Source organism: Mycobacterium mantenii, from assembly GCF_010731775.1.
In the GTDB taxonomy this organism is placed as follows: Bacteria; Actinomycetota; Actinomycetes; order Mycobacteriales; family Mycobacteriaceae; genus Mycobacterium; species Mycobacterium mantenii.
The window spans coordinates 2,406,615-2,521,957 of sequence record NZ_AP022590.1 but is presented as its reverse complement, the minus strand read 5'-3'; the positions used below and the strand labels follow the sequence as shown (position 1 = coordinate 2,521,957).

The 115,343-nt window shown below is 63.5% G+C and carries 108 protein-coding genes and 7 pseudogenes (2 of these 115 cut by a window edge); 62 read left to right on the top strand and 53 right to left on the bottom strand.

Annotated features, from left to right (window positions below; translation table 11 throughout):
- Window positions 1-1,218: the 5' portion of a nitrite/sulfite reductase gene (locus G6N50_RS11370; RefSeq protein ID WP_083096060.1), read on the bottom strand. It extends 450 nt beyond the left edge of the window; only the first 1,218 of its 1,668 coding nucleotides appear in the window; it begins with the start codon at window positions 1,216-1,218; the stop codon falls past the left edge of the window.
- 115 nt (window positions 1,219-1,333) lie between these two features.
- Window positions 1,334-1,459 (bottom strand): Ms4527A family Cys-rich leader peptide, encoded by a 126-nt coding sequence (locus tag G6N50_RS30100; RefSeq protein ID WP_372509934.1) that lies wholly within the window; start codon window positions 1,457-1,459, stop codon window positions 1,334-1,336.
- Between the two features lie 166 nt (window positions 1,460-1,625).
- On the opposite strand from G6N50_RS30100, the gene hemW reads away from it, so the two are divergent.
- Window positions 1,626-2,798: a radical SAM family heme chaperone HemW gene (gene hemW, locus G6N50_RS11365; RefSeq protein ID WP_083096058.1), complete on the top strand. Its 1,173-nt coding sequence runs from the start codon at window positions 1,626-1,628 to the stop codon at window positions 2,796-2,798.
- Window positions 2,799-2,815: 17 nt separating this feature from the next.
- Here the strand turns inward: hemW and G6N50_RS11360 are convergent, their stop codons facing one another.
- Together G6N50_RS11360 and G6N50_RS11355 are read right to left on the bottom strand one after the other, a co-directional pair.
- Window positions 2,816-4,048 carry a sodium-dependent bicarbonate transport family permease gene (locus G6N50_RS11360; RefSeq protein WP_083096055.1) on the bottom strand — a complete coding sequence of 411 codons (1,233 nt, stop codon included), beginning with the start codon at window positions 4,046-4,048 and terminating at the stop codon, window positions 2,816-2,818.
- Between the two features lie 280 nt (window positions 4,049-4,328).
- Complete coding sequence (locus G6N50_RS11355) at window positions 4,329-4,541, bottom strand: hypothetical protein (protein ID WP_067829941.1); 213 nt, start codon at window positions 4,539-4,541, stop codon at window positions 4,329-4,331.
- Between the two features lie 346 nt (window positions 4,542-4,887).
- Here G6N50_RS11355 and G6N50_RS11350 point away from each other — a divergent pair, with 346 nt between their 5' ends.
- Complete coding sequence (locus G6N50_RS11350) at window positions 4,888-6,240, top strand: salicylate synthase (RefSeq protein ID WP_083096052.1); 1,353 nt, start codon at window positions 4,888-4,890, stop codon at window positions 6,238-6,240.
- Between the two features lie 186 nt (window positions 6,241-6,426).
- Window positions 6,427-7,443 (top strand): acyl-ACP desaturase, encoded by a 1,017-nt coding sequence (locus tag G6N50_RS11345; RefSeq protein WP_083096050.1) that lies wholly within the window; start codon window positions 6,427-6,429, stop codon window positions 7,441-7,443.
- 354 nt (window positions 7,444-7,797) lie between these two features.
- Here the strand turns inward: G6N50_RS11345 and G6N50_RS11340 are convergent, their stop codons facing one another.
- From G6N50_RS11340 to G6N50_RS11320, 5 genes are read right to left on the bottom strand one after another with little or no spacing between them, the layout of a single operon-like run.
- Window positions 7,798-8,712 carry a MerR family transcriptional regulator gene (locus G6N50_RS11340; RefSeq protein WP_083096048.1) on the bottom strand — a complete coding sequence of 305 codons (915 nt, stop codon included), beginning with the start codon at window positions 8,710-8,712 and terminating at the stop codon, window positions 7,798-7,800.
- A gap of 14 nt (window positions 8,713-8,726) precedes the next feature.
- Window positions 8,727-10,223: a flavin-containing monooxygenase gene (locus tag G6N50_RS11335; RefSeq protein WP_276053474.1), complete on the bottom strand. Its 1,497-nt coding sequence runs from the start codon at window positions 10,221-10,223 to the stop codon at window positions 8,727-8,729.
- A gap of 2 nt (window positions 10,224-10,225) precedes the next feature.
- Complete coding sequence (locus G6N50_RS11330) at window positions 10,226-11,146, bottom strand: reductase (RefSeq protein WP_083096044.1); 921 nt, start codon at window positions 11,144-11,146, stop codon at window positions 10,226-10,228.
- Window positions 11,147-11,169: 23 nt separating this feature from the next.
- On the bottom strand, window positions 11,170-12,027 hold the full coding sequence (locus tag G6N50_RS11325) for an SDR family NAD(P)-dependent oxidoreductase (RefSeq protein WP_083096042.1): 858 nt from the start codon (window positions 12,025-12,027) through the stop codon (window positions 11,170-11,172).
- 2 nt (window positions 12,028-12,029) lie between these two features.
- A complete protein-coding gene (locus tag G6N50_RS11320) occupies window positions 12,030-13,088 on the bottom strand; it encodes an alpha/beta hydrolase (RefSeq protein WP_083096040.1) in 1,059 nt (352 codons plus the stop codon).
- A gap of 377 nt (window positions 13,089-13,465) precedes the next feature.
- Between G6N50_RS11320 and G6N50_RS29345 the strand changes: the two genes are divergently transcribed.
- Both G6N50_RS29345 and G6N50_RS30095 read left to right on the top strand, forming a co-directional pair.
- The gene (locus tag G6N50_RS29345) at window positions 13,466-13,948 is read left to right on the top strand and encodes an integrase catalytic domain-containing protein (protein ID WP_211283002.1); all 483 of its coding nucleotides are present in this window, start codon (window positions 13,466-13,468) and stop codon (window positions 13,946-13,948) included.
- Complete coding sequence (locus G6N50_RS30095) at window positions 13,893-14,177, top strand: integrase core domain-containing protein (RefSeq protein WP_083096037.1); 285 nt, start codon at window positions 13,893-13,895, stop codon at window positions 14,175-14,177. Before G6N50_RS29345 ends, G6N50_RS30095 begins: the two co-directional genes overlap by 56 nt.
- A 117-nt stretch (window positions 14,178-14,294) precedes the next feature.
- On the opposite strand, the gene G6N50_RS11305 is transcribed toward G6N50_RS30095, so the two are convergent.
- The 9 genes from G6N50_RS11305 to G6N50_RS11265 all read right to left on the bottom strand — a co-directional run bounded on the left by G6N50_RS11305 (window position 14,295) and on the right by G6N50_RS11265 (window position 25,260).
- A complete protein-coding gene (locus tag G6N50_RS11305) occupies window positions 14,295-14,912 on the bottom strand; it encodes a TetR/AcrR family transcriptional regulator (protein WP_083096035.1) in 618 nt (205 codons plus the stop codon).
- 172 nt (window positions 14,913-15,084) lie between these two features.
- On the bottom strand, window positions 15,085-16,404 hold the full coding sequence (locus G6N50_RS11300) for a bifunctional 3,4-dihydroxy-2-butanone-4-phosphate synthase/GTP cyclohydrolase II (protein WP_083096033.1): 1,320 nt from the start codon (window positions 16,402-16,404) through the stop codon (window positions 15,085-15,087).
- 422 nt (window positions 16,405-16,826) lie between these two features.
- The gene (locus G6N50_RS11295) at window positions 16,827-17,636 is read right to left on the bottom strand and encodes a Rieske 2Fe-2S domain-containing protein (protein ID WP_264028692.1); all 810 of its coding nucleotides are present in this window, start codon (window positions 17,634-17,636) and stop codon (window positions 16,827-16,829) included.
- Between the two features lie 143 nt (window positions 17,637-17,779).
- Window positions 17,780-19,228 carry an aldehyde dehydrogenase family protein gene (locus G6N50_RS11290; RefSeq protein WP_142275601.1) on the bottom strand — a complete coding sequence of 483 codons (1,449 nt, stop codon included), beginning with the start codon at window positions 19,226-19,228 and terminating at the stop codon, window positions 17,780-17,782.
- Between the two features lie 28 nt (window positions 19,229-19,256).
- On the bottom strand, window positions 19,257-20,696 hold the full coding sequence (locus tag G6N50_RS11285) for an aldehyde dehydrogenase family protein (protein ID WP_083096027.1): 1,440 nt from the start codon (window positions 20,694-20,696) through the stop codon (window positions 19,257-19,259).
- A gap of 144 nt (window positions 20,697-20,840) precedes the next feature.
- Entirely contained in the window at window positions 20,841-22,265 is a 1,425-nt protein-coding gene (locus G6N50_RS11280) for an aldehyde dehydrogenase family protein (protein WP_083096111.1), read from the bottom strand.
- A 214-nt stretch (window positions 22,266-22,479) separates the two neighbouring features.
- Window positions 22,480-23,298, bottom strand: coding sequence for a 3-(cis-5,6-dihydroxycyclohexa-1,3-dien-1-yl)propanoate dehydrogenase (gene hcaB, locus G6N50_RS11275; protein ID WP_083096024.1), 819 nt, complete (start codon window positions 23,296-23,298; stop codon window positions 22,480-22,482).
- Between the two features lie 16 nt (window positions 23,299-23,314).
- Window positions 23,315-23,857, bottom strand: coding sequence for a 3-phenylpropionate/cinnamic acid dioxygenase subunit beta (locus G6N50_RS11270; RefSeq protein WP_083096022.1), 543 nt, complete (start codon window positions 23,855-23,857; stop codon window positions 23,315-23,317).
- Complete coding sequence (locus tag G6N50_RS11265; protein ID WP_158086082.1) at window positions 23,857-25,260, bottom strand: aromatic ring-hydroxylating oxygenase subunit alpha; 1,404 nt, start codon at window positions 25,258-25,260, stop codon at window positions 23,857-23,859. The genes G6N50_RS11270 and G6N50_RS11265 overlap by 1 nt, the downstream gene beginning before the upstream one ends.
- Before the next feature lie 106 nt (window positions 25,261-25,366).
- Between G6N50_RS11265 and G6N50_RS11260 the strand changes: the two genes are divergently transcribed.
- On the top strand, window positions 25,367-25,915 hold the full coding sequence (locus G6N50_RS11260; RefSeq protein ID WP_083096019.1) for a TetR/AcrR family transcriptional regulator: 549 nt from the start codon (window positions 25,367-25,369) through the stop codon (window positions 25,913-25,915).
- Window positions 25,916-26,134: 219 nt separating this feature from the next.
- A complete protein-coding gene (locus G6N50_RS11255) occupies window positions 26,135-27,070 on the top strand; it encodes an NADP-dependent oxidoreductase (protein ID WP_083096016.1) in 936 nt (311 codons plus the stop codon).
- 36 nt (window positions 27,071-27,106) lie between these two features.
- On the opposite strand, the gene G6N50_RS11250 is transcribed toward G6N50_RS11255, so the two are convergent.
- Together G6N50_RS11250 and G6N50_RS11245 are read right to left on the bottom strand one after the other, a co-directional pair.
- Window positions 27,107-27,319, bottom strand: coding sequence for a ferredoxin (locus tag G6N50_RS11250; protein ID WP_083096014.1), 213 nt, complete (start codon window positions 27,317-27,319; stop codon window positions 27,107-27,109).
- Window positions 27,316-27,705 carry a beta/alpha barrel domain-containing protein gene (locus tag G6N50_RS11245; RefSeq protein ID WP_083096012.1) on the bottom strand — a complete coding sequence of 130 codons (390 nt, stop codon included), beginning with the start codon at window positions 27,703-27,705 and terminating at the stop codon, window positions 27,316-27,318. Before G6N50_RS11245 ends, G6N50_RS11250 begins: the two co-directional genes overlap by 4 nt.
- A 148-nt stretch (window positions 27,706-27,853) precedes the next feature.
- On the opposite strand from G6N50_RS11245, the gene G6N50_RS11240 reads away from it, so the two are divergent.
- From G6N50_RS11240 to G6N50_RS11180, 13 genes are all read left to right on the top strand, one after another.
- Window positions 27,854-28,621, top strand: a complete 768-nt coding sequence (locus tag G6N50_RS11240; protein ID WP_083096010.1) for an alpha/beta fold hydrolase — start codon at window positions 27,854-27,856, stop codon at window positions 28,619-28,621.
- A 1-nt stretch (window position 28,622) separates the two neighbouring features.
- Entirely contained in the window at window positions 28,623-29,780 is a 1,158-nt protein-coding gene (locus G6N50_RS11235; protein ID WP_083096008.1) for an LLM class flavin-dependent oxidoreductase, read from the top strand.
- Window positions 29,781-29,831: 51 nt separating this feature from the next.
- Window positions 29,832-31,097, top strand: a complete 1,266-nt coding sequence (locus tag G6N50_RS11230; protein ID WP_083096006.1) for a cytochrome P450 — start codon at window positions 29,832-29,834, stop codon at window positions 31,095-31,097.
- Window positions 31,090-31,863: an SDR family NAD(P)-dependent oxidoreductase gene (locus tag G6N50_RS11225; RefSeq protein ID WP_083096004.1), complete on the top strand. Its 774-nt coding sequence runs from the start codon at window positions 31,090-31,092 to the stop codon at window positions 31,861-31,863. Before G6N50_RS11230 ends, G6N50_RS11225 begins: the two co-directional genes overlap by 8 nt.
- A gap of 50 nt (window positions 31,864-31,913) precedes the next feature.
- On the top strand, window positions 31,914-32,660 hold the full coding sequence (locus G6N50_RS11220) for an MBL fold metallo-hydrolase (RefSeq protein WP_158086081.1): 747 nt from the start codon (window positions 31,914-31,916) through the stop codon (window positions 32,658-32,660).
- Between the two features lie 35 nt (window positions 32,661-32,695).
- A complete protein-coding gene (locus tag G6N50_RS11215) occupies window positions 32,696-34,351 on the top strand; it encodes an AMP-binding protein (RefSeq protein WP_232068984.1) in 1,656 nt (551 codons plus the stop codon).
- A gap of 2 nt (window positions 34,352-34,353) precedes the next feature.
- Entirely contained in the window at window positions 34,354-34,938 is a 585-nt protein-coding gene (locus tag G6N50_RS11210) for a VOC family protein (RefSeq protein ID WP_232068946.1), read from the top strand.
- Entirely contained in the window at window positions 34,931-35,185 is a 255-nt protein-coding gene (locus G6N50_RS11205; RefSeq protein ID WP_083095997.1) for a hypothetical protein, read from the top strand. Before G6N50_RS11210 ends, G6N50_RS11205 begins: the two co-directional genes overlap by 8 nt.
- A 35-nt stretch (window positions 35,186-35,220) precedes the next feature.
- A complete protein-coding gene (locus G6N50_RS11200) occupies window positions 35,221-36,423 on the top strand; it encodes an alpha/beta hydrolase (protein ID WP_232068945.1) in 1,203 nt (400 codons plus the stop codon).
- 13 nt (window positions 36,424-36,436) lie between these two features.
- A complete protein-coding gene (locus G6N50_RS11195) occupies window positions 36,437-37,684 on the top strand; it encodes an acetyl-CoA hydrolase/transferase family protein (RefSeq protein ID WP_083095993.1) in 1,248 nt (415 codons plus the stop codon).
- 20 nt (window positions 37,685-37,704) lie between these two features.
- Window positions 37,705-38,886: an acyl-CoA dehydrogenase family protein gene (locus tag G6N50_RS11190; RefSeq protein WP_083095991.1), complete on the top strand. Its 1,182-nt coding sequence runs from the start codon at window positions 37,705-37,707 to the stop codon at window positions 38,884-38,886.
- A 333-nt stretch (window positions 38,887-39,219) separates the two neighbouring features.
- Complete coding sequence (locus G6N50_RS11185) at window positions 39,220-39,846, top strand: Abi-alpha family protein (protein WP_083095988.1); 627 nt, start codon at window positions 39,220-39,222, stop codon at window positions 39,844-39,846.
- A gap of 38 nt (window positions 39,847-39,884) precedes the next feature.
- On the top strand, window positions 39,885-41,078 hold the full coding sequence (locus G6N50_RS11180) for a DUF445 domain-containing protein (protein ID WP_142275600.1): 1,194 nt from the start codon (window positions 39,885-39,887) through the stop codon (window positions 41,076-41,078).
- A 79-nt stretch (window positions 41,079-41,157) separates the two neighbouring features.
- Here the strand turns inward: G6N50_RS11180 and G6N50_RS11175 are convergent, their stop codons facing one another.
- From G6N50_RS11175 to G6N50_RS11165, 3 genes are all read right to left on the bottom strand, one after another.
- Window positions 41,158-41,805, bottom strand: coding sequence for a GntR family transcriptional regulator (locus G6N50_RS11175; protein WP_083095984.1), 648 nt, complete (start codon window positions 41,803-41,805; stop codon window positions 41,158-41,160).
- Between the two features lie 210 nt (window positions 41,806-42,015).
- A complete protein-coding gene (locus tag G6N50_RS11170; protein WP_083095982.1) occupies window positions 42,016-42,924 on the bottom strand; it encodes a VOC family protein in 909 nt (302 codons plus the stop codon).
- A 145-nt stretch (window positions 42,925-43,069) separates the two neighbouring features.
- Window positions 43,070-43,717 carry a TetR/AcrR family transcriptional regulator gene (locus tag G6N50_RS11165; RefSeq protein ID WP_158086080.1) on the bottom strand — a complete coding sequence of 216 codons (648 nt, stop codon included), beginning with the start codon at window positions 43,715-43,717 and terminating at the stop codon, window positions 43,070-43,072.
- Window positions 43,718-43,954: 237 nt separating this feature from the next.
- Here G6N50_RS11165 and G6N50_RS11160 point away from each other — a divergent pair, with 237 nt between their 5' ends.
- The 9 genes from G6N50_RS11160 (at window position 43,955) to G6N50_RS11120 (ending at window position 54,606) form a co-directional block, all read left to right on the top strand.
- Window positions 43,955-45,124, top strand: coding sequence for an FAD-dependent monooxygenase (locus G6N50_RS11160; protein ID WP_158086079.1), 1,170 nt, complete (start codon window positions 43,955-43,957; stop codon window positions 45,122-45,124).
- Window position 45,125: 1 nt separating this feature from the next.
- Complete coding sequence (locus tag G6N50_RS11155; protein ID WP_083095975.1) at window positions 45,126-46,322, top strand: FAD-dependent monooxygenase; 1,197 nt, start codon at window positions 45,126-45,128, stop codon at window positions 46,320-46,322.
- Window positions 46,322-47,293, top strand: coding sequence for a dihydrodipicolinate synthase family protein (locus G6N50_RS11150; RefSeq protein ID WP_083095973.1), 972 nt, complete (start codon window positions 46,322-46,324; stop codon window positions 47,291-47,293). Before G6N50_RS11155 ends, G6N50_RS11150 begins: the two co-directional genes overlap by 1 nt.
- 34 nt (window positions 47,294-47,327) lie before the next feature.
- Window positions 47,328-47,771 (top strand): cupin domain-containing protein, encoded by a 444-nt coding sequence (locus G6N50_RS11145; protein ID WP_083095971.1) that lies wholly within the window; start codon window positions 47,328-47,330, stop codon window positions 47,769-47,771.
- A 7-nt stretch (window positions 47,772-47,778) separates the two neighbouring features.
- Entirely contained in the window at window positions 47,779-48,912 is a 1,134-nt protein-coding gene (locus G6N50_RS11140) for an FAS1-like dehydratase domain-containing protein (protein ID WP_083095969.1), read from the top strand.
- Between the two features lie 41 nt (window positions 48,913-48,953).
- The gene (locus G6N50_RS11135; protein ID WP_158086077.1) at window positions 48,954-50,513 is read left to right on the top strand and encodes a class I adenylate-forming enzyme family protein; all 1,560 of its coding nucleotides are present in this window, start codon (window positions 48,954-48,956) and stop codon (window positions 50,511-50,513) included.
- A 96-nt stretch (window positions 50,514-50,609) separates the two neighbouring features.
- On the top strand, window positions 50,610-52,412 hold the full coding sequence (locus tag G6N50_RS11130; RefSeq protein WP_083095964.1) for a flavin-containing monooxygenase: 1,803 nt from the start codon (window positions 50,610-50,612) through the stop codon (window positions 52,410-52,412).
- Between the two features lie 182 nt (window positions 52,413-52,594).
- Entirely contained in the window at window positions 52,595-53,662 is a 1,068-nt protein-coding gene (locus tag G6N50_RS11125; protein WP_232068943.1) for an NAD(P)H-dependent amine dehydrogenase family protein, read from the top strand.
- A 17-nt stretch (window positions 53,663-53,679) separates the two neighbouring features.
- Window positions 53,680-54,606 carry an NAD-dependent epimerase/dehydratase family protein gene (locus G6N50_RS11120; RefSeq protein ID WP_083095962.1) on the top strand — a complete coding sequence of 309 codons (927 nt, stop codon included), beginning with the start codon at window positions 53,680-53,682 and terminating at the stop codon, window positions 54,604-54,606.
- Between the two features lie 63 nt (window positions 54,607-54,669).
- On the opposite strand, the gene G6N50_RS11115 is transcribed toward G6N50_RS11120, so the two are convergent.
- A complete protein-coding gene (locus tag G6N50_RS11115; RefSeq protein ID WP_083095959.1) occupies window positions 54,670-56,316 on the bottom strand; it encodes a GMC family oxidoreductase in 1,647 nt (548 codons plus the stop codon).
- A 204-nt stretch (window positions 56,317-56,520) separates the two neighbouring features.
- On the opposite strand from G6N50_RS11115, the gene G6N50_RS11110 reads away from it, so the two are divergent.
- The 7 genes from G6N50_RS11110 (at window position 56,521) to G6N50_RS30090 (ending at window position 62,413) form a co-directional block, all read left to right on the top strand.
- A complete protein-coding gene (locus tag G6N50_RS11110; RefSeq protein WP_083095957.1) occupies window positions 56,521-56,976 on the top strand; it encodes a cupin domain-containing protein in 456 nt (151 codons plus the stop codon).
- A 38-nt stretch (window positions 56,977-57,014) separates the two neighbouring features.
- Window positions 57,015-58,271: a cytochrome P450 gene (locus G6N50_RS11105; protein ID WP_083095955.1), complete on the top strand. Its 1,257-nt coding sequence runs from the start codon at window positions 57,015-57,017 to the stop codon at window positions 58,269-58,271.
- Between the two features lie 35 nt (window positions 58,272-58,306).
- The gene (locus G6N50_RS11100) at window positions 58,307-59,065 is read left to right on the top strand and encodes a maleate cis-trans isomerase family protein (RefSeq protein WP_083095953.1); all 759 of its coding nucleotides are present in this window, start codon (window positions 58,307-58,309) and stop codon (window positions 59,063-59,065) included.
- A gap of 6 nt (window positions 59,066-59,071) precedes the next feature.
- Window positions 59,072-59,776, top strand: a complete 705-nt coding sequence (locus G6N50_RS11095) for an SDR family NAD(P)-dependent oxidoreductase (protein ID WP_083095951.1) — start codon at window positions 59,072-59,074, stop codon at window positions 59,774-59,776.
- Window positions 59,777-60,299: 523 nt separating this feature from the next.
- Complete coding sequence (locus tag G6N50_RS11090; protein ID WP_083095949.1) at window positions 60,300-61,142, top strand: TetR/AcrR family transcriptional regulator; 843 nt, start codon at window positions 60,300-60,302, stop codon at window positions 61,140-61,142.
- Between the two features lie 51 nt (window positions 61,143-61,193).
- A complete protein-coding gene (locus G6N50_RS11085) occupies window positions 61,194-62,084 on the top strand; it encodes an SDR family NAD(P)-dependent oxidoreductase (RefSeq protein ID WP_083095947.1) in 891 nt (296 codons plus the stop codon).
- Between the two features lie 8 nt (window positions 62,085-62,092).
- Entirely contained in the window at window positions 62,093-62,413 is a 321-nt protein-coding gene (locus tag G6N50_RS30090; RefSeq protein WP_197748067.1) for a 2Fe-2S iron-sulfur cluster-binding protein, read from the top strand.
- A gap of 23 nt (window positions 62,414-62,436) precedes the next feature.
- On the opposite strand, the gene G6N50_RS11075 is transcribed toward G6N50_RS30090, so the two are convergent.
- The gene (locus G6N50_RS11075; RefSeq protein ID WP_083096103.1) at window positions 62,437-62,991 is read right to left on the bottom strand and encodes a carboxymuconolactone decarboxylase family protein; all 555 of its coding nucleotides are present in this window, start codon (window positions 62,989-62,991) and stop codon (window positions 62,437-62,439) included.
- 1,125 nt (window positions 62,992-64,116) lie between these two features.
- A complete protein-coding gene (locus tag G6N50_RS11070) occupies window positions 64,117-65,145 on the bottom strand; it encodes an LLM class flavin-dependent oxidoreductase (RefSeq protein ID WP_232068942.1) in 1,029 nt (342 codons plus the stop codon).
- Window positions 65,146-65,320: 175 nt separating this feature from the next.
- Here G6N50_RS11070 and G6N50_RS11065 point away from each other — a divergent pair, with 175 nt between their 5' ends.
- Genes G6N50_RS11065 through G6N50_RS11055 form a run of 4 tightly spaced genes read left to right on the top strand, consistent with a single transcriptional unit; the run spans window position 65,321 to window position 68,314 of the window.
- On the top strand, window positions 65,321-66,592 hold the full coding sequence (locus G6N50_RS11065; RefSeq protein WP_083095945.1) for a cytochrome P450: 1,272 nt from the start codon (window positions 65,321-65,323) through the stop codon (window positions 66,590-66,592).
- Window positions 66,589-66,780, top strand: a complete 192-nt coding sequence (locus G6N50_RS28985) for a ferredoxin (protein WP_179970116.1) — start codon at window positions 66,589-66,591, stop codon at window positions 66,778-66,780. Before G6N50_RS11065 ends, G6N50_RS28985 begins: the two co-directional genes overlap by 4 nt.
- On the top strand, window positions 66,781-67,095 hold the full coding sequence (locus G6N50_RS28980) for a DUF1330 domain-containing protein (RefSeq protein ID WP_179970115.1): 315 nt from the start codon (window positions 66,781-66,783) through the stop codon (window positions 67,093-67,095). It begins immediately after the preceding gene.
- A gap of 16 nt (window positions 67,096-67,111) precedes the next feature.
- On the top strand, window positions 67,112-68,314 hold the full coding sequence (locus G6N50_RS11055; RefSeq protein WP_142275599.1) for an LLM class flavin-dependent oxidoreductase: 1,203 nt from the start codon (window positions 67,112-67,114) through the stop codon (window positions 68,312-68,314).
- Window positions 68,315-68,334: 20 nt separating this feature from the next.
- On the opposite strand, the pseudogene G6N50_RS11050 reads toward G6N50_RS11055, so the two are convergent.
- The 7 genes and pseudogenes from G6N50_RS11050 to G6N50_RS11020 form a co-directional block, all read right to left on the bottom strand.
- Window positions 68,335-69,037 (bottom strand): annotated as a pseudogene (locus G6N50_RS11050) (SDR family NAD(P)-dependent oxidoreductase).
- 141 nt (window positions 69,038-69,178) lie between these two features.
- The gene (locus tag G6N50_RS11045; protein ID WP_083095941.1) at window positions 69,179-70,456 is read right to left on the bottom strand and encodes a cytochrome P450; all 1,278 of its coding nucleotides are present in this window, start codon (window positions 70,454-70,456) and stop codon (window positions 69,179-69,181) included.
- A 153-nt stretch (window positions 70,457-70,609) separates the two neighbouring features.
- A complete protein-coding gene (locus G6N50_RS11040; protein ID WP_083095939.1) occupies window positions 70,610-70,906 on the bottom strand; it encodes a ferredoxin in 297 nt (98 codons plus the stop codon).
- Complete coding sequence (locus tag G6N50_RS11035) at window positions 70,903-72,201, bottom strand: NADH-ubiquinone oxidoreductase-F iron-sulfur binding region domain-containing protein (protein WP_083095938.1); 1,299 nt, start codon at window positions 72,199-72,201, stop codon at window positions 70,903-70,905. Before G6N50_RS11035 ends, G6N50_RS11040 begins: the two co-directional genes overlap by 4 nt.
- A 19-nt stretch (window positions 72,202-72,220) precedes the next feature.
- The gene (locus tag G6N50_RS11030) at window positions 72,221-72,595 is read right to left on the bottom strand and encodes a Rieske (2Fe-2S) protein (protein ID WP_083096099.1); all 375 of its coding nucleotides are present in this window, start codon (window positions 72,593-72,595) and stop codon (window positions 72,221-72,223) included.
- Window positions 72,596-72,615: 20 nt separating this feature from the next.
- A complete protein-coding gene (locus G6N50_RS11025; protein WP_083095935.1) occupies window positions 72,616-73,761 on the bottom strand; it encodes an amidohydrolase family protein in 1,146 nt (381 codons plus the stop codon).
- A 25-nt stretch (window positions 73,762-73,786) separates the two neighbouring features.
- Entirely contained in the window at window positions 73,787-74,869 is a 1,083-nt protein-coding gene (locus tag G6N50_RS11020) for an amidohydrolase family protein (protein WP_083095932.1), read from the bottom strand.
- Window positions 74,870-75,082: 213 nt separating this feature from the next.
- Between G6N50_RS11020 and G6N50_RS11015 the strand changes: the two genes are divergently transcribed.
- The 8 genes and pseudogenes from G6N50_RS11015 to G6N50_RS10980 all read left to right on the top strand — a co-directional run bounded on the left by G6N50_RS11015 (window position 75,083) and on the right by G6N50_RS10980 (window position 80,953).
- Window positions 75,083-75,919 (top strand): mycofactocin-coupled SDR family oxidoreductase, encoded by an 837-nt coding sequence (locus tag G6N50_RS11015; protein ID WP_083095929.1) that lies wholly within the window; start codon window positions 75,083-75,085, stop codon window positions 75,917-75,919.
- Window positions 75,920-76,160: 241 nt separating this feature from the next.
- On the top strand, window positions 76,161-76,595 hold the full coding sequence (locus G6N50_RS11010; RefSeq protein ID WP_083095926.1) for an SgcJ/EcaC family oxidoreductase: 435 nt from the start codon (window positions 76,161-76,163) through the stop codon (window positions 76,593-76,595).
- 182 nt (window positions 76,596-76,777) lie between these two features.
- Window positions 76,778-77,215, top strand: a pseudogene (locus tag G6N50_RS11005) (MarR family winged helix-turn-helix transcriptional regulator).
- A 69-nt stretch (window positions 77,216-77,284) separates the two neighbouring features.
- Window positions 77,285-77,748 (top strand): annotated as a pseudogene (locus G6N50_RS11000) (SDR family NAD(P)-dependent oxidoreductase); the annotation flags it as partial.
- Window positions 77,749-77,774: 26 nt separating this feature from the next.
- Window positions 77,775-77,927, top strand: a pseudogene (locus G6N50_RS10995) (aromatic ring-hydroxylating dioxygenase subunit alpha); the annotation flags it as partial.
- Window positions 77,928-77,941: 14 nt separating this feature from the next.
- Complete coding sequence (locus G6N50_RS10990; RefSeq protein WP_083095920.1) at window positions 77,942-78,265, top strand: hypothetical protein; 324 nt, start codon at window positions 77,942-77,944, stop codon at window positions 78,263-78,265.
- 49 nt (window positions 78,266-78,314) lie between these two features.
- A complete protein-coding gene (locus G6N50_RS10985) occupies window positions 78,315-79,160 on the top strand; it encodes a TauD/TfdA dioxygenase family protein (RefSeq protein ID WP_083095917.1) in 846 nt (281 codons plus the stop codon).
- Between the two features lie 464 nt (window positions 79,161-79,624).
- Window positions 79,625-80,953 (top strand): metal-dependent hydrolase family protein, encoded by a 1,329-nt coding sequence (locus G6N50_RS10980; RefSeq protein ID WP_083095911.1) that lies wholly within the window; start codon window positions 79,625-79,627, stop codon window positions 80,951-80,953.
- A gap of 22 nt (window positions 80,954-80,975) precedes the next feature.
- Here G6N50_RS10980 and G6N50_RS10975 read toward each other — a convergent pair whose 3' ends face one another.
- Window positions 80,976-81,143, bottom strand: coding sequence for a hypothetical protein (locus tag G6N50_RS10975; protein ID WP_158086076.1), 168 nt, complete (start codon window positions 81,141-81,143; stop codon window positions 80,976-80,978).
- Between the two features lie 212 nt (window positions 81,144-81,355).
- Window positions 81,356-81,958 carry a TetR/AcrR family transcriptional regulator gene (locus G6N50_RS10970; protein WP_083095908.1) on the bottom strand — a complete coding sequence of 201 codons (603 nt, stop codon included), beginning with the start codon at window positions 81,956-81,958 and terminating at the stop codon, window positions 81,356-81,358.
- Window positions 81,959-82,185: 227 nt separating this feature from the next.
- Between G6N50_RS10970 and G6N50_RS10965 the strand changes: the two genes are divergently transcribed.
- Genes G6N50_RS10965 through G6N50_RS10955 form a run of 3 tightly spaced genes read left to right on the top strand, consistent with a single transcriptional unit; the run spans window position 82,186 to window position 85,875 of the window.
- The gene (locus G6N50_RS10965; RefSeq protein ID WP_083095906.1) at window positions 82,186-83,358 is read left to right on the top strand and encodes a spirocyclase AveC family protein; all 1,173 of its coding nucleotides are present in this window, start codon (window positions 82,186-82,188) and stop codon (window positions 83,356-83,358) included.
- The gene (locus G6N50_RS10960; RefSeq protein ID WP_083095903.1) at window positions 83,333-84,178 is read left to right on the top strand and encodes a CbbQ/NirQ/NorQ/GpvN family protein; all 846 of its coding nucleotides are present in this window, start codon (window positions 83,333-83,335) and stop codon (window positions 84,176-84,178) included. The genes G6N50_RS10965 and G6N50_RS10960 overlap by 26 nt, the downstream gene beginning before the upstream one ends.
- The gene (locus G6N50_RS10955) at window positions 84,175-85,875 is read left to right on the top strand and encodes a nitric oxide reductase activation protein NorD (protein ID WP_232068941.1); all 1,701 of its coding nucleotides are present in this window, start codon (window positions 84,175-84,177) and stop codon (window positions 85,873-85,875) included. The genes G6N50_RS10960 and G6N50_RS10955 overlap by 4 nt, the downstream gene beginning before the upstream one ends.
- Before the next feature lie 516 nt (window positions 85,876-86,391).
- Here the strand turns inward: G6N50_RS10955 and G6N50_RS10950 are convergent.
- A complete protein-coding gene (locus tag G6N50_RS10950; RefSeq protein WP_232068981.1) occupies window positions 86,392-87,681 on the bottom strand; it encodes a cytochrome P450 in 1,290 nt (429 codons plus the stop codon).
- A 207-nt stretch (window positions 87,682-87,888) separates the two neighbouring features.
- Between G6N50_RS10950 and G6N50_RS29710 the strand changes: the two are divergent.
- A pseudogene (locus G6N50_RS29710) lies at window positions 87,889-88,092 on the top strand (SDR family mycofactocin-dependent oxidoreductase); the annotation flags it as partial.
- A 90-nt stretch (window positions 88,093-88,182) separates the two neighbouring features.
- Here G6N50_RS29710 and G6N50_RS30085 read toward each other — a convergent pair.
- Window positions 88,183-88,331 (bottom strand): annotated as a pseudogene (locus G6N50_RS30085) (cytochrome P450); the annotation flags it as partial.
- Between the two features lie 13 nt (window positions 88,332-88,344).
- A pseudogene (locus tag G6N50_RS10940) lies at window positions 88,345-88,731 on the bottom strand (IS3-like element IS987 family transposase); the annotation flags it as partial.
- Window positions 88,732-89,051: 320 nt separating this feature from the next.
- Here G6N50_RS10940 and G6N50_RS10935 point away from each other — a divergent pair.
- The 6 genes from G6N50_RS10935 (at window position 89,052) to G6N50_RS10910 (ending at window position 96,398) form a co-directional block, all read left to right on the top strand.
- Entirely contained in the window at window positions 89,052-89,246 is a 195-nt protein-coding gene (locus tag G6N50_RS10935; protein WP_083095896.1) for a ferredoxin, read from the top strand.
- Between the two features lie 12 nt (window positions 89,247-89,258).
- Entirely contained in the window at window positions 89,259-90,497 is a 1,239-nt protein-coding gene (locus G6N50_RS10930) for a cytochrome P450 (RefSeq protein WP_083095893.1), read from the top strand.
- Window positions 90,498-90,682: 185 nt separating this feature from the next.
- The gene (locus G6N50_RS10925) at window positions 90,683-91,915 is read left to right on the top strand and encodes a M24 family metallopeptidase (protein ID WP_083095890.1); all 1,233 of its coding nucleotides are present in this window, start codon (window positions 90,683-90,685) and stop codon (window positions 91,913-91,915) included.
- A complete protein-coding gene (locus G6N50_RS10920; protein WP_083095887.1) occupies window positions 91,905-93,020 on the top strand; it encodes a M24 family metallopeptidase in 1,116 nt (371 codons plus the stop codon). The genes G6N50_RS10925 and G6N50_RS10920 overlap by 11 nt, the downstream gene beginning before the upstream one ends.
- A gap of 5 nt (window positions 93,021-93,025) precedes the next feature.
- Window positions 93,026-93,979 carry an enoyl-CoA hydratase/isomerase family protein gene (locus G6N50_RS10915; RefSeq protein WP_083095884.1) on the top strand — a complete coding sequence of 318 codons (954 nt, stop codon included), beginning with the start codon at window positions 93,026-93,028 and terminating at the stop codon, window positions 93,977-93,979.
- Window positions 93,980-93,983: 4 nt separating this feature from the next.
- The gene (locus G6N50_RS10910; protein WP_083095881.1) at window positions 93,984-96,398 is read left to right on the top strand and encodes a CaiB/BaiF CoA-transferase family protein; all 2,415 of its coding nucleotides are present in this window, start codon (window positions 93,984-93,986) and stop codon (window positions 96,396-96,398) included.
- 47 nt (window positions 96,399-96,445) lie between these two features.
- On the opposite strand, the gene G6N50_RS10905 is transcribed toward G6N50_RS10910, so the two are convergent.
- From G6N50_RS10905 to G6N50_RS10890, 4 genes are all read right to left on the bottom strand, one after another.
- Window positions 96,446-97,255: an SDR family NAD(P)-dependent oxidoreductase gene (locus G6N50_RS10905; RefSeq protein ID WP_083095878.1), complete on the bottom strand. Its 810-nt coding sequence runs from the start codon at window positions 97,253-97,255 to the stop codon at window positions 96,446-96,448.
- Window positions 97,256-97,368: 113 nt separating this feature from the next.
- Window positions 97,369-98,430: an amidohydrolase family protein gene (locus G6N50_RS10900; RefSeq protein WP_232068980.1), complete on the bottom strand. Its 1,062-nt coding sequence runs from the start codon at window positions 98,428-98,430 to the stop codon at window positions 97,369-97,371.
- Between the two features lie 216 nt (window positions 98,431-98,646).
- Window positions 98,647-98,844, bottom strand: a complete 198-nt coding sequence (locus G6N50_RS10895; protein ID WP_083097051.1) for a ferredoxin — start codon at window positions 98,842-98,844, stop codon at window positions 98,647-98,649.
- Complete coding sequence (locus tag G6N50_RS10890; RefSeq protein ID WP_163650839.1) at window positions 98,844-99,815, bottom strand: cytochrome P450; 972 nt, start codon at window positions 99,813-99,815, stop codon at window positions 98,844-98,846. Before G6N50_RS10890 ends, G6N50_RS10895 begins: the two co-directional genes overlap by 1 nt.
- 628 nt (window positions 99,816-100,443) lie before the next feature.
- On the opposite strand from G6N50_RS10890, the gene G6N50_RS10885 reads away from it, so the two are divergent.
- The gene (locus G6N50_RS10885) at window positions 100,444-101,073 is read left to right on the top strand and encodes a nitroreductase family protein (RefSeq protein ID WP_197748066.1); all 630 of its coding nucleotides are present in this window, start codon (window positions 100,444-100,446) and stop codon (window positions 101,071-101,073) included.
- 25 nt (window positions 101,074-101,098) lie between these two features.
- Here G6N50_RS10885 and G6N50_RS10880 read toward each other — a convergent pair whose 3' ends face one another.
- Genes G6N50_RS10880 through G6N50_RS10855 form a run of 6 tightly spaced genes read right to left on the bottom strand, consistent with a single transcriptional unit; the run spans window position 101,099 to window position 106,879 of the window.
- On the bottom strand, window positions 101,099-101,599 hold the full coding sequence (locus G6N50_RS10880; protein WP_083097056.1) for a nuclear transport factor 2 family protein: 501 nt from the start codon (window positions 101,597-101,599) through the stop codon (window positions 101,099-101,101).
- Window positions 101,596-103,281, bottom strand: a complete 1,686-nt coding sequence (locus G6N50_RS10875; protein ID WP_083097058.1) for an FAD-binding protein — start codon at window positions 103,279-103,281, stop codon at window positions 101,596-101,598. Before G6N50_RS10875 ends, G6N50_RS10880 begins: the two co-directional genes overlap by 4 nt.
- 11 nt (window positions 103,282-103,292) lie before the next feature.
- On the bottom strand, window positions 103,293-104,636 hold the full coding sequence (locus G6N50_RS10870; RefSeq protein ID WP_083097060.1) for an aromatic ring-hydroxylating oxygenase subunit alpha: 1,344 nt from the start codon (window positions 104,634-104,636) through the stop codon (window positions 103,293-103,295).
- Window positions 104,637-104,656: 20 nt separating this feature from the next.
- Complete coding sequence (locus G6N50_RS10865; RefSeq protein WP_083097062.1) at window positions 104,657-104,899, bottom strand: biotin/lipoyl-containing protein; 243 nt, start codon at window positions 104,897-104,899, stop codon at window positions 104,657-104,659.
- A complete protein-coding gene (locus G6N50_RS10860) occupies window positions 104,892-105,896 on the bottom strand; it encodes an alpha-ketoacid dehydrogenase subunit beta (RefSeq protein WP_197748065.1) in 1,005 nt (334 codons plus the stop codon). The genes G6N50_RS10865 and G6N50_RS10860 overlap by 8 nt, the downstream gene beginning before the upstream one ends.
- A gap of 14 nt (window positions 105,897-105,910) precedes the next feature.
- Window positions 105,911-106,879 (bottom strand): thiamine pyrophosphate-dependent dehydrogenase E1 component subunit alpha, encoded by a 969-nt coding sequence (locus tag G6N50_RS10855; protein ID WP_083097064.1) that lies wholly within the window; start codon window positions 106,877-106,879, stop codon window positions 105,911-105,913.
- Window positions 106,880-107,000: 121 nt separating this feature from the next.
- On the opposite strand from G6N50_RS10855, the gene G6N50_RS10850 reads away from it, so the two are divergent.
- Window positions 107,001-107,450: a MarR family winged helix-turn-helix transcriptional regulator gene (locus tag G6N50_RS10850; protein WP_083097066.1), complete on the top strand. Its 450-nt coding sequence runs from the start codon at window positions 107,001-107,003 to the stop codon at window positions 107,448-107,450.
- A gap of 146 nt (window positions 107,451-107,596) precedes the next feature.
- Here the strand turns inward: G6N50_RS10850 and G6N50_RS10845 are convergent, their stop codons facing one another.
- The 4 genes from G6N50_RS10845 to G6N50_RS10830 all read right to left on the bottom strand — a co-directional run bounded on the left by G6N50_RS10845 (window position 107,597) and on the right by G6N50_RS10830 (window position 111,502).
- A complete protein-coding gene (locus tag G6N50_RS10845; protein ID WP_083097068.1) occupies window positions 107,597-108,334 on the bottom strand; it encodes a glucose 1-dehydrogenase in 738 nt (245 codons plus the stop codon).
- 314 nt (window positions 108,335-108,648) lie between these two features.
- The gene (locus G6N50_RS10840) at window positions 108,649-109,887 is read right to left on the bottom strand and encodes a cytochrome P450 (RefSeq protein ID WP_083097070.1); all 1,239 of its coding nucleotides are present in this window, start codon (window positions 109,885-109,887) and stop codon (window positions 108,649-108,651) included.
- A gap of 239 nt (window positions 109,888-110,126) precedes the next feature.
- A complete protein-coding gene (locus tag G6N50_RS10835; protein ID WP_197748064.1) occupies window positions 110,127-110,327 on the bottom strand; it encodes a ferredoxin in 201 nt (66 codons plus the stop codon).
- Window positions 110,324-111,502 carry a cytochrome P450 gene (locus tag G6N50_RS10830; protein ID WP_083097072.1) on the bottom strand — a complete coding sequence of 393 codons (1,179 nt, stop codon included), beginning with the start codon at window positions 111,500-111,502 and terminating at the stop codon, window positions 110,324-110,326. The genes G6N50_RS10835 and G6N50_RS10830 overlap by 4 nt, the downstream gene beginning before the upstream one ends.
- Before the next feature lie 323 nt (window positions 111,503-111,825).
- Here G6N50_RS10830 and G6N50_RS10825 point away from each other — a divergent pair, with 323 nt between their 5' ends.
- Window positions 111,826-113,118, top strand: a complete 1,293-nt coding sequence (locus tag G6N50_RS10825) for an aromatic ring-hydroxylating oxygenase subunit alpha (RefSeq protein ID WP_083097192.1) — start codon at window positions 111,826-111,828, stop codon at window positions 113,116-113,118.
- Window positions 113,030-114,916, top strand: a complete 1,887-nt coding sequence (locus G6N50_RS10820; protein WP_232068940.1) for an FAD-binding protein — start codon at window positions 113,030-113,032, stop codon at window positions 114,914-114,916. The genes G6N50_RS10825 and G6N50_RS10820 overlap by 89 nt, the downstream gene beginning before the upstream one ends.
- A gap of 33 nt (window positions 114,917-114,949) precedes the next feature.
- Here G6N50_RS10820 and G6N50_RS10815 read toward each other — a convergent pair whose 3' ends face one another.
- Window positions 114,950-115,343: the 3' portion of a (2Fe-2S)-binding protein gene (locus G6N50_RS10815; protein ID WP_083097075.1), read on the bottom strand. Its footprint extends 77 nt past the window's final position; the window shows 394 of its 471 coding nt (coding positions 78-471); its start codon lies beyond the right edge, outside the window; the stop codon is at window positions 114,950-114,952.

Here is a 115,343-nt window from a genome sequence, read left to right as displayed (position 1 = left end):
GCGTGACTGCAGCCCGAGGGCTTCCAGGCCGGCGATCAGCTCGTCGAGCTTGTCGTCGGGCACGTCGAGGATGACCAGCTTCTGGTAGGGGGTGAGCCGGATCCGGTCCGAGCCGGCCCGCTCGGCCAGGTCGGCCACGGCGGTGAGGATGGTGCCCGACACCCGGCCCGCGATCGAGGCGACCCCCACCCCGTTGAGCCCATTCTTGAGCCGCTGCACCCCGACGTGGTCGATCGGATGCTTCAGTGGCTCGGGGGCCGGGCCGTCGATCAGCGGACGCTTGAGGTACTCGGTCTCCAGAACTCCGCGGAACTTCTCGATGCCCCAGTCCTTGATCAGAAACTTCAGCCGCGCCTTGGACCGCAGGCGCCGGTAGCCGTAGTCGCGGAAGATCGACGTCACCGCGTGCCACACCTCGGGCACCTCTTCGAGCGGCACCCAGGCGCCGACCCGCTGGGCCAGCATCGGGTTGGTCGACAGCCCGCCCCCGACCCACAGGTCCAGCCCCGGGCCATGCTCGGGGTGGTTGACGCCGATGAACGCGACGTCGTTGACCTCGTGCACCACATCCTGCAGGCCCGAGATCGCGGTCTTGTACTTGCGCGGCAGGTCGGCGAAGTCGGGCTGACCGATGTAGCGGCGCGCGATCTCCTCGATCGCCCAGCTGGGGTCGAGCACCTCGTCCAGCGACTCGCCGGCCAGCGGTGAGCCCAGGATCACGCGCGGGCAGTCGCCGCACGCCTCGGCGGTCTGCAGTCCGACCTCGGCCAGCCGCCGCCAGATCTCGGGGACGTTCTCCACCTCGATCCAGTGGTACTGCACGTTCTCGCGGTCAGTGATGTCGGCGGTGTCGCGGGCGAATTCGGTGGAAATCTGGCCCACGCTGCGCAGCGCCGCCGCCGACAGAGCGCCGCCGTCGCAACGCACCCGCATCATGAAATATTTGGCTTCCAGCAGCTCGGCGTTGTCGTCGCCGGTGTACGTGCCGTCGTAGCCCTGTTCACGCTGGGTGTAGAGCCCCCACCAGCGGAAACGCCCACGCAGGTCGCTCTTGTCGATGCTGTCGAAGCCGTCCTTGGCGTAGGTGTCCAGGATGCGGTCCCGCACGTCGAGCGGGGCGCCGGCCTGCTTCATCTCCTCGTTCGGATTCAGCGGCTCACGATTTCCCAGTGCCCATTGGCCCTCGTTACGGGCCTTCGCGGGTCGGGCGGTGGTCATCGGACGTTCTCTCCTCTAAAAAGATCGCCAGCGCGGCCAGCACAGTTCACCGACATTTTTGAGCGGCGCGGAACCTTCGGCCAGCTGGAGACGCAGGGGGCCTGGGTCTACCACGTCAAGGCAGACAGATACAGCTGCAAACGCGCTTGAGATCAATGTGCCGCCGCGCCACGAGCACAATGTGCGGGCTGGGCTGGTCGACGGTCACGCCCCCATTGTGCCATGGTCGCCGAAGAGCCATGCGAGCAGGTCAAATCTTGGCTCACGGTGATTAAAACTACCGACCGAGGCTGGGAGGGCCCACTCGCAAAGCCTTGGAAGTTCATGCGACGTTGCGCGCCCGGCCGGTCGTCGTTCCGGGTGGTCGACGTCCCCGGGGCGCCCCGTTCGCCGTGGGATCATGTGGCATGGCCATTCGCGAGGACCCCCTCGACCTGCCCGACGTTCGGGTGGTCGCCGGGCAGCCGTTTGGCATCTATGTGCACGTCCCGTTCTGCATAACGCGTTGCGGCTATTGCGACTTCAACACCTACACCCCGGCCGAGCTGGGGGGCGTCAATCCGGACGCCTGGCTCAGTGCGCTGGGGACGGAACTGGAACTTGCGGCCGCGAGGCTGCAGGCGCCGCCGGTCGACACCGTGTTCGTCGGTGGCGGAACGCCCTCACTGCTGGGGGGACCGCGGATGGCCACGCTGCTGAACATGGTGCGCCAGCACTTCACGCTGGCGCCCGACGCCGAGATCACCACCGAGGCCAACCCCGAGTCGGCGTGGCCGGACTTCTTCGACGCCATCCGGGGGGCCGGCTACACCCGGGTATCGCTGGGCATGCAGTCGGTGGCGCCGAGGGTGCTGGGGGTCCTCGACCGCATCCACACGCCGAACCGGTCCGCGGCCGCCGCCCGCGAGGCGCTGGCCGCGGGATTCGAGCACGTCAGCCTTGACTTGATCTACGGCACGCCGGGGGAGTCCGACGACGACCTGCTGTGCTCGGTCGACACGGCGATCGAGACCGGTGTGGATCACGTGTCCGCCTATGCGCTGGTGGTCGAGGAAGGCACCGCGCTGGCCCGCCGGGTCCGCCGCGGCGAACTGCCGGCACCCGACGACGACGTGCTGGCCCACCGCTACGAATTGGTCGACGCGCGGCTGTCGCAGGCCGGGATGTCGTGGTACGAGGTGTCCAACTGGTCGCGGCCGGGCGGCGAATGCCGGCACAATCTCGGCTACTGGGACGGCGGCCAGTGGTGGGGTGCGGGGCCGGGTGCGCATGGCTACGTCGGTTCGACGCGTTGGTGGAATGTCAAGCATCCCAACGCTTATGCGGAGAGGTTGAGTGCCGCGACGCTGCCGATAGCCGGATTTGAGCAACTCGACGCCGAGGCCTCACACACCGAGGACGTGCTGTTGAAAACCCGTTTGCGCCAAGGGCTCCCGGTCCCATTGCTGAGTGCTACCGAGCGCGAACGCGCCGGGGGCATAGTCGCCGACGGATTGTTGGACGCCGACGGCGACAGGCTTGTCCTGACTCCGCGCGGACGGCTGCTGGCCGACGCCGTGGTGCGAACGCTATTGGGGTAGCGGCGTTTACCGGGTGGTCAGACCCCGAACAAGTGCTCGAAGAGGCGGGCGATCTCGATGTAGAGCGGGATCCCGATGGTGACGTTGTAGGAGAACGTCAGGCCCAGTGAGGCGGCCAGCGGCAGCGTCGGGCTCGCCTCGGGGATCGCCAGGCGCTGGACCGCCGGGACGGCGATGTAGGACGCCGCACCGCACAGGACCGCGAACAAGACGTAGGTTCCGGTCTTGAAATCGGTGTGGGTCAGCGATGCGTAGCTGCAGGCAACGACGATGCCAAGTGTCGCAAAGACATTCGGCGCGACCAGGCCGAAGACGATGAAACCGGGGCCCGCCGTGCGAAGGTCCTTCAACTTGCGCGACGCCGTCATCCCCATCTCGAGCAGGAACAGACACAGCACGCCCTGGAAAGCCAGCACGAAGAATTTGTCGTCGTCGGCAACGACTTTCTGTCCCTGCAGTCCACTGACGAGGCCGATGATGATGCCGCCCATCAACAGAACAAGGCCGGGATTGAGGAAGACCTCCTGGAACAGTTCCCGCGAGAAGATCGGCACCTTCTTGCCCTTGGTGCGTACCGGGCTGTGGTCGTTCTCCCAGTCCGGGTGCTCCATCTTTTCCAGCGAAAGTTCCAGCTCCTGCTCGATGGCCGCTTCCTCCAGGCTCTGGCCGTGCGGAGGGCGCGCGGCGGTGCCGGGGCCCACCCCGACCTTGACCGGCGGCGTGTAGCCGGCCTCGTCGGGCATGTAGCCGGCGGAGTCCATGCCGCGGTGGCGCAGCCGGGCCACGAAATACAGCGCCACCAGACAGCCCGGGATTTCCATCACGGCCAGCATCACCGGCATGTACGCGTTGAAGGCGATGTTCACCGCGGCCAAGACGGCCACGCAAGTGGCGAAGGTGCCCGCCGAGTCCGACCCGTAATAGCCAGCGATCGTGGCGCGGTCGACTTTGCGAAGTGATTTCAGGCGGCTGAGGCCGAGGTAGGCCAGGCCGCCGATCGCACAGTTCAGCACGAAGCCCAGGACCATGAAGCCCACGATGGCGCCGACGCTGGACGCGCTGACCTGCGCGAGCTCTTCCCCGCCGTGCCAGCCGATGGCCAGCAGCAGGTACATCGTCAATCCCTGATAAATGACGTAGGGGAATTCGAACCGTACCTTCAGGATGGGAATCAAAAACCCGAAGTAAAAGAACAGTAGAAGCGGCTTGAACAAGTTGTGGGTGAAGTTGTGCCAGAACTCTTGCAGCATCGATGCCTCCGTTAAATAGGGCGCTGATCAGGGGAGGCACCGTCCGCAAGCGGAGCAACCACGAGAAACATCCCGACCGACCGTGAAGAATTTATCGCTGCCGTTGACTTGCCGCCACTTGAACACACACAGGGAAGCGGACGCCTATTCGGCGGCTAAGAGGCGATGAAACTGCTGGTCAGGGCGGTGTCCGTAGAGCAGGATTCTGCATCCGCGCGGGCCAAGGGCGACGACAGTTTGGTATGAATGTGCTGTGGATTTACTGTGGAGTCAATATCGGTCAGCGCGCTGACGAGATGAGGGAGGGCCTAACTCCGGCTCCCTTTTTTCGGTGCGTTACCGACAGCCAGGCCGATGGCGAGTAATGCGTCGTGATTTCCTCGAAACCGTCGACGCGGGAAACCGAAAGCACACCGGTCTGTTGATTGATTTCGAGTTCGTCGCCTTCGCTCGCGTGCACTTCCTCGCCGTTGAAAAGCCGGATTATGAACACCGTGATCCTCCAATCCGGCGGGTGCGGGGACGCGGGGCAAGGGCGCTAGGAAAAGTGTCGCTGCCGCAGTCGCTTATTGTGCGACCGCGACGTAAACGGTTGGAAAACCTTTGGAGTGGCGATCTTCACGGCCGGCGGCGAAATCCGCGCCCCGAAGGCGGGTGCCACCCCGGTCTAGCTGGGCGAACAGGCCGACGCCGCCGGCACGCCGAAACTCCTAGGCGGTTGGCGCCCGAGCCGCCGGCGCCTTAACTCCGCGCGAGTTTTAGCTGAACGCGCCAATCCATTGGCCGGTTGGCGGGAGCGGTGGTGCGCGGTTACATAGGTTAGGCTACATTTACTAACCGTGACCGAGGTCAGCGTCGAGACAAGTTCCGCCGGCTCTGAGTCGCCGTCGATTCCGCTCCCCGTGCATATCGACCCGGCGGACCTGGCGGCCGAGCTGGCCGTGGTTCTGTCCGAGCGCGTCGGGGACGAGTATCTGCTCTACGAGCGCGGCGGTGAATGGGTGCTGGCCACCGGGGTGCGCGCGATGATCGAGCTGGACAGCGACGAGCTGCGCGTTGTCCGCGACGGCGTGACTCAAACCCAGCAGTGGTCGGGTAGGCCCGGGCCGGTTCTCGGTGAGGCCATTGACCGGCTCTTGCTGGAAACCGACCAGCTCTTCGGTTGGATCGCCTTCGAATTCGGCGTCTATCGCTACGGGCTGCAGCAGCGGCTGGCGCCGGGAACTCCGCTGGCCCGGGTGTTTTGGCCGCACGGCCGCATCGTGGTGACCCGAAAGGCGGTCCGCCTGTACGGCACCTCGGCCGGCCACCGCGACGAAGTCCTGGACGTGCTCGGCGCCGGTGTGCCCGACGTGCGCGCCGCCTCGGCGGTCGATGTCGTCGCTGACCCGTCCGCCTACCGCGATCGGGTGGCGGCCGCCGTCAGCGAGATCGCCGCGGGCCGCTACCACAAGGTCATTCTTTCCCGGTCCCTGGAAGTGCCCTTCCCGCTCGACTTTCCGTCCACCTACCGGCTGGCCCGGCGCCACAACACCCCGGTGAGGTCGTTCCTGTTGCGGCTGGGCGGGATTCGCGCCGTGGGCTACAGCCCCGAACTGGTCGCGGCCGTGCATCACAATGGCATCGTGGTGACCGAACCGCTTGCGGGCACCCGCGCACTCGGCCGTGGCGAGGCGCGTGACCGCCAGGCCCGCGACGACCTGGAGTCCAATTCCAAAGAGATTGTCGAGCACGCGATTTCGGTGCGAAGCTCGCTGCAGGAAATGATCGAGATCACCGAGCCGGGCACCGCCGTCGTCACCGATTTCATGACAGTGCGGGAACGGGGGAGCGTGCAGCATCTCGGCTCCACGGTCAGCGGTCGGCTGGGGACATCCAACGACCGGATGGACGCGCTGGAAGCGCTTTTCCCGGCGGTCACCGCGTCGGGAATCCCGAAAGCGGGTGGCGTTGAAGCGATCATGCGCCTCGACGAGGGACCGCGCGGCCTGTATTCGGGTGCGGTCGTGATGATTTCGGCCGACGGCGGGCTGGATGCGGCGCTGACGCTGCGGGCTGCTTACGAACGTGACGGCAAGACGTGGCTGCGTGCCGGTGCGGGCATCATCGAAGAGTCCACTCCCGACCGCGAATTCGAGGAGACCTGCGAGAAGCTGTCCACGCTGGCGCCGTATCTGATTGCGCATCAATAGCTTTTAATCGCTCCTCCTGCGCGGCGGTCGTGGTGCCAGGCCGCTTTGGTGTTTCCCGTGTCACGGTTGGTGCCGTAGGGACTTTCGGCCCTATTTACCCGGTTCCCCGGTATGCCATCTTCGTGTAACCGCATGACACAGATACATTGCGCATAACCGACCGTCGCAGATAACTGGGAGGGCTCCGTGCCCAAGGCACTGACTAACTTGCAGCTACTTCACGAGCTCCAGCCGGTGGTTGAGCGCCTGCTCAATCGCCACCTGTCGATGTTCAAAGAGTGGAACCCGCACGACTACGTTCCCTGGTCGGACGGCAAAAACTTCTACGGACCATCCGGTCAGGGTTGGGAGCCCGGGCAGGCCAAGCTGCCCGACGTCGCACAGGTGGCGATGGTTCAAAATCTGCTGACCGAAGACAATCTGCCGTCTTATCACCGTGAGATCGCGATGAACTTCAGCATGGACGGTCCCTGGGGTCATTGGGTGAATCGGTGGACCGCGGAGGAGGCCAGGCACAGCACGGCGTTGCGCGACTACCTGGTGATCACCCGCGCCGTCGACCCGGTGGAGCTGGAGAAGCTGCGCCTGGAGCAAATGACGAGGGGCTTCAGTCCCGGCCAGAATCAGCAGGGCGATATGTTCGCTGAGAGTCTGTTCGACTCGGTCATGTATGTCTCGTTCCAGGAACTCGCCACCCGCGTCTCGCACCGCAACACGGGCAAGGTCAGCAACGACCCGATCGCCGAGCAGTTGATGGCCAGGGTGTCGCACGACGAGAACCTGCACATGCTCTTCTACCGAGATATCAGCGCCGCCGGCCTGGACATTGCCCCCAATCAGGCGATGAAGTCGGTGCACCGGATCCTGCGCAATTTCAAGATGCCCGGATATACGATCCCGGAGTTTCGTCGTAAGGCGGTGGTCATCGCCGTCGGCGGTGTCTACGACCCGCGGATCCATCTCGAAGAAGTGGTCATGCCGGTTCTGAAGAAGTGGCGGATCTTCGAACGCGAAGACCTCACCGGCGAGGCCGCCGGGATGCGCGACGATCTCGCGCTGCTGGTCAAGGAACTCGAGGACGCCTCGGAGAAGTTCGACGAGTCCAAACACCGCTATCTGGAGCGTGAGGCGCGCAAGACCGAAAAGATCACCGCCAGCAAAGTGCTCCAGACCAAGGGAACGTTAACGCTGAGCAAACACTAACGCCGGCTATGTTGCCTTGATGTGACCCTCGGGTGGTTTTGATGAGACCCTCGGGTGCCCTTGATGAGACCCTCGGGTGGTCTTGGTGAGACCTTCGGGTGACCGAATATCGGCCATTCCCAAGCTTTTTCGTGCTGCCGGGCGTAGCATATGTCCCAACTTCAACCCCGATGGAGGATTCATGTCCGGTCTTAAGTCCAAAGTCATTCTGGTCATGATGCTCGCCCTCGCTTACCCGGCGGCTGCGGCCTGTACGGGCACAATTACCTGCCCAACCTGCGTCGTCGTCACCGTTTAGCAAAGCCCGAACGTCTGAGGAGGCGTGCGCGCGACGAGGTGCGTGCGACCGCAGGCTCAGGCCGAAGAGCCCGATTCGAGGTAGTCGGCCAATATCCGACCGACCAGGGACTCGATGTTGGATTCGATGGACGAGGCGAGCGTGGCGGTGACGGTCGCCACTGCCTGAGTGCGGAAGCGCACCAGCATGGTGATCAGCTCGGCGATCTCGGCATCGGCCGGTAGCGGTTCGCCGGGTTTGATGCGTTCCAGCACGTGCTCGGCTCCGGCGCGCACCAGCATGTCGCTGATCTTGTCGATCTCCGGGACGATCTGCTCGTGGAGATCGATGAGCTTGTCGAATTTGACGCCGTAGTCACGGATTTCGTTGAATGCTTCGATGAGTTTCGGGCGGGTGATGCTGGCCTGCGTCCCATCGACCCGGATCACCTGCAGCCCTACCAGGCGGTTGAACGCGTCGGGGTCGTCGACGAGTCGTTGCGCGTCGGCCACCGACATCGTCTCGGGTTTCTCGGTGGTCCAGGTGCCCGCGATAGCCGTCTCCAGGCCCAGCACGTCACCCAGGTTCTTGCCTTCCTCCCAGGCGCCCAGCATTTCGCGCACGTGCGCGATGTTGTAGCCGCGGTCGAGCATCGAGGTGATGAGCCGCAGCCGGGTCAGGTGGGTGTCGTTGAACAACGCGATGCGGCCGACCCGCAATGGCGGGGGGAGCAATCCGCGGTCACGGTAGACGCGGATGTTGCGGGTGGTGGTGCCCGCCAACCGGGCCAGGTCGTCGATTCGATACTCACCGGAGTTCGCGACGCCGTGCGGGTGCCGGGCCGCCGCGTCGAAAAGCTGTGACACCGCGCCCTCGATGAGCTGGCGGTACTCCCGCGATTGGCGCCGAACGCGTTTGGGTGCGCGCCGCACATTGTGCAGCACGCTGGCGATGGTGCCGGGTTCCGGTCGCGATGCGCGCTGGGTGGCCATGTCAGTGCGGCATCTCAGGCCGACGCGGTGGCCCGCGTCTGGGCGTGGCGCGCCACCGCCTGATAGTCCTCGTACCGGAAATCCCTCATCTGGCGAAGATACTGCGTGGCGAAACCGGGATACATCGAGCCGTTGAATCCGTCCTTGGTGAGGTACCAACTGCGGCACCCCGACATCCACGTCGTCTTGGTGAGTCGGCGCTGAATGCCCGCGTTGTGGCGACGCTGTACCTCCTCGCGCACATCGAGGTAGCGCAGGTCGTTGTTGAGAACGGTGGTGATGCCGCGCACCGCATAGTCCAGCTGGCCCTCGATGTAGACCAGCAGGGAGTTGTGTCCGGGCCCGGAGTTGGGCCCGGTCATGACGTACAGGTTCGGATACCCGTGCACGTTGATGCTCTTGTAAGCCTGTGCGCCATCGGTCCATTCCGCGGCCAGCGACCGGCCGCCGAGTCCGGTGATTCCGAAAGGCGGACCGGTCAGGTGCACGTCGTAACCGGTGGCGAACACGATGCAGTCGAGATGGTGTTCGATGCCGTCACTGGTGCGAATGCCGACCGGACTCAATGTGGCGATCGGCCAGTCGATGAGCTTGCAGTTGTCGCGTTGCAGCGCGGGGTAGTAGTCGCTGGAGACGAGCATGCGTTTGCACCCCGGCCGGAAGTCCGGCGTCAGCTGACGCCGCAACCACGGATCTTTCACCTGGGCGCGCAGGTGCGCCCGCCCCAACCGGGCGACCAGCGACGTCAGCGGGGTGTCCCAGACCAGCGCCGTGGCGCTGGCTTCGTGGCCCCAGTACAGCGCCTGGCGCGCAAGTTGTTGGGTGGCAGGGATTTTGGCGAACAGCGATTGCACGGCCGACGGGGTGGCAACGTCCAAGCGTGGCAGCACCCAGCACGGTGTGCGCTGAAAGATTTTGACGAACTCGGCCCGCTTGACCAGCTCGGGGATGATCTGAATGGCGCTGGCCCCGGTGCCGATGACCGCGACGCGCTTGCCGGTGAAGTCGTAATCGTGATCCCAGCGCGCGCTGTGGATCTTGTGTCCGCGGTAGCTGTCCAGGCCCCGGATATCGGGGAAGCGGACATCGGACAGCGGACCCGAGGCCAGCACGACGGTGCGGGCACGAAACCTCTTGCGGTTCTTGGTGGTCGCGGTCCAGATGCCGGCTTCCTCGTCAAAGGTCAAGTCCTTGACGTCATGGCCGAACTTGATGCGGCTGCGAATGCCGAATCTGTCCGCCATGTCCTCGAGGTGACGATGAATCTCGGGGGCGGGCGAGTAGGTGCGTGACCACGCCGGGTTCTTGACGAAGGAGTACGAGTACAGCAGTGACGGCACGTCGCAGCTGGCACCGGGATACGTGGTGTCGCGCCAGGTCCCGCCGACCCGGTCGGCGCGTTCCAGCATCACGATGTCGTCGACTCCGGCTTCGGCCAAGCGGATTGCCGCCCCGAGCCCGGTGAAGCCGGCTCCGACGATGAGCGCCGCGTGGGTGCGGTTGTTCGCCATGGTCACGCCGCCGGCTCGTGGGTGAGTTCTCCAACCCAAGTCGGTACCGACGGAAGCAGGGGCCGCGGATATCGGTCGGAAAGCCACACCATCGAATTCGCCAGCAGGTGGTAGGGGTGGCGTGGATTTGTGACCACTCCCGCGTAGCGCCTCAGGAAACGATAAGTCGGTACCCGCCTGGTACGTTCGCCGCGATCACCAAGCTCTTTGAATCTTTTCACAGCCCGGTAAAGCCGCTCTGGCTCCATACCCATGGCGGTGATCTCGTTGCGGATCCTGTTGATCAGCGGTGCGCCCATGATCGCACCGATGATGAGACCCGGAGTGGCATTGTGACCTACGAAGTCGATCAGTAATTGTCGGATCTTCGCGTGCCCGATCATGTCGAGGACTTCGAAATCGACGACCAGGTGACGTGATTCGTCATTGTTGATCTTCTCGAAAACCTGGTGGCAGATGGGATCGTGCACCTCGTCGAGGAGGAATTTCAACAGGGCGCCGTCCAGTGCGACTTCGAGCATCGGAATGACCGTGCCCAGCAGAGACAGCGGCATGTCGTCGGCCCAGCGGTCCAACCAGTCGATCGCCAGTCGGATGTTCACGTTCGGCTCGGGAATCTCACCGTACTCGAGCATGCCCCAGCGCTTCATCAGTGCCAGTTCGGCGTTGGCGTGGCGCTGCTCCTCGGCGTGGAAGTAGCGGTAGATCTCGGCGATGGTCGGTGTGGGTGCCTTCTTCGCCAGCGCCGCGAAGCCCCTGGCGCCGATGTTCTCGATCCAGCACAGGTCGGCCATGAACGCCTTGAGCTGTGGCCGCTGTTCATCACTGATCATTTCGGCGCCGGGCGCATTCCAGTCGATGTCGGCGAGTGCCCACTGGCGATCCTTGATCTTGGCGAGCATGGCTTCCATGTCGATGGCCACCGTGAGCTCCTTTCGTTGGGTGATCAGGGCAGGTTGATTCGGGATATCAGGCCGGCCGCACGCGTGTAGGTCTGTGGGGCCAGGCGTTTGATGTTCCAGCCGATCTTGGCGTCGTATTGCGGCATGCAGTACAGGTCGCCGCGGTCGTGGGCGTCCAAGCAGGTGCGCGCGACCTTCTCGGCGGATAATCCCGTCCAGCGCATGAGTTTTGCGGCCAGTTCGCTAGATTGCTCGCTGATGCGGCCGGACTCGAGGATGTTGGTCTTCACGAAGGTCGGGCACAGCACGGTGACTTTCACCTGTGTGCCGGCCAATTCGGCGGCCAGGGTCTCCGAGAGTGAGAGCACCCCGGCCTTGCTGACGTTGTAGGCGGCCATGCCGGGAGCCGCGCCGAATGCCGCCGCCGAGGCCACGTTGATGATGCCCCGCGGCGGGTGTGACGGCTCGGCGTCGCGCAGGATCGGCGTGAACACGTGGCAGCCGTGGATGGGACCCCACAGGTTGATGCCCAGGGTCCAATGCCAATCGTCCAGCGGCGCGTCGCCGATGGCCGCACCGCCCGCGCCGACGCCGGCATTGTTGATCACCAGAGTGGGCGCCGACCCGAACCAGGACTGCGACTGTTCGGCCAGCGCCTGCACGTCCTCGAATCGCGAGACGTCGCAACGGATTGCTACCGCGTCGGCGCCCTGCTCGGTGATGGTGTCGGCCGTCTGTTGGGCGGCGGCTTGGTCGATGTCACTGCATACGACCTTGCCACCGCGCTTGCTCAGTTCGACGGCGAAGGCCGCGCCGATGCCGCTGCCGGCGCCGGTCACCACCGCCGAGGCGCGGCGGCTGGTCTTCGGGCGGCTGAGCAGCCTGTCCAGGGGTCCGAGCATGGTCAGTGCGCCTCCTCGGTGAGGGCGCGCGCATCCTGCAAGGCGTGGGCGATGAATCGCGCGACGTAGGCCATCGCCTTGGCGGCCTCGGGTGTCATGCGTGGCAACGCCTGGAAGACGTGTACCTGATGGGGCCAGATCTGCAGATCGCATCTGCCACCGGCGGTTTGGATGTCGGCGGCGAGCTTGCGTGCATCCTCTTGCAGCATCTCGGCTCCACCGGCCTGGATCAGGGTCGGGGAAAGCGCGGGGCCGCCGGCGACGTCGAGCGTCAGCCGTTGGTGGGTGAGGTCGACGCCGTTGTGGTACAGGCCGACCAGTCGGACCGCGTTGGCCGCCCGGGTGGCGGGATCGGGACGTATCCGTTCGCGTGCCAGCGACAGCGCGAAGGTGAGGTCGTACAGGGGAGAGAGCAACACCTGTGCGGCGGGGTGATCGATGTCGGGTTGCAGCAGCAGGTCGATTAATAGATGACCGCCCGCCGAATCACCGGCGACCACAATCTGTTTGGGCGGCACGCTGCAGGTGTTGACCAGCCAGTCCCAGCCCGCGCGGACGTCGTCGGCAGCGGTGGGGAAGCGATGGCGGGGTGCGAGTCGGTAGTCGGCCGAGAACACCGGCAAGCCGGTGAGTGCGGATAGCCAGGATGTCAAGCGGCGGTGCGTCTTTGGCGAGCACACGGCGTACCCGCTGCCGTGCACGTAGTAGATGGCTTCGGTGACGGTCGCCGAGCGAGCTCGCTCGCGAGAAGAGCCGGCGCCCATCGGGTTAGCGGTGGTCGATGAGCGTTCGATCTCGCTCGTGGGCGTTCGCGGCCCGTAGACCCATTCACCCTTGACGCGGCGGCCGTCGGGCAGCCTGACGTCCACCGATTCCACGCGGGTGCCCGCGAGCGAAGGGCCGAGCATCCCCATGATTCTGGCGACGATCTGGCGCGATAGCCATAGCCCCCAGGCCGTTTCGGGCGGAATCACGTTGGTGATCGGCCGCAGGGTGTACGTACTCACCGCGGCCGCGCCACGGGATCGCAACGACCCACGAGCCGGAACGCCGTCCGTCATGCAACGCAGTCAACAACAAATGGTGACATTAGTCAATGGCAGCTTTGGGCGAAGGGTCTTACAGGGACACCGACGCCGCCAAGGAACTCAAAGAGCTGCGCGGCAGAACACCCGGCTCAAGCGGCTGCTGGCCGAAGCCGAGCTGTTCAAAGACTCGTGCGGGAGGTCGCGAAGGGAAAATTCTGAGCCGCCCAGCTGCTAAGCGTCGCGCCGTCGACGTGCTCACCACAACGTTGGGTATGTCGGAATGGTTGGTGTGCAACGCCGTTGGGCTGGTCCGCTCCACGCACCGCCGCCTGCCACTGTCGCAGACCCGGCCGATCCTGACGCCGATACGGTGGCATGGCTGCGCTCGCATGCTACCAAACACCCGTGTCATGGGTTCCGCGCGTGCGTGGGCGGCGTTGCGCTACGACGAGCGCCGTAAGGCCAACAAGGAGAAGATCCACCGACTGGAGCGCGAAGAAGGCCTGCAGGTCTGGATTCGTAGTCCGCGGAAGCGGGCCGGGGTGTCTTCGATTCCACCGATCGAGGCGGACGACCCGAATGTGGTGTGGGCGATCGATTTCCAGTCCGACTCCACCATCGACTGCAAAGCCATCAAGATCGCCTCAATGGTCGACGAACACACCCGGTGCTCGCTGCTGAACATCGTCGAGCGATGGATTACCGCCGAACTGCTCGTCGACGAGCTAAAGAAGGTGTTCGCTGTCGCGGGCGGGCCACCGACAGTGTTGCGGATGGACAACGGTCCGGAGTTTTATTTCTCAAGCGCTGCAATGGTTTTGCGCTCGTCGAGTCGGTATGTCCTATATGCCGCCGGGCACGCCGTTGAACAACGGGCACATCGAATCATTTAACAACCGACTGCGCAAGGAGTGCCTCAACCGCAACCACTGGAACACCCTGCTCGAGGCCCGAGTGGCCATCGGCGACTTCAAGGAGGACCACGACCACCGACACCGTCACTCATCGCTGGGCTACCGCACGCCGGCCGAGTACGCTGCCGAATGCAGTTCAAACTTGGTGACCGATACTCCGACGAACAGCGGTCATTGCAAACGGCTACCCGAGGTTTCTACCGGCTAGCGCCGGCCCCCGACACGCCCGCCCGTGTTCACCAACCGACCGACCCTTCCCACCCCTGGAATATGCAGGGTTACCGGTTACCGGTTACCGGTTACCGGGATGCCGTTTCCGTCGTCTCTAAATGCCGCGTCTGAGGTTGGGTTCAGGAGCTAATGCGGGGTGGATGAGGCCGGGGATTATGACGTCATCCACAAGGGCTCTGACGGTACGTCGAGAGGGTGGGCGGTTCGTGATGACGGAACGGAAAATCAGATAGCCCGGCAGCAAATCCCAAAGGTCGCTGTTGATAGCGTTCTGCCGTATCTCACCGCGGTCGACCGCGTGCCGCAGAATATGGTGGATCAAGACTTCACGCTGATTGACAAATTCTTGCTGCATAACCTCGTTGAGCGCTGGGTTGCGTGATATCTCCATGAGGACCGCGCGGATCGTGTCGGCGTGTGTGCGGGCATGTTCGCATATCAGTTTTCCCACGCACAGCAAATCGCTGCGCAAAGTGCCGGTATCGGGTGCAACGGCGACTTGCCGTATCCCCTCGATGAATGCGGCCAAGATCAATTCGGATTTCGATGGCCAGCGCCGGTATACGGTGGCCTTGCTCGCGGCCGCACTGGTAGCAACGGCGTCCAACGTCAACCGCTCGTACCCATGCTGCTGCAGCAGGCGCAACGTAACGGCGAGCAACTCAGTATCGCGCGGTGACCACTGTGAGGACTGCGCGCCGCGCCCGGCAATCGGAGTCGCAGCGGCTTAACAGAACTTGGTGTGATTAGAGCTTTTCGCTCGTCGTAGCGAAGAAGACGCGTTGGCCGCGATGGGGGCGGGAACCGGAATCACGCCACACACACGCGGGTCGTGACTACGGTGAAATTCTGGTGATTGGCCTTCATTGTCGGCAAGAGCCTCCTCAGTGGATGGTTTGGGTCGCTCGCTGTTTAACTGTGCCAGCCGGCGTGGCGCCGGCCACGGTGGGTGGCGAGGCATCCTTGAGAGTCCCGGCATGATCCAAGCTGTGAGCCAGGCGGTTGATCTTGGCACGCAGATACCGCAGGTTGTGCTCATTGGGATGCACGACGATCGGCACTTGCTCGGTGACGCTGAGGCCAAAGCCGTGAATACCGTGGATCTTCTTGGGATTGTTGGTAAGCAGACGGATTGTCGACAGGCCGAGATCGACGAGGATCTGGGCTCCAATCCGGTAGTCGCGAAGATCCGCCGGAAATCCCAACGCAAGATTCGCATCAACGGTGTCCAGGCCGCCATCCTGCAATTTGTAGGCACGCAGTTTATTGAGCAGCCCGATCCCGCGACCTTCCTGCGCAAGATAGACAACTACACCCGCGCCTTCGGCTTGAATCATCGCCAAGGAAGCCTCCAGTTGCTGGCCGCAGTCGCAGCGCAGCGAGCCGAATGTGTCGCCGGTCAGACACTCCGAGTGCACCCGAACCAACACATCACGGCGGTTCGCGACATCGCCCTTGACGAGTGCCACGTGGTGTCGCCCTTCGGCCAGCGCTCGATAACCGACAATGTCGAAGGCGCCGAATTGTGTTGGCAGCGACGTCTGGACGACTCGCTCCACCAAGTTGTCATGCTGCCCTCGGAAGGCGATGAGGTCGGCAACCGTAATCATCTTCAGCCGGTGCCGCCGACAGAACGTCGCCAAGTCGGGAACTCGCGCCATGGTTCCATCGTCGTTCATGACCTCACAGATGACACCTGCCGGGTTGAGGCCGGCTAGGCGGCACAGATCCACCGCGGCCTCGGTCTGGCCGGCGCGCTCGAGCACCCCACCGGGCTTGGCTTTCAGCGGGAAGACGTGACCAGGCTGCACGAGGTCGCACGGGCTCGACTCGGGGTCGATTGCCACCCGAATCGTTCGAGCCCGGTCGGCCGCCGAAATTCCTGTCGTGACGCCCTCGCGGGCCTCAATCGAAACTGTGAATGCTGTCTCGAATTTCGACTCGTTGTGCGCGGCCATGGGCTGCAATCCGAGCTGTTCACACCGCGTCCCAGTCAATGCCAGGCAAATCAGACCTCGGCCTTCCTTGGCCATAAAATTGATCGCTTCCGGCGTTGCGAACTGCGCGGCGAGGGTCAGATCGCCTTCGTTCTCTCGGCCTTCGTCGTCGCATACGACGACCATTCGGCCTCGACGTAGATCCTCGAGAGCTTCAGGGATGGAGGTGAACGGCTTCCGCACCGGAAGTTCTTTATCAGTGTGCATGCTCGTCACCTAACTTGTTCGACATTGATGATGATATTACTACGGTGACGTCGAAATCGAAATACGATCCGCGGCGGATCCACGCACCAAACAGCGAAACGGACCAATTTATTGCTCTGCAGCTAACGACGTATCGGGCCGCCGACCGTGGCGCCGTCAGCGGTACGACACTCTAAATGTCATCGAGGTACCACGACGGTGGCGTAATTCCCTGTTCGACGTATTCGACGACTCGCTGATGACGTGCCAAAGCGCGAGATTCGTTGTCGGATGGGCTGACCCAGTCGACGTACGGCTGACTACCGAGAGCTCAGACCTGCGTGTCGAAGATCGCTGATGAGGCGCCTATTCCGAAGCTCAGGCCCAAGCCGAACCAGAAGGTATAGGCGGTTCATGATTCGCCGATCGATGGGAGAAGCGTTTTATCGTTCGACACCTTGGCCCATCAGGGTGAGAAATTGGCGTTTCCACTCGGCGGAACTGCCGTCACCGACGGGAATGTCGGCTGACGCCGGACCCGGCGCTTTTTCCGCGGTCGATTTCACCTCATCAAGGTCGGCCATCGTGGCTTTCACGATTTCCGCGTCGTCGCCGTGTCCGTCGCTGTTCGTCCATATCACCGCCGTCACCAGCGATGTACGGTTGTCGCTGGGAGCGCAGGAAACCAGGCGGCGGTGCGTCGTCCCGTCGTCGGATTTGACGGCGCCGTGAACGAAAAATGGTACTTCAGCGGCAAGGTCAACAAATGAAGGATTGTTTTGCGCCAGAAGGGTTTCGATGATCTGTACCGGGTTCGACCGCCAAACCGTGGCGCTGGTGTGGATCCTGCGGTAACCAACGTCTCCCTCGCAGTTGAGATCTATGGGCTCAGTTGACGGTGGGTTGAGGGACACCCAGATCAATCCGAATCTTTCCGTGCACGGATGGACTTTTAGGTGCGCCTTCTCGTTGATCGACAAGCCGGAGGGTTTGAAGACACAGCGACCTTCGTCACCGAACGTCCAACCATGCTTTGGGCAAACCAAGCGGCCGTCGTTCACCTCGCCCTTGGTCAAATCCCCCTTGCTGTGCGTGCACAGATCGGGAGCGGCGACGACCGCGCCGCTGGAGCTGCGCCACAGGACAAGCCCCCGACCTAGCAAATGCACACCGACGGGCCCATCCTGGACGTCCACCGACCTCGCCACCGGGAACCATTGGCGGCCCAATGGCCCCGATGCACTCAAAACCATTATTGCACTAGTCATTACGTGAATACCCCTGTGGATGAGTTCCTCTCGGTTCGCGCACGGTTTGACATCCACGCTGCGAACCGGACATGCCCCGGGTGCCGTGGGCTATCGGCATCCGCCAAATCGAGATGTGGGCCGCGACGTCAGCCGAGGCAGTTGTCGGTGATGGTCTTGTACTGCGTGTACTGCAAGATGCCGTGCTCGCCGCCGAATTCTTGGCCGACGCCGCTCTGCTTGTAGCCGCCGAAGGGTCCGTCGACATCCACGCTGGAGAGGTTGTGGCTGTTCACCCACGTGCAACCCGCTTCGATACGCGAGCCGACGGCGAACGCCTTATCGATGTCGCGTGACCACACCGAACTGGACAGTCCGTACTCGGTATCGTTCGCCCGCCGTACGACTTCGTCGACGTCGGAGAACTTCATGATCGGCAGAATCGGACCCATCTGCTCGCAGCTGACAACGGTCGCCTCGTCGGGCGGGTTGAGCACCAGGTGGGGCAGCATGAAGTAGCCGCCGGCGGCGTCGGTGCCCTCGGCGTACGAGCCGAGCTGCACGACCTCGAGGCCGGCCCCCTTGGTTTCTGCGAGAAGCGCGGTCACCTTGTTGAATTGGCGCTCGTTGTTCAACGGGCCCATCGTCACCTCGGGCCGGGCCCCGTTACCGACGATGAGCTGATCGACAGCCGTCTTGAGTTTGTCGACGAGCTCGTCGTAGCGCGACTCGTGGACGAAAAGCCGCTTGATGGCAAAGCATATTTGGCCGGCGTCGGCAAACGCGCCATTGACGATGCGCCCGATAGCTTGCTCGTCGAGCTCGGCGTCGTCGAGGATGATCGCGGCGTCGTTGCCGCCCAGCTCCAGCGTGACGCTGGCGAGATGCGATGCGGCGTCGGCCATTACGGCCCGGCCCGTCTCGGTGCTGCCGACGAACGCGACCTTGCGCACCCGCGGGTCCTTGACCAGAGCCGAGCCGACTTCCGGACCCAGACCCGACACGACGTTGAGGACACCGGGCGGGAACGCCCCGGCAATCGCACCGAGCGCTTCGAGAGTGGCCAGCGGCGCGAATTCGGGGACCTTGACGACCACGGTGTTGCCGGCCATCAACGCCGGACCGATCTTTCCGCACGCCAACCCCACCGGGAAGTTCCACGGGATGATGGCCGCCACGACGCCCAGCGGCTGCCGTTCCACCCGCAGGCGCTTGGTGTCGTTGTCGAGCACCTTGGTCTCGAGGTACTCCGGGTGCGGCGCGTAGTAGCTCAGCGTCATGGCCGCCATGCCGAAGTCGATGAACGACTCCATGAGCGTCTTGCCGTTCTCGGCCGTCAGGATCGGGGCCAGTTCGTTGGTGCGCTCGCCGGCGACCCCGGCAGCCTGCAGGAGCAGTGCACCCCGGTCGGCCGGCGGCGTGGCCCGCCACGCCGGAAACGCGTCGGCCGCGGCTTGGACGGCGCTTGCCGCGTGCGCGGCGGATCCGTTGGGATAGCGGCCGACGACCGTGTTGAGGTCCGCAGGGTTGCGAACCTCAACCCAGTCGTCGCTGGTGGCCGGCTTGCCACCGATGGTCATCGTCGGCTCAATGGGCACGTGATTCCCTTTCTTTTGAATGCAGCTGTCAGAGGTAGGTATTGGTGATCGACTGCAGCTGCGTGTAGCTGTCGACCGCTTCCGCGGACATCTCGTAGCCACAACCGCTCTGCTTGGCACCACCGACCGGACCGTCGGGGTGCAGCGCGAAGATGCTGTGCCCGTTGATGAACGTCATGCCGGCTTCCAGCCGGTCGGCGACGGCGTAGGCGCGCTCCTGGTCGGCCGACCACACCGACGACGCCAGGCCGTACTCGGTGCCGTTAGCCCGCGCGACGGCTTCGTCGTCGGTAGAAAATTTCATGATCGGCAGGATCGGGGACATCTGCTCCGTTGCGACAACCGGCAGTTCGTCCGCGGGGTTGAGCACGAGATGCGGGAGCATGAAGTACCCATCCGCCACATCGGTTCCCTCGGCGTACGAGCCGAGCTGCACGGTGTCGGCGCTTTTCTTGGTCTCCGCGAGCAGCTTGGTGACCTTGTCGTATTGGCGCGAGTTGTTGATCGGACCCATCGTCACCTCGGGCCGGGTGCCGTCGCCGACCACGATCTGGTCGACGGCGGCGCGGAGCTTGTCCACCAGCTCGTCGTAACGGCTCTCGTGCACATAGATGCGCTTGATGTCGATGCAGATCTGGCCGGTGTGCATGAAGGCGCCGGTGACCAGCCGCTCGATCGCCTGCTCGGAGAGGTCGACGTCGTCGAGTAGAACGGCGGCGTCATTGCCGCCGAGTTCGAGGGACAGCCGGGCCAGGTGGCCGGCCGCATCGGCCATGACCTGTCGACCGGTTTCGGTGCTCCCGGTAAAGGCGACTTTGCGCACCTTGGGATGGGTCACCAGCGCGCGGCCGACCTCCGGTCCGAATCCGGAAACAACGTTGAGAACTCCGGGCGGCAGCAGCGCAGCCATCTCGCTGAGAGCCTCCAGCGTCGCCAATGGCGCGAACTCGGGGACCTTGACGATCATGGCGTTGCCCGCGAGTAGCGCAGGGGCGATCTTGAGGCTGCCGACGATGAGCGGGAAGTTCCAGGGCACGATCCCGACGCAAACCCCCAGCGGCTGCCTCCGGACGACGAGCCGGCCACGCTCGTCGTCGATCACGCGCCCGTCCGCCCATTCGGGGTGTGATCCATATGTCGCGATCGCCTGCCCCGCCATCCCGAAGTCGATCGCGGATTCTTGCAGCAGCTTGCCGTTCTCGGCGGTGAGCAAGCCCACCCGCTCGTTAGGGGGATCGGCGAGCTTTGCGCCCGCCGTGGTCAGCAGCTCCGCTCGCTCGGCTACCGGTGTCGCGCGCCAATCGGGAAAAGCCGCGGCGGCGGCGTCGACGGCCATGTCCGCATGCTCCGCGGTGCCTCTCGGGTACCGGCCCACTTCTCGGCTCAAGTGAGCGGGGTTGGGAACGGGCACCCATTCATCGGCGGTGACCGGCTTACCGCCGATCGTCATGTGCGCGTCGAAGCTCATACCGGCAACAACCTCCTTGGGTGCGACTTGGGCGGCCTGGATATGACACAGCTCACCCGATAACTAAATACTTTATCAAGTTTCAAAGGGAATGGTCTAGACAACTTTCCGTTTGGCGCCGTTCGCGGCGGTGACTTGGCTTGGTCATAGGAAGCGGCGCATCAGGCGCGCCTTGAGCGGACCGATCGGCGGATACATCATCGGTGGGTCGAAGCGGGTTGAGCGGGTGAGCACCGCGCGGCGATGGCTGTATGTGTCGAAACCCCACCGGCCGTGGTAGGCACCGATCCCGCTGGCGCCCACGCCTCCGAACGGTAAGTCCGAGACGGCGACCTGCAGGATCGTGCCGTTCACGCAGACACCGCCCGAGGAGGTCGCGCCGATGATGCGGTCGACGACGAAGCGATCCTCGGAGAACGCGTACAACGCAAGCGGTTTCTCACCGGCGTTTACGTGCTCAATCGCTGCATCGACGTCGTCGACGGCCAGCACCGGAAGAATCGGTCCGAAGATCTCGTCACGCATCACCGCGGCATCGGCCGCAACGCCGGTAAGGATGGTCGGGGCAAGGTAGTTGGTCGCCTCGTCCGAATCGCCCCCGCATGCGACCGTCGCGAACCCGCCGGCGTCCAGCAAGCCCTTGAGTCGTCGCCAATGGCGCGCATTCACGATCCGGCTGAAATCGCCGCTGGATTTCGGGTCGTCGCCGTAAAAGTCGCGGACTGCCGCAGTCAACCGCTCAACGAGCGGACCTGCGACGTCCCGGTGGACGAGCACATAATCGGGGGCAATGCACGCTTGACCGGCATTGGTGAACTTGCCCCAGGCGATGCGCCTGGCAGCGACGTCGAGTTTGGCGCTGCGGTCGACGATGACCGGGCTCTTGCCGCCGAGCTCGAGGGTGACCGGTGTGAGATGGCGGGCAGCGGCGGCCATGACGATGCGGCCGACCTGCCCGTTGCCCGTATAGAAGATGTGGTCGAAGCGCTGTTCGAGCAGCGCGGTAGTTTCCTCGACACCGCCTTCCGCGATCGCGGTCGCCCTCTCGTCCAGGTACTGCGGGATGAGCCGGGCGAGTAGGGCAGACACACCAGGCGTGACCTCGGAGGGCTTGCCGAGCACCGCGTTGCCTGACGCCAGCGCGGTGGCCATGGGGACCACCAGCAGCTGAACGGGAAGGTTCCACGGCGCGATGACCAGCACGACGCCGAGGGGCTCCCGGACCACGCGGGCGCTGCCCGGCCGTAGTTTGAGCCCCAACGGCACGCGTTGTGGCGCCATCCACTCCTCGAGGTGAGCCTCCATGTGACGGATTTCGGCGAGCGCAAAGCCGACGTCCGCGGCGTATGCCTCCGCGCTGGCCTTCCCAAGGTCGATGCACACCGCCTCGAGCAGTTCGTCCTGGCATTCCACCAGCATCCGGCGCAGCTGCGCTAGTTGGGAACGGCGCCAGGCGACGGGCCGGGTGACACCGGCGCGAAACGTGGCGCGGAGCCCGTTGACGATCTCTGCGGCCTCGGCGACCGGCGGTTGGTCAGCCTCGGCTGCGCCTACCGATTCTCCAGGCATCGCCCGCGGTTCCCCTTCGTCTGGCTGCGTCACCTAACACGGAAAAAATCGCGGGTCAGGGGCGACGCTGACGGACACCTATTCGCAGATAATATATCTAGCCTCGACATTAGTGTAGGGATATCGTCATGGATGTCGGCCCCGGGCCCTCGCACGGCACCCGTTGCCCGGCGGTCGGGGCGACTGCAGCTCGGCCAGAAACGCCGCCAGCAAGTCATGACCTGAGGCCCGCGACGCGCATCATGCCGCGGACGCCGAGGCCGCCGTCGGACTGGATGATGGTGCCGGTCACCGCACCGGTCCGGGCCTTGGACGCGAGGTAGACGTACGCGCCGGCATGCACGGACGGCGCGGGGTCATAGTCGAGCGGAGAGTATTCGGCCATCCGCGCGCGCAGCTCCTCCGGCGGACCGCTCAGCAGCGCGATGTCGTGCAGCCCCAGCGCACGCAAACCGCGCAAGTCGGAAGTCGTCCCGCCGGGTGCCACGCCGTTCACGCGGATCTTGGGTGCCAGCTCGTGCGCCAGCTCGACAACCAGGCCCCGCACCGCGAACTTCGTCGCGGTGTACAGAACGCCCCCGCCGCCTGGGTAGAACCCGGAGTTGGACACGGTGAAGATGATGCTGCCCTCCGATTTCTCCAACTCGGCGAGCGCGGCCTTGGCGGAGAACAGGTAGCTTTTCACGTTCACCGCGAAGATCTCGTCGAAGGCAGGAGACAGCACGTCCGCAGCCATGTCGCGCAGCGGTTGGAAGAAGTCGAAGACCCCAACGAATGTCGCCAGCACGTCGATCCCACCGAACGCCGCCACCGTCGCCTCCACTGCGCGCTCATTGTCGGCCATCCGGGTGGCGTCACCCTCCACGACGACGACGGCATCACCGAGATCCGCCCTGAGCCGCTGCGCCTTTTCCGAAACCAGTTCGAGCACACCGACTTTGGCGCCTTCGCCGACGAATGCATCGACCGCGGCCCGGCCGATCCCGGACCCGGCGCCGGTTGCCAGCACGGTTACGCCGTCAAGCCATCCCACGCGCTGTCTCCTTGGGTCAGAGGAATATCGACAGGTTCGACACACCCAGGCTGGATTGGTCGACAAGGACCTCGCGGGACACCAGCATCAGGCGATCGTCCTCGACTCGGCGCAGCCGGTCGCGGCGCTCGCATGAAATGGTCTGGTAATCCGGGTCGTCGCGTCGGCTGCGCAGCAGCAGCAGGTAGCTGGCGGCCGTGAGCTCATCGTCGCGTCCGCCGGTCGCGACCCGCACGTTCGACACGTGCCGCCGGGTCCGCGACGGCGGGCTCTCGGACTGGGCGGCCCCGCCAATCAGTCGTTGGACCCGCACCCACAGCGACTCGTAATTTTCATCCAAATAGTGGAAGGTCGACGGGGTTTCCTCCTCGTCCACTGCATCGACCGTCTGACGGACCGGCATCCGGTAGCTCACATCGGCAGCGAGGCGAGCGAGCCAGGCCTCGAACTGGCGGCCGTCGAGCAGTTCGGCCTCTTCGATGAGCCACTCGCTGACCTCGGCATAACGCGGATCTGTCATCCGCAGCCGCGTGGTCGTTCGTTCGACAGCGCGGGACATCACGCCTCCGCGGCCATCAGTTCGCGCCACTTGGCGTAGAACTCGAGCATGGTGTCGTCGGTCCCGCCGCCCAGACGCAGCACACCGGGCAGGTCGGATTCCAGCTGCGGCACGGTCACCAGGTACCGGTTGACGTGGCGGCGACCCTGGCTGCCGCGGAAGCTGGCCTGCACCACCGACCAGACCTCGGCGTCGTCTTGCTCGAAGGTGCCGCCGGGCCCGAAGGTGCGCAGCGCCGCCCGGGCGCCCGCGACTTTGAGGTCGGCGTCGGCTTCCTTGTGCACCAGTCCCCACGACCAGATCTCCATCTCGTCGACGCTGCGCGGCTGGTACACCCGGATGCTCAGCATGTGCGGTATTCCGCCCTCCGACTGCCCGCGCTCGGTGGGCAGGTTGAGGTTGAGGAAGGCGAAGTTCGGGAAGAGCGAACCGACCGACGGCATCATCGTCTGGAATGCCCGGCGCTGCAGCTCGGTTCGCAGATGCTGATGAACCTGGGGCACTACCTCGGGCGGGACACCCACCGACTCGGCGATGCGCTCGATGGTCTCTTGTTCGGACATCTCCCCGGCGCCCAGCAACGCCAGAGCCGTGAAGCCGGACATGAACGCGTGCCCGTGCTCCGGATCGGAGACCAGCGTCAAGAACTGCAGCCCAATGGGATCCATCATCGGCATCAGTCCGAGTTCGGACACGAACTTGTGCACGGAGAAGATGTGGGTGTTGTCGACGGCGAAGTTCTCCGACGCGAGCTTCCAATTGGCGGGCACGATCCAGCGCTGTGGTGGACCGGCGACCTCGAAGCCACCGTCGGTGAGCCCGAGCATCAGCTCGTAGTAGAAAGCCATGTCGCCCAAGTACTCCCGCAGCGACGGGCCGTCGATGTTCCAGGTGGCGAAGATCAGCCCGTGGAAACTTTCGACGCGCGCGCGCCGCAGCCCCAGCGGGCTCTTGTCGAGTTCGTCGCCGAAGATCATCCGTTGTGCCCGCATGCCCCGCAGCTCGCCGGTGTTCTTGTAGATCCAGCCGTGATACGGGCACTCGAAGGTGGTCCGGGTGCCGCGTTCGGCGCGACACACCTGCGTCCCGCGGTGCGCGCAGACGTTCAGCAGAACGTGGACGCCACCTTGCTCGTCGCGGGTGACGATCACCGAGTCCAAGCCCATGTAGCGGACGACGAAATCGCCCTTGTTGCGAATCTCAGACTCGTGGCCGACGAACACCCACACCCGATCAAAGATCCGCTCTAACTCGAGCGCGAAGATCGCCGGGTCGCTGACAACTCGCGCCGACACTTCACGCGCCTCGACCCGGACGAGGTCGTCGATCGAGTTCGCGTCCGCCAGTATGCCGTCACCGACGGTGGCGTCGCGGTTGGGTCGCACCCGCGGCTCAACGGTCATAGGCTGGTCATCGTCCTTCCATACGCTACCGTATAGAAGACGATAGGCGTCGGGGCGGATGGACGTCAACACTCGAGATCCGCTAGAGAGGGAGCTAGACAAGGACATGGCCACCGCACGGACACCGCGCCGACGTTGGGTCGAACAAGGGCTCCGAGCGCTTGCCGCCGGCGGTCCGGACGCTGTCCGAATCGAGACGCTGGCGAAGGCGCTCGCCGTCTCGAAAGGTGGCTTCTACTGGCATTTCAAGGACCGGGGCGCCCTGCTCGACGAGATGCTCGACACGTGGGAACAGCGCGGAGTCGACGAGGTGATCAGCTGGGTCGATACCAGCGGGGGCGACGCCAAGGCGAAGGTGTGGCGATTGTTCTCGCCACCGTCCACTATCAACGAAGAGGTAAGTGCCGAGCTTGCGATTCGCGACTGGGCCCGGCGCGACAAGAGCGTCGCCAAGCGCGTGCGACGCGTCGACAACCGGCGAATGGAATACCTGCGTTCCCTGTTCGGGACTTTCTGCCCTGACGAGGAGGACGTCGAAGCGCGCTGCATGCTCGCAATGGCGCTCTTCATGGGCGACCAATACATCATCGCCGATCATGGCGACCGCAGCCGTCGCGAGGTACTGGACGTCGCGCTTCGGCGACTCTTGTCTTAGTTGGCTGCTACCGCAACATCATTCGAGCGGTTATCTCGCGCGTCAGCTCACCCGCCCGCCTCCCTTCCCGGGAATGTCGCGCAGCCCACGAGCGACGAACTGCCCTTGATGCAAGAAGCGCAGTGAGAATTTCCCTGTCCCTGGAGGATCTGCAGGGAAACACCATTACTCTCGGCGTTTGGCGCGCTTGTAACGACACACGGCGGAGGAAAAGGCCGGCTGATGAAGGCAGTAAAGTTCGACCGCTACGGCGGCGTGGACGTGCTCGAGGTACGAGAGGTTGACCGCCCGGTGCCGGGCGCTGGTGAAGTGCTGGTCGAGGTGAAGGCGGCTGGTATCAATCCAGGTGAAGCCATGATTCGCCAGGGTATGTTCAACGAGTTCTTCCCGGCGACGTTTCCCTGCGGGCAGGGCAGTGATCTGGCCGGTGTCGTCACCCGGGTCGGCCCTGACGTCGAGTTGTTCTCGGCGGGCGACGCAGTGCTGGGTTTCACGAACAGCCGAGCCAGTCAGGCCGAATTCGTTGTGGTGCCCGCCGAGCAACTCACCGCCAAGCCCTCAGCAGTGTCGTGGGAAGCCGCCGGTGCTCTCTTTGTTTCCGGCACAACGGCATACGCCGCGGTCGGTTCGGTCGAGTTGACGCCCAGCGACACCGTCGCGGTCGCTGGCGCCACCGGCGGGGTGGGCGCGATAGCTGTACAGCTGGCGAAGCGCACCGGTGCCACTGTGCTCGGTATCGCCGGCCCGTCCAACGACCAGTGGCTGGCTGCACATGGTGTGATCCCTGTCAACTACGGCGATGGTCTGGCCGACAGGTTGCGCCTGGCGTCACCTGATGGCCGCGTCGATGCGTTTCTAGACTTCTTCGGCGGCGGCTACGTCGACCTAGCCATAACCGAGCTGGGCACTGCACCGGAGCGCATCGACACCATCATCGACTTCCCGGCGTTGGAGCGGTTCGGAGCGCTCGGGGTCATGTTTGTGGGCAATGAGGACGCGGCCGGCGCTGCTGTGTTGGCCGAACTTGCCGCAATGATCGCTGGGGGACAACTGGAAGTGCCGATTGCTGAGGTTGTTCCGCTCGATGAGGTCCAGCGCGCGTACTCGATCCTCGAACGCCGCCATACCCGCGGCAAGATCGTACTTCGGCCCTAGGTGAGTTCAGCGCGCTGAACCCAAACGCCTTGTGCGTTAGTCGGTTTCGCTGTCATCCACCAGGATCGCGTGTTCGGGGCAGACGAACTCTGCCTCCCGGACCGCCCTGGCCAGCTCCGCGGGTACGTGTTCGACGTATGCATCGACGACGAACGCCTTGCCCGACTCGTCGACATCGAACACCTCGGGGGCCTCGCCGGTGCACAGCTCGTAGCCCTTGCACTTCACCCGATCCACGCGAACCTTCATCGGACCTGTCTGCCCCGAAACTTCTTGACAAGCTCGGCCCAGCGCCGACCGCACTCGCGTGCGCCGTCGGCGAGATCTTCGGGAAGCACGTTGTAAGGCGGGCGAATTGGTCCGGGACTGCAATACCCGGCGGTCTGGATGCGTGTCCGCTCAAGCTGAAGGTTGTAGTGCGCGAACACCGGAAATGCATGCGGTGGAAGGAAAGTCTCGCACGCCAAGGCCATCTCTTCGGGGATCCGCTTGGCACGGTCCATGTCGCCGGCCAGTATCGCGTCCATCACTGCGACCGACGGCTGAGGTCCCATGCCCGCACCGGTGGCCCAGCAGGCCGTGACCGCCCCCGGATAGGTGCTCGCCAGTGGGTAGGCGAATGAGTCGATGGGCATGAGGTGAGCCGGCCACGCGTCACCTCGCGCAGCTCTGGGTAGTTCGCGAACGGGTCGATCTTCGCGCACCGCAAACGGTGGCCTCGTCCATCTTGATCGGATATCGTATCTTGAGAAAATCGACATCAACGTAGTAATATCATCATTGATGTTGACAACCGAGGAAAGGATGCTGCTAGTGCCGACTGCAGCTTTAGAGTGGGCGCTCGAAGCGCGGGTCGAGGGTCAAGGGCCTGACGTCGTCGTCCTGCCAAGCTTCGTGGGGCCTTATTGGACGCCGGCACTTGACGAACTGGCCTCGTCCTTCCGGGTGCATCTGCTACGGCTTCCCGGCTTTGGTGACCTGGCCACCCCCCGCGAGGCCCGCCGAGTACTCGACGTGGCGCCGCTGCTGCGGATCGCGCTGGCGGAGGCCGACTTGCTCGGCGTCTCGATGATCGGTCATTCGTTCGGCGGGTGGTTGGCCATCGAGCTCGCGCTGCTGGCGCCGCCGGAAAAACTCGTGCTCATCGACACTCTCGGTTTTCGCATCAAAGGCGAACCGCGCGAAGACATTTTCGATCGTCCCAGAGACACCGTGCTAGACCTCGTATACGCGAATAGGTCGAAGGCACCGACGAACTGGGAAGCGGTCGAGGATCGGCGAAACGTGGCTTCACTGGCGAAGTTTGGGTGGAATCCGTACCTTTGTGACCTCTCGCTCGCCACTCGCGCCGCCGCGATTTCTTCGCCGACGCTGATTGTGTGGGGGGAAGAGGACCGTGTGGTTCCCGCTACGCACGCCGGCCTGATTGCCGGCGTCATACCGGGTGCACGCACGAAGTTGTTGCCTGCAGTCGGACACGATCCGCTCAGTGACGACCCCTCGGGCTGCGCCGCCGCGATTCGGCAGTTCCTGGCCGGAGAGGAGAGCTGACATGAAATTTCACGCATTCCACTTCATGCCCTACCCGTACTTAGAGGAGGGCTTCAAGGACAAGTACCAGTCGGACTGGGTGACTTATCCAAACAGCAACTACGATCCGGTCAAGGGGCACGAGCTCTACTCGACCTACCTGGATCAGCTGGTCTACGCAGCCGAACTGGGCTTCGACGGCGTCTGCGTAAATGAGCACCACCAGACGTCATATGGGTTGATGCCTTCACCCAACATCCTCGCGGCGATGCTGGTGCAGCGCACGATGGGGATGCCGACGAAGGTCGGCATCCTCGGAAACGCCTTGCCGCTCCGGCAGAATCCGCTGCGCCTCGCCGAGGAGCTGGCGATGCTCGACGTGATCAGCGGCGGGCGGATCGTCAGCGGGTTCGTCCGGGGCATCGGTGCGGAATACCACAGTTTCGGCGTCAATCCGGCCGAGTCCCGCGACCGATTCCGGGAAGCGCACGACGTCATCGTGAAAGCCTGGTCCGAACCCGGCCCGTTTTCGTTCGAGGGCGAATTCTTCAACTACCGCTACGTGAACACCTGGCCGCGCCCTTTCCAGCGCCCGCACCCGGAGGTCTGGGCGCCGTCGACGGGTAGCGGCGAGACGGTGGCCTGGGCCGCCGAGCGTGCCTACACCTACGTGCAGGTCTTCTCGCCAATCAAGAGCGTGGTGAAGATCTTTGAGGAATACCGCGACGCGTCGGAGAAGTTCGGCGTGCCGAACCCTTCGAGTCGGCTCGGTTGGGCTCCGGCGGTTTACGTCGCCGACAGTGACGCGCAGGCCGAGGACGAGTTCTGGCCCAACGCAGACCTGTACTTCAACAACTTGTTCCCGAACCCGATGCACCGGCTATTTCCGCCGAACTACATGGAGGAAAAAACTCTGGAGCGGGTATTGAGCTTGCGCGGCGACCTGGACAAGAAAACGGACTTCGATACGTTGAAGTCAAACTACACGGCCATCGCCGGCAGCCCGGAGACGGTGCTGGGCATGCTCGAGGAGGCCCACGACATGCTGGGCTTCGAGCACATCGTGATGTACGTGCATCTCGGTGCTCTCAGCGACGAGTTGACCCGCAATAACATCCGCCGCATCGCCACGGACATCATCCCGAAGCTGCGCGACCACAAGAGCAAGCGAGACATGTAGCGGCAGGGGCGCAACGGGACGAGACCACGACTACCCCGAGAGGGGGACCATGTGACAGGCATCAGCACCGAGTCGCCCGGGAAAGGTTGCCCGGTCGTCGACGGCTACCAGCCGGCGGCCGACGATCAGCTCGTCGACCCGTTTTCGGCCTGGGCCGTGGCGCGGCGCGAGACTCCGGTCTTTTTCGCGCCGGCGCTCGGCGCCTACGTGGTGACGCGCTACGACGACATCTGCGCGATCGTCAATGATCCGCAGGCGTTTTCGAGTAGTGACATCCTCAAGCCGTTGAAGCCGGCTCCGCTGGCGGTGACTGAGATCCTCGCTTGCGGCTTCGACCCGTCGAAGCTGGGTGCGATGATCATGCTCGACCCGCCCGAGCACGACAAGATCCGCCGTTCATTATCGGCCAGGTTCACGCCGAAGCGGATAACGCAACTTGAGACGGAAATCGGCACGGCTGCAAACAATTTCATTGATCATATGCAAGTAGCTGGGACCAGCGCCGACTTCGTCGAGGCGTTCGCATACCCGTTGCCGCTGCGGATCATCTGCCGATTGCTCGGCATCCCGGTGGAGGACTCCGAGCAGCTGCACGAGTGGGCCACTTTCAAGCTCGCGTTGCAATTCGGCGACATGTCGCTCGACGAACACGTCCGCGCGGCTCGCGGATACGTCGAGTTTCAGCGATACGTTGCAAATCTCATCGACCAGAAGCGGGCTGACCCCCAAGACGACCTCATCTCGGCGATGCTGGCGCCTACCGCCGAGGGCGACGTGCTCGACGACGTTGTCCTCGTTGGCCAGGTCATGGGGCTGGTCAACGCCGGGCACGAGACGACGACGACGGTGTTGACGATGGGGCTCTACCACCTGTTGTCGAACCGGGAGCAGTGGGAGATGCTCTGCGCGGACCGGGGACTGGCGGCAGCAGTCGCCGAGGAGTCGCTGCGTTTCGACGGGCCGATCAAGCAGTTGTGGCGGCGCAGCACACGCGACGTCGAGGTCGGTGGCGTGCCGATTCCGCGCGGAGCGCGTATCGCGATCGTCAACGGCTCCGCCAACCACGACGAAGCCATGTTCGACGATTCAGAGCGGTTCGATATCACGAAGAAACGCGACAAGCCGAACCTAGCTTTCGGCCGTGGCGCTCATTACTGCCTCGGCGCGAACCTGGCGCGATCAGAGGCCCGTATCTCTTTCGAGATACTTAGCGCGCGAATCCCTTCGATCCGGCTGGCGACCGGTGCTCCGAGCGGATACGCCCGCAACGTCACTGTCCGGATGCCGCTGGGGCTCGAGGTCGAGTGGGATGGCTGAGATGTCCCGGACAGCGAGAGCCCTCGACGGCGCCACCATCGTTATCACCGGTGGCGCGTCGGGCATCGGCCTGGCGGCTGCGCAGGCGGCGGCCGAGGCTGGCGCGGCCGTCATGCTCGCCGACCGCAACCGCGTCGCGCTGGACGCTGCCCACGTAGAACTGAAGCGCTTCGATACCCCGGTAGGAATCCATGAGACTGAAGTCTCCGATGCCGCCTCGGTGCAGAACCTGTTCAGTGCAACGCTTTCCACGTTCGGTCGAATTGACGGGCTCGTGACGTCGGCGGGGATAGAACGCTCGGTGCCGGCGCTGGAGCTCACCGAGGATGACTTCGACGAAGTGCTCCGGGTGAACCTCAAGGGCTCGTTCCTGTGCGCGCAGGCCTTCGGCCGCGCCTTGATTGACGCGGGGTCCGGCGGATCGATCGTCACGGTCTCGTCGGCGGTTGCGTTCAGCGGGCGGCCCAACGCCGCTCAGTACACCGCATCCAAGGGTGCGGTCGTTTCCCTTACCAAGACGCTGGCCATCGAGTGGGGTCCGCTTGGCATCCGGGTGAACTCGGTAGCGCCCGGGTTGATCGATGCGCCGATCGCTGCGGGCGTAGCTGCCGAATACCGCGAAGCGTATGCCAGTCGCACGCCCCTTGGGCGCATTGGCACGCCTCGGGACGTGGCCAAGGTCATCCGGTTTCTGCTCAGTGATGAAGCGGCTTACGTCACCGGGCAGACCATCGTCGTGAACGGCGGGTACCTGATGCCCTCATGATCACTATCGGACAGATTTCCGTCACCCCTGTCGTTGACAGTGTTGTGCACTTGAAGCCGACGAAGGCGTACGGGACCACGTCGGTCGTCGACTGGTCGCGACATGCCGCGCTGCTCGATGACGAGGGCTTCCTGCGCCTGACATTGGGCGGCTACGTGGTGCGCTCCGGTGACCGGGTGATCCTGATCGACGCGGGTGTCGGCCCGGAGGACCGTGTCGGCAAGAACGCGACAATGCCCGGCGGAACGATGCTGGACAACCTGACAGCGTCGGGGACGACGCCGGACGAGATCACCGACGTCGTCTTCACCCACTTACACCTCGACCACGTCGGATGGGGCGCGGTCGGGGATCGGCTCGTGTTCCCGAACGCGACCTACCGCTGCCACCAGGCGGATTGGGACTACTTCACGAACGGCGGCGTCATGGGGGCGCCGGAGAAGCTGGCGGTGATGGCCCCGGTGATGCAGTGCTGGGCTTCAGACACGACGTTGGCGCCCGGCCTGGATGTCGTTACCACGCCGGGGCATACGCCGGGGTCATCGATCGTCGTGCTGTCGGATGGCGACGAGCGTTGCGTACTGCTGGGCGACGTCGTGCATTGTCCGGCGGAGCTGGTCGAGGAGGAGTGGGAGACGATCGGTGATGTGGATCCGGTGCTTGCCCGTCGCACTGCGACTGCGCTGGCCCGCGAGTACGAGGGCAAAGACGTCGCGATCGGCGCCGCGCATTTCAGCGGCCTGCAATTCGGACGACTTTTGGCGGGAAAACGGCAACGGAGGTGGGTTTTTACGTGACGGCGACGAAACTGCGGACCGACGTTGAGCGTGTGATGCGCGCCTACGGTGCCGAGGCCGATCGTTATCGGGAGGCCGGAGAGTGGGGCGATCAGACGATCGTCGAGGTTCTTCGAGGCCATGCCGAGCGCCGACCGACTGCGCGGGCGGTGGCGACCGTCGATGGTTCGCTGACGTACGCCGAGCTCGACCGGTGGTCGGATGCGTTGGCGCTGGGCCTGGTGGACGCCGGGCTGCAGCCCGGCGACCCGGTCATCTTCCAGATGGGCAACGAGCTGGAAGCGGTGGTCGCCTTCTACGGCGTGCTCAAGGCCGGGTTGGTGCCGGTGTGCAGCATCCCGAATCACCGGCTGCATGAGGTTAGCCATATCGCGATGGCGACCGGGGCGCGTGCCCATATTTTTCAGGCGGACTACCGCGCGTACGACCTGGCGGGTCTGAGCTCAGAACTGGCGGATCGGTGCGCAGATATCGTCGTGCGTGTCGTGACGCGGGGCGAGTCCTCGCCGGGAATATGGTCGCTGGACGAACTCACCGACGGCGTCGATCTTGACCGTGCCCGTGCCGTGGTGGGTGAGATCCAGCGCCAAGTTTCGCCGGAAGACGTTGCGTTGTTTCAGCTTTCGGGTGGCACCACGGGCGTGCCGAAGGTGATCCCGCACAGCCATGCCGCGTATCTGTCGATCGCGGCCCGCTGGTCGCGCAACTTCGGTTGGAACGAGGACACCGTCACTCTGCACTTCTTGCCGGTAATGCATCACGCGGGCTTGGGCACGGTGCTCGTGCCGACGCATTTTGTCGGTGGCACAGTAGTCTTGGGTCGTTCTGTTGATGCCGAGCTGCTGGTCAGTCTCATCGAACGCTATCGGGTGACCTGGATGCACTTCAACATGGCGGCGTTTCGGCCGTTGATGGAATACAGCGCCCGGGTTGATTGTGATTTCAGTTCGATCCAACATTTCATGTGGGTGTTCGTCCGGCCGGAGATGTCGGCGCAGGCCGAGAAGATGCTGGGGGCGACCGCGATCGGCAGCTTCGGCGCGGGGGAGGGGGTGCACCTGTCTGCACGGCCGGACGATCCACCCGAGATCCGGCGTCATACCGCTGGTTCGACAATCGGCGCCCACGATGAGGTGGTGGTGCGCGATCCCGACAGCGCAGAACCTGTTTCCGATGGTGTGGTGGGGGAGTTGACCTTCCGCGGGCCGAGCGTGATCCGTTCGTATCTGTCCGAAGAGCACTCCGCCACCGCCTTCACGTCGGACGGCTTCTATCGCAGCGGCGATCTCGGGCATGTGGAGACGATCGCCGGCCGGCGTTGCTATGTGGTAGACGGCCGGCTCAAGGACCAGATCAGCCGGGGCGGTGAGAAGGTCATGGCTCCGGAACTCGAGCTCCTCCTGCACGACCATCCCGAGGTGCGGGAGGTGGCGGCGATCGGCATGCCGGATCCTGCGCTCGGCGAGCGGATCTGCGTCGCCGTGGTGGCCGAGGTTCCCGGGGTCGATCCCGAAGAACTACGCAAGCGGCTCGTCGAGCATCTTGATAAGCGCGGCGTTGCCAAGTTCAAGTGGCCGGAACGCGTAGTGCTCGTCGACGAGCTGCCCAAGACCGGAGTGGGCAAGGTGCAAAAGGATGTTCTACGCAGCTGGATCGAATCCGGAAGCGGACCAACGAAAGTGAGGAATTGACCGTGACAACGAAACTCGCGGGCGGCATGCGGGGCGTGGACCACGTCGCCTATCCGACCTGGAAGATGGCAGAGACCGTTCACTTCTACCGCGACGTGCTCGGTTTCCCACTCAAACACTGCATTCTGGCGCCGGGGTGGGGCAATGATCCGCACCCGGACTTCGCCCACTTTTTCTTCGAGATCGGTTTCGGCGGCACGATCGCGTTTTTCTACTACTTCGATACTCCGGAGTACCGTGACCTGAATGTACCGGACCGGATCAACCGGGCCCGCCATCTCGCGTTGGCGGTCGACACACTCGAAGAGCTCGACCATTACCAGAAGCGCATCGAAGATGGCGGCTATGAGTTGCGGTTCCGCATCATGCACGAATTGATCGAGTCAATCTATGTGTGGGATCCCAACGGCTACGCGATCGAGATCTCCCGGCCGCTGCGGCCCATGCAAGAAGCCGACACAATCGACACGGAGCTGAGCATCCAGGCCCTCGTCGATGTGACGCAAGGCCCGGAGCCGTCGCTGACCAAGGTGTGGGAGCGCAAGGCCGAGCTCATTGCCGAAAGGTTGGGGGTTAGCAATGTCTAGCGTCTTTTTCGCGGACATCCCTGAAACCGAGCCGATTTGGAAAAACGCGGTCGGTGACAGCGCCCTTGAGATCCGGCATGTCGGCACCTACGTGGAATTGCGGTTCCCCGATGCGATCACGATCGACCGGCGCAGCACTGGTGCTCGCCATGCGGTCTGGTACAGCTGCTTAGGTGCCCTCGACCATGCCCGCGTCGTGCAGTTCGATAAGGACGCGCTGCGCATCGTCGCCGACAGCGGCTCGTGAGCGCGCCGGCCAAGCGGCTGGGCTACCGGCCGCGAATGGAACCCGGACCGATGCCCGACGGTGTGACGGCGACGGTTACCACCGTCAAGACCGCCGACGACGCGTCCGCGCCCGGTGTCCTCTACACCGTAACGGGCGCCACCACGGTCGTTACTTTGATGCACCCCCGGCAGGATCTGGCGCGCCACCACTTGATTCCGATCCTGCTCAAAGCCGGCTTCGCGGTGTGGGCGCAGGGTTCTCGAACCGTCAACAACGACCTCACCCTGATCCACGAAGAGGCCGTCCTCGACGCCGCGGCCGGTTTCGTCCAGCTGCGTGACCGCGGCTTCGACCATGTCGTGGCCTGCGGCCCGTCGGGCGGGGCTGCGCTGTATGCCTTCTACGTGCAGCAGGCGAGCCGGACACCCGAGAACCGCATCACGGTGACGCCGGGCGGCAAGCCGATCGCACTGCACGAGGCGACGATTCCCGTCCCGGATGCCGTCATCTTCCTCGCCCCGCATCCTGGGCAGGGTGAGCTGCTGCTGTCTTGCATCGACGGTGCCGTCGCCGACGAAACCGATCCGCTGTCGACGGTGCCGGAGTTGGATATCTTCGATGAGGCCAACGGTTTTCGCGAGCCGCCGAACAGCTCCGAATATACGCCCGAGTTCTTGACCCACTACCGCGCTGCGCAGCGGGCCCGGGTGGCGCGGATCGACGCCCACGCCCGATACCTGATCGAAGAGCGCATGGCCGCCAAGGAACGGTTCAAGTCGAGCAAGCGCGCCGTCGATCGCAGGGCAAGCACCATGTCCAAGGTGATCACCGTGTACCGCACCGACGCCGATCCGCGCACACTTGACCTGTCGCAGGACCCCTCGGATCGGCCGTACGGATCGATCCATGGCCGCCGCCCGGACATCATCAACTTCGGTATCACCGGCTTCGGCAGGCTCACCACCGCCGATGCGTGGCTGTCCACCTGGTCGGGATTGTCCTCTAATGCCGGGTTCGTCGCCTGCGCGCCCGAGGTACAGATCCCGAGCTTGTTCATCGAATACACCGGCGACCAGGCCACCTTCCCGTCGGTGGCCGGTGAGATGTTCGCCGCGATCGGAGCGTCTGACAAGACCCACGAACGCATCGTCGGCACCCATTTCGGCGGATCGCCGAGCCCCGACGGGCCGCCGGGCGGAGCCCTGTCCGGGGAGGCGATCGTGGAGTGGCTGCGCGACCGTCTCCCGGCCGCTTGAGCGGCCACCGACATTGACCTCGCTAGCTGACGCGCTCGGCCGGATCCCGAAGGGCGGGCGCATCATTGCCGGTGTGTGCTGCGGCGGACCGACGTCGCTGTTGCGGGGCGTTGCGGAGCGCAGCTCCGGGAGCGGCTGGTCGCTGTGCACCGGATTGCTGCTCGACGACGGCGGCGTGTACGAGGCAGCCGGCTCGGGAGACCTTCGCCTTATGACATGGCACGTCGCGGCCGCTGGCCGCGGGCTGGTCGAGAACGGCCTGATCGACTACCTGCCGGTGCGGGCCTCGCAACTCGAAAAGTGCATCGCAACATGGGATCTCGACGCCGCGCTGGTGCGGGTCACACCACCCGACGCCGACGGCTGGTGCAGCGTCGGACCCTCCGCTGGTTTTGCCCACACAGCGATCAAGACGGCCAAACTGTGCATCGCCGAAGTCGACGAGGCACTTCCGCGCACCTTCGGCCAATCCAGGGTGCATCTCTCGGCTCTGGATGTCATGGTGCCGTCCACCACGCCAACTCCGTCGTATGGCTCGCCCGAACCTGACGCCGTCAACCGCGCCATCGCCCGGCACGTGCTGAGCCTGCTGCCAGAGCGCCCGGTGCTGCAGCTCGGCATCGGCGGTGTCACCGAAGCGCTCGTCGCTGCGCTGGGGGAAGAGGGTGTCGACAGGTTGCGGTTCGTCGGCATGGGCACCGACGCCATGGTCGACCTCTCCGAGCGCGGTCTGCTCGATCAGCCATGCGGCCGAGGTCAGGCAATCGAATCGCCGGATCTCGTTGGGACACAACGGCTGATGCGCTTTGCCCACGAGAACCCGGCGGTGGGTATCTACCCGTCCAGCGTGGCGCATTCGCCGCAGCGACTGGCCCGCCACGAACGGTTGGTGTCGGTGAACACCGCGGTCGAAATCGATCTGTCCGGACAGGTCAACAGCGAAGTCGTGGCCGGACGCCAAATCGCGGGAATCGGGGGTGCGATCGACTTCGTCGAAGCTGCCACCCACTCCCTGACGGGTTTGCGGATCATCGCTCTTCCGTCGACGGCTCTGGACGGACAGCGCTCGCGAATCGTGCCGAACCTCGAAGCGAGCGTGACCATTCCGCGCGGGATGGTCGACGTCGTGGTCACCGAACACGGGGTCGCGCAATTGGAGGGTAAGACGATCCGGCAGCGGGCCGAGGCGCTCATCGACGTCGCCGCGCCGCAATACAGACAAATGCTCGGTGATGCACTTGGCCAGGCAGTGGTGACATGAAGTAGGAGACGTGGTGGAGAATGACTGACTTTCGAGAATCTGAGATCCACAACGACATTCGGGAAGGCGTTCGGCTCGTCTGCGGCGACTTCCCGGATGCCTACTGGCGTGACCTCGACGAGCGGCACGAGTTCCCATGGGAGTTCTACAAAGCTCTCGCCGAAGGCGGCTGGGTGGGTATTGCCATACCCGAGGAGTACGGCGGAGGCGGTTGCGGAATCGCCGAAGCCTCGATCGTGCTCGAAGAGGTGGCTGCGTCCGGTGCTGCAATGAACGGGTGCAGCGCTATTCACCTGTCCATCTTCGGTATGAACCCGGTCGTGCGCTTCGGGAGCGAGCAGATGCGCAAGAAGTATCTGCCCGCCGTCGCCGCAGGCGATTTGCATGTCGCGTTCGGCGTAACCGAGCCCGACGCCGGCACCGATACCACCAAGATCCGCACCCGGGCCATTCGCGATGGCGATAACTACATCGTGCGCGGACAAAAGGTTTGGATGAGCAAGGCCCTGTACTGCCAGAAGACGCTGCTGCTGGTCCGGACTACTCCGCTCGAAGACGTCAAGAAGCGCACTGATGGCCTCACCCTGCTGTTGGCTGACCTCGAAGCCCCGGAGGTGCGGATCAAACCGATCCCCAAGGTCGGGCGCAACGCCGTCGTGTCGTGCGAGGTGACCTTCGACGATCACATCGTTCCTGTGCATGACCGCGTCGGCGAGGAGGGGCAGGGCTTCAAGTACTTACTGCATGGGCTGAATCCGGAGCGAATTCTGGTGGCAGCCGAAGCAATTGGCATCGGCCGAGCTGCAATCCGTCGTGCCGTCGAGTATGCGAACGAGCGTGTGGTCTACGGGGCGCCGATCGGTTCGAACCAGGGGATAGCGTTTCCCTTAGCGGAGGCGTACGCGCGCCTGCATGCTGCGGAGCTGGTCGTGCGGGAAGCCGCGTGGCGCTACGACAATGGGATGCACTGCGGCGAGCAGGCGAACATGGCGAAATGGCTTGCAGCCGACGCCGCCTACGCCGCGGCCGACCAAGCCGTGCAGACACATGGGGGGTTCGGTTACGCCCACGAATACGACGTCGCCCGGTACTGGCGGGAGGCGCGCCTGATGAGGATCGCCCCGGTGCCGCAAGAAATGATCTTGAACTACATCGCCGAGCACGTCCTCGGCCTGCCTCGGTCCTATGGTGTACGGGATTGACACCGGGTCCTTCGAAGCCGCGACTGGCATCATTCTGCGCGCGGCTACGCCATCGGCGTGCAGATGACCCCATCATGGGCGAACTCGCCAAGCATCTGCTGAATATCGGTTCATGCGCTCCCGCCACATACCGTGAAGTCACAGAAAAGTTGCCGCAGCGTCCGGGTAACCACCCCGTTGCCCGATTTGCCCCGTTCTGTGCGACGCGAATGAATAGGGTTTCAGCGTGATTGCTGGCAATGCTGCCTTTTGCTCCGAACTTTGCCGCGCGGCCGGACAGCAAAGGACACCGGCGTGATAAGCCTGGGGAGGTGGGTTGCGGACGGATTGCGTTTGGTCGGCAACACCGTGCAAGAGGTGCCGCTGGGCAACGAGCTGCTGCCGCTACTTGCCAACACCGAACGCGCTCTCGTTCGTACGATGCGCGAACACCTCGACTCCCTCGACCTGGCGCCGGCGGCTCAGCAACCTGCGGACGACCGGCCGCGTACACCCACTGAGCTGCTGCGAGCGTTGTTGGATCGCTCGATGTACACCAGACCCGACGATAGCCGCGATCTGCTCTACATGGATCTGCTCAGCGCGCTCGTCCCCGATGAGGCGCGCATTCTCGCGGCGTTGTCCGACGGGTCTGCCTATCCCGTCGTTCACATCGCCGAACCCGGAGCCGGCAACAACCCGGCATTCGTCCTGCAGAACGCGTCGACCATCGGGCGCTCGGCCGGCGTCTCGCTAAACCGTTACACACCGCTTTATCTCACCCGCATGCTCGGCCTCGGTTTAGCGCAAATCGGCCCCGAGGCTCCGGAACTCTACGACGACTACGAGATGCTGCTCACCGACCCGACGGTACGTGCCGCCTTGGGCCTTGCAAGGCGAGGTATACGGGCGGCCCGGGTGATCCGCCGGACGGTCCGTATGACCGATCTCGGGCAGGAACTGTGGGAGGCGATCACGTGAGGAACTTGTTGGAGCACGCGTTTTCCTACCCATTGTGGGTGTATATCTCGATTCCGCTCGGCGGCGCGCTGGTGGGCTGGGCGACGAAGATTCTCGCCCTGAAAATGATGTTTTACCCGGTCGAGTTCAAAGGGATCAAGCCCTACCTCGGCTGGCAGGGCCAGATCCCGAGGCGCGCGCCGAAAATGGCCGGCGTTGCTGTGGATTCGCTCACCGCGGACATTCTCCAGCCCGAGGAGTTGTTCGATCGAATCGATCCCGACGAACTCGTTGCCGAGCTCGGTGAACCACTGCGCGCCGCTGCCACGGAACTCGTCGACACCATGATGATGTCGTTTCAGGCAGAGCTTTGGCGGGCGACCCCCGACCAGGTGAAGGACTTGATCGTCGCCAGTGTGGAAGGCCGGATCCCGCCCGCCGCGCGTGACATGTTCGAGGAATTCCGCGGCCAGGTCGACCAGATCTTCGACATCAAGCACATGGTGGTCACCAACCTCGTCCGCGACAAGAAGACCCTGAACAACCTCTTCCAGGACATCGGGCGAAACGCCTTCAAGTTTTTGGTCAGGGCGGGGCTGTGGTTCGGTCTCTTTATCGGCGTCGTCCAAATGGTCGTGTTCGGCATTACCGGCTGGCATTTCGCGCTGCCGTTATTCGGTCTGCTGACTGGCGGGCTCACCGACTATGTCGCGCTGCAGATGATCTTCAGACCGCTGAAACGGCGCACCGTCTTGCCCGGCATCAAGTGGCAGGGCGTGTTCCAGGCCACCCGTGATGAGGTCATTCGGGGCTATTCTGCGCTGTTGGCCAGGGAGATCTTCACGCCCAAGGCCATCATGGAAAGCTTGCTCACGGGTCCGATGTCGGACAAATTCTTCGACGTCATCCAGAACGAGATAAGCCGCACCATCGACAAGCAACTGGGTTTCGGTGTCCGCATCATCAATGCCGTCGGCGGCCGACAGTACCAGCAGATGAAGCAACAGGTCGCTGACTCGATCGTCGAGCGGCTGCCCCAGACTTCTGCCTATATAGAGCAGTACGCTGCAGACCGGCTCGACCTGGAGAAGACCATGATCGAGAAGATGAGCCTGTTGGACGCGCAGTCTTTTGAGAACCTGCTGAGGCCGGCGTTCAAAGATGACGAGTGGATCATCGTCGTGGTCGGTGCAGCGCTCGGATTCTTGTTCGGCGAACTGCAGTCGCAGATGATTCTCCTGCTTGCTAAGTAGCGGCGTGGCGCTGCAACCGCTGGACTTGCACCCAAATCGGCTTGCAGCTCTCGTCCAGGTGACAGACCGACCGATTAAGTCAGCTGGCGGCTTCCGTCACTTTGCTCGAGTCCGACCAATAGCCTCGCGCGCGAAGGTCCTCGATGGTCACCTTGGCGGCCATGTGCAGGTGCTCCTCGGTCGCTTTGGCCGCCGCTTCCTCGTCGTGGCTTTCGATCGCCGCGAGGACACGCTCGCGGTACACCGTCTCCGTCGCGGGCCACCGAGGGGTGTTGAAGTAGAAGTCGTTCGGCAGCGCCAGCGCCAAGAACCGAAGCGTCAGGAGCAACCGGTCAGACGTTCCGATGCGGTTGATCCGGCGGTAGAAGTCGAAGCTCAGCGCCAGCCGCTTCGACGGGTCTTGCGTCGTAGTGCACTGATAGTGCAGTTCCTGCAGCTCACGCAACTGCGCTTCGCTGATCTGATTGGCCGCCCGTCGCGCGGTGAGTCCGAACAGAAGGCCTATCACCTCGAAGTGGTCCTCGATGTCCTGCTCAGTGAGCTTGACAACGAATGCGCCGCGCCGGGGGATCGACTCGACGAACCCCTTCGCGGTGAGTTCGATCAACGCCTCTCGGATCGGCAGCCGGCTAATGCCGAGAGCATCGGCGATCTGGTCCTGATCCACTTTGGCGCCCGGTCCAAGCCGCCAAGACACGACGCCGGCGCGAATGTACTCGGCTGCCATCTCTTTAAGGCTCTGGTGGCTCGGACGATCGCCGCTGGTGGCGTCGGCCGAAACCAGCCCTGGTTTCACGCTTGGAGCGTCACCATCTGTATCGGGCAACTGCGACGCCTTCCGGGAGGAGTACTACAAAGTCAACTGGGCTAACCTACTTGGGTAATCGGATATATCATATCTTAAGCCTCGCGGCCTGCCCGGTGACGGCTGCCGCGATCAAAAGACCGATTCTGGCAGACCGGCGTGGCCCCACTCGCCCATGCCGTTTCCCACACCGATACTGAAATGCTCGACGGAGAAGGTCTCAGGGTCGATAGTTCGGGCACCCCAACCAAGTTCGAACAGCCACCCGGAGGGGTTCTCGGCGTAGAACGAGAACATCCGGTCGTTGTTGTGCCGACCGAGTTGAACCTTCACATTGCCGTGCGACTGGCAGATGTCGAACGCCGAACCGACGTCGTCGATGCTCGTGTGTTCGAGCATCACGTGGTAGGTGCGGCGTCGGGGCTGCGGATTTCCGAAGAACGCCAGCGAGTGGTGCCGCGAGTTGCAGTACATGAACGACGCGAGCTGGCCGACGCCCGGGATGCTGGGTGCATCCGAGGTAGCGAAACCCATTGTGTCGCTATAGAACTTCTCGGCGGCCAACACGTCGGGCACGTAGGTGACGAAGTGGCCGAGGCCCTGCGCGCCGGTGACGAACCCCGAGATCGGCCGCGACGGACGGTACGACGGCTGGAAAGTCACCTCGGGTCCGTACGCTAATTCCATGCGCACTCCGGAGTGCGGGTCAGTGAAATGCACGAAGCCGAGCACGCGCCGCACCGCCGCTTCCTGTGGCTTGCCTTCGATGACGTTGACTCCCGCGGCGTCCAACCGGCCGGCAATGGCGTCCATCACGTCGGCATTGCGCACCTGCCACCCGACGTAGGAGACATCTTCGGGTTCGTTATCCGCCGGGTGGACGATGAACCGGTGGTGGCGCTCGTCCATGCGTAAGTAGAGGTTGCTGTTGTCGCTGTCAGGGGCGACCTCGTGCCCGAGCACCTCCTGGGCATACTTCGACCACACGTCGAGATCGTTCGCGTTGATGCCTACGTACGCCAGCTCATCGACTTTATGCACGCTGCCTTTTCCTTCCGTTGAACTCACGAAATTGCCCCGTCGCTAATGTCGGGCTTCAGCGACCTCCTGCGAGCCGACTTCTGAGTGGAACTACAGTATATTATCGACGCTTGCGGAAGGTTTGGTACTACCCGCTAGGGCCGGCTCAAGCTGTCGGCCCGGCCCGTCGTATCAGCTCGGTACCCTCCCGAATCAGTTGCAGTCCGCGCTCGATCGGGCTGCCAGGCCGGCGTGTTGGATCCAGGATCCCGTGCAGGATGACGTCGACGGTCAATCGGGTGGCGCCTTCGGGTGACATGTCGGCGGTGGCCGTGTAGTGGCCTTGGAGTCCGCTGAGCGCAGAAACGATGGTCAATGCCGTAGCGCGCTCGTCGTGCGCGCGAAGATGGCCGAGTGGGGCGCCTTCCTTCAGCGTCTGGACCAGCAATTCGAAGAACATCAAGCGGGAGTCACGTTCGCGGATGCGGGTGTCCTCGGGGAGCGCCGCTTCGTCGCGCAATGCGATGCGCACCCAGACAGGGTGCTCACTGATCAGGGTGCCAAGGCCGAGCATGAGCGCGGTGAGGCGCTCGACCGGGTCGCCATCAAGATCGCGCAATTCCTTGGTCATCAGGTCGCGCTGCTTGATCAACTGGTCGATACCGGCGGCCAGTATCTGTTCCCGATTGTTGAAGTAGTGGTAAAGGGAAGGGCGTGCCATCCCGAGCGCGTCCGCGATGTCCTGCAGGCTGGTTTGGTTGAAGCCTTTGCGGTCGAACAGATCCCCGGCGGTGTCCAGGATCGCCTGTTCCATCTTCCCGAAGCTCACGCCTCGCGGTTTCGCCATCTCGCGCCCTTTCCGACGCCACTTGACAGGAGTGTAAGCCTATCGCGGTTGAGCGGTGGATCCCTGGGGCGCGCGGCGCATGTGTACGGCGAAGGCCGCCATCACAGGGTTGCCGAGAGTGACGATGATTGTATATTATTTACGAGATCTAGTTCGCGATTGCAAGTGCGGGGCGCAGCGTGAACGGCCCAGGGAAGGATGGTCGTGCACGACCACGAATGCGATGTCGCCGTCATCGGCGGAGGTTTGGCGGGTGCCGCCGCAGCTCTTGCATTTTCCCGGGAGGGATGTTCGGTGCGACTGTTCGAACGTCGCGATCTCGCCCGTGATCCGAACCGGGGCGACATCCTGCACGAGCCGACTGTGCAGATCGTGCGGCAGCTTGGCATCCTCGATCTGCTCGAGGCCCGGGGTGCCGCAAGGTGGCGCGGCAGCAAGATCGTGGATTCGGCCGGTAGCTTCTCCGCATCTTCCGAGGTCCGCGAGGCCTGGCTGCTCAACCACGCCGAGATGGAGGCGGTCTTTCTCGAAGCAGCCGAGTCGGCCGGCACGGTGGTTCAGAGGGATCGGGTGCGGGCACTGGAGCATGGCGACGATTCGCGCCGCGGCGGCTGGCTCCTGGGCACCGACGATGGGGCCACCAGCGCCCGGTTGGTTGTCGGCGCAGACGGCGCAGAGTCCTTTACTCGCCAGGTGCTCGGAATCCCCCTCGAGGATGTGCACGCCTACGACAACTGGATTGTGGTGTTGCACAGCCCAACTCCGTCCTGGCTGGAGACCGATCACGTGTGGACTCTGCTGCATCCTGAGGGGACGGTGTGGATGCTGCCGACCACCCCGGTCGGACGTCATCGGGTCGTGCTCACGGTGCGCCGCGACGAAGCCAGAGAATGGATGGCATTGAGTGAGGCCGAGCTCGGCAGGCAGCTCGAGCGGCGCGATCCTGGGCTAGGTGAGCTCAAAATTAACAAGCGCGGCGGCTCGCACGTCTACCGCGTCAAGCGTCAGCACGCGCGAACCTATACAGGCCCGCGGGCCGCGCTGACGGGCGACGCCGTGCACACCATCCATCCGGTGGGTGGCCAGGGGCTTAACATCGCCATTCAGGATTCGGCCAAATTGGCCGAGCTGCTCGGTCCCGTTTTGCTGGACTCGGGTGCCTCCGAGCAGGCTTTCACCGACGCGTTCAGAGAGTACGAGCACATCCGGCGACCGATCAACACCGCCACCATGCAGGTGGCTCATATGGGCTCGCAGATCGCCGGCCCGGGCCGGGAGCCCTACGAGCGGGCAGTCGAGTTCTATAGCAAGGCGGCATCGGACCCGGAGTGGGTGCGACAGTACATGGCCGGCTTCGGCGGACGGCTGAGCTGACATGCACGGAGGCCACATCGGAATCATCGGCGCCGGCATCGGCGGCGTGACTACTGCCGTGTCGTTACAGCGAATCGGCATGCGGGTCTCGGTGTTCGAGCGCGCCCCCGAGATTCGCGAGGTGGGCGCTGGCATGGTCGTGGCGGGCCCTTCGATGCGGGCGCTGGACTTCCTGGACCTCGGCGACCGAGTCAGGGCAAAGGCCGGAAAGCGGCCATGCGGCTTCTTCCATATGAAGCACTATGCATCTGGGGCTACGGTTCAGGAGGCACGCGACGTCCCCGGGCAAGAGCTTGCCTACGCGCTCCATCGGGCCGACCTACACGGAGTTCTGATGGATGCGATGCTCGCCAACGATCCCGAATGCCTGCACCTTGGTTGCGAGTTCGCCGATTTCAGCCAGGACGACGATTCCGTGACGATTACGTTCGCCAACGGTAATTCGGCAACCGTGGACGGCCTCGTCGGTTGCGACGGGGTGGCCTCGGTGGTGCGGCCGGCGATGTTCGGACCCGAGCCGGTCGTCTACACCGGCATGGTGTCCTACCGGGGGCTGATCCCGGCGGCGCTTGTGACCGAAAGTGTGGCGAACGAGAACGGCAGCTTCTACGTCGGCCCCGATCAGATGTTCCTGCTCTATTTTGTGCGCGGGACCGAGTTCATGAACGTGGTGGCCCACGCCCGCCAGCCCGGTTGGGAGGAGGAAGGCTGGTCGATCCCCGCCGAACGGGCTTCGCTGCTCGGGCTGTACCACGACTACTGCGGCGTCGTTCACGAGGTCATCAACGCCATCCCGGAGGAGAACCTTTTCAAGTGGGCGTTGCGCGACCGGCCGACCCTCGACCAGTGGACGCTCGGGAGGGTGTCGCTGCTCGGCGATGCCGCGCACCCGCTACTGCCCTTCTTGGGTCAGGGCGGGAACATGGCCATCGAGGACGGCACGGTGATCGGCCGCTGCTTCGAGGCGGCCGACGGCGTCGAGGAGGCCTTTGCCCGCTACGAGGCCACTCGGAAGTTCCGCGCCAACGCCGTACAGATCATCTCCCGTCAGAAAGCCGAAGAGCTGATGGCGTTTGCCGATGAAGAAGCCCTGCCGTTCCGCAACACAGGCGGCCCGCCCGATTATGACCCGGGCACCGTTCCCCTTGCGACGAAGGAAGAATCCGTCAATCACGCACCGATCGAGGAGAGGCAGTAATGCTGACAGCCCAAGACTACAAAGGCGTTTACGGGATCTTGGCGACTCCCGCCAAGCGGGGTGCGGACCGATGGGACGCGACCGACACCGTCGATCTCGACGAAACCGCGCGCCTGACCGATCAAATGATCCAAGATGGCTGCGCCGGACTGCTGGCGCTGGGGACTACGGGCGAGTGTGCCACCCTGACCGAGGCTGAGTTCCAGGCCTTCACCGATTGCTTCTTGTCCACCGTCAACAAGAGGGTGCCCGCCTTCGTCGGTGCCACGACCCTCGGTACACACGACACCGTACGTCGGATGCGGTTCCTGACTGACCGTGGCGCCGACGGCACAATGCTGGGGCTGCCGATGTGGCAGGCGTGCACTGAGACACAGGCGGTCAAGTTTTACGCCTCGATCTCCCAGGCGTTCCCCGACACCGCGATCATGGTCTACGCCAACCAGTACGCGTTCCGCTTCGGCTTCCCGCCGTCGTTCTGGGGCCGGGTCGCGGAAGCTGCGCCGACGGTCACCAGCGCGAAATTCGCCAGCCCGGTCTCATATCTCGACTGTCTGGCAGCGGTGAACGGCAAGATCAACTTTTTGCCGATCGACATGATGGCGCTGGGTTTCGCGCAGCAGGCACCGGATGCTTTGACCGCGCTGTGGGCCACCGCCGCCAGCATGGGGCCGCAGCCGTGTGTGGCGCTGATGCAGGCGATCGAGGCGAAGGACCTGGACCGGGCCGGGGACATCGCCAAGGACATTTTCTGGGCGAACGAGACATTCATCCCGAACGGTGACTTCGAGGTGTTCTCGCAATTCAACCTCCAGCTCGAAAAGATCCGATTCAACGAGTCCGGGTACTGCAAGGCGGGCCCGATTCGTCCGCCCTACAACGATGTTCCGGAGGAGTATGCCGCCGGTGCCCGCGAGTGCGGCCGCCGCTGGGCCGAGCTGGTGAAGAAGTATTCGTCCGGCGCGAGCTGAAACAACCACGACAACAACGACTGGGAGTCAAACCGTGACCGCACCGCCCGACATGCCGAAGCTGCCCGATGACGAGAACGTCGTCTTCGACTTCCTCGGCAAGATCAACCCCGAGAACCTGCCGAGCATGGTCTTCAAGCTCTCCGAACTGCAGCAGTTCGACCAGGAAAAGCCCACGGTTGTCCTCGGGTATGCCGCCGGCCAGATCGGCGTGGTGGTGTGGAACCTGGAGCCGGGGCAGGAGAACGATTACCACATGCACCCGAGCACGGAGCACATACACATCATCATCGAGGGTGAGTGCGAGTACACGCTCGGCGATGAGCAACCCGTCATCACCCGGGCCGGCGACGCGATCATGGTCCCGGCCAAGGTCGCGCACGGAATCCGCAACATCAGTGACAAGCGCGCGTCCTACGTCGCGGTCACCAGCCCGGGGCCGTACGAGAAAATCCGCGTCGAGCGACCGGGCAAGTGAGTCGGGCATGGCGCAAGCTGTAGAGCCGCAGCAGCGGTTCCCGCTGATCACTGAAGATGCTCTCAACGCCCTGCGATCGCGCATCGGCCAGCAGTTCGAGCGGCCGGCCCCGCACGTCACCGAGGCCACCGCAGACTCGATCCGGCACTGGGCCCTCGGTATTGGCGACGACAACCCGCTCTGGCTCGACCCGGACTACGCACATAAAACTCGTTGGCGTGGTGTCACAGCACCGGGCACATTTCTCTACGCCTTTGACCGGGTGGTCAGCGGGTATGTCAGCGGCCTTCCCGGCATCCATGCGATGTTCGCCGGCACGGATTGGCAGTGGTACGCGCCGATCCGCCTCGGCGACCGAATCGAGGCGAAGCCAGTCCTGAGGGACCTGATCGAAATGCAGAGCACCTTTTCCGGGCGCTCGGTCAAGCAGACCTACCGGGTCAGCTTTGTCAACCAGGACGGCAAGCTGCTCTGCGAGGCCGACTCGTGGTGTATTCGCACCCAACGTGACGTCGCGCGCGAGCGCGCCACCCGGGAAGCGGTCAAGCCGAAGGTGTGGACGCCGGAAGAAATCGCCGAAATCGATCGGCATTATGCGCAACACCGGCGCCGTGGCGGGGTCACCCGATACTGGGAAGACGTGAGCGAAGGCGAGACGTTGCCAACAATGCTCAAAGGGCCCAGCACGGTCACTAGCTTCGTGTGTTTCACCCAGGGGTGGGGCAGCCTGTACGTGAAGGCGCACGGGCCGGCGTTCGAAATGTTCCGCAGTCACCCGGCATTGGGCATTCCCAACGACCTCGGGGTTCCTGAGCCGCCCGAGCGCGTGCACTGGGACAACGAACTGGCGCGTGCGGTCGGGGTACCAGCGGCTTACGACTATGGGCCGGAACGGATTTCGTGGCTCGGTCATCTGATGACCGACTGGATCGGTGACGACGGATTCCTCAACCGGCTCAACGTGCAGGTTCGACGGCACAACATCATCGGTGACTTGACGACATGCGGCGGGACCGTGACCCGTAAGTGGGTGGACGACGACGGGCACTTCGTCGAGGTCGCTGTGGTGGCCACAAACCAACGCGGAGAGCAGACAGCCGTCGGCACCGCGGTGGCCACACTACCGTGCAAGGGCGAATAGGTTTATCGAAATTGCCGCTTGGCTCATGGAGCGATCGCGTCGTGACGGGCGAGGTCAGCGGGCACCCGTGTCTGCTTTACGCCGACCGTGTTTCCTCGCTCGGTGCGGTGCTGGCGGAGTCGCAACGATGGTTCCACCGTGAGTACCTGATCCAGGGCGACCGTCGGGTCACGTTCCGCGATCACCAAGGCGCTGTGCAACGGGCAGCCCGTGGGCTGTGGCGGCTTGGCGTGCGCCCAGGCGACCGGGTCGGCCTCTTCGCGGCCAACAGTCCCGACTGGGTCGCGGTGTTTCACGGCGCCGTGACCATCGGTGCCGTCGCTGCCCCACTCAACGGCTGGTGGTCGGCCGACGATGCACGCCAGGCCTGCGACTTGATCTCGCCAGCCCTGGTGGTGGCCGACGACCGCTGCGCGCCGAAGCTGCCGGCGACGGTGCCAGTCGCCGACTTCGCCGACATCCTGTCAGGGCCCGCCGATTCGGGACTGGAGCTACCCGAGGTCACCGACGAGAACGCGCCGGCAATGGTCCTCTTCACCGCGGGCACTACCGGCTACCCCAAGGGCGCAGTTCTGTCCCACCGCGCTTTGATCGCGAACCTACAGACCCTGCTGGTGGTTTCGCGCAAGCTTCCCAACCAGATTCCTGATGACATCGAGCCGAGCGTGACGCTGGTCGGGCTGCCGCTGTTTCACATCGGCGCTATCCAGCTGTTGTTGGTGCCGTTGATGACCGGCAGCAAAGTTGTCTTCCTGGAGGGGAAATTCGACGCCGCGGCATTCCTGCGTCTGGTCGAATCTGAATCCGTGACAATGTTTTCCGGCGTCCCGACCATGATGGAGCGCACGCTGGGCCACCCCGATCTGGCGTGCCGCGACGTGTCCTCGCTACGCACGGTCGTGCTCGGCGGCTCGCCGGTGAGCCCTGAGTTGCTCGACCGTATCGCTACCGCCATGCCGAATACTCGGCGACGGCTGGGCCAGACCTACGGGCTGACCGAGGCAGGGGGTGTCGTCAGCACCGGCGTCGGGGCCGATATGGAGTCGCACCCAGGCTGCTCGGGTCGGCTAGCTCCTGTTGTCGAGGCGCGTGTAGCCGATCCCGGTGGCGACGGCACCGGCGAGCTGCTGGTGCGGTCTCCCGCGGGTATGGACGGCTACTGGGGCCTGCCAGGCGACCCGACGATCAGCGCCGACGGCTGGATTAGCACGGGTGACATCGGCAGGGTCGACGGGGACGGCTACGTCTACATCACCGGCCGGTCGAAGGAGATCATTATCCGCGGCGGGGAAAATGTCTCGGCGAGCGCCGTCGAAGCCGCGCTGGCCGGGCACCCCGCCATCGCTGAGGCGGCTGTCGTCGGGCTGCCCGACCCCGATCTCGGTGAAATCGTCGCTGCGGCGATCATTCTCGCTGACGATGCGGCGCCGTCCGTCGAAGAGCTCGATCGATGGGCCCGAGACAACCTGGCCCACTTCGCCGTTCCGGCTCGGTGGTGGATTCGTTCGGAACTGCCGACGAACGACGTCGGGAAGGTCCTCAAGCGCGAGCTGATCGCCGCGTGGCCCGAACGCCTGGGCGCCACTCAACCGCAGCGCTGATTCGAGCGCCTGATTTACCGGCACGCAGTCGTGCCCTCGTCGACACCAAGGTAGAATTTTCGTCGTATATGTTCAACGGGCTTACGGAGAGGCGCGATGTCGGTTTCAGACGTGCGGGAGGACGTGGCGCTGGCGGATGATGCCCGAGCGTGGATCGGCGCATTGGAACAGGTGCTGAGCACCGGCGTGCAGCGTTCCTTCGAGGAACTGTTTCTTGCCGACTCCTTCTGGCGCGACATGGTCTCCCTGACCTGGGACACCTGCCAGTTCTGGGGCCGGGACGCTATTTGGCGGGCGCTGTCTGAACACGCAGCATCGGCGGGATTCAGCAACCTGCGTCTCGACGACGAGCGCCCGGGCCCCAGAATCGCCGAATTTCTCGGAGAGCCGGTTGTCGAGCTCTTCTTCGCGTTCGACACCGCCGTCGGCACCGGAAAGGGATTCGCCCGACTCACCCCGGACACATCGGCCGACTTCGGCCTGCGGGCCTGGATGATTGCCACCGCTTTGGTCAAGCTCAACTGCGCGCCGGAACCCGTGACGCGGCATCCGAAGCTCGGGTTCGATCCCGCTTATCCGGGCCAGACCTGGGCCGAGTGGGCCGCGGCGAAGTCGGATTTCTCACGGCGCGATCCCGACGTTCTGATCATCGGCGGAAGCCATTCCGGTCTGAGCGTCGGCGCACGGTTCGAACGCAAGGGCGCCTCGTACCTCATCGTCGAGAAGAATAGGAAGCCGGGCGACACCTGGCGCAATCGGTACGAGTCTCTGGCCCTGCACACGCCGACGTGGATGAACGACCTGCCGTACATTCCGCTACCGGAAGGCTGGCCGATGTTCCTGCCGAAGGACCGCTGGGCCGATTGGCTGGATTGCTACGCCACGCTGATGAACCTCAACTTCTGGGGATCCACGGAAGCCCTGAACGCGTCGTTCGACGAGGCTGCCCGGGTATGGGAAGTGGCGCTGCGACTAGCCGACGGCTCGGTGCGGGTCATGCATCCCAAGCACCTTGTCCTGGCCGTCGGCGGCGCCGGCGGCAAGCCGAAAATTCCGGAGCTGCCCGGGTTGAATGAGTTCGCGGGTGAAGTCTTGCACTCCTCGGCTTTCAAGAGCGGCAACGCGTTTCAGGGCAAAAGGGTGATGGTCGTCGGCACGTCCACCACTGGTCACGACATCTGCCTCGATCTCTACCACAAAGGTGCGTTCCCGACGATGGCCCAGCGCGGCCCGGCCTGCGTCGTCAACATCGACGAAGTCGTGAAGTTCAGCGCCGATTACGGCACAGTGCCGGTGGACGAGGCCGACCAACGCCGCAGCTCGATGAGCCTGCCTCTTTTGCTCAAGCGCGCTAAGGCATACACCCTGACCACCGAAGCGTCGCACGCGGAATTGCACGTGGGACTCAGAAATGCCGGACAGAAGCTCACCATAGGCGATGACGAGACCGGTTGGACTATGAAGCTCTTCCGCGAGGTCCGGGGCTACTACCTGAACGTCGGAGCGTCGGAGGCGATCGTCGACGGCAACATCGCGATGCTCGATTTCGAGCGCATCGAACGATTCGTGCGCGATGGGGTCTTGCTGACCGATGGCAGGGTCGCGTTGTTCGACGCGGTCGTTCTGTGCACTGGCTACCACGACCTGTCCGAGGACATCGCGGCGCTACTCGGCGCGGAGGTGGCGCAGAAGGTCGGCCGCTGCATCGGCGTCGCCGAGGACGGCGAATACCGCACGATGAGCCGGCCCACTGCACAACCGCACCTATGGGTGATCAACGGCGGAATTGTCGATTCCCGCAAATCCAGCGACATCTTGGCGCTGCAGGTAATCGCGCAGATGGAAGGGCTGGTGCCAACCCTCGTGCGTCAGCCCGACGGCAGCGTCAAAGCACTGTGATGCCGGCAGCCTGTACTGCTCAGGCTGTGACCTGCTGTGACCTGCTGTGCTGCCTTCAGTGTGAGGTCGGCGGCGCGCTCGCGGAGACCTCCAATTTTCGAAAACCGGCGTCGACCGAAAAACGACTTGCAAGCTGGTGAATCAAAGTTATTTAACTTAGAATTCGGTGTTCACATCTGGCGTTGGAGGTCGGCGTGATTCATCGGGTAGCCGCATTCTCGACAGGCACCATCGGCAAGCTGGCCATTCGGACGATATCCAGGCGGGCAGATCTTGAACTGGTCGGCTTGTGGGTTCACAGTCCCGAAAAGGTGGGCCAGGACGCCGGTGTCCTTGCCGGGATCGATCCGGTCGGTATCACCGCGACAAACGACATCGACGAACTGCTTGCTTTGGAGCCGGACTGTATCTGCTTCTCCGCAGCTGACCCGAACCGGGATGCAGTGGTTCCGACACTGGTCCGCATCCTCGAGAGCGGCATCAATGTTGTCGCGGTCTCTATTCCGGCACTGGTGTATCCCCCCGGCTACCGGTCCGACCTTCGGGCCCAGTTGCAAGCTGCGGCCGAACACGGCGGCGCAACCTTGTACGTGTCGGGGATCGAGCCCGGGTTCGCCGGCGACCATCTGCCGCTGACCCTCTTGACGATGAGCGACACAATCCGCTCGGTGCGGGCGCAGGAAATGCTCCGCTACGACACGTATCCGGTCAGGTACGTCATGTTCGAAGGCATGGGATTCGGGATGCCGATGGACTACAAGCCGCTCGCTTCCGCATCGGGGGTAAACACGATCACCTGGGGGCCGCTGCTACGCATGATCGCCGACCGCCTGGAAGTGGAGATAGATGCGATTCGGGAGACCTACGACAAAGTCGTGACGCCCCGGACGCTTGAGGTCGCCGCCGGGACGATCGAGGCCGGCACGGTAGGGGCGGTTCGCTTCGAGACCATTGCCGTCGTGGGCGGCCGGGACGCCATCGTGATCGAGCACGTTAACCGCATGGCCGGCGATCTGGCGCCCGAATGGCCGTCGGCGGATCGCGACGGGGTATACCGGGTGATGATCGAGGGCAATCCGGACCTCAAGTGTGAACTAACGGTCGGCCGGCCCGATACGGCGTGCGACGACACCCTGGTGGCGACCACCATGCGCATCGTGAATGCCATCCCGTTCGTGTGCGACGCGCCTGCCGGCCTGGTCAGCTCGCTCGACCTGCCGCTCACCACACCCCGGTGTTCATTCGTCTGAGGTCCACAGGAGGTCCGATGCTTGCGGGGAAAAAGATCTTGGTGACCGGTGCGACAGGCACGATCGCTCGTCCTATAGCTGAGCATCTGGTCCATGACAATGAGGTGTGGTGCGCCGGCCGGTTCAGCGACCCAAATGCCAAACGGCAACTGGAAGCTCAGGGGGTCAGGACCTGCTTCTGGGACATGGGCACCGGTGACTTCTCGGCCGTGCCCTACGACTTCACCCACGTCCTTCACTCGGCTCTGCAAATCGGACCGAGTCTCGAGGAACACGACCGGGCGATCACGTTCAACGCCGAAGGCGCCGCCTTGCTGATGCAGCACTGCTGCCGGGCGGAGGCATTTGTCCACGTGTCGACGTTCTGCGTGTACAAGACCCACAGCGACCACCCCCGCCACCTGTATTCAGAAACCGATGCACTCGGGGTCGACATGACCTTCTCGGCCAGCTATCCCGTCAGCAAGATTGCTGCGGAAGGCGCGGTCCGAGCGGCGTCCCGGTTGCTCGACCTGCCCACAACGATCGCCCGCATGAATATCGGTTACAGCTGGACCGGCGGAACTGGCGGGCTCCCGGTCAGCTATTACAAGCGCATGGCGGCAGGGGACACCATCCCGCTACCGATCGGCCACGACGACCTGTGCTCGCCGATCGGGGCCCAAGACATCGCGGTTCAAAGCCACGCCCTCTTCGAGGTCGCTTCGACGCCGGCGACGATCGTGAACTGGGCAGGCAACGATGCGGTTTCCACCCGGGAGATGTGTGAGTACATCGCCGGTGTGGCCGGCCTCGAGCCGAAGTTCGCGCCGAGCGAGATCCGGTTCGACAAGCGGGCTTCGGACAACGCCCGGCGCAATGAGCTGATCGGAAAGTGTTCGGTGCACTGGAAGGACGGGATACCTGAGACTCTCGAGCGGCGTCTCGGAATCGCGATCAAATGAGGGTGCTTGACGCGGCAACACAACGGCCGCCTCAAACCGCTGTGACGCCGGCGACCTGTGCCCTCACGCGGGTGTTTGCTGCGTCGTCTTCTTCAGGATCAGGTCGGCGGCGCGTTCGGCGACCATGATCACCGGCGCGTTGGTGTTGCCGCTGGTGATCCGCGGGAACACCGAAGCGTCGACAACCCGCAATCCGTCGATCCCACGCACCCGCAGCTCGGGATCCACCACCGCGCCGTCGTCGGACCCCATCCGGCATGTCCCTACCGGGTGATAAGGCCGGAATGCGTGGCGTCGCAAAAACTCCGCCCACTGCTCGTCAGTCTCCACGTCGTCACCGGGAAGTTCCTCCACAACCTGACGAGCCTTCATCACCGGGGTCCGGAAGATCTCCCGCGCCTGGCGGCACGCGGCGATCAGCGCTTGCATGTCATCCCCGCCCACCAGTGAGTGCTCGATGAGTGGCCCAGCCGATGGATCGCTCGAGGCCAGGCGAACGGTGCCCCGGCCCGTGGGGTGAACGAAACTCGGATAGAGCATCACCCGATTGCCGACGATCTTCACGTTGTGGATGTCGTGCGTGTCCTCTTGGCCCTCGAGGGATTTGAATTCCATGCCAACCGGCATCAGGATAATTTCAGTCTCGGTGGGGCGCTCGCCGGTGATCGGCGCGAACACGATCGCCGCCCCGCCAGACATCGTCAAGGCGCCGCCGCCACGCCGAAGAAACTCCCAGCCGTGCCGGATCGCGCGCAGGGGCCGCAGCTCTTCGCGCAGTGTGCCGGCGCGCGTGTGGTACCGCATCAAAGCGTAGGCGTGCTCCTGCAAATTGGTCCCGACTGCGGGCTGGTCAAGGTGAACGTCGATGCCGAGCGCTTGCAGATGGTCGGCCGGCCCGACGCCCGACAACATGAGCAGCTTCGGCGAGGTGAGCGAACCCGCGCTGACAATCACTTCAGAGGCGGCACGCACCTCGAGCCGGCGCCCGCGGTGCTCGTACTCCACTCCCGTTGCGCGTGTCCCTTCGATGCACACCCGGGTAACGAACGCACCGGTACGGATCGTCAGGTTCGGGCGCTTGCGGGCCGGCACCAGATACGCCCGGGCGGTGTTGCACCGAAAGCCGCGCCGCTGGTTCACCTGGGCGACGGAGACGCCCTGCTGGCGCTCGCCGTTGTAGTCGGGATTCGGCGTGTGACCCGCTGCTTCGGCTGCTTGCAGGAAGTCATCGAGGGCCTCGACCCGCATCTTGACCTTGGTCACGCTCATCGGACCACGGCCGCCGCGATAGGGGCTCGGCCCGTCGGCGAACGTCTCGGCGCGCTCGAAGTACGGCAGCACGTCGTCGTAGCCCCACCCAGGGCAGCCCAGCTCGCGCCACTCGTCGAAGTCGGAGCGCTCTCCGCGGACCCAGCACATCATGTTGATCGAGCTTCCGCCGCCGAGCACTCGTCCTGCCGACCAATCGTCAGGCAGCCCGTTACGGGACGGGTCGGGCGCGCCGGCGAAACGCCAGTCGAATTTGGTGGGCATGAATGCCAAGGCGGCCGGGATGCGAATCAGCGGGTGGCCGTCCCATCCGCCGGCCTCGAGCAGCAGCACACTTTTGGACGGGTCCGCGGACAACCGGTTCGCGAGGACACACCCGGCCGACCCTCCGCCGACGATGACGTAATCCCAGTGGGTGGCGTCGTGACTGCGCGACATCATCGTTCCGCGGTGGCTAGGAAAGTCGTGCGAACCACGTTGCCGTCGCAACCCACCGGGCGCCTCCTCGTGTCGCACGTCGCAGCAATACAGCTGCAGACGCTCGACTGAGCCGTGACAATCTGTATATAGTAGTTCATATCATGTTCGTAGAGCCTCGACAATCAGTCCGCTGCGCCGCGCGTTCGGCCCGAACGAAAGGCATCTATGACGAACTACGTCCCTGAGCCGGGTCATGAGCGATTCATCGCCGATCGCGCTTCAGCGATGAACCCCGCCGATCCGCCATCACTGGTGTTTTCGATGTCGACCTATCAGGAGTTCGACTCGCAGTCGCCGACCGCGGTGCTGGCGTCCGCGACGACCGATCTTGGCCTGATTATGTGGAACCTGTCGCCCGGCCAGGAAAACGACTACCACGTTCATCCCAAGACCGAGCACCTGCACATCATCGTGGAGGGCGAGGTCGAATACACGCTCGGCGACTTTCCCGCCAGGACGATGAAGGTCGGTGAGGCAGTGCTGGTGCCAGCCGGAATCCCGCACGGAATTCGCAACGTCTCCGATGCACCGGCCTCCTACCTGGCCGTAGCCGGCATGACATCCGGCGACTACGAGAAAATACGCCTCGACCGCCCACAGCCGACGAAAATGACCGACTGACAGGCCCATTGGGCCACACGCTCACCCTAGGAGCAAGCATGACAGTGGAGTCGGCGGCACCGACCCTCGAAACGATCGATTTGAGCCTCGAGGACTTCACCAACGGCTTCCCGCACGACGTCTTCACCGTCTTGCGTGAGCAGGCGCCGGTGTGGCGTCATCCAGAGACGGCGGGCGCCAAGGAAAAGCTCGGCGGCGGATCGTTCTGGGTTGTGTCGACCCACGAAGAGATCAAGACAGTGAGCGCCGACCACACGACGTACCGCTCCTTCGAGGGCCCCACCATCCCGGACTGGGATCACAACGCGCGCGGGATGATGCTCATCACGATGGACCCGCCCGACCACACCCGCCTGCGCAAGCTGGTGAACAAGGGGTTCACGGCACGGATGACTGCGATGCTTGAAGACCAGGCGCGGTCGTGGGCGGTCAACATCATCGACCGCGCACTCGAATCAGGTGAGTGCAACTTCGTCGACGAGGTCGCCTACAAGCTGCCGATGCACATGATCGCCGACATCGTGGGCATCCCCGAGGCGGATCGCGACTCGCTGTTCAGTGTGGCACTGGCGGCCATCGAGGCTCAGAGCACCCAGCTACCCCAAGAAGTGCAGCAGGCACGCATGGCTGAGTTGTTCGCCTACGCTCACCAACTCGCGGACCGCAAGCGGCAGTCACCAGCCGACGACGTGTGGACCAAGCTCACCACGGCCGAGGTCGAGCAACCCGACGGTTCCACAACCCAGCTCAATGAGTTCGAACTCGACCTGTTCTTCATGGTGCTCACCATTGCCGGCAGCGAAACCACTCGCGACTCAATCTCCGCCGGACTGCTGGCCTTGCTCCAAAACCCCGACCAGATGGAGCTTTTGCGGACCGACCCGTCGGTGATGAGCACGGCTGTGGACGAGATTGTCCGCTGGGGGTCGCCTGTCGTCGTCTTCCGGCGGACCGCAACCAAGGACACTGTCCTGCATGGCGTCGAAATCAAAGCGGGTGAACGGGTTGCGCTGTTCTACCCGTCGGCCAATCGCGACGCCAAGGTGTTCGCGGATCCGTTCCGCTTCAATGTCACCCGTAACCCTAACCCGCACCTCGGTTTCGGCGGGCACGGCGTGCACTACTGCCTAGGCGCCAACCTGGCGCGGCGTGAGATCCGGGTCATGTTCGAAGAGCTGCTGGCACGCACGAAAGACATTGAGCTTCTCGGCGAGCCCACCTACCGGGTCGGGCACGTCGACATCATGACGCCGTGTGGAGTGAGCAACCTTCCGGTACGCCTCACGCCGCGCTGAACCCGCAACCGCGATTCTCTAGGAATTGGATTAATATGCTGCCGACCCGGCTGGGCCTGATCGTGCCGAGTTCCAACACGACGATGGAAACCGAACTCCCCGAGATGTTTGCGCGACGTGCGCAGATGATTCCGGAGGAACGCTTTACGTTTCATTCCAGCCGTATGCGGATGCTGGAGGTTACCGCCGACGCGCTAGCGCAGATGGACCGCGATAGCAACGGGTGCGCCGTCTCGCTCGCCGATGCCCAGTGCGACGCGATGGCCTACGCGTGCTTGGTGGCGATCATGTCGCAAGGGCCCGGCGCACATGTCGGGGCCGAAGGCCGACTGACCGACGTCGCGCGTGAGCAGGGTTGCAACGCGCCCGTTGTCTCCAGCGCGGGAGCGTTGGTGCGTGGCCTCGATGCCCTTGGCGCGCAGCGGATATCGATGATCACTCCCTACGTCCCGGAACTGACGCAGAAGGTCCGCGAGTACATCGAGCAGGCCGGCGTTGAAGTGGTGGACGTCGTGAGCCTCGGTGTTGCAGACAATTGCGCGGTCGGGCGTCTCGATCCCACCGATCTCCCGGCGCGCGCCGCCCGGCTGAATCGGAGCAACTGCGACGCCGTTGTACTGTCGGCGTGCGTGCAGATGCCTTCGCTTGCGGCGATTCCCGAAGCGGAGGCGCGCCTGGACCTTCCGGTGCTTTCCGCGGCGACCGCGACCACCTACGACCTGCTGACCGTGTTAGGGCGTTCGACAGTGGTCCCGAACGCCGGTTACCTGTTGAGCAAAAGCTTCGCGGGCTGAGACGCCGTGGCAAACGATCGTGTCGTCCTTGTCACCGGTGGCGCCAGAGGCATCGGAGCCGCAATCGCAGGGCGCTTCGCTTCCGACGGTTCGCGCGTCGTCGCGGTGGATCTGCAGGAGCCGGAGGACGCCGACCCTCGAATCCGCTACGAGACCGCCGACGTCTCGGCCGCCGACGACGTGGAATCGTTGTTCGACCGCGTCGGGTCTGCATACGGGCACATCGACGTGCTGGTCAACAATGCCGGAATTTGGTTTCGGCGTCCCTTCAAAGAGATTACGGTCGACGAGTGGGACCGGGTGCTCTCCGTGAACTTGCGCAGTGTCTTCCTGTGCACCCGGGCGGTATTGCCTCTGATGGAGGCCGCTGGCGGTGGGGCGATCGTGAACATCGGTTCGCAGGCCGGCGTAACCGTAACGCGGGGGCAGGGCGCGCACTACCACGCTTCGAAGGCCGCCGTCTCGCACATGACCAAGGCTTTAGCCGTCGAGTTCGGGCCACTCGGCATCCGAGTCAACTGTCTGGCGCCAGGACAGACGTTTCCCGACCCATCGTTTCTGCCGCCGCAGATCCTCGATCAGATCCCATTGGGGCGTGGCGGCGTACCCGATGAAGTTGCGAACGTGTGCGCGTTTCTCGCATCGCCGGATGCGTCCTACATCACCGGACAGACGCTGCTCGTCAATGGGGGCGCGGTGGCGTTGCTGTAACAACGAGGATTCCCAAGCGGAGCAAACCGCCCGTGAACTTAGGATATTAAATATTCGTCAGGCACCGGTCAGACAGCAGCACCACGGGGTGACACCCCACCCCGTGGGGACCGGAAGGTCTACCCGGTGAGACCCATTAACGGGCACCCGATCAATCCCTGATCGACGAAAACAGCCCAGCGGCGCGGGCGAGACCGCGACGAGAAATTCGTCGTGCGACCTTCGGGACAATTCGTTTCCATCACCGCGCAGTCGCCTACGGCAGCTGGAATGCGCGTGTATCGAATTCGTACGCATGTATCGTAGAGTGGCTACGGCGATAAGGGTCAGTTGCTCTGGGCGCCCGGCGAACAGGTGTGTGAGAAGGCAACGCGGTTCAGCGGCCAGATCGCTCGGTTCGGAGGCGAACAACCCGCGGCCGGGAAGCGCGGAAGTGGGTAGAGGGTCTTCCGGGTGAGCGGCGCGGCAGAAATGATCAGGGTCGCGACACCTGGCCCTGACTTCAAAGGAGACACGTGCAGTTATGACAGGCCGCAACCGAGTCGACGACGAGGGGTCAACCCGTGCTGTGCTGGTGAAGAGCACCGAGCGGATCATGCTGGAAGACGGATACGCGGCAGTCACCTACCGCAATGTCGCGGCCAAGGCGGGTGTTTCGCTGGGAGCGGTTCAATACCACTTTCCGTCGCTGGACGATCTGTTCCTCGCGGTAGTTCGCGAATACGCAGAGCGGACTATAGAAACGATGGTTTCGGAATTGCGCACCAATCCCGACGATGTGCTTCGCATCCTCTGGGACTCCAGCGGCGACGAGATCTCCACAGGCCTGCTGATGGAATTCTTGGCACTCGTGAACCATCGCAAGAGCATCCAAATGGAGATTGCGCAGTTCGCGGAGAAGTACCGCAAGGTCCAGCTGGACGCATTGACTGAGCACTGGGAGAAGCTTGGGCTTTCTGATCGGGACCTATCACCTGCCGCCATTGCGTTTCTCCTGACCTGCCTGCCCAGGTGGATGCGGCTGGAGGCTTCGTTCACGATGGCGAGCGAGGGACACGCAGAGGTCCGCGAGCTGGTTGGGCAGTATCTGGAGCGCGCACAGCCCACTGCGGACAACTTGGGTGGTCGAAGCCGCACGCCAGGGCGTAGTCGGCGTGGGCTCTTGAGCGACTTCTCGAGCAAGGGCCACCATTCGATGCCATCGCCGACCGGTTCGGAAGCGTATCCGGCCGCGGCGTTGGATGCAGCGATGCATGCTTTGCAAAAGCGTGCATCGTTGTCCGCTAAAGCCCTTGTGCATTACACTCGTATGGTTCGAGCAGCATGGGCGCAGCGTGACGGCGGAGGGGCAACGGGCCGTCACTGACCTTCCGGCCTGGCGTCCAGCCGCTATCTCGGCCGGACGATTGGGGACGGTATGGAGCTTCGGTTCGACGGGCGGGTCGCCGTCATCACCGGCGCCGGTCGCGGTATCGGGCGTGCTCACGCGCTTCTACTCGCGTCACGGGGGGCCCAGGTGGTGGTCGCCGACATTGGCTGTCAGATCGACGGGAGTGGTTCATCGACGCAACCCGCGGAGGACGTCGTTCGAGAGATTCAAGCCACGGGCGGCCAGGCCGTGACGTGCTACGCCTCGGTGACCGACGAGGCGGGTGCCGCGTCGATTGTCGCCACCGCGCTCGAGGCGTTTGGCAGGCTCGACATCGTGATCAACAACGCGGGGATCTTCGGGCCCGCCCCGTTCGAGACAATTACGACCGAGCAGTTCCGCGCGATGATCGACGTCCATTTCTTCGGCACATTGTTCGTCACTCGGGCGGCATGGCCACACCTCGTCGCCGCTGGTTACGGACGAATCGTCAACACCACCTCAGAGACCATGCTGGGCACCCCTCTGGTGGCGAGCTACGGTGCCGCCAAAGCAGCGATTTTCGGGCTCTCGCGCAACGCCGCGGTCGAGGGGGTCGAGCATGGCATCAAAGTGAATTGTTTAGCCCCGCGCGCAGCCACCCGAATGGGTGACGCTCTGAGTGAGAAAATCGATCACCCTGCTGAGATACTCGAGCAGATGAAGGCTGCGATGCCGCCGGAGATCAACGCGCCCGCGGCCGCATTCCTGGCGCACGAGTCGTGCCCGTTCAACGGGGAGACGTTGTTCGTCTCGCCAGGCCGGGTGGCGCGTTTGGCGGTCGTATTGACGGAGGGCCTGAGCAAGGACGTCATAACGGCAGAGGATATCGCCGAGAACATCGATCAGATCATGGACACCGCGAACGCCCCCGTAATCGGCCTCAACGAAATGCCATAGGCCAGACGTTGCCACTTGTACGTGTCGAGCCGTTGGGCTCAGATATCGATGTGCGGCCAGGGGAGGCGGTGGCGGAGGCCGCCTGGCGACTCGGATACCACTGGCCGACAACCTGCTTCGGCCAGGCGAATTGTATGCAGTGTCGCGTGCGCGTCATCGCCGGCGAGCAGTCCGTCGTGCCTGCCGACGACGAGGAAACCGAGGCGATGCGGACGTGGCTACCGGCGCCGGCGCGCAAACCGGGTGTCCGACTCGGTTGCCGGCTCACGGTTGTCGCAGACGGAGTGACCGTTGAGAAATTGGGCGTGCGCCCACCGCAAATCCTCTGACGCACGCGCTGTGTCCCGACCGCCTACGTAAGGTTGTCGAGCCCACCTTCGAAGTTTTCTTCAACTTCGACGCCAAAGGCGTTGAAGGCCATGGCTAGTACGTTATAGCAGCCGATCGTGAAGACGAGGTCCATGCATTGACGCTCGTCGAAGCGTTCCGACAGCGCCGACCACGTGTGGTCCGAGAGATTGCTCGCGTCGAGCAGTTCGTCAACTGCGAGCACGACGAGGCAGTGAAATTCGTCGGCTGCCTCGCCATTCCGGACATCCGCGATGTCTTGCTCCGAAAGTCCTGCCCGCATGCCGATCCCGACGTGGTGAAACCATTCATAGTCGCAGCCAGCACGGTGCGCCACCCGCAAAATGGCCAGTTCCCGAATTCGGGCCGGCAGCGTCGACTGCATGAGTACGTGCACGTTGAACTGCAGGAACGCTTTCACCAATGCGGGATGCCGAACCAGTGTGGCGAGCCCGTTACCCGCGGCAGCGGGGTTGCGACGTGCCTCGGGCAGCATGTCGGAGAGGGCGCGGTCGACGGCCGCATCCCACTGGTCTGCGGGCAGTGGGCCAAGTCGCACGGTCACTATCCTCTCGGGTGCGAGAAATCGGATTTCGTAGTTCGCCTGAAGGCTTTCAGGTTTTCCCCGGATGGTCAATCCCGGGCACGTCTGATTCGGTACCTGAAACATATTGCCCACCAGACGAATAGAGACTCAAAATCGCCACTGCTGGACGCTGCGACTTCGCTGCCCGTCGCGTTCCAAACGGCGGGGTTGCAGGCATTGACGAATGGCAACCGGACACACCGGAACCATGATGAGCCAGCAATTCCGTGACATTTCGGACCCAGTTCAACATCGCACGACCTAGGTTCTGCTTGAGAAGCCTGAAGGCATCGGTGGAGAAGATGGGTGCGATGGGTTGGCGCCTTTGAAATTGCGAGCGCCGCCATCCTTGCCCGGATTGCAAAACTGCCGCCCAGCTTCGCGCAGCGCGCGGCCAGCGGGTTACCTGCAGACAAAATCGTTTTGGCGTAGATGTAATCCGGGACCGGGATTTCTCGGCAGCCAAGCCAGTGGCGTGCCGCACCTCGGTGGCGCCGTCGAACCTGGCGATGTTCCCGGAACAGCTGCCGGGGCGGTACGGTCGTTACTCGGTGAGCGAGAGCGGAATTGAGTGTGTCGCATCCATCGAGAATCGGGATAACTGGCCGCCCGTGCAGCTGGAATCTTATGAGCACTCAGAAACTTGATGAGCGCCATGAACTTTGAAGCCATCCGGTGCAAACCGATGGAGCGCGTACGAACATAAAATGTGTACGAAAAATGGACAGTGCACGGCCGATTTTCCGTCACCGATCGATCGACGATTGCAGAAGCCGCCCATTCGACACCACCTACGCGGCCTGGCCCAGCCGGCACCCGAACACTAGGGGAGTTGATCCAATCCTGTTGCATTGCAATGAGTTTAAATTAACCCACAAGCGATCATCTGTAGTTGCGATTGCTGCCGGTACTCGCCCGGCAAGACATTGCGGCGTTATAGATGCGCGCGCCAGAGTTGCGTGGCGATGCTAGGGAACAGCGCGGCGACGTGATGGACATCAGCGCCGTATGCCCGCGTACGAACCGACATGGTGACGAACCGCGGTTCCCACCGCTGGCGGTCGACAAGCGTATTCCGCCGGGCGGTGTGCCGCACGATCACGCGCGGTGCAGCTTGGGTAATACCTCTGCGGCCAACAGCTCAAGCATTGTCCAACCGCTTTCGGGCGAGAGTCCTGAGATCAGCGGTGTGAGGGCGATCGGCGTCGTGTCGGCTAGGGCGATGGTCTGCTCTGGGGTCAGCACGTTGATGATACCGGCGGCGCGGACCTGCTCGATGGTTTCCAGCCCGTAGAACGGTGATGTCGTGGTGTCGAGATCGCCGGCCCAAGACGCATAGCTCTTGACGAGGTGGAGGACATGCGGGCCGATCTCCTCCCACGCCGCGTCGGGATCTCGCGCGACGTGGACGGCCGGGTGGGTCGACATGACCGGCCCCGGCTCGCGGCCCCGCTTCTGGCATTCCCGCTCATAGACCGCGATCAACTCGCGGCCGCCCGGCATCATCGCGGGCTGCAGTATCCACAGGCCGAGGCCGTATCTCGCCGCCCGGCGCGCTGCCGCAGGAACCCCGCCGCCGACGAGGATCTTGGGCGGCCGGCTGACCGGCAGAGGCCGTACGAAGATCTCGCGATCGCCATACTCGAATCGCTCGCCGGCCAGGGCGCGGGTGATGACGTCGAGCCCTTTGTCCATCAGGGCTGCGCGGTCGTTCAGCGACTTGCCGAACATGTTGAACTCGGCATCGACATAGCCCGCCGCCAGCGTGGTGGTGAGCCGTCCGCCGCAGATGATGTCGGTCACCGCGATTGCCTCGGCGACCTCGACGGGATCATGCAGCGGAAGCACGATCGCACCGAGGATCATTTCCATCCTTTTGGTCCGCGCGGCCACCGCCGTCGCCATCAGCGCCGGCACCGGGTTGTAGCCGTCTTCGGAGGCGTGATGCTCGGGGAAGACCACGGCATCGATGCCCGCGTCATCACCGAACGCGCACATGTCCAGCGCCGCGTCATAGAGGTCGGCTGCCGGGGCGCCGAAATCCGGTGCGCGCATGTCAAAGCTCAAAACGGTCCGAAACATGGCGATCGTATTGTTCACTTCCTGGCTCGCGTCGTTGGCGGGCAACGACATCCATGTTGTGCAGCGATCAGAGGGGCATCGACGCCGATTGTGGTGTTTACATCTCGGTAATGCAATACTGCTCAATACAATCGTATCGGTACTTCGAACCAGTCAGAGGCACGTTCCCGGGCTTGGGGGACCGTCGAAGGAGCATTGCACGGTGTCAGACTTCACCTCCATGGACTTCTTCCGCGACGTGGACACGCTCGTCGAGGACCCGTACCCGTATTTCGAGGCGCTCCGCACCAGATGCCCTGTCCTTCGCGAAGAGCACCACGGTGTGACCATGGTGACCGGCTGGCAGGAGGCGGTCGACATCTACAACGACGCGCAGACGTTCTCCTCGTGCATCTCGGTGACCGGCCCGTTCCCCGGCTTTCCCGTTCCGTTGGAGGGCGATGACGTCACGGCGTTGATCGAGAAGCATCGCGACGAGATCCCGTTCAGCGATCAGTTGCCGACGCTCGACCCCCCGACGCACACGAATCATCGTTCACTGCTGATGCGGCTGATCACCCCGAAGCGCCTCAAAGAGAACGAGGACGCGATGTGGCTGATCGCCGATCGACTGCTCGACGACTTCCTGGCACCCGGAAAGGGCGAGTTCATCCACGGGTTCGCAGGACCGTTCACTCTGCGCGTCATCGCCGATCTGCTTGGCGTGCCGCCGGAGGATCGCGACGAACTCGTCGGCGGGCTCGAGCGGGGCAGCCACGGCGGGGCTGTCGGCAGGACCGACGAAACCTTGGCGCATACCCCACTGCAATACCTCTATGAGGCGTTCGCAAACTATGTCGAGGACCGCAGGAGCGCCCCACGAGACGATGTTTTGACAAGCTTGGCGACCGCGACGTTCCCGGATGGGTCCACCCCCGCCGTCGCTGACGTGGTGCGGGTGGCGACGAACGTGTTCTCGGCCGGCCAGGAGACCACCGTGCGCCTGCTCGGCACCGCGTTGAAGATCCTTGCCGAGCGGCCGGACATTCAAGCGGAGTTACGTGAGGACCGCAGCCTCATTCCGAATTTCATCGAAGAGACGCTACGCATCGACAGTCCGGTCAAGGGCGACTTCCGGCTCTCGCGCGTCCCGATCACGGTCGGCGACACGGAGTTATCTGCCGGCACCACGGTGATGGTGTTGAACGGTGCCGCGAACCGGGACCCGCGTCGCTTCGAGGATCCAGACACATTCGATCTGGCCAGAAAGAATGCCCGCCAACACCTTGCGTTCGGACGGGGCATTCACAGCTGTCCCGGGGCGCCCCTTGCCCGCGCAGAAACCCGCGTCGGGCTGGAGCGCCTCCTGGACCGCACGTCGGACATTCGTATCTCGCAGAGCGAGCATGGACCGCCGAATGACCGCCGATACGCCTACATCCCGACCTACATCCTGCGCGGACTTACCGAACTGCATGTGGAATTCAGTCCCACCACGGGAGGCGGCCGATGAAGGCTGTGGTTGACGACCAGCGCTGTCGCGGTCACGGCATGTGCACGACACTCCGCCCGGACGTTTTCGTCATCAACGACGACGGCTACGCCGAGGTTGTGGTGGCCGAGATCTCAGCCGCGCAGCGAGATGCGGTGCGTGAAGCAATCCAGTGCTGCCCCGAGCAGGCAATCCGCGAAGGGGATTGAATGTCAAAGGGATACGTCATCCTCACCGAGGCCATCAAGGATCCGGAAGGCATGAACGCCTACGCCCAAGCGGCCGCGCCGGCTATAGGCCAGGGCGGCTGCAAGACTCTGGCGGTCGATACCAATCCTCGGGTCGTCGAAGGCGATTGGCACGGCGATCAGACTGTCGTCCTGGAGTTCGACTCGGTGGAGGCGGCGCGTGCTTGGTACGAATCCGAGAGGTACCAGAACGCCGCGAAACTTCGTCAAGCCGCCGCCGATTGCAACGCTCTGATCATCGCCGGATTCGGGGACGGGGGCCTGAGTCAGGAATAGGTAGATAGGAGTGCTCATGGGTGGTACCACGGCGAGGTCGTCGGCCGAGTTTTCAACGTGTGCGTCTTTTTTGACCTATCGTTATATGCCGCGCGACTTTCTTGCCAGTCAAGTGAAACAGCTGCAGGACTCTGGCGCAGTGGATTACGTCTACCTGTCCGACCAGATGCTTTCATGGTGGCCGCCCTCGCTGTGGAACGCGAAGAACGCTCCGGCCGCAGCGATGTTGCCTGACAGCGATTCCTTTACCGACCCGTTCGCGCTATCCGGCTACATCGCGGCGCATGCCCCGGGCCTGGGGATCATGTTGAGCACGGATGCGGTGCGTTATGGGCCGGGGGAGCTGATGCGATCAGCGCTCACCTTGGCCGATCTGACCGAAGGCCGGTTCACCTTGCTGCTGGGTGCTGGCGAGGTCAAGCAGTGCAAACCGTTCGGCTGGAAGCGCTCGCAGGGCCTTGCCCGGCTGGAGGATCATCTGCGGCTGTACCACGAGATGTTGTCTGCCGAAGAGCCGTTCGACTTCCAGGGCAACCACTGGAAGTTCGACACGGCCTGGCTCGGCGGTGCAAAGAACTATCAGCCGTATATCTGGACCATCGGTGGCGGACCGAAACTGGTCGATCTGACCACCTCCTATGCGAACGGACTCACCACGGTGACCCCGGGGGTGTGGTCCTCTCCCGATCAGACCGCCCGAAACACCGGCGAGATGAAGGAGCAGTTACGCGTCAAGGGCCGCGATCCGGAGGATTTCGGTTTCGCCCCGGTTCTCATGGTCGTCATGCACACCGACGAGTCGGTGATCGACCGAGTGCTGGACAACCCGTTAACCCGATTCATCACTGCGATTTGGGGTCGGCTGCACATGCCGGACTGGCGGAAGGAGGGTTTCGAGCCACCCTTCCCCGACGACTGGCATTATGCGAACCGGCTTCTGGCGCACAATATGTCAGCCGCAGAGGTTGATGATGTGCTGGGCAAGGTGTCACGCGAGATGGTCGAGAAGGCGTACATCATCGGGACCCCTGAGACGGTCGCAGCCGAGCTTCAGCGCTACATCGACGCCGGTGTAACACGGATCATGCCCGGCAACGTCGCGTCGGTCGTGCTCGATCCAGCGGAAGCGGAGGCGTCGATGTGGGCGGATATCGAGCTGATGAGAAATCTGAAAGAGAAGAACACGCTCTCAACACCGTCCGCGCAACACTCGTCGTAGCTGCGGAAGGCGTTGGCTCATCACGTGTTTCGCCCGCCGTTGACACCCCAGATCTGGCCGGTCACATATCCGGCTTCTTCGGATACCAGGAATGCGCAGGCGGCCGCGATGTCTTCTGGCTGACCGATGCGGCGCACGGGCGTCAGATCGATGTTCGCCTGGATGTCGACCAAGCCCCTCGAGGCGGCATTCTGCAGCATCGGTGTGTCGACAAAGCCGGGCGGCACGGCGTTGACCGTGATGCCGCTCGGTCCGTATTCCAGGGCCAGCGTCTTGGTCAGTCCGTTGACCGCCGATTTTGCCGCCACGTAGGCCGACATGGTCGGCACACCCGAAATGGGTGCTGGATGACGAGATGTTGACGATGCGGCCCCAGCCGGCGTCGACCATGTCCGGCAGCACCGCCTGGGTGCAGTGGAATACGCCGTTGAGGTTGACGTCGAGCACGCGTTGCCATTCCTCGAACGAGACGTCGGCGAAGCTTTTGAACAGGTCGATACCGGCGGCGTTGACCAGCACCGTAACTGGCCCGAATCGACGATGGATCGCTTCCAGCGCGTCGTCGACCTGGGCTCTATCGGTCACGTCTGCGGCGAACGACGCATCGTCGTCGTCTGCCGGTCGTAGGTCGATGATGGCCACCGCCAACCCGTCTTTGCGCAGCCTCGCGGCGATGGCCTGGCCGATGCCGGACGCGCCTCCGGTCACCACGGCATTCTTCACCGTCCGAAGCCCTCCGTCCTGTCGTGCGAAGCTGGCTTATCCGGATGTGCGCGCCACAGTCGGACACGTTTCTGCTCGGCGTGTTTCCTGATCGCCGGTCGATACTGCTTGCTTTCAGCAACCACCCCGGCGATGACGTCGTCACCCAACGGCGTTGAACTTGATATGCAGGTCGGTCAGCCCACGCATGATGAAAGTGGGCTCGTAGTTGTACTGTCGCTGGCCGGCGGGTCCGTGCTTGTCCTCGTCGATCGTGATGTCGGCCATCCGGTCCAGGATCCGTTCGATCGAGACCCGGCCCTCCACTCGTGCCAGCGGCGCGCCCGGGCAGGAGTGAATGCCGCGACTGAACGCGATGTGTTCGCGCACGTTCTTGCGGTCGAGCCGGAACTGGTGCGGTTCCTCAAACCGACCGGGATCGCGGTTGGCGGCCGTCGGACTGACCATCACGGTGGTGCCGGCGGGCACATCGATATCGCCCAACTTGGTTGACTTGCGCGCCATCCTGAACACGGTCTTGACCGGCCCCTCGATGCGCAGGCATTCCTCGATGAACGTGGGAATCAGGCTGCGGTCGTCGCGGAGTTGCTGCTGGATGTCGGGCCGCTCGCCGAACACCTGCAGCGCGACGCCGAGCAGCTTGGCCGTGGTCTCCTGCCCGGCGGCGAACAAGAAGGTGGCAGTGCGGACCACGTCGAGGAGCTCGGGCGTGGACCCGTCCGGGTACTTGGCGGTCGCCAACGCGGTCAGCACATCATCGCGGGGGGCACGCCGCCGGTCTTCGAGGTAAGAGATGAACTTCTCGTCCGCCCATCCCAGGAGGTTCACCGGCTCCGGCGCATGGTCGAAGGACCCGACTTCCGCGGAAGGCGCGATCAGCCCGAAGGCCTCACGGAAGTCCTGGTGGTCTTCCTCGGGCACGCCCAGCAGGTCGGCGATGACGATGAGCGAGAAGGGCCTGGCGTAGGCGTCGAGGAACTCGCAGCGGCCGTCGCCGAGGAACTGGTCGAGGTGGCGGTCGGCCAGTCGCCACATGAAGTCCTCGTTTTCCTTCAGGCGTTTCGGCGTCAGCAAGCGGCCGAGCACGGACCGGGCGTCGCTATGCTCCGGCGGATCCATGGTGATCATGTGTTCGGACATGGGGACCGCGCCGCGGTGCTGCGCGATCTGGTCGGTGATGTCGTCGCCCTCGGGCACGATCGGCAGCGGGGTGAACGGGCCGCCGACCGCGATGCAGGACGAGTAGGAGTCGACGTCCTTGTACACGGCGTTGGCGGCCTCCCAGCCGGTGACCGCGAGCACGCCATAGTTGATAGGGCACGCCATCGGGTGCCGACTGCGCAGATAGTCGAAGTACGGATGAGGATCGGGCACCAGGGATTGATCGGTGAAATAGTCGACCGAGTCGAAGTTGCTCATGGATGGGTACCTTCCTGCACGTTCATCGAACTTTGGCGGCAACCCGCCCTGTCTTCCTGGACAGCATGTTACCGCCGCGTCAATACGCTCGTATTACGAGCGAAATGGTAAGCCAGACAATCATCCCAACCTCCGGGTCTGAGCGATCCGTTCTCATCGGACGAAACCCCATTCCGTCTCGTTGCCTTCGGCTTTCAGCTCGGGTTCGTAGACGGCGTCCGAGTCCGCGGGCGTCGCTCGGTCGCCGGGCCGGTACTCGCCGACCTCCAGGATTGCGTGTACCGGACAGTCCAGTACGGCCCGCATCACCGCGTCGTGGTCTTCGTCGGCCACCACACCGTCGCCGATGAGCGACGCATAGCCCCAGTCGTCTAGTGAGAACAATGCCGGTGCACGCGTTGCGCAGGCCCCAAAGCCGTCACAAACCGTTCGATCGAGACGAATCCTCATGAGGTCACCAACGCCTCCACTTCGAAGGGGCGCACCGCCTCGTACGCGACTGTCCGGCATGCGCCGCAATCGTTGTTCAGGTGGTGCTTCACCAATTCCGGGTATTGCGACAGCAGACTCGCCGCCACATTGCAGGCCCCGTCAAGTGTGCCGCAGGCACCGCGGCCGCGAAGCACAACCGACCAACGCTCCAGCCGGCCGAGGTCCTCTTGCGTTGCCCGACCGTCTCTCAACGCCGACGTGACCGCCGACATCGCCGCGGTCCCGTTGAAACATGAACCGCACTGGTCCGCGTTCTCCCGAGCGAAGTAGGCCAGCACTGACGCACCCACGGCGACGGGGCACTCCTTGGTGAGGATGGCAATCGCGCCACAGCCGATCCCGCTGCCGAGCCGGCGCAACGTTTCATGGTCCAGAGTCGCATCAAGCGCACACCGGTTCAGCAATCCGCAGAAGTAGCCGCCCATCAACAAGCCACGAACCCGGTCGGAACTCACTCCGAACTTCTCGATCAGGTCGGTGAGATTGAGACCGAACGGGACCTCGTAGAGAGAAGGCGGCCGTGCCCCGCCGGTGAGCGTGACCAAGAATGTCCCGGGCGAGGCCGAGGTACCCGCCGCGCGAAAGTCGTTGGGACCCTGCCGCAGCAAGTACGGCAGATTGCCCAGCGTTTCGACATTGCTCACCAGCGTCGGGTAGTCGTCAACCCCCTGTTCGAACGGCCGGGGCGGTTTGTCCGTAGGTTTGGCAGGCCCGCCGTTGATGGCCCGTACGGCGGCGGTCTCCTCGCCGGCGACATAGCCCGGCTGGACCCTGAACACGCTGACCGCGACACCGTCCAGACTTTGCTCGTCGAGCTGCGAGAGGGCGCGCTCGATACTGCTGGCGGCCAATTCATCCGACGCGTAGAGATAGGCCCGGTCGGCGCCTACCATGCGCGCGGCAAGCCGCAGGCCGTCGAGAATCAGATGCGGACGGTGACGGAGCAGCCAGCGATCCTTGATCGACGCCGGTTCGCCTTCTTCGCCGTTGGCAACAAGGACCGCGCCGCCGGCTCGCTGCCCGTTGTCGCGAACCGTGCGGATCTTGACTGCGAGAGGAAACGCAGCACCCCCGCGACCGAGCAGCCCGGATCGGCTGACCATCTCGACGAGCGCGTCGGAATCGTCGAGGCGTTGATAGCCACCTGAGTGCAGGTAGGTGGGGTAATCGATGCCTGAGTCGCCAAGCAGGCGGGGCGCAAGGCCCGGCCACCTGACGACGCTGAGATTTGTTGGTAGGGTGGTCTTTTGCATCGCTACGCGATCGTCTGGCTCATGCCGTCACCATGATGTCGTTACCGACGACTCGGACCGGGTAGGTGCGGATACTCCACTCGGGCTTGACCGCCGTGGTGCCGGTAGCGAGCTCGAAACCCCACTGGTGCCACGGGCAATAGATGAACTCGAGATCGCGCACCATCACCGCGTTTCCCGGCACGCTTTCGTCGACGGTGGTCCTGCCGCGCGCCCGCCCCGAGCACAGCGGGCCGCCTTCGTGCGGGCAGTAGTTCGCGATGGCGTAGAACGTGCCATTGACGTTGTAGACACCGACACCATGTCGCCCGATCGGTACTAATTTGCGTGTGCCTGGCGGGATTTCGTCGACAGTGGCTACGGCGTGCTCGCGCCCTTGGGCTAGCCGGGGCATTTCGATTTTCTCCGCCAACGTCAAAACACCCGGACTTGGCCCTCGAGGGCCGGAACGGTGTCGGGAAGGTGGTAGGTCGCGATCCCGTTGCGGAACATGACGTTTTCGCGAGCGTGCCGAGGCAGATGCTTCACCAGCCAGCGCGGGTCGTCGAAAGTCCAGTGCGGGTAGTCGGAGGAGAACAGCAAGATCTTGTCGCACTCCATCCACTCGAGTGCACGGGTCAACTGCGTCTTATCCTCCGGATAGTCGAGCGGTTGCGTTGTGAACTTGATGTGATCTTTGACGTATTCGGAAGGCTTGCGCTTGATCACCACGAACGACTTGCGGGCCTCGTAGATTGCGTCCATGCGCCACATCAGCGGCAGAATCCAGGTGAATGCGTGCTCTACCAGCACGATTCGCAAGGTTGGGAAACGGTCGAAGACACCGTCGAAGATCAAGCTCATCACCTGGTTTGCCGCCAGCAGTGAGTAGGTAACCATGAAATCGTGGTTGTAGCTGGGCATGCCTACAGGCGGCATGGGCAGCTCCTCGAAGTGGCTGCGGGCTAAGTGGCAGCTGACCGTGATGTCGTGCTTGGTGGCCGCTGCCCAGATCGGGTCATATTTCGGGTCGCCCCAGGACGGACGCGGCTCGGCCTTGATCAAGATCTGGCCCATATAGGGGTGTCCGGCCCAGCGCTCGATCTCGACCGCCGCCGCATCCGGTGCTTCGATGGCGACGCAGATCGACCCGCGCCAGCGTTCGTGCCAGTTGTTGTGGCTGTCGAGCCAATGATTGGCCTGCCAGTCGTTGAGCGCGCACGACATCGCGTGGTTCGCGTCGGGCACCCGGGCCGGATATGCGGCCGGCTCCAGGACCGCAATGTCGGCGCCGGCCTCCATGATCAGTTGTTTGAACGCCAAATCCGGGTTGCTTCCGGCGAATTCGCCGTCGCCCGGGAAAGCGTCAACGCGCATGGCGTAAGCATGCGCATAGTCGGGCGCGTCGTAGTAGATCTGCTCGCCGATCCTGCGGTTGAGGAAATACTTGCTGCGCCATGGCTCCGGGATGTACGGAGTGAGCTCGCCGCGCCTTGGTACCGGATGGACGTCGGAATCGACACATCGCACGGCGATGCGTTCCGCCGCGGGAACCCGCTCCTCAATGTTCGTAAGCGTCATCGTGGCCTCCTTTCGGCTGCTGCTTCTACTGTGCGACCAGATCGGCAGGGATGTCTATTCCGTAAAGCTGCGCGGCATTGCGCCAGCACAGCTTGTCGCGCTGTTCGGCTGTGAATGAGCGGGGCACCTTGAGCTCATTGATCTGCCAATGCGGATAGCTGGAACCGAACATCACCATGTCTTCCTTGCCGGTGAAGGCCAACCACTCGCCGGCGAAATCGGCGTCCCCGGGGCCGTCGAGTCCCCCCTGGACGAAGTAGATGTGATCGGGCAGGTAGTCGCTGGGCATCCGCGGCGCCCACGGAGTCTGTTCCAGATGGGGCCGGCCGAAGCAGTCCATTCGCCAGATGAACGGGGTCAGCAGGTCGGCGGCCCCATCGGCCCAGACGAACTTCAGCTCGGGCATTCGCTCGAATACGCCTTCCGCCAACATGTTCATCAGGTGATACAGGTAATTCAATGCCATGAACCCCACGTATTGCTCGTAGCTCCGCGTATTCCCGGACGGCGTTGGCGCAGCGGCGATACCGGAGCCGACCTCGATATGCGCGCAGACCGGCAGACGCGCGTCTACTGCCGCCTCCCATAATGGCCAAAACTGCGGCTTGCCGAACAGTTCTCGGGACTGCAGCGGAATGCCGATCTGCACCACGCGAGGGTGGTCCTTGTACGTGTCGATCTCACGCAGGGCACCGGGGATGTCGTCGGGATTCACACGGATGGTGCCCCGGAACCGCTCGCCGAACTCGCTGTGGTCCAGCCACCGGGTAACCAGGATTTCGTTGTGCGCGGCGGCGATCGCAGTGCCGAGATGCCTGTCTGGCATGATGCCGCGCGTCATCGGATGCAAGATCGCCACGTCGACGCCCCGCTCATCGAACAGATGCTTCGCGACGACCTGTGGATCTGAGCCGGGGTAACCCCCTTCGCCGACGCCTTTGAGGTATTCGCCGCCCGGCGCGCCATACCAATCCATCTCGTAATCCGGGAAGCCGCGACTGGTGAACGGCTCGCGCAGGAAACTCCGGAGGTCCTTGTTCGACTGGGCGAAGATGTGGGCACTGGTGTCGATGACTGGTGTGCGTTGTCCGTCGGCATGCTCGATCACAAACGCCTACCTAACTCACGCGAGGAAAGAGATAGCTGCCTCCTCGATTTCACCGTGGCGGGCAACCTTGCTGTCCACCTTGGATAGCACGGTGCTGGCGGGATGGTCAATACGTTCGTATGTCATCAATACACCCGTACGTTGACATGCGGTGCAGCGGGTGACAGAGTGCTACGCGAATGCCCAGCATTGATCAATCGAAATGAGGTTCTAATGGCTGACCGGGTTGAGGGCAAGGTCGCGTTTATCACCGGTGCGGGGCGAGGCCAGGGGCGGGCGCATGCGGTGCGGTTGGCGCAAGAAGGCGCTGACATCATCGCGGTCGATATCTGCAAGCAGATCGAAAGCGTGGAGTATCCGATGTCCTCGCCCGAGGACCTCGCGGAGACCGCGGACCTGGTCAAGGGTTTCAACCGCAACATTTACACCGCCGAGGTCGACGTGCGCGACTATGACGGGCTCAAAGCAGCCGTGGACGCCGGGGTTGACCAGCTGGGCCGACTGGACATCATCGTGGCCAACGCCGGCATCGGTAACGGCGCCGGGCCTTTGGACAAGATGGGCGAAAGCGACTGGGCGGACATGCTGGACGTGAACCTCACCGGGGTGTGGAAGACGGCGAAGGCCGGCATCCCGCATATCCTTGCCGGTGGCCGCGGTGGCTCGATCATCTTGACGAGTTCGGTCGGCGGCCTGAAGTCGTACCCGAACACGGGTCACTACATCGCAGCCAAGCACGGCGTCGTGGGCCTGATGCGGAGCTTCGCGGTCGAGCTGGGCCAGCACAACATTCGAGTGAACTCGGTGTGCCCCACCAACGTGAACACCCCGATGTTCATGAATGACATGTCCATGAAGCTGTTCCGTCCGGATCTGGAAAATCCCAGCCGCGACGACGTTGCCGCTGTCGCCCAGTGGATGCACACGCTGCCGCTCGGCTGGGTGGAGGTCGAGGACATCGCCAATGCGGTGCTGTTCCTGGCTTCTGACGAGGCCCGCTACATCACCGGGGTGACGTTGCCGATCGATTTGGGGAGCTGCTTGAAGTAGTCACGGGTGGTTGGATCCGCGGTGCCCCAAACCGTGATCGGCGCTGTTTCGAGGATCCGGCCGGATCGGGGTGGAGCGCTATTTTCGACCAGACGTCGATGCGAGCACATCCGCGCGCAAGCGTGGACTGCGAACGAGCGGTATCTCCTGCGTCCCGAGCTGCATCCTTCGCGGGCTTGTTGTGCCGCCCGTGGAATTCTCTGCCGTGACGGGGGTGGCTCGTTGAAGCTGGTGGTCGGCGATGAGCGAGGCGGCGACAATGGTTGTGGGGGAATGGAATTGGTTCTCGGAGGAGTTTGTGAGCAGTAGCGAAGAACAGGTCGTCCGCCGATTTCTCGAGCTTTGGTCTACTCGCGAGGCCGACGCGATGGCGGACCTGTTCGCCGAAGACGGTGTGTACGACAACGTTCCGGAAAAGGCCCCGATGATCGGCAGTCAGGCCGTCCGCAAATGGCTTCACATGGTATTCGCACACATCACGCGAATCGATGTCGAAATCCAGAACATCGCAACCAGAGGCGAATGGGTGTTGGTCGAACGACTCGACGATCACGTTGCCGGTGACCGGCACATGCGTTTGCCCGTCATGAATGCGACGCGGGTAGTGAATGGCAAGATCGCGTTGTTCCGCGATTACTACTGCCGCAAGACTTGCGCCGAACTGGGGCTGGTCTAGGTCGGCATCGATCCGTCTTGCAGAAGTGTTAACTGCGCCGGGTAATGATGGGCTCGTCCAGTTGTCGAACGAAACCCGGTGATGCGCAGAGAAACAGCTCTAGGCTTATGTCGCGGCAGTATTCATCAAACGGCGGGTTGAACCAGTCGATCCATCGTGCGGTGGTCAGCTCGACGTCCTGGATGGAGCGTTCACCGAAAGCATCGTTGTGGCTGCTGAAGCAGGCCTTCTACTTGTCGCTGACCACCGCGAACGAGGCGATCGGTGCTCGCGGCGTCGGCACGGCCCAATCGGTGTGCTGCGTCAGCTTGTTAACGAACCCGGCCTGTCGGGTGCCGAACTCGCCCGGCGTCTGCTGATCAGCCCACCAGGAGTTCAGCTGGCTCTCACCGCGGTAGAACGCCGCGTTCTGGTGGAACGAAACAAGACTTAAAGCACAAACGCATCCTGCAGGCCTGCCTCACCGACGAAGGACACCATGTCGTGGCCATGGCGCTCGGCGACGCCCTCGGCGTCGGGGTACTCAGCTCTGACGAGCACCAACCCTGCATGCGTTGCTGGGCCGCGTGGTCGAAAAGTGCACCGGCCGCGAGCTCATCAAAGACCATGTCGAGCAGTGATATTCCCGTTTAACCTCGTTTCCTTGGTGCAGCGTGACCCCCGCGTCTATATCAATTACTTGAGATTAGTCGCAAGTACTTGATATTCTGGCGCGGATGCAGAATCCCCGCGCGTTGATTCAGGTCAACTCGACCGGCACTTCACTGCGCCAAGTCGCCCTACCGGACATGGTGGCCGCGAAATGGGGCCGGATCGTGATGATCTCGTCGTCCAGCGCCCAGCGGGGGGCGCCGTTTGTCGCCCACTACGCCGCGTCCAAAGGTGGAGTTATCACCTTGACCAAGTCGCTGGCCCGCGAATGCGCGGGCGACGGCATCACGGTCAACATTGCACCCGCGGATATCGAAACCCCGATGCAGCACCAGGCCCAGACAGCCGGATACCTGAAATCCAACGAAGACATCGCCCGCAATATCCCGCCGGGTCACCTGGGCAGTGGAGCCGACATCGCGGCCGGGGGGTTCTTGTGTTCAGAGGAGGCCGGTTTCATCACCGGCCAAGTGCTGGCGTTAACGGGGGAGTGGTGATGTGATCACGCGGCGCGGCACATGCTTTCGGCTCGGCGGCACCCAAGCGGCACTCAAGTATGGCATCGTCGACGACCTCCCGCTCAACGACCAGGAGATTCTGGTACGCCATTTACACAAGGTGGTCGTCGACTGGGTACAGGCTCACCAGCGCGCGAAGGTACCTGAGACGACAGGGGTGTAATCGTGCCAGATGCTTTGCTGCCCAGCGGGTCTGCTGAACTAGAGGGATTCGCTCAAGTCTGGTGTTTGGCTACCGAAACCGAGCGCTGGAACGCCCGGGTCAACTCCGCGATGCCCCAGATGCACGCCTCCTACGATGCGTTCTTCCCTCGCCTTGAAGAGGCCATCGATTACTGCGACAGATTCGCGCTCGACAACCTTCCGGAGGATGCGCTCAACCTGCTTCACATGATCTATTCGCTGATCATGGTCGCGATGGCGGTGGAGATCATGCACCAACCCGCGCCCGTCGACGCCGCCGATGCGGTCATGATCCGCACCGGCGAACCGTTTCCCTGATCGCGGCGGGGCACCTTGTTGTGATCATCTCCGCAAGAAAGGACAGACCATGAGCCCGCTCACCATCACCAAGCTCAGCGAATCCGTCGGCGCCGAAGTCACCGGCCTGGACCCGTCCTGCTTGGCCTCCGACGACCCGGTCGGTGACGCCATCTTGGAAGCCTTGGAGGACAACGGAGTCCTCGTCTTTCGTCAATGGCGGCTCGACCCTCAGGCGCAGGTCGCGTTCTGCCGTCGGCTCGGCGAGATCGATCACTCCTCCGACGGTCACCACCCGGTCGCCGGCATCTACCCGATTACCTTGGATACCTCGAAGAATTCCTCGGCGGCGTATTTGAAAGCAACGTTTGACTGGCATATCGATGGCTGCACCCCCAACGGCAACGAGTGCCCACAAAAAGCCACTGTCCTGTCGGCCGTGCAGGTCACCAAAACCGGCGGCGAAACCGAATTCGCCAACTCCTATGCCGCCTACGAAGCGCTGACCGCCGAGGAAAAAGCCCGCTTCGACTCGCTGCGCGTCGTGCACTCAGTGGAGGCGTCTCAGCGGCGTATCACCCCCGACCCCACCCCAGAACAGTTGGCGCGGTGGCGATCTCGGCGCACCCACGAACATCCCCTGGTGTGGACACATCGCAGTGGCCGTAAGTCGCTGGTGCTGGGCGCCTCGGCTGACTATGTGGTCGGCATGAACCTCGAGGAGGGCCGCACCCTGTTAGCTGAGCTCCTCGAACGTGCCACCGTGCCTGAGCGGGTATATAGCCATTCCTGGTCGGTTGGCGACACGGTGATTTGGGATAACCGCGGCGTTCTGCACCGAGCGGCTCCGTACGATCCCAGCTCGTCGCGGGAAATGTTGCGGACCACCGTGCTTGGCGACGAGCCGATCCAGTAGGCCCGTCCCCGATCGCCGAATTTCGAGGAAGGAGTTAGTCGCTGAATGGTCAAGTCACTGCTGTTCGTGGAGAGCAAGCCGGTGTTGTCGAATCTTGTTGAGGAATACCATCGTTGGCGCGATCGGGTTCACATATTCGAGATGCTGGCGGTTGACGGTTTCGTGTCAGCTCGGCGCTGGCACACCGACGGATCCGAGGTCGGGCACATGACCTTCGAGCCCGCCGACGTCGAGCGCCTGGTCGGTCTCTGCCGCAAGCTCCAGCCACCATCCGGGGCGGTGACTCCTAGTCGTGACGGGGCAATGAGGCCCTGCGGCCTGCACTCTCGAGAGCCCCTCGGACCGGCTGCGCTGGAATTTTTACGCGGGCATCTCGCGAGGGCCGCTCTGTCGTCCGCGATCGAACGACAGAGCCACCTTGGCTTGCCCGCCTCGGATGCCGTCTACCTCCTAGCACCGGTCCCATGAGCGCCGCGGTGGTCCTACGTGCCGACCGTTGGGTTGATATCGACGTGGGCATAGTCCGGTCACCCGCGGTCGTCGTGGTAGTAGGCGATCGCATCACGGCAATGAACCCGAGCGACCTACCCGCCGTAGCTACTGAGATCGACCTCGGTGATGTCACCCTGTGTCCTGGTTTGATGGACATGAAGGTTAACTTCTTCATCGGAGGGCCGGGGCAGACGAATCTGCCCGCGCCGATGTGCGGCGTCCAAGAAGATCCGGTGTATCGCGCGTACCGAGCCGCGGCCAACGCGCGCACGACATTGCTGGCAGGCTTTACCACGGTGCGCAACGTCGGGCTGATCGGCAAGACGGGCGGCTCATTGGTCGATGTTGCACTGGCACGGGCGATCGAAGAAGGCTGGGCGGAGGGCCCGCGCCTCATCCCTGCCGGGCATGCGATCACGCCGGGCGCTGGTGATGTTGCGCTTGGGACACTTGAGCCTATCGCCCCCAGAACCATGCCGATCAGTCTGAAGGAAGGCGTTGCCAGCGGTGTAAGCGACGTCCGCGAATCGGTCCGTTACCAGATCTGCAATGGCGCCAAAGTGATCAAAGTCGTGGCGTCCGATGGTGCGATGACGGACAGAGCCAGTTTCGGGGCCCCGCACTATTGCGACGACGAGCTGGATGCAATCGTCGATGAGGCCAGGCGCGCTGGCATAACGGTCGCCGCGCACGCCATCGGGGACAAAGCGGTCGAGGCGTGCATCCTCTCCGGTGTCGATTGCATCGAGTATGGCTACCTCGCAGCGGAAAAGACCATTGAGATGATGGTGGATTGCGGCGTATTCCTGGTGTCGGCAACCTGTCTCATGAAGGCGTTGGACGGGGACCGGACGGGCGCTGGCCGGCAGCAAACGGCAGCCGATGTCTTTCCTGCCGCCAAGGCGATGCTTACCGAGGCAATCGAGGCCGGAGTCAAGATCGCCTGCGGCACCGATGCCCCGGCGATCCCGCACGGTGAGAACGCCCAAGAACTCGTCGCCCTCGTATCCCGCGGCATGTCCCCGATGCAGGCCCTACGTGCGGCGACACTGACCAGCGCTGAACTTATTGGTGCGAACACCGAACTCGGTCGTCTCGCACCCGGATACCTCGCCGACATCATCGCCGTCCCCGGCAACCCGCGCGTAGACGTCACCACGATGCAGGATGTCTGCTTCGTGATGAAAGACGGGCGCATCCACAAAATGCCGAGCGTGGCCGCGACCAATTTCGATAGTGATGCCGACTGGTACACGGATACCGCGCCAAGACCCCTACGGCTGTTACCGCATGCGAAGTGAGTGCTGAGCAGCCGTTCAGGTGTTATGCGTGGATCGAGCCGCACGCGCCGGCAATCATCTGCTCAATGTGTTCGATCGAGACGCGGCTCTCCATCCGCGGCGCGGGCAAGAGGAACGCCGCGACTGAAAGACGCGTGTTCGCGCACAAGTACGCTTCCTCGGCAAGGAATCTGCGCAGCAAACCCTCCATTCAGGGCCGCAGCGTTCTCGCCAACTACCAGCCGCACCAGGGGAGAGGCCCCTAAATGGTGGTTCTAGTTTGGCGGAGGGGCTTTTCAACGCTCGATGCCGGGGAGCGGTCGATACCCCCATCGGTCGCGGTCGGCTACGTCGCCATCTGGTCTAACCGCTATCAGTGCACCGGTGGCGCCCTTGCGGTGGCCGGGGTGAGAACTGGCCAGGTCAGGGCATTTTGATTACCGACACGTACATTTCGAGCATCGGTCGGTAGAGGTCGACGTCGTCGAGTTGGGTCCCCAGCACGACCGCGTCGCTCGTTGTGATGAGCACGTGCGCGAAGGTCGATGCAGGAATCACCAGACCTGCGCCGAGCTGATTGATCTTCTCCACGATGAACTTCTCGAGGGCTTCGACGACCTCCGATCTCTTGGCGGCCACCCGTTCCCGCGCCTCGGGATTACGAAGCAGATACAGCGTGAACTCGTGTCCTAACGCGGCATGTGCAGTGCCGCGTTCATGACCCAGTTCACGCCAGCGCTCGGCGATATCGTCGAGTTCACGCGCCCCCAGCTTTGTAGATGTGCCCATCAGTTCGGTGAAGTTGTCGAAGAAACGCTGCCAATACCGGCCGCTGACGGCGAGGAAGAGATCTTCCTTCGCGGCGAAGTGCTTGTAGAGCCCGCCTTTCGTGTAGCCGGCCGTACGTGCAATCTCGTCGAGAGTCGCCGCCATAAAGCCCTTTTCGGCAAAGACCTCCTCTGCCGCGTCCAGAAGAAGTGAACGGGTGTGCTCGAGACGCCGCTCCCGCGTCCAACTCTCAACCATGCGGAGATTGTGTCACGAAAACGATCTCGGAAGCCCATTGGCCGCTAAGCAGCCAGTAGGTACACTCAGTGGGCCGATGGCTGCCGAGGAGGGCAAGCGATGACTGTCTCGTCCATAACAGACGCCCACAGCAACCCCGTTGCCGCTGAGTTAGTCGCTGATCCATATCCGAGGTGCGCGCGGACGCGAGATTGCTGGACTTTATCTATCCCGAAGGAGGCATTGCTATGAGCCACGTCGTGGGTAAGAAGGGAGCACCTTCTACGACGGAGTCGCTCGCTGGTGTGGGCTCGCTTGGTGCCCAGCCCCAGTCGAAGATCAAGCCGGTGCACATCTGGGCCGCCGTGGGCGGCGCGATTCTCGCTTTCCAGCTGTACGTGGTTATCAGCTGGCTCAGCGGGGCCAACTTCGAGCGAGTGCCGGCGGGGCCGAGCGATCCGCCGCTGGCGATGAAGGTAATCCTCGTGACGTTCACCGTCTTGTGCTTGGGCGGTTTGCCGATCGCCATCTATTACTTCATCGTCCGGCCGTGGCGGCGCGAGCGCAGGATCACCCTCGACGGCATGCTGATCGGCGCCTGCGGTGCGATGTTCTTCCAAGATCCGCTGCTGAACTACTTCAACACGTGGAGCACCTACAACACCTGGCTGTGGAACCGGGGCTCGTGGGTGCAGAACATTCCGGGCTGGCAGTCGTTCGGGAAACCGGGGGCCATGATGGCCGAACCCGCCCTGATCAACGTGGGCGGATATGCGTTCGTCGTGCTGCTGTGCACAATCCTCGGCTGCTGGGTCATGCGCAAAGTCAAGGAGCGATTCCCCAACATCAGCACGGTTGGCCTCATCGGCGTCACGTTCGGCTACACGGTTTTATGGGACCTCGTCATGGAGGGTCTGATCTTCCTTCCCATGGGCTTTTTCACCTACCCGGGCGCCATCCGGGCAGTGTCGCTCAACGCGGGCACCTACTACCAGTGGCCGATCTACGAGGGCCTGATGTGGGGTGGCGTGCAAGCAGGCCTGTGCTGCCTGCGGTACTTCACCGACGACCGCGGACGGACGTTCGTCGAGCGAGGACTGGACAGCGTCCGAGGAGGGTTTGCCAAGCAGCAAGGCATCCGTTTCCTGGCGATCTTCGGCGGAGTCAGCGCGTTCTTCTTCGTGCTCTACAACATCCCGGCCCAGTGGGTCGCCATGCACCAAGATCCCTGGCCAGCGGACCTCTTGAAGCGCTCGTACTTCCTGATGGGCATTTGCGGCGCGGACACGGACCGGCCGTGTCCCGACCCCGCGCTGCCAGTGCCGCTGAAGAATTCCGGCTACATCAATCACGACGGTCAGCTTGTTCTTCCAGATGGCGTCAAGCTTCCCGTCAATGTTCCCATCGAGCGAGGTAAGTGAGTTGCTGAATAGTCGACCCGCGGCAGTTCACGCCGTCTCGGAAGCGCCGTTCTATAAGGCCGTCGGCGACGAGGTGGAGGTCTTTCAGGCGGCGGCCGGTCGCGGTTTGCCAGTGCTGCTGAAGGGCCCGACCGGCTGCGGCAAGACCCGGTTCGTCGAAGCGATGGCCCACGGGCTGGGCCGCGAACTGATCACAGTGGCCGGCCACGAGGACATGACGTCGGCCGACTTGGTGGGACGGTTCCTGCTCAAGGGCGGTGAAACGGTCTGGGTGGACGGGCCGTTGACCCGGGCGGTGCGCGAGGGCGCGATCTTCTATCTGGACGAGGTGGTCGAGGCGCGACAGGACACCACCGTCGTCATCCATCCGCTTGCCGATCACCGCCGTGAGCTTCCGGTCGACCGGCTGGGCACGACGTTGTCGGCGGCGCCGGGGTTTCAGCTGGTGATCTCCTACAACCCCGGCTACCAGAGCGTGCTGAAGAACCTCAAGGAGTCGACCCGTCAGCGGTTCATCGCCATCGAGCTCGGCTTCCCACCCGTCGATATCGAGACGCAGGTGGTGGCCCACGAAGCCGGGATTGATCACGAGGCCGCGCGGACTCTGGTCAAGCTCGGCAACGCTATCCGCAACCTAAACGGTTCGCCGCTGCGGGAAGTGTCCTCCACCCGGATGCTGATCCTCACCGGCGGGCTCGTCGCTGAAGGGCTGAGCCTGCGCAGCGCCGTGCAGGCAGCCATCGTGCAGAGCCTGTCCGATGACCGCGACGTCAACCGCGCGCTCGGTGAACTGGTCGATGCCGTCCTGCCTCGGACGTGACCGCCGCCGATCCGGACGGTCCTGACCGGTTCCGGTTGCTAGCCACGTTCGTCGCCGGCAGGTCCATGGACGTCACGGAGGCGCCGGCGGGCCAGGTCGCGCACACCAATGGTCAGGTTGTGTTGGTCTCGGCGGGTGGCTCTTTCGCGGAGCAACGCCGTGAGGTGCTGGTCCAGTGTGCGCTGATGGGCGCGGGAAGTCTGGATCCGCAGCTGATGAAGGCGTTGCGGGGACGTCCCGCGGTGGCAAGCCGATACCTGGCGCTCGAAGGTCACCGGGTGCTCGCCGAGCTCGCCAAACAGCTCCCGCTCGCGGCCGTGCTTTGCCCTGCCGGACAACCGCCCACCGCGAGCGCCGACGAGTCCCTCGCAGTAGCGAAGGGACGCGCGATGGTCGCCGACCCTCCGGACTGGTTCGGTGTCATCAAACCCTCCCGACTCCTGGCGGCACCGGACGGTCCGGGAGCTCGGGCCATCGACAAAGATCTTCGCCTGGAATTCGATCCCATCGACCTGCCCGAAAGCCCTGAGGAAGACGGTGGTGACGAGCAGCCGTCCGGCGAAAGCAAGATTCTCAAGCTATTCGACAATCCGCTGTTCAAGTCGCAAGCCCTCGCCGACTATTTCCGCAAGTTGATGGGCAGCTCGCGTTCCCCCGGCGATGGCGCGGCCGGCGCGGAGTTGCAGGTCCGCTCGATGCGGCGGGTTCAGTCGGTCGGCCCGAACGCGCGGCCGCTTCCCACTCCGCTCCACTTCACCGGCGGCGGCAATCCCGGCGCCGCGGTGGGTGTGGGGGGCGCCCGGTATCCGGAGTGGGACGTCCATCATCACCGGTACCGGCCGGACTGGTGCCGGGTCATCGACTTCCCGCTGGCGACCGACGCCGACATCTCCGACGCGGCGGTTCGCCACGATGACGTGCTGCGGCGCCGGCTGGCCCGAATCGGGCTGGGGCCCAAGGTTCTTCGGGGTCGCACCGATGGCGACGACCTCGACATCGAAGCCCTTATCGACTTGGCCATCGATCTGCGTTCGGGTCACTCACCACCGGAACACGTCTACCTCGAGCGCCGCAAACTCGCCCGCGACCTCGGTGTGCTGATCTTGGTCGATGCCTCGGGATCGGCCACCGATACAGATCCCGACGGTCTGGCCGTGCACGATCACCAGCGGCGGGCGGCGGCCACGCTGGCCGTCATACTCGAAGAACTCGGCGATCGGGTCGCCGTCTACGCATTCCGATCCCAGGGCAGGCACGCCGTCCACCTCCCCGCGATCAAGGAGTTCGACCACCGGTTCGGCGCTGTCGGCCGGGCCCGGCTCAACCAGCTCGAACCGTCGGGCTACACGCGCCTTGGCGCGGCCATCCGCGGAGCTGGCGAGATACTCAAGACCAAGGCCGGCACCCCGAACCGGCTGCTGCTGGTCCTATCCGATGGATTCCCTTACGACGACGGCTACGAAGGCCGCTACGCTGAGGCTGACGCCCACAAAGCACTCGAGGAACTCCGTGCCGACGGCGTTGCCTGCCTTTGCCTTTCCATCGGCGCCACCACCGATGATGATGCGCTCCAACGAGTCTTCGGCTCCGCCAGCCAAGCCAGCGCAGCGACCCTGTCCGAGCTGAGCCCGCAGATGGACGAACTGTTCTTGTCGTCGCTGCGCGAGCTGGCCGCGCCCAAACTCACGCGAGGATGAGGCACTCTGAATCGGGCAGGTTTCCGGACGCACGCGCGCATCCACCAAGCGTCCCGCGGCTTAGCTGGGGTCTGCGACCCCGAGTGCGTTCCCCAGTCCGGCAAGTAGGATATCGAGCTCCCAATCGAAACGGTCGTCATCGGAACGGTCCTGTAGGGCTTGCCGCGCGCTGGCCAGATGTGGGCTGAGCGGGGCCGCGGTGGGTGTGGTGGCGGCGTCGCCGCCACGTGGATGGGATCTTGATCGGATTGATGCGAATCCGGTTCAGCCCGAGGCGGTTTCGGCTATGGCGATACGTGCTGCTTCACATCGACGATGGCGTGTTCGCCGCGACGGTCGATTCGATGACCCGGCGCATCCGGCGGACAGTAAAACGCCCGCAAAGCGGCCTACGACTCACCTAGACTTCGCGGAAATCAGCTCGTCGACAAGCTCACACGAACGCACCGCTGAGGATTCCGCACCAGCCAGGCGTCCCACTTCACTGACAAATAATCGAAAGTCGACCTCAAGCGGCTAGCCCACGCGGCCAGCAACTGTTTGCGGCCTGAACTTGATGTGCAGATCGGTGAGCCCGCGCAGGATGAACGTTGGTTCGTAGTTGTATCTGCGTTGGCCGGCCGGTCCGTGCTTGTCCTCATCGATGGCGATGTCGGCCATCCGGTCCAAGATGCGTTCGATCGAGACGCGGCCCTCCACCCGTGCCAGGGGCGCACCCGGGCAGGAGTGAACGCCCCGGCTGAAGGCGATGTGTTCGCGCACGTTCTTGCGATCGAGCCGAAACTCGTGAGGCTCGTCGAACCTCTGCGGATCCCGGTTGGCCGCGCCCGGGCTGACCATCACCGTCGTACCGGCGGGCACCGCGATGTCGCCCAGGGTGGTTGTCTTGCGCGCCAAACGGAACACGCTCGTGACCGGACTCTCGATGCGTAGGCACTCCTCGATAAACGCCGGGATCAGGCTACGGTCCTCGCGAAGCCGTTGCTGGATGTCGGGCCGTTCCCCGAACACCCGCAGTGCGACGCCGAGCAGTTTAGCCGTGGTCTCTTGTCCGGCGCCGAACAAAAAGGTAGCGGTGTGAACCACATCGAAGAGGTTGGGCGTGGAACCATCGGGGTATTTCGCGGTGGCCAACGCGGTCAGCACATCGTCGCGGGGTGCGCGTCGGCGGTCCTCGAGGTAGGACGCGATCTTTTCATCGGCCCATGCCAGGGGGTCGATGGCGATCTCCTGATGGTCAAGGGCCCCGATACCCGACGCCGACGTACCGAAGGCCGCACGGAACTCCTCGTGGTCTTGCTCTGGTATCCCCAGCAGGTCGGCAATGACAATCAGCGAGAAGGGTTTGGCATACGCCGCGAGGAACTCACAGTGTCCGTCGTTGATGAACTGGTCGAGGTAGCGGTCGGCCAGCCGCCACATAAAGTCTTCGTTCTCCTTCAGACGCTTGGGAGTCAGCAGCTGATTCAGCAGAGAGCGGGCATCGGTGTGTTGTGGTGGATCCATGCATACCATGTGCTCAAACATGGGGATCTCGGTGCGGTGCTGCTCGAGCTGTTCGGTGATGTCGTCGCCCTCAGGCACGAACGGCAGCGGGGTAAACGGACCGGCGGGCGCGATGCAGGAGGAGTAGGAGTCCACGTCCTTGTAAACCGCGTGGGCAGTCTCCCAACCGGTGACCGCAAGCACGTCGTGATTGATCGGGCAGCCGACCGGGTGCTTGCTGCGCAGATAGTCGAAGTAGGGGTGGGGATCAAGCACGAGCGATTGATCGGTGAAATAGTCGACGGAGTCGAAGTTCGTCACGGGTGGCGTGCCTCCTGAATCCCTGAGAAGTTCTTGTCGCACCGCCGTGGGCAAGGTGTGCTGCCCCTTTGAAATAGCACGGTACAGGACCACGGTCAATACGATCGTACGCGGACAATACGACCGTACGTTAACTGGCATGTCGTTCGATGACGGAGTGCATGGCAATCGCCCGACGTTTATCACTTTCGTCAAAATGAAGTTCCTATGGTTGGCCGACTCAAGGGCAAGGTTGCATTCATCACCGGTGCGGCGCGCGGCCGAGGCCCCAGCCATGCGGTGCGAATGGCCAGAAGGCTCCGACATCATCGGAATCGATATCTGCCGGCAGGTCGATCACGTGAATTGATGTTTACGCCGGAAGACCTCGCCGATCTGGTCAAAGGCCACAACCGCCGCATCTACACGGCGGGCGGCTGCGGCGGATCAATCATCCCGACCAGCTCGGTCGGATGGTTCAAGACATACTGGCGATCTGCGAACCCAGTGGCCGTTGGCCGCAGCGGGAGTGAACCCAACGTGCAGTTCGGTGAGTCCGCGGAGCAGGGACATCGGCTCGCAGTTGTAGTCGCGATGCCTAGCAGGTCCGTGCTCGGTCTCGTCAATGTTGCTTCCCGGGTACGGTCGAGAAGCCGAATTACGGTGACTTGTCACTCGACCCGACAGGCGGCGGTGGTTAAACAAGTCGAACCATCGTACGGTGGCCAGCTCGACGTCCTCGGTGGGGCGCCAGGGCTTACCGGGTTTGCTCACTTCGGTCTTGTCGAGGCCATTGATCGTCTCGGCGAGCGCGTTGTCATAGGTACCACCCGCCGCCCCGACCAAGGGTTGAATACCCGCCTCGGCAAGCCGTTCGGGGAACCGGATCGACGTGTGTTGAGACCTAGTCGTATGGTGGACAACGTCTTTGAAGTCGAGGACACCTTGTTGCCGGCCAACCCAACTGGCGTGCTCGATCGCATCGAAAACCATTGAGATGGCCATCGTGAAAGCGAACCGCGACCCCGGGATTCGCCGCGCGTAAGCATTGGTGACCAAGGCGACGTAGGCAACCGCCAATCTTGGCGGGCGAAGAGCCCTTGCACTGGCACCTGCAGGCGCCGCTCGTGAGCACCACCCCGGCACTGGACTGGCGTTGACATCTTCTGCGCCGTCGTCTCTAATACAAACGTAATGTCAACGATTCTCGGTGCGGTGCGATCGTATCGTTGTGGTACTCCGAGGAGGTAAGGACGGGTGCCGATACATCGGTTGGCCGATGCTCCGCCGGCACCACTTCGGATGTCAAAATTCCAATACGTCAGTTCCGGCGGATGGGTGATTCAAGTCATCGCCTTCGCAGACGACGGGCTACCGGCATTGAGACGCCGATGAAAGTGATCGTTGATCAGGGCAAGTGCGCCTCATCGGGAAACTGTGCGCTGAACGCACCTGGGATCTTTGATCAGCGCGACGAGGACGGCGTTGTTGTGCTGCTGGCTGAGCATCCGTCGACCGCGCAGCAGGACAACACTCGTCGTGCGGCCGCGGCTTGTCCTGCGCAGGCCATCTTCATCGAGGAATGAGGACGAACAAAAATGTCTGACACGCTGATCGGTGCCCAGACGGCCTCCGATATCCCGGAGTATCCGATGGTCAGGGACCAACGTTGCCCGTTCGCCCCACCGTCGAAAGTCCTCGAGCTCAATACCGGCAAACCAGTTTCGCGTGTGCGGATCTGGGATGGCAGCACCCCATGGCTGGTTACCGGTTACGAGGAGGCGCGGGCGCTGTTCTCCGACTCTCGGGTAAGCGTCGACGATCGACGCCCGGGGTTTCCACACTGGAACGAGGCCTTTGCGGCGACGGTGCACCAACGGCCTCGGTCGGTGTTCACGTCGGATGCCGAGGAGCACACGAGGTTTCGCCGGATGTTGTCGAAACCGTTCACATACAAGCGGGTTGAGGGTTTGCGGCCGGCGATCCAGACGATCACCGACGACTGCATCGACGCGATGCTGTCGGGTCCTCGACCGGCCGACCTCGTTGCGGCGCTTGCGATGCCCGTTCCCTCGTTGGTGATCAGCGAGATGCTCGGCGTTCCGTACGACGACCACGAGTTCTTCCAGGAACACGCTAATGTTGGGCTCGCCCGATTTGCCACCCCCGAGGACAACATCAGGGGAGCGATGGTGCTGGCCAAGTACATGGCCACTCTCGTTGAGGCGAAGATCGCTGAGCCGGCTGAGGATGCGGTGTCTGACCTCGCGGAGCGAGTCAAGGCCGACGAGATCAGTGTCGAGGAGGCTGCACAGCTCGCCACCGGCCTGCTGATCGCCGGGCACGAGACTACCTCCAACATGATTGGGTTAGGCGTATTGGCCCTCTTGGACAATCCCCACGAGTTGGCGGTGGTCCGTGACGCCACCGATGCGGGAGTCGTCGCCAACGTGGTGGAGGAGTTGCTTCGCTACCTGTCCATCGTCCAGAACGGTCAGCGGCGAGTCGCCGCGGAGGACATCGAGATCGGCGGCGAGACGATCAGGGCCGGCGAAGGCATAATCATCGACCTCTCGCCGGCGAACTGGGATCCAAATATTTTCGAGGAACCTGACCGTCTTTACCTGCACAGGAACAACGCTGGCCAGAACGTCGCGTTCGGTTACGGTAGGCACCAGTGCGTTGGGCAGCAGCTCGCCCGGGCGGAACTTCAGGTCGTGTTCACGACCTTGTTCCGCCGCATTCCCACATTGCGTCTTGCCGTCCCGATCGATGAGGTCGCCCTCAAGCACGACCGCCTGGCCTACGGCGTCTATGAACTGTCCGTTACGTGGTGACCGGCACAGGCTTGTCAATAATGCGAATGGAGGATCAATGACGTCCGCACGTCGCGGCGTCACGACGGTAACCGTCGTGTCGATAGACCGGATCGGTGTCAACAAGCCATCTCTGTCTTCGGATTGCGTGCATAACGCCGCATGCAACCGCAGTGGCGGCATCATCGAATTCGTGGAAATCTGAGATGACAACTTTTCTTGCGGGCGAGTCCACACTCGACATTCCTGCGCGGCCCGACCGCGCCCGGATGCGCCGCCAGACAGGTGCGCGGCTGCGATCCGCGATGGCCGATCGCGATGTCGGCGCGCTGATCCTCTTGGGCAACAACGCCGTTACTTACGCGACTGGGACAAGTTGGCCGCTCGGCGACGCCGGCTTGTCGCACATCGAGCGCCCGGTCGCCTTGGTACTCGCAGACGACGAATCGCCCCATTTGTTCCTTCCGTTTCGAGAGGGCGCTGCAGACGAAACTGAGCTGCCCACCGACCACGTTCACCCAGCGGTTTACCTGGAGTTCGACAGTGGGATAGAAGCTTTCGCGCGGTTGCTCTCCGATCTGATTCCGCGCGGGACCACTGTGGCGGTCGACGAGTTAACCGGCGCCATGCGGCGCGCGCACGACCGATTGTTTCCATCCGGCACGCCTATCGACGCCACGGCGATCCTCGGCGCGGCCAAAGCGGTCAAGACGGTTGACGAGATTGCCTGCATCCGTCGGGCCGTCCAAATCACGGACGAGGCAATCGTCGACGTTCAGGCGGTGCTGGCCCCGGGGGTGCGCCAGATCGATTTGTCGGCGAAGTTTTTGCGGCGGGCGTTCGAGCTTGGAGCGGTGGCAAACATGCTTGAACCGATCTGGCAGGTCATGCCGCCATCGAGGGCCGAGGGTGTGTGGACCAGCCATGGTGACCTCGCGCTGCCGCTGTTGACGACCGAGCGGGAGCTGAGAGCTGAGGACGTGCTGTGGACCGATGTCAGCATCAGTTATGGGGGATACTGCTCGGACTTCGGACGAACTTGGATTGTGGGCAAGGATCCGACGCCCCGACAACAGGCGCAGTTTCATCGTTGGCGCGACATCATGGCTGCCGTCTTGGATGTGACCCGTGCCGGCGCCACGGCGGCCGATCTGGCGAGGGCGGCTACCACCGCCAATGGTGGACTTCGGCCGTGGCTACCGCATTTTTATCTGGGCCATGGTATCGGCGTGAATGCTGCGGAGATGCCGATGATCGGCACCGATCTCGGCGATGATTTCGACGAGAACTATGTCCTGGAAGCGGGCATGGTTCTTGTTTTGGAGCCGGTCGTCTGGGAGGACGGTACTGGCGGCTACCGCAGCGAAGAGATTGTCGTGATCACCGAAGAAGGCTGGAGTAAATTGACCGACTACCCGTATGCGCCTTATGGCGACTGAAGTTCTGCCGGACGACCGTGCGCTACGCTCCGGGCGGCGCGAGCGCGCGCTGGTTCAGATGGAAGCCCACGATCTCGACGTGCTCGTCCTCGGCCGGCAGGCCAATGTCCGGTACGTCACCGGCGCGCGCCAAGCGTGGGTGGCCGGAACACGGCCGTTCGGCCCGACCTGCGTGCTGGTGCGTGAGACTGGCGCGATCTACTTGCTGAGCACGTGGGACGAGGGTGTGCCCGACGACATCCCGCACGAGAATCTCTATGGCATTTCATGGAATCCGATGAACACCATCGCGAACCTGAAGAAGATCGATGCCGCGGCGACAGCCCGCCGGGTGGGCACCGACGCGTTGTCCCCGGCATTCGCGCAGCTGTTGCCGAGCGCTTTTCCCAACGCCGAGCTGGTAGACGGCGAGGCCGCTATGCGCGCCGCCCGGCGGATCAAGACCACAGAAGAGATTGCCGCTCTTCGGGAGTCAGTGCGGGTAGCTGAGGTCGGCCTGGCCGCCGGCGTGTCACAACTAGGTCCCGGGGTCACCGAGCAGACCATGACCGGAGCAATGCTGGAAGCGATGGCCGCTGGTGGTGTCAGTACCCCGGCCAACCAGGACAGCGTGTGGGTGACCTCAAGAGACCGTCCATGGCGGCGAGTCACCGGCGACGGGGCGGCGCGGACCGGCGACCTGGTGGTGTTCGCAGCCGGCGCACTCGCCCACGGCTATATCGGCCAGGTTGGCCGCACGCGAGCGGTAGGTGAAAAGAGCGCCGGCGCGCGCGCGTTGTTCGCGCGAGCGGACGCGGTCTGGGACGGCCTGGCTAGCGCATGCACACCGGGTGCTCGGACCAACGATCTGCTCGCCGGGTACCGAACGGCCGGTGAGGCGTTGCCGCCCATGCCGGTGGCTCACGGTATCGGAATGGGGTTCGACGCACCGGTCGTGTCCGCGCAGCTAAACCCGGACGGCGGCGACGAGCAGCTGGAACCGGGGATGGTGCTCGCCGTCACGGCCTATGTGTGGGAAGAGGGCATTGGCGCTGTTCTGTTGCGAAATCCGGTCCTCATCACCGCCGACGGATCGGAAGTGCTGACCTCGAATACCCGCGAGTAGCACGCATGGCAAAACGTCCCGCGCCCGAGGAGATCATTCTCTACGACAAGGACCCGCAGACGAAGATCGCCACGATCACCTTCAACCGGCCCGAGTTTTTGAACGCACCTACATCTGCCGCACGACTCCGATACGCCGACCTGATCCGCGCGGCCACCGTTGACAACGACGTCAAAGTGGTCGTCATCCGCGGTGTCGGTGACAACCTGGGCAGCGGTGCGGATCTGCCCGAGTTCATGGAAGGTGATGACTCCCCCGACCTGCGGCTCGCAGAGATGCGGCTGGAGAACGAAAGCGGTGAGGTCAGCTACCCGCCCAAGGGATCGTTTCGGCACGGCGCAACGATCAGCGCGTGGTTTGCCAACTCGCAGGCCGGCAACCGGCCACTGCAAGAGTTCAAGAAGATCAGCATCGTCGAAGCGAAGGGTTACTGCTACGGCTGGCACTTCTACCAATGTGCCGACGCGGATCTGGTGATCTCGTCTGACGACGCGCTCTTCGGCCATCCCTCGTTCAGGTATCACGGATGGGGTCCGCGGATGTGGACGTGGGCTCAGACGATGGGCTTGCGGAAGTTTCAGGAAATGGTCTTCACCGGAAGGCCTTTCACCGCCGACGAAATGTTCCAGTGCAATTTCCTGAACAAGGTGGTGCGCCGGGACCAGCTTGAGGTCGAAGTTGACAAGTACGCGCGGGCGTGCGCGCGCAACCGGTCGGTGGACACGGTGTTCATGCAGAAGGTCTTCTTTGAAGTAGTGAAGCAGTATCAGGGCGAATACCTTGGCAGCCTGCTATCGGCGTTTTTCGAGTCGTTGGACACCAGCGTCATGCCGGACGGTGACGAATTGGTGATGGGGGAGGCGCTCCAAAGCGGGCTGGCGAATGCGGTCAACGAGAACGACAGCAAGTTCCCCCCGGGGTTCCGGCTCAGCAAGTCCAACCGCAAAAAGAAGGGCTAGCGGGATGGAGCCGCTGAACGGGTACGTTGTCGTCGACCTTTCCACCGGAATTGCGGGTGCTTACTGCACGAAGCTGCTCGCCGATGGTGGCGCCGAGGTGATCAAAGTCGAGACGCCCGAAGGAGATCCGTTGCGGCGATGGTCGGCATCTGGAACGGAGATAAAGCCGGGCGAAGAGGGGGCGCTGTTCAGTTTTCTCGCGTGCTCGAAGCACAGTGTCGTGGCGGACCCGGATACCGATGCCGACTTCGTCAACGGGCTGTTGGCGCACGCGGATGCCGTCATTTGGTCACATGGGTCAAAACTCGCTGAAAGCCAGGCGTTTACGCCGGCACAGATGCATCGCGATCATCCCCATTTGACGGTCACCTCGATCACACCGTTCGGGCTGGAGGGCCCGTGGCGCGACAAAGCGGCCACCGAATTCACGTTGCAGGCGTGGTCGGGCGGTATCATCGGCCTTGGCCGCGGGTCTGCTGATCGGGCACCGGTATTCGTTGGCGGTCAGGTAGGTGAGTACCTCGCCGGAGCGTATGCGAGTGCGGCGACCCTGGCATCACGCTTCCGGACGCTCGGTGACGGTGCAGGCGAACTGATCGACCTGTCGATGCTGGAAACCGATGTGCTCGGGCTCACCTACTATCCGGTGGCCTACTACGAGATGCTCGGCCGACCGTGGCGCGATGCCCGCCGGCTGACGGTGCCCGGCATCGCACGAGCCAAGGACGGTCTGGTGGATCTGGGCTGTGGCACCGCCCAGCAATGGTTCGACCTGTGCGCGATGAGCGGTCATCCGGAGTGGATCGACGAGCACTCACCGCTGTCGATCACCGAGCAGGCCAATGAGAAAGCTGACGAGCTGTATGCCTGGGTCGAGAGCCAAACCGTGGACGAGGTACGAGATCTCGCCACCGCATTCCGGATCCCGAATGCGCCCGTGGCCAACGGGGCCAATATCGATGCACTCGAACACTTCCAGGTCCGGCAGTCCTTCGTGCCCAATCCGCGCAACGGGTTCCTACAACCGAGCCATCCGTACCGCATCCGGCCAAATTGTCTCCGCTCACCCGAACCGGCGCCCCGCCTCGGCGAGCACACCGAGGTGTACCGAAATCGGCTGGCCGACGGCCAGGGCCGTGAACGTCGGCTGACGATGACCGGGAATTCCAGTTCAGCAAACGCACCGTTGGCGGGGCTGCGCGTACTGGATCTGACAACCTTCTGGGCGGGTCCGAGCTGCACCCATCTGCTGGCCATGCTCGGTGCGGAGGTAATCCACATCGAGTCGACCCGTCACCCCGATGGCACTCGGCTCATCGCAGGCATCCCGATCACCGAGGACCAGTGGTGGGAGAAGTCGCCGATCTTCTCGAGCTTGAATACCAACAAGAAAGACCTGACACTGGATCTGCAGAGCGCTACCGGGCGCGAGCTGCTTGGGCGGCTGATCACAACCGCGGACGTGATCGCGGAAAACTTCACGCCGCGCGTCATGGATCAAATGGGCTTGGATTACGCTGCAATCCAAGCGATTAACCCAGCCGCGATCATGCTGCGCATGCCCGGCTTCGGTCTGGACGGACCATGGCGCGACAACCCGGCGTTCGCATACGCCATCGAGGCAGCTGCCGGAGTCAGCTGGCTCACCGGTTATCCCGACTGCAATCCGTACGAGCCGTACTCCGTCGGCGACCCCAACGCCGGCATTCACGCGCTCAACGGGTTGCTCTTGGCGCTGGAGCACCGCCGCCGGACCGGCCAGGGATCGCTCGTGGAGGCGGCAATGGTCGACGCGGCGATCAACATTGCGGCAGAACAGGTGATCGAGTACTCCGCATATGGTGCGCTGCTGCAGCGAGCCGGGAACCGCGGCCCCAAGGCCGCGCCGCAAAACCTGTACCGCACCAACGAGATCGACGAGTTCGGCCGGCTTGACTGCTGGGTGGCAATCGCCGTCGCCACCGACGATCAATGGGTGAGGTTATGTGAAGTGGTGGGGCGCGACGACTGGGCTGCAAGTCTCGCGCTCTCGACCGCAGACGGGCGGCGCAGAGAGCAAGACATGATCGACGAACATCTGGCCACCTGGTGCGGATCGCGGACTGGCGACGAAATTGTCGAATCTCTGTGGGATACAGGTATTCCCGTAGCAAAGGTGCTGCAGCCGCATCATCAGGCGAGGCTGCCTCAGCTCAACTTCCGCGGCTTCTTCGAAGAGGTCGGCCATCCGGTCAACGCTCAAACCCCCCACAGCACCCTTCCGTTCAAGCTGTCCCGCGGCCCGCGGCGTATCCACACACACCCTGCACCGCTGCTCGGCGAACACAATTACGTATTGCTCACCGAGCTTGGACTGACAGCGAGTGAGATCGCTGACCTCGAAGCGGACGGTGTCATCGGCCGCGCACCGGCCATGTAGTCGGACGGGTAAGTCAGAATCGAGTTTGCGCGATTAACGCCGGAACCTCAGCCTCGATGCTCAATCCTCGTCGGCATGCCGACGACAATGCCCCCGTCGACCGGCAGAACGGTGCCCGTGACGTAGCGTGAACGGTCGCTCGCCAAGTACAGGGCCGCCTCCGCGACATCTTCTGGTGTGCCCTCGCACTCCAACGGGCGAAGTGCCCGCATGGTGTCGCGCCAGGCGCCTACGTACGCATCGCGAGCTTCATCACTCATCTGCTTGGCGGAAGAGGCCAGGATTGGTGTGGGGATTCCACCCGGCGCGATGCAGTTGACACGAACTCCGTGCTGTGCCAACTCCATCGCCGCGCATTTCGTGAAATGGAGTACTGCGGCCTTGGCGGCCCGGTACGTCATCACTCCGGCGCCCGCCCGGATGCCACCGATCGAAGACATGTTGACGATCGACCCGCCGCCGGCCTGAGACATCTGACGAGCGGCTTCGCGAGTACCCAGCATCACGCCTCTCAGATTGACCGCTATCAGCCGATCGAAGTCAGCCAGGTCGTCGTCTAAGAAGTTGGCGTGCATCGTGCCCGCGATGCCGGCGTTGTTGACCATGACGTGCAGGCCGCCGAGCTCATCGGCGACGCTGGCGGTCAACTCTGCCATCTGGCCGGCGTCAGAAACGTCGATGCGCTCGAATCGCGCACTTCGACCACATTCGGCAGCCAGTTTCGGGCCACGCTGGTCGTCAAGGTCGGCGATCACCACTCGAGCGCCCGCCGCCACAAACTGCCGTACGGTCGCACATCCAAGTCCCGACGCCCCACCCGTGATGATGGCGACCTTGCCGGCCAGTTCATTCGTCATCTCGCTGCCCCATCGTGTCGACCTGCGCACCGAGACGAGCTTTTGCTGCAAAGGGCGGAGATGATGACGTTCATGGACGTCTACGCTCCCGGGGAACCGCGCTATCGACCACCCTAGAGACCGAGGAATTCGGTGATGTTGTCGTTGATGATCCGTGCGGCCGCCTGGGGTCCAACAGCTTCGACGACTGTGGCCAGCGACTTCTCCGAGTAACCGTAGGTGCTTTCGTTGTGGGGGTAGTCCGAGGACCAGAAGACTTTGTTGACGCCGATCCGCTCGATCAGCTGCAGGCCGACCGGGTCGAGCATGAATGATGCGCTCATGTGGTTGTCCCAGTAGTAGCGCACGTCGTGCTCGAGAGGCCGGTTGAGCATGTGCCGATACGACGCCACCAAATGTTCGGCGTCTTGCAGCGCCCAGGGCACCCACGCGATCCCGCCCTCGAACCAGCCGATCTGCAGCCCGGGGTGGCGATCGAGGATGCCGCCGAAGATGTACTTGGAGAACACTTCCCGGAACCCGTCGATGTTGGTCATCATGCTGACCACGATGGGGTTGAACTCCGACGGGATTTTCGGTGGCGTCTCACCGATGTGGTGGGTCAGCGGCAGACCGGCGGCTTCGATCTCCTCGAACACCGCCGTCATCGCCGTGCTCGCGTAGTCGATCGGGTTGCCGTCGTCGTCCTTGCCGGGATTCAACGGCAACAGAAATGTCTTGAGCCCCAACGACTTCAGCTCGGCAAGGGTGCGCCGGGCGCCCTGGGGATCCCACCAGTTGATCAGCCCCACCCCGTAGAAGTGCCCACCGGAGCGCTCTTGTAGCTCGGCAACATATTCGTTGTAGACGCGGAAGGCCAGCTCACGAATCTCCTTGTCCGGGTAGCCAAACAGCGCCAGGATCGCGTTGGGGAACGCCAACTCCTTATCGACCCCGTCGGCACGCAACTCCTCGATCCGCGCCTCGATGTTGGTGCTCGCCGCCCCGGGCAGATCGTCGTACTGCATCACCACCGCGCTGAAGGTGTCCCACAAAAACGACTGCCCCTTGACCCCGATGTGGTAGGCGCCGTCGTCGTACCAGATCCGCGGCGCGTCCTCTTTGAGCTTGTCCGGGAAACGCTGGTAGAAAATGTCCTCGGCCAACGTGATGTGATTATCGGCAGAAAACACCACCGTGCCCTCCGGCAGCCCGACACTGCATCCAGTTGCGTGGCCGCGCCGATCCTTTGGCGCGCCCAGGCCCTCGGGCGGATAGAGCGAGGTTGCAGAAGGTCTAGACATCGTTGATCCTCCAATCGTAGCCAGCCTGGTTCGCGAGGATGACTATTGGGTCGTTCACCAGTGCACATGCCGCGTTCATCGGGCGTTCCTTACTCGGTGCCAGCGGCCCTAGTTGTCTTCAATGGTGATGGCTTGTTCGGGGCAGCACAATGTCGCTCGTTGTGCCTCGTCTAATTGGTCTGCGTCGATCGCGCCGTCGTTGACCGTTTGCCCGTAGCCGTTCTCGTCGTCGGTGAACATCTCGGGGTAGAGCGCATAGCAACGGCCGTTTCCGCTGCAGCGGTCGGAGTCGATGTGGAGCCGCATTACGACCTGCCATTCGTGACCGGGAACCTCAGCGGAAGCGAGGTGAGCCGGATGGTGCCCGCGGGCCACTTCACTTCTGGTTCGAATCCCGGAGCTATCTCGTAGTCGGGGATCAGCTTGTGGAATTCCTCGACGACAAGGCGAAGTTCGCGACGGGCCAGATGGGAACCCAGGCAGCGGTGGATCCCACCCCCGAACGTCACGTGTCCCAAGTCCGAGTGCGCCAGGTCGAAGGTGTCGGGATCCTCGTATCGGTCCGGGTCGCGGTTGGCGGTGCCTAGATAGATCACGACCGATTCGCCCTTGGGGATCTGAACGCCGCACACCTCGACGTCCTGGGTGGTGATGCGGGTGACGCCGGGAGCGGGTGGCTCCAAGCGAAGCATCTCCTCGACGACTGCCGGCACCAAGGTCGGATCGGCGATCAGCGACCGCCGCAGATCAGGGTTCAATGCGAGGTGACGCATGGTGAATCCGATCGCAGCGGCGACAGTGTCCAGCCCGGCCAGCGTGAAGACGAAGACAAAGCCGAGCAGTTCTTCAACCGTCCACGCCTCGTCGCCGCTCAGTGCCAGGATCCGGCCGAGCACATCATCGCTGGGTTTTTGCCGCTTCTTTTCGATGTAGCTATGGATGTAGGTCAGCAACGCGGTAGCGGCCTCAGCGACTACCGGGCCGGCCTCGGCGGTACCGACTCCGGTTGTGTTGTCGAGGATGGTCTCGACCCAACCGATGAGCTGGTCACGATCGGAAAGAGGCAAGCCGAAGAACGTGAGGAAGACCTGAGCGGGGTACAGGCGTGCGAGGTCGGCGACGACGTCGCACTCACCCTTGTCAGCAAAGGTGGCGATGAGATCCCTGACCTGACGACGCAGATCGTCCTCCATGGCGTTGATGACGCGAGGCGAGAACAACGGGTCCAGTATCTTCCGATACTTGGTGTGTGCCGGCCGGTCGCTTGCGACCGGCACCAGTGGCATCGGAATCGTCGAGCCGCCCGCGGTGGCCCCGACCGAGGAAAAAATTTCTGGGTTGCGTTGGGCGAAACGCACAGCCTCGCCACTGGTCAGCAACCAGGTTCCGTCATCGGCGGAATGGACCACATCACCAGCGGAGCTGACGTATCGAAATGCTGATGTCCGATCGCGGGCCATCGGGACATCGGCCAACCGAAATGTCGACACCGGTGGCTACCTCCTCGTTTGGTCAGTGCCGATACAGTTGCACTGCTCTTGGAATTCCGTGAACATTACACTTGTATTAGATCCAACTAACGGGGAACATGTCAACGGGTATCCGCGGCGTCCATGCGATGACGGCTCGTGCTGTCGCCTATCCCGAAGTAGTCGACCGCGGCCGGCAAGGCGCTCGCGACCCGTGTTGTGGCGTTGATCCCCATTGCGTCGCGCCGATTGCGCATCCGAGACTTGCGAGCGCGGCTCAACCTCACCAGGCGTCAAATCTAGAGGAGCTCACAGGTCCGATGGAAACCATTGCGAATCAGTCACCGCGGATGGCTGCCGTCCGAAAAGGCGCCGTCCGCCTCACCGGCGATCGATCGTTGCACGTTCCGCGATCAGGCGATCGGAAAACCTCGCGGTGACCTCGCACGACGACAACCTGACCGGCGCCGGTCCTATCGAGACGCTCGAAGCCATGGGGACGGCCCGGGCCATGCGCTACTTCCGGCCGGAGCCGGTTCCCGATTCGCTTGTCGAGAAGGTGATTTGGGCAGGCACGCGAGCGTCGAGCGCGAACAATTGTCAGCCGTGGGATTTCGTGGTGGTGCAGGCTTCTGATGTGCGTGCCAGGTTGGGCGCCCTGTTCGCACCGCTGGGGTCCGCGGCAGTTGCGCAATCGGTGGCGGAGCCCACGGCGCGTCGGACGGTCGCCGGTGCCATGAATCTGCTCGCCACCTTGGGCGAGGTGCCGGTGCTCATCTTCGTGTGCGGGCAGAACAACTATCCGGAGCAAGCGCCCGATCCGACCTTCATGTACTCCGCGGTATACGCTGCGGCACAGAACATGGTGGTCGCCGCTCGTGCGCTCGGGCTGGGCGCGGCTTTCACGACGTTTCATCGTTTCGCGGAGGCCGACGTCCGGAAGATCCTGGCCGTCCCCGACGATCGATACATCGCCGTCACCATTCCCCTCGGTTGGCCGGCGCGCCCATTCGGACCGCTGACCCGCCGACCGGTCGAGGACGTCCTTCACCACGATCGGTGGTGACTTCAGGTCGCCTCGCGAACTTCGGTCAGGGATGGGTCAGTACGGCATAGGACGGGTCCGTCCGGTCGCGGCAGGCATGTCGAGCGCCGAGAAACTCGGTGCCGTCCAGTGGAAGCCGGCGCACCATCTCCACGATCACCAGGCGATGGGCGATGCGCCACTGACCGCCGCGGCGCTCCAGGCGATCGACGTAGCGGCCGAGCACATGCAGCAGCTGCTCACCAGCCTCATCGGACATTGTCTGCCACACCACGTAGTACGTCTCGCAGCCGGCGTGATCGTCGTCGTGCACCTGTATCGCCTGATTCGTGATGTGATGCATGCTGAACCGCGCGGACTCCATGAGGGCAACGATGCCGACGCCCACCGTCTCGCCGGTGAACTGGGTGAGGCCATGTTCGTCGATCGCGTCCGGGTGGTAAGCCGAGGCGATCAGTTCGGCGTCCATGCGGTCGACACCACGGCAGTACCGGGTCAGTAGCTCCCGAATTTCCTCGTGCGCAATGACGGCGACATCCGCCGTCACGTCATGCCGCCCTTGGCTACAGCAGAACGCTGAATAGTCTGCGCCGCAGCATGTTTCATGGCGATGTAGGAGAACACGAAGCTCGCACCGATGCTCGCGCCGGCGCCCGGATACTTGCGGCCCATGACCGAGGCCGTGCAATTGCCGGCCGCATACAAACCCGGTATCGGTTCGCCGGCGGTGTTGAGCACGCGTGCATACTCGTCGCACAGCAACCCGCCGCTGGTTCCCACGTCGCCGGGAAAGATTTCGACGGCGTAGTAGGGCGGTGAGTCCAGGGGGCCGAGCGACGGGTTGGGCTGGTGCGTGCTGTCGCCCTGATAGCGCTCGTGCGCGCCCTCGCCCCGGTGGAAGTCCTCGTCGACACCGGTACGGGCGAAACCATTGAACCGCTGCACCGTCGCGGTCAATCCGGCCGTATCGATACCGCAGGCACGAGCGAGATCCTCTAGCGTCTGACCGGACTTCATATAGCCGTTGCGCAGCCACTCTTTCGGCAACCTGGGCCGGAAGCCGAACAGGTAGCGGCGGAAGTAACGCGAGTCCATGACCAGATAGCTCGGGACCGCGCCGTGCTCGTACATGCGCTGGCCGGCCTCCATGTAGGCCACGGCCTCGTTGAAGTACCGCTTGCCGGCCCGGTTGACGATGATGGAGCCGGGCTTGCTGCGCTCGGGATTGTGCGGTGACGGTCGGCCGTCCGGCTGGACCGAGGACGGGATCCACCACGCGTCGTCCATCAGGTCGACGGCGGCCCCGTGCGCCATGGCAGCCTGGATCACCTCGCCGGTATCGCCCGGGTTGGCGCTTGTCCACGCGCCGGTGTTGGGCTGCTTGGACCAGATGGCGCGCATCTGCGGGTTGCGGGCGAAGCCGCCGGAGGCAAGCAGCACGGCGTGCCGCGCGCGGATCCGCACCGGCCGGCCGTGGCGTGTCGCGGCAACACCAGTGACCCGCCCGTCGTCCATGACCAGATCGGTCAATCCGGTGTCGGTCCAGACCGAAACCTCCTCGGCAAGAGCGGCTTTCAGAGTTTGCGCGACGAGGGAGGCGCCGTTAGCGACCCGCTGCTCCCCGCGTAGTCGCCCCGTGGCGGTGCGGCGCCCGACGCGCAGCGCGGCGCGCACCGCTCGGGGAGAGCGCTTGATCAGCTGCAGCGTCGCCGACTCGCCGGTCATCACCACGATCTTGAGTGCGACGGATATGCCCGGCATCAGCTTGGCCGACCACGGGCCGAGTTCGTGCGTGTCGATGACGGTGGGTTCAATCGAGCGGCCGCGTGCTTTGCCGTCCCGCACGCCGCGCACCCCGGCGTAATAGTCGGAATACCCCTCGCAGCGAACAAAGTTGAGCCCGCGGTCCCGCAGGAAGCGGACCATCTCCACACCCTCTTCGATGTAGGCGCGACGGCGTGCCGGTGAGGAGGCGGGGCCGATGTCACCAACCACACTCTCGAAGTAGCTCAGCCCTTCCTCGAGGGAGTCCGGGACGCCCTCCTCCTGCATAAGCGGATTGTTCGGCAGCCACAGCACACCGCCTGACATGGCGGTCGACCCGCCGATCATGGCGCCCTTCTCAATCACGAGTGTTTCCAGGCCATGTGCCGCAGCGGTGACGGCGCCGCACAGTCCGCCACCCGAACCGACGACGATGACGTCGGTGGTGTAGTCCCAGTCGGGCATGCGCAGTCCCTTCAGGCGCCTAGATAGCGGTCGAGTTCCTGGTGCATGTTCGAGATGGCAGGCTCGAGGTCTGCCGCGAGGCGCATCGCCTGGAAGCTGCGGGAGTGCAGGCCGCGCTGCTGCCGCTCGATGTTGCTGAAATCCTGCCGCGGGATCAATCCCCAGTTGTCGACGTCGTCCTGTGCGTAGCGGCCTTTCAGTCGGGCGCGCCCAATTTGGGCAGTCTCGGGATAGGTGGTCAGGGACCACACCTCGAAACGGCACCATTCCGGATCGTTGTTGTACGGACGAACCCGGTAACTGAGCGCGTTCGCATACTGGGGCAGCACGAAAAAGTTCGGGAAGACGAATGCCTGCCCGCCCCACATGCTGATGCCCTCGGGTTCTTTCGACATCGGGATGCCGGCCCCGTCGGCGTAGTCGAATAGCGCCGCGATCGCCTTGGTGGGGAAGTCTTCGCCCTCGCGCACCTTGTTCAACATCCCCTCGAACACGCGTAGGTCCCGTTCGAGGACCATCGCGTCCTGGCCCTCCCACAATGTTCGAGAACGGGCGAGGAAGGCGTCGGGTCCGCGACCTTGCGCGACGCCGCCCTTATCGGTGGCCATCCGCCCGCGGAACCGGCCGTGCCCGCCGGGAAATGCGGTGTATTCGACGTTGTCGAACGGCCAGTCCTCACCCATGCCCATGGTCAACTGCGGATGGGTGGCCATGACATGCCAGCCTTCGTGGAAGGCCTCCTGCGCGACCTTCCAGTTCGCGTTGAGAATGGTTTCCTTCCACCAGTACACGCGCATGTTGCCAAAGCCGACGGCATCCAGCGTCGGCGCGATCGAGGACAGGGCGTCCAGCAATGGCGGGGCGTCTGGATCCATGTTGATCCACACGCAGCCGGCCCAGATCTCGCTGCGGCACTCCTGTAGGCGAATGTCGTTTGGCTGCATCGTTTCTCGTGCGAAGCCGTCGGCCGCATACACGAACGAATTGCTACCGTCGAGGTTCCAGCGCCACCCGTGGAACGGGCAGACAATCTGACCTCCGGGCAGACGCCCCGAACCCTTGCACAGCTCGGTCGCCCGGTGCCGGCAGGCGTTGTACAGCGCTTTGACCGACATGTCGGCCTGGCGTACGAGCAGGATGGACTGGTCGCAGATCTCGTACTCGGTGTAGTCGCCGGCGTCGGGGATCTCCTCCAGCCGACAGGCCATCTGCCACACCTTTGGCCACAGCTTCTCCTTCTCCAGCTCGAAGAAGTCGCGATCGAAGTAGCGCTCTCTGGGCACGAAGTTCGGATTGCTGACCGCGAATGGCGGGTGTTTGACACCACCGCCGGGCCGCCGCTGAATTGTCGTCATGACGCTTTCCCTGCTATTCGTCATTCGGATGCCCGGATGACACCGATCTCGGCCGCGATGTCGTAGGTCTCGTCCACCTCGCCTGACCAGAACACCGTGCCGGACGCGCCGGCGGGCACCTCGGTCTCGACCTTGTCAGTTCCGATGGTGAACAGCGGATCGCCCTCGGACACCTGCTGGCCGTCCTCGATGTGCTTCTCGATCAATGTCGCCTCCGCGACGGCGACACCGACACGTGGGATACGGATGGCGAAATCAGGCACGGGTCGGGGCTCCGATCGGTTCGAGGGTTTTGTGTACGGCCGCCGCGATCCGTGCGGCGTTGGGATAGATTTCGGCTTCGAGGACAGGAGCCGCGGGATTTGGCACGAAGCGTGCGCCGACGCGCGCAACGGGAGCGGCGAGCGTCGACCACAACTCTTCCTGCAGCGTCGCGGCGATCTCAGCTCCAGGTCCGGCGAAGCGTACGGCGTCGTGCACGACCACGGCTCGACGCGTGCGGCCGACCGACTCCAGCATTGTCGGCACGTCGAGCGGCACCAGCGTCCGGAGGTCGAGTACCTCGGCGCTCACCCCGTCCTTCGCGAGAAGCTCAGCAGCGCTGAGGGACTCGACTATCCCGCGCCCGTAGGCGATGAGTGTGACGTCGGTTCCGGCGCGCTTGATGTCGGCCTGGCCGAGCGGGATGCGGAAGTCCGGGTCGACGGGAACCGGTCCGCGCTGCGCCTGCAGCCGGATGGTCTCCAGCACCAGGCACGGGTCGTCGTCGAAAATCGCCGACGCGAGAAGACCTTTCGCATCTCGGGGTGTCGAGGGGACGATGACCTTCAGGCCCGGGATATGCATGAACCAGGCCTCCAATGACTGCGAATGCGTGGCACCCGTACCGATTCCGCCGTAGACTTGCGTGCGCACCGTGATTGGTGCCGAGGTGCGGCCGGCGGTCATGAAGCGCAGCTTGGCCGCGTGGTTGATCAGTTGGTCGGCGGCGATGCCGATGAAGTCCATGATCATGATCTCGGCGACCGGACGAAAACCCTCCATCGCCGCACCCACGGCAGCGCCGATGATCGCGGCCTCCGAGATCGGGGTGTCGAGCACGCGGTCGGCGCCGTACTTGGTGGACAGGCCCTTGGTCGGTCCGCTGGCACCCGGGTCGGCGATGTCCTCGCCGAGCAGGAACACCCGTGGGTCCGCGGCGAGCGCTTGGTCGAGCGCGAGGTTGCTGGCCTCCCGCATGTTCATGTCTTGCTCGTCCATGGTCAACCTTTGTGTCAGGCGGGGCAGTTGGCGGCGTCGGCGTACACGTCGCGGTCGAGAACGTCGACTGCCGGCGGCGCGGCGGCGAGGACGGTCTTCAGCGCGTCCTCGACCGCAGCCTCGGCGTCGGCTTCGATCTTCGCGAGTTCGGCTTCCGTACAGACATTTTCGTCGAGCAGCCGCTTGCGAAAAGTGGGCAGGGGATCGGCCGCCTGAGCGGCCGCCAGCTGCTCGGCCGGGATGTATGCCTGCGGGTCGCCGAAGTAATGGCCGCGGAAGCGGAAGGTGACACACTCGAGCAGCGTCGGCCCCTCACCGCGCCGTGCGCGGTGCACCGCGTCGTCGAGGGCAGTCAGCACGGCGACGGGGTCGTTGCCGTCCACCCGCACGCCGGGCATGCCGTAGCCGCTGGCGCGTTGCGCGATCTGCTCGATCTTCATGCTGTGCTCGACCGGCATCATCTCGCCGTACTGATTGTTCTGGCACAGGAAGATCACCGGCAGGTTCCACAACGCCGCCATGTTGGCGGCCTCGTGCCACGAACCCGTGTTGACCGCGCCGTCGCCGAAGCTGACGACGGTCACGCGGTCGAGGCCCTTGCGCTGGGCGGCCATAGCCAGACCCACGGCGACCGGCGGGCCCGCGCCGACGATGCCCGTCGAGAGCATGACGCCGCACTCCGGCTTGGCGATGTGCATGGTGCCGCCCTTGCCTCCGGCGGCCCCGACCACGCGTCCCATCATCTCGCCGTAGATCTCCACCAACGGGACACCCTTGCCGATCAGGTCGTGCAGCCCGCGATAGGTCGTGACGAGCTGGTCGTCGGTTCGCAGGCAGGCGCCGACGGCGGCGGCGATCGCCTCTTGGCCGCGGGAAGGCCAATAGACGCACATGAATTCGCCGGATCTGATGCCCTTACTCAGCCGATCATCGGCCGCCTGCATGAGCGCCATCGACTCGTACAGCTGCCGTTTCGTTGACATGGCCCCTCTTCTGTAGCGGTCGGAATACAGCCTGTTGCAGCTGTGCGGGATTGTCAAGGACTTGATGGTTTGACGGAGCCTTCGTAGCATTGACGTGCCCCTGGCTCAATAAGGTGGTCACATGTCCAAAAATCGGAAGCCGGCCGGCTCGAACACCGCTCCGGTCCAGTCCGAACTCGCGCAACTGATCAACCAAGCGTTCTATTACACGCGGCGTTCCTTCGACGAAGCGTTGCGCCAGCTGGGGCTGACCGCAGCGCAAGCCGGTGTGCTGCGCCGTATCTGTGACAATCCCGGTATCACCGGCGTGGAGATCGGCCGGCGCATGTTCACGACGCCGCAGGCCGCACAGCTGATCCTCGCGACCCTCGAGAACAAGGGCCTCATAGACCGCAAGTCGGATCCGGCGTCCGGACGAATTGTGCGGTCGTTCATCACCGAAGACGGCCGGCGTGTTTTAAAAGACGCCATGCCGAAGATGTGGGGGGTCGAGCAGGAACTCGAGGGTGCGCTCACGGTGGAGGAGTGCCATCAACTGAGCAGCCTGCTGCAGCGTTACGTGGACAGGTGACAGCGTCCCTACGGTGCGGCCGCCGCTACCTCGGTTGCCATTCTCGGCTTCGACCACCATGCCACAGGTCTTGCTGCAGCTGGTGGCCGTCCCAGCCATCGCTATAAGTCGACTTTCACTTTCGATAGACCAGTTCTTCGGACGCGTTAGGACCGGCTGGGGATCTGGCTCGTCAAGCCGCCGTCCACGACGAATTCGGTGCCGGTGGCATAGGACGATTCGTCGCTGGCGAGGAACGCCACGAACGCTGAGAGCTCCTCGGGATCGGCGATGCGACCCAATGGGATGGGGAAGAGGCCATCGGGGGTGTTTTGGCTCATCGGGGTGTGCACCAGTCCGGGATGGATCGAGTTCACCCGGATTCTGTGCGGGGCCAGCTCAACCGCTGCCGACTTTGTGATGCCACGCACGGCGAATTTCGATGCGACGTAGCCGTGCACGAGAGGGCTGGCAACCATGCCCTCGATCGAGGAGATGTTGATGATGGACCCGCCGCCGGCGTCGATCATGGGATCGATCGCGGCCTGCATGCCGAGGAATGTGCCGGTGAGGTTGATGTCGATGATTCGTTGCCAGTCGGCGAGCGCGTATTCCCGCAGCGGGCTTGTGTTGACGATTCCGGCGTTGTTCACAAGAATGTCGAGCTTGCCGAATCGCTCGACTGTGGCGGTCACGGCACGGTGCCAGTGATCAGGATTGGTGACGTCGAGGGAGACGTAGTGCGCGGCGTCGCCGAGCTGCGCTGCAAGGGTTTGGCCCTCGTTGTCGAGGACGTCGCCGAGCACGACGCTGGCTCCTTCACGAAGAAGCCGTCGGGCATGCGCGGCACCCATGCCGCGCGCCCCGCCGCTGATCAGTGCCACCTTGTCATCGACTCTGCCCATCAGGAAATACTAACGGCCGGAAGGACTTTTGCGAGGGGTTACAGCAAAATCGCTGACTACTAGAGCATTTCATCCTTCGATAGTGGCTTCGCCCGCTGAACAAAGTGGAATATCAAGAGCAATAGACGAATACGACCATCGCGACCGCCATCAACATCAAGACTGCTTCGTGCGGACTATCGACTGGGAGTCGTCACGACAGAGGACGAGGAAGTTCCCGCTTCGGTGCGCCAACGCCTCTGGGGTAGAGCGTCGTGGTGCGTGGTTGTGGCGATATCGTCAATACTGCATTCGAAATTGTGTGAAAGCGGCGTTCACCAAGTTACGGGCAGTTCGTAGACGCCGTAGGCCAGCCGGTCGTGTTTGAACGGAACATCCTCGATCGGGGTGGCAAGGCGCAGCGTCGGAATGCGGCGGAACAAGGCCGGAAACACGATCTGGAGCTCGGCGCGGGCGAGCTGCTGACCGACGCACTGATGCCTGCCGTAGCCGAAAGCCATGTTCTGCGCGGCCTCGGCACGGTGCAGGTGAAGACGATCCGGCTCGTCGAATGTCGCGGCGTCCCAGTTGGCCGGTGCGAGGTCGATGATGATGCCCTCGCCGGCGCGGATCACCTCTCCGGCGATCTCGATGTCCTGCACGGCAACACGCCGCTGACCGGTTTGGACGATGGACAGGTAACGAAGCAACTCCTCCACCGCGTTCGCCACGACGCCTGGATCTGCGGCGTCGCGTATTACGGCCAACTGGTCAGGGTGCTCCAGCAACGCAAGCACCCCAAGCCCGATCATGTTCGCGGTGGTCTCGTGCCCGGCAACTAGTAGTCCGCTGGCGAGCTGAGCGGCCTCCTTGACGGTGAGCTCGCCGGCCGTGACCCGCTCTGCGAGGTCGGACACCGCATCCTCGGCGGGTTCGGACATCTTCGCCTCCACGAGAGTGGCCATATAGGCGGCCAACACCAACGATCGCTCGGCGTTCTCCTCGGCAGTGGCAAAGCGGGCTAGCTTGACAGTGGCCTGTTCCTGAAAGAACTCGGCCTCTCCATACGGCACCCCCAGAAGCCGGCTGATCACCAGCGAGGGGATCGGCAGCGCGAGCGTTGCGACGATGTCGGCCGGTCGGGGACCCGAGAGCATCGCGTCGATGCACTCATCGGTGATCGTCTGAATAGCCGGTCGAAGACTCTCAACGCGCTTATAGGTGAACGGCTTTGACAGCATCCGGCGAAATCGCGTGTGCTCCTCGGCATCCGAGGTGAATACCGACCGTGGCCGCGTGTGCACGGTCGCCGCAAAACCCTCGTTCCAGTGCGGAAACCCTGGAAGCCGGTCATCGACGCTTGCCCGGGCATCCGAAAACAGTGCCCGTGCTTCCCGGTAACCCGTGATCAGCCAAGGGGTGCTGCCATCCCAAATGCGAACGCGTGAAACCGGCTTACTCGCAACGTGTTCGAGGACTTCTGGCGGTGGAGCCAACGGGCAACGTGGATCTCTTGCCATCGGGTATTCGGGGATATCGGAGACGGCGCCGGCGCCGGTCAGCATGTCAGACATGTCGTGGTTGTAATTCCTCGGAGAAGATCGTCAGCGCGGGCCAGGTCGCGGCCGCATGACGACCGGTGACTTCCCTGCTGGCGGATGGATGCCCGGGCGAGCAGGGACGGCGATGCCGTCCTGGTCACGTTCGTCTAGGATTTCGGCTCCTTTCCAGGTCGTTTCAGCACGTACTGACGCGACGGAAACGCACTTTTCCTGATCGATCATGAGTTTCATCGGCATCAGCGCTGGCGCGTCTAGGGGTCCTCGATGGTGATGGCTTTTTCGGGGCAACACAAGGGGGCTCGGTGTGCGTCGTCTTTGTGGTTTGCTGCGACGGTGCCGTCACCGGTCGTTTGGCCGTAGCCGCTGTCGTCGTCGATGAACAATTCGGGGAATAGCGCATAGCAGCGGCCGTTTCCGGTGCACAGGCCCTCGTCGATGTGCAGACGCATCATGGACTGCCTGAAGGGAATGTGAGTGGCAGCGAGGCAAGCCGGATGGTGCCCGATGGCCATTTGACTTCGGGTTCGAAGCCCGGGGCTATGTCGTAGTCGGGGATTTGTTTGTGGAATTCCTCGACGACCAGGCGTAGCTCGCGGCGGGCCAGATGCGAGCCCAGACAGCGGTGGATGCCCCCGCCGAAGGTCATGTGCCCCACCTCGGAGTGGTCCAGGTCGAAGGTGTCGGGATCGGTGTAGCGGCCGGGGTCACGGTTGGCTGTGCCCAAATACAGCACCACCGATTCGCCGGCGGGGATCTTCACCCCGCACACTTCGACGTCTTCGGTGGTGACCCGGGTGACCCCCGGGGCCGGGGGCTCCAGCCGCAGCATCTCTTCGACGACGGGGCCCACCAGCCCGGGATCGGCGATGACCCGGCGGCGCAAATCAGGATGCAGCGCCAGGTGACGCATGGTGAATCCGATCGCTGCGGCCACGGTGTCGAGTCCGGCCAGGGTGAACACGAAAACAAAACCGAGCAGCTCTTCGGTCGACCAGGCCTCGTCGCCCTGCAGAGCCAGAATGCGGCCCAGCACATCGTCGCTAGGTTCTTGCCGCTTTTTTTCGATGTAGCCATGGATGTAGGTCAACAACGCCGTGGCGGCTTGGGCGACCGCCGGGTTGCCCGCAGCGGTGCCCACCCCGGTGGAGTTGTCCAAAATGGTCTCGACCCAGTCGATGAGCCGGTCGCGATCGGTCAACGGCAATCCGAAGAAAGTCAAAAACACCTGTGCCGGGTACAACCGGGCCACATCGGCGACGACGTCACACTCGCCCTTGTCGGCAAACGCGGCGACCAAGTCTCTAATCTGCGCCCGCAGGTCATCTTCCATGGCATTGATGACCCGCGGGGAGAACATCGGGTCGAGGATCTTGCGATACCGGGTATGGTCGGGCCGGTCGCTCGCCACCGGCACCAGCGGCATCGGAATGGTCGAACCGGCCGACGTTGCCCCTGCCGAGGCAAAGATCTCCGGGTGGCGTTGGGCGAACCGCACCGCCTCCTCACTGGTCAAAAGCCAGGCGCCGTCATCGACCGCCCGCACCACTGCGCCGGCTGAACTGACGTAGCGAAACCCAGACGTCCGATCCCTTGCCATCGGCACATCGGCCAGCCGAAATGTCGACACGGCAACTGCCTCCTCGGTAGCGATCAGGCGCCGATACGGTCACACCGTATCGCGAACTTTCATGGCCATTACACTTGTATTAGAGCCACACCGCAGGGAAGATGTCAACGGGACCAGCGCGGCCCACTCGGCGCTGGCCCGCGCCGGAAGGCTTTTGCCGGCTAGCCGACTGTGGCGGCAAAGTCGTCATCCGATCTGACGGCAGGAGGGGCAGTAGTCGTGACAGTCCTCGATTCGAACAGTGGCGCTCGCCAGTGAGTTCGGCTGACGAGGCGGTCTTGGGAGCTAATTCCGCTGAGGTCCGCGCCAAGGTTCCGTACGCGATGCAGGAACCGATCTATGTCCCCAAGGAGCGCTACCACTACAGGGAGTTCTTCGACCTCGAGAAGGAACACCTGTGGCCCCATGTGTGGCAGATGGCGGCGCGCGAGGAGGAATTTCCCAATCCCGGTGATTTCGTGGAGTACGAGATCACCGGTAGGTCGATCTTGTTGGTGCGCCAGACCGATGGCTCGATCAAGGCGTTTCATAATGCGTGCCGGCATCGGGCTACCGAGCTGGCCAAGGGATGCGGACGGCTGCCGGCCGGTCAGCTGGTGTGCCCGTTTCATGGGTGGCGCTGGAACCTGGACGGGTCAAACTCGTTTGTATTCAAGGAATCGGCGTTCGATCCGCGGTGTCTGAATTCCGATGATCTGCGTCTTCGCGAGTGCCTGGTGCAGACCTGGGCCGGTCACGTCTGGATCAACATGGACTTGGACGCCCCACCGTTGATGCAGGCCCTCTCGCCGGTCACTGAGTTGCTCGACGGCGTCGGCGTCGGCAACATGCGGGTGAAGTGGTGGAAGAAGGTCATCCTCAACGCCAACTGGAAAATAGCCCAAGAAGCCTTCTTCGAGGGCTACCATGTCCCGCAAACTCATCCCCAGCTTCTGATGGGTGGAGGCGAAGAAGCGGGCGAGTTCGCGGCCGGGGCCATTGATTACACGGCCTTCAAGAACGGTCACTCCCGTTTTCAAGGCAACGAATACGGCCAGCAAGTCCAAGACGGCGATCAGTTCATCGAATACGCTCAGCTGCTCGCCGATGGTATGGACGCCATGGTGCTGGACAACGACGTACGCGTTTTCGAGGGCCTGCGCAACACGATCGGGAACGACGGCGCCGACTTCAGCACGGCTGCTATCGCCGCCCTGTACGACTACGCCGCGGGCGCGGGGATTTCGATGGCGCCGCTCTCGGAGAAAATGGCACTTTGGGGTGGAGACATCTTTATATTCCCGAACTACCTCATGCTGCCGATGTATGGCAATTGCCTGTGCTATCGCAGCAGGCCCTACAACGATGACCCCGAGTGGTGCCAGTTCGATGTGTGGTCGTTGACCAGCTTTCCGGCCGGTCACGAGCCCGAGCGAGCCGAGCTGCTCGGCGTGTTCGACAAGGAAGACACCGAGCAGTGGGGGCTCATTCCCCGCCAGGACTTCTCCAACATCGAGGCCCAGCAGCGTGGCTTGCGCACCATGGGATTTGAACATCTTCGGTTGTCGAACAAATACGAGATTGCGATTGCCAACATGCATGAAGAACTGGACCGCCGCCTGGCGGCCCGCATGTAGAGCCGACGCTTCAACTGTGGAGTCACGCGCTGGCGACGAAATCGACTGCCCTGTCGAATCGAGATCACCGACCACTAGCGAGGAGGTCACCGCAATAGCCAACTGGGACCATGCAACAGACTTCTTGGTTGTCGGCAGCGGCGCAGGGCTCGCCGGCGCGGTTGCTGCCAAGTTAGCCGGCCTCGACGTGCTCGTGATCGAGAAAAGCGAGTATGTAGGGGGGTCGACCGGAATGTCCGGTGGCGTGATGTGGTTGCCGAATAACCCCCTGATGCAGCGCGATGGCGTGCCGGACTCGACCGATGAGGCGTTGCGCTACTTCTCTGACGTGGTGGGCGACGCCGGTCCGGCCTCGTCGGATGCGCGTAGGCGGGCATACGTCACCGAGGGCATCAACATGGTCCGGATGCTCGAGCAGCAGGGCATGCGTTTTGTGCGCTGCGAGGGCTATTCCGACTACTACGCCGAGGTCCAGGGGATTTCCGCTGGCTCGGTTCGAGGACGTGCGATCGAGTGTGCGCCGACTGATACCCGACGGATCGGGCCACTGGCCAAACAATTACGTCCAGCCATCGCCGCCCCGATGGTGCTTCGTACCGGTGAAGCCGCGAAAATTTCGTTGGTCCCCGGTCGCCGTGCGCTGATGTTCGCGGCAAGAGTCGCGGCGCGCACGATTCGGGGCCGACTTCGCAACCAGCGGCTGACCACCAATGGGGCTGCCCTGATCGCGCAGCTGCTAGAAGTCCTGCAGCGCCATCAGGTACCGATCTGGACCGAGACCGCGTTCGTCGACCTGATCAAGGCGGACGGGCGCACTGTGGGGGCGACGGTGCGCCAGCAAGGACGTGAGCTTCACATCTTGGCCAGGCGAGGCGTGCTGCTTTCCGCCGGTGGTTTCGCGCACAACGGCGCGATGCGACACAAATATGGGCAAGACCCTAGCGACGGCAGCTGGACGATCGCCAATCCCGGCGACACCGGTGAAGTTTTGGAAACCGTCATCGGGCACGGCGCCGCAGCCGACCTGATGGACGACTCCTGGTGGCTCCCCACGATTCTCGGTCCGGACAACAAGAGGGACGGGATCATCGCGGAACGCTCACGACCCGGTTCGATCATCGTCGACGCATCCGGACAGCGGTACTTCAACGAGGCCGTCTCCTACATGGAGGCGGGCCGGCAAATGTATAAACGCGAGCGTGAGACCGGGGGAGCAGTGCCGTCCTGGCTCGTCTTGGACGCCCGACACCGCTCCCGCTACCTGTTGGGCACCATCCCACCACGATGGACGCCGAAGAAATGGCTCGATGGCGGTTACGTCAAGCGCAGCAATACGTTGGCCGGACTCGCAGATCAATGCGGGATAAACCCGGCGGTGCTCAAGGCAACCGTCGAACGATTCAATCGCTTCGCCGTTGCCGGCGTGGACACCGACTTCCGCCGTGGCGAAGGTGCCCACGAGCGCTACCAAGGAGACCCACGGCACAAACCCAACCCGTGCCTCGGCCCACTGGACAAGCCGCCCTTCTACGGGGTCCAGCTCTATCCCGGCGACGTCGGAACGTCCGGGGGACTGCTGTGCAACGAGAACTCGGAAGTGCTCAACGTCAACGGTGACGTAATGCCCGGTCTTTACGCCGCCGGTAACATCACCGCCTCGGTCATGGGCCGCGCATATCCGGGCGCGGGCGCAAGCATCGGAGCATCGGCTGTCTTCTCGTTCATCGCAGCACGACACGCGACGGGCCAACCCGGCCCCGCGGTCGGTCTACCAGACGCTCAATCGACCACCGGTTAGAGCTGTCCTAACGGGCAGAACCTGCCGCTTCCCTCATATGGTTTCAGCGGCGCGGTGCACGGCGTTGACGATGCCCTGATACCCCGTGCATCGGCAGAAGTTGCCGGAAAGGCCTTCGCGCACTTCTGCGTCGGTGGGATGGGGATTGTCGTTCAGTAGAGCAGTGATCGATACGACGAAACCGGGTGTGCAGAAACCGCATTGCAGTCCGTGGCATTCCCGCATCGCCGCCTGGACGGGCGAGAGCTCGCCCTCCGGGCTGGCGATTCCTTCAACCGTGATCACTTCCATGCCCGCTGCCTGTACCGCGAACATCAGACAGGAGCGGATGGCCTGTCCGTTGAGCAGCACGGTGCATGCGCCACACGCTCCGTGTTCGCAGCCCAGGTGGGTGCCGGTGAGTCCGCAATGTTCTCGCAGATAGTCC

Coding starts and splice junctions, on each gene's coding strand:
- G6N50_RS30100 (WP_372509934.1), bottom strand. CDS start 1,459: ATGGCTCTTCGGCGACCATGGCACAATGGGGGCGTGACCGTCGACCAG.
- hemW (WP_083096058.1), top strand. CDS start 1,626: ATGGCCATTCGCGAGGACCCCCTCGACCTGCCCGACGTTCGGGTGGTC.
- G6N50_RS11360 (WP_083096055.1), bottom strand. CDS start 4,048: ATGCTGCAAGAGTTCTGGCACAACTTCACCCACAACTTGTTCAAGCCG.
- G6N50_RS11340 (WP_083096048.1), bottom strand. CDS start 8,712: ATGGCCACCCAGCGCGCATCGCGACCGGAACCCGGCACCATCGCCAGC.
- G6N50_RS11335 (WP_276053474.1), bottom strand. CDS start 10,223: ATGGCGAACAACCGCACCCACGCGGCGCTCATCGTCGGAGCCGGCTTC.
- G6N50_RS11325 (WP_083096042.1), bottom strand. CDS start 12,027: ATGCTCGGACCCCTGGACAGGCTGCTCAGCCGCCCGAAGACCAGCCGC.
- G6N50_RS11320 (WP_083096040.1), bottom strand. CDS start 13,088: ATGACGGACGGCGTTCCGGCTCGTGGGTCGTTGCGATCCCGTGGCGCG.
- G6N50_RS29345 (WP_211283002.1), top strand. CDS start 13,466: ATGGGTTCCGCGCGTGCGTGGGCGGCGTTGCGCTACGACGAGCGCCGT.
- G6N50_RS30095 (WP_083096037.1), top strand. CDS start 13,893: ATGTCCTATATGCCGCCGGGCACGCCGTTGAACAACGGGCACATCGAA.
- G6N50_RS11300 (WP_083096033.1), bottom strand. CDS start 16,404: ATGCACACTGATAAAGAACTTCCGGTGCGGAAGCCGTTCACCTCCATC.
- G6N50_RS11295 (WP_264028692.1), bottom strand. CDS start 17,636: ATGGTTTTGAGTGCATCGGGGCCATTGGGCCGCCAATGGTTCCCGGTG.
- G6N50_RS11285 (WP_083096027.1), bottom strand. CDS start 20,696: ATGAGCTTCGACGCGCACATGACGATCGGCGGTAAGCCGGTCACCGCC.
- G6N50_RS11280 (WP_083096111.1), bottom strand. CDS start 22,265: ATGCCTGGAGAATCGGTAGGCGCAGCCGAGGCTGACCAACCGCCGGTC.
- G6N50_RS11270 (WP_083096022.1), bottom strand. CDS start 23,857: ATGTCCCGCGCTGTCGAACGAACGACCACGCGGCTGCGGATGACAGAT.
- G6N50_RS11265 (WP_158086082.1), bottom strand. CDS start 25,260: ATGACCGTTGAGCCGCGGGTGCGACCCAACCGCGACGCCACCGTCGGT.
- G6N50_RS11260 (WP_083096019.1), top strand. CDS start 25,367: ATGGCCACCGCACGGACACCGCGCCGACGTTGGGTCGAACAAGGGCTC.
- G6N50_RS11250 (WP_083096014.1), bottom strand. CDS start 27,319: ATGAAGGTTCGCGTGGATCGGGTGAAGTGCAAGGGCTACGAGCTGTGC.
- G6N50_RS11245 (WP_083096012.1), bottom strand. CDS start 27,705: ATGCCCATCGACTCATTCGCCTACCCACTGGCGAGCACCTATCCGGGG.
- G6N50_RS11240 (WP_083096010.1), top strand. CDS start 27,854: ATGTTGACAACCGAGGAAAGGATGCTGCTAGTGCCGACTGCAGCTTTA.
- G6N50_RS11235 (WP_083096008.1), top strand. CDS start 28,623: ATGAAATTTCACGCATTCCACTTCATGCCCTACCCGTACTTAGAGGAG.
- G6N50_RS11225 (WP_083096004.1), top strand. CDS start 31,090: ATGGCTGAGATGTCCCGGACAGCGAGAGCCCTCGACGGCGCCACCATC.
- G6N50_RS11215 (WP_232068984.1), top strand. CDS start 32,696: ATGCGCGCCTACGGTGCCGAGGCCGATCGTTATCGGGAGGCCGGAGAG.
- G6N50_RS11205 (WP_083095997.1), top strand. CDS start 34,931: ATGTCTAGCGTCTTTTTCGCGGACATCCCTGAAACCGAGCCGATTTGG.
- G6N50_RS11200 (WP_232068945.1), top strand. CDS start 35,221: ATGGAACCCGGACCGATGCCCGACGGTGTGACGGCGACGGTTACCACC.
- G6N50_RS11190 (WP_083095991.1), top strand. CDS start 37,705: ATGACTGACTTTCGAGAATCTGAGATCCACAACGACATTCGGGAAGGC.
- G6N50_RS11175 (WP_083095984.1), bottom strand. CDS start 41,805: ATGGCAGCCGAGTACATTCGCGCCGGCGTCGTGTCTTGGCGGCTTGGA.
- G6N50_RS11165 (WP_158086080.1), bottom strand. CDS start 43,717: ATGGAACAGGCGATCCTGGACACCGCCGGGGATCTGTTCGACCGCAAA.
- G6N50_RS11155 (WP_083095975.1), top strand. CDS start 45,126: ATGCACGGAGGCCACATCGGAATCATCGGCGCCGGCATCGGCGGCGTG.
- G6N50_RS11150 (WP_083095973.1), top strand. CDS start 46,322: ATGCTGACAGCCCAAGACTACAAAGGCGTTTACGGGATCTTGGCGACT.
- G6N50_RS11140 (WP_083095969.1), top strand. CDS start 47,779: ATGGCGCAAGCTGTAGAGCCGCAGCAGCGGTTCCCGCTGATCACTGAA.
- G6N50_RS11130 (WP_083095964.1), top strand. CDS start 50,610: ATGTCGGTTTCAGACGTGCGGGAGGACGTGGCGCTGGCGGATGATGCC.
- G6N50_RS11120 (WP_083095962.1), top strand. CDS start 53,680: ATGCTTGCGGGGAAAAAGATCTTGGTGACCGGTGCGACAGGCACGATC.
- G6N50_RS11115 (WP_083095959.1), bottom strand. CDS start 56,316: ATGATGTCGCGCAGTCACGACGCCACCCACTGGGATTACGTCATCGTC.
- G6N50_RS11110 (WP_083095957.1), top strand. CDS start 56,521: ATGACGAACTACGTCCCTGAGCCGGGTCATGAGCGATTCATCGCCGAT.
- G6N50_RS11105 (WP_083095955.1), top strand. CDS start 57,015: ATGACAGTGGAGTCGGCGGCACCGACCCTCGAAACGATCGATTTGAGC.
- G6N50_RS11100 (WP_083095953.1), top strand. CDS start 58,307: ATGCTGCCGACCCGGCTGGGCCTGATCGTGCCGAGTTCCAACACGACG.
- G6N50_RS11090 (WP_083095949.1), top strand. CDS start 60,300: ATGACAGGCCGCAACCGAGTCGACGACGAGGGGTCAACCCGTGCTGTG.
- G6N50_RS11085 (WP_083095947.1), top strand. CDS start 61,194: ATGGAGCTTCGGTTCGACGGGCGGGTCGCCGTCATCACCGGCGCCGGT.
- G6N50_RS11065 (WP_083095945.1), top strand. CDS start 65,321: ATGGACTTCTTCCGCGACGTGGACACGCTCGTCGAGGACCCGTACCCG.
- G6N50_RS28985 (WP_179970116.1), top strand. CDS start 66,589: ATGAAGGCTGTGGTTGACGACCAGCGCTGTCGCGGTCACGGCATGTGC.
- G6N50_RS28980 (WP_179970115.1), top strand. CDS start 66,781: ATGTCAAAGGGATACGTCATCCTCACCGAGGCCATCAAGGATCCGGAA.
- G6N50_RS11055 (WP_142275599.1), top strand. CDS start 67,112: ATGGGTGGTACCACGGCGAGGTCGTCGGCCGAGTTTTCAACGTGTGCG.
- G6N50_RS11045 (WP_083095941.1), bottom strand. CDS start 70,456: ATGAGCAACTTCGACTCGGTCGACTATTTCACCGATCAATCCCTGGTG.
- G6N50_RS11040 (WP_083095939.1), bottom strand. CDS start 70,906: ATGAGGATTCGTCTCGATCGAACGGTTTGTGACGGCTTTGGGGCCTGC.
- G6N50_RS11035 (WP_083095938.1), bottom strand. CDS start 72,201: ATGCAAAAGACCACCCTACCAACAAATCTCAGCGTCGTCAGGTGGCCG.
- G6N50_RS11030 (WP_083096099.1), bottom strand. CDS start 72,595: ATGCCCCGGCTAGCCCAAGGGCGCGAGCACGCCGTAGCCACTGTCGAC.
- G6N50_RS11025 (WP_083095935.1), bottom strand. CDS start 73,761: ATGACGCTTACGAACATTGAGGAGCGGGTTCCCGCGGCGGAACGCATC.
- G6N50_RS11015 (WP_083095929.1), top strand. CDS start 75,083: ATGGCTGACCGGGTTGAGGGCAAGGTCGCGTTTATCACCGGTGCGGGG.
- G6N50_RS11010 (WP_083095926.1), top strand. CDS start 76,161: ATGAGCGAGGCGGCGACAATGGTTGTGGGGGAATGGAATTGGTTCTCG.
- G6N50_RS10985 (WP_083095917.1), top strand. CDS start 78,315: ATGAGCCCGCTCACCATCACCAAGCTCAGCGAATCCGTCGGCGCCGAA.
- G6N50_RS10980 (WP_083095911.1), top strand. CDS start 79,625: ATGAGCGCCGCGGTGGTCCTACGTGCCGACCGTTGGGTTGATATCGAC.
- G6N50_RS10975 (WP_158086076.1), bottom strand. CDS start 81,143: ATGGAGGGTTTGCTGCGCAGATTCCTTGCCGAGGAAGCGTACTTGTGC.
- G6N50_RS10970 (WP_083095908.1), bottom strand. CDS start 81,958: ATGGTTGAGAGTTGGACGCGGGAGCGGCGTCTCGAGCACACCCGTTCA.
- G6N50_RS10965 (WP_083095906.1), top strand. CDS start 82,186: ATGAGCCACGTCGTGGGTAAGAAGGGAGCACCTTCTACGACGGAGTCG.
- G6N50_RS10960 (WP_083095903.1), top strand. CDS start 83,333: ATGTTCCCATCGAGCGAGGTAAGTGAGTTGCTGAATAGTCGACCCGCG.
- G6N50_RS10935 (WP_083095896.1), top strand. CDS start 89,052: ATGAAAGTGATCGTTGATCAGGGCAAGTGCGCCTCATCGGGAAACTGT.
- G6N50_RS10930 (WP_083095893.1), top strand. CDS start 89,259: ATGTCTGACACGCTGATCGGTGCCCAGACGGCCTCCGATATCCCGGAG.
- G6N50_RS10925 (WP_083095890.1), top strand. CDS start 90,683: ATGACAACTTTTCTTGCGGGCGAGTCCACACTCGACATTCCTGCGCGG.
- G6N50_RS10920 (WP_083095887.1), top strand. CDS start 91,905: ATGGCGACTGAAGTTCTGCCGGACGACCGTGCGCTACGCTCCGGGCGG.
- G6N50_RS10915 (WP_083095884.1), top strand. CDS start 93,026: ATGGCAAAACGTCCCGCGCCCGAGGAGATCATTCTCTACGACAAGGAC.
- G6N50_RS10910 (WP_083095881.1), top strand. CDS start 93,984: ATGGAGCCGCTGAACGGGTACGTTGTCGTCGACCTTTCCACCGGAATT.
- G6N50_RS10905 (WP_083095878.1), bottom strand. CDS start 97,255: ATGACGAATGAACTGGCCGGCAAGGTCGCCATCATCACGGGTGGGGCG.
- G6N50_RS10895 (WP_083097051.1), bottom strand. CDS start 98,844: ATGCGGCTCCACATCGACTCCGACCGCTGCAGCGGAAACGGCCGTTGC.
- G6N50_RS10875 (WP_083097058.1), bottom strand. CDS start 103,281: ATGCCCGACTGGGACTACACCACCGACGTCATCGTCGTCGGTTCGGGT.
- G6N50_RS10870 (WP_083097060.1), bottom strand. CDS start 104,636: ATGACGACAATTCAGCGGCGGCCCGGCGGTGGTGTCAAACACCCGCCA.
- G6N50_RS10860 (WP_197748065.1), bottom strand. CDS start 105,896: ATGGACGAGCAAGACATGAACATGCGGGAGGCCAGCAACCTCGCGCTC.
- G6N50_RS10855 (WP_083097064.1), bottom strand. CDS start 106,879: ATGTCAACGAAACGGCAGCTGTACGAGTCGATGGCGCTCATGCAGGCG.
- G6N50_RS10850 (WP_083097066.1), top strand. CDS start 107,001: ATGTCCAAAAATCGGAAGCCGGCCGGCTCGAACACCGCTCCGGTCCAG.
- G6N50_RS10845 (WP_083097068.1), bottom strand. CDS start 108,334: ATGGGCAGAGTCGATGACAAGGTGGCACTGATCAGCGGCGGGGCGCGC.
- G6N50_RS10840 (WP_083097070.1), bottom strand. CDS start 109,887: ATGTCTGACATGCTGACCGGCGCCGGCGCCGTCTCCGATATCCCCGAA.
- G6N50_RS10835 (WP_197748064.1), bottom strand. CDS start 110,327: ATGATGCGTCTGCACATCGACGAGGGCCTGTGCACCGGAAACGGCCGC.
- G6N50_RS10825 (WP_083097192.1), top strand. CDS start 111,826: ATGCAGGAACCGATCTATGTCCCCAAGGAGCGCTACCACTACAGGGAG.